Annotated in this window: 86 protein-coding genes (1 of these 86 running past the window's edge); 19 read left to right on the top strand and 67 right to left on the bottom strand. The window is 45.9% G+C overall.

From position 1 onward, the window contains the following. The 15 genes from KXD93_RS22545 to KXD93_RS22475 form a co-directional block, all read right to left on the bottom strand. Nucleotides 1-3107, bottom strand: the 5' portion of a protein-coding gene (locus KXD93_RS22545) for an FG-GAP-like repeat-containing protein (protein WP_258139635.1). The gene continues 2479 nt to the left of window position 1, outside the view; 3107 of the gene's 5586 nt are visible here — the first part of the coding sequence; the start codon lies at nucleotides 3105-3107; its stop codon lies off the left edge, out of view. A 358-nt stretch (nucleotides 3108-3465) separates the two neighbouring features. Next, nucleotides 3466-4317, bottom strand: a complete 852-nt coding sequence (locus tag KXD93_RS22540) for a hypothetical protein (RefSeq protein WP_258139634.1) — start codon at nucleotides 4315-4317, stop codon at nucleotides 3466-3468. 119 nt (nucleotides 4318-4436) lie between these two features. After that, nucleotides 4437-5336, bottom strand: a complete 900-nt coding sequence (locus tag KXD93_RS22535) for a YncE family protein (protein ID WP_258139633.1) — start codon at nucleotides 5334-5336, stop codon at nucleotides 4437-4439. Continuing rightward, nucleotides 5287-5949, bottom strand: coding sequence for a hypothetical protein (locus KXD93_RS22530; protein ID WP_258139632.1), 663 nt, complete (start codon nucleotides 5947-5949; stop codon nucleotides 5287-5289). Before KXD93_RS22530 ends, KXD93_RS22535 begins: the two co-directional genes overlap by 50 nt. A gap of 28 nt (nucleotides 5950-5977) precedes the next feature. Beyond that, nucleotides 5978-6775 (bottom strand): hypothetical protein, encoded by a 798-nt coding sequence (locus tag KXD93_RS22525; protein WP_258139631.1) that lies wholly within the window; start codon nucleotides 6773-6775, stop codon nucleotides 5978-5980. Nucleotides 6776-6801: 26 nt separating this feature from the next. Further along, on the bottom strand, nucleotides 6802-11814 hold the full coding sequence (locus tag KXD93_RS22520; protein ID WP_258139630.1) for a hypothetical protein: 5013 nt from the start codon (nucleotides 11812-11814) through the stop codon (nucleotides 6802-6804). 54 nt (nucleotides 11815-11868) lie between these two features. Continuing rightward, complete coding sequence (locus tag KXD93_RS22515) at nucleotides 11869-18174, bottom strand: hypothetical protein (protein ID WP_258139629.1); 6306 nt, start codon at nucleotides 18172-18174, stop codon at nucleotides 11869-11871. A gap of 111 nt (nucleotides 18175-18285) precedes the next feature. After that, nucleotides 18286-19287, bottom strand: a complete 1002-nt coding sequence (locus KXD93_RS22510) for a hypothetical protein (protein ID WP_258139628.1) — start codon at nucleotides 19285-19287, stop codon at nucleotides 18286-18288. Next, nucleotides 19274-21253 (bottom strand): hypothetical protein, encoded by a 1980-nt coding sequence (locus KXD93_RS22505; RefSeq protein ID WP_258139627.1) that lies wholly within the window; start codon nucleotides 21251-21253, stop codon nucleotides 19274-19276. The genes KXD93_RS22510 and KXD93_RS22505 overlap by 14 nt, the downstream gene beginning before the upstream one ends. Before the next feature lie 363 nt (nucleotides 21254-21616). Then, nucleotides 21617-23236, bottom strand: a complete 1620-nt coding sequence (locus tag KXD93_RS22500; RefSeq protein WP_258139626.1) for a hypothetical protein — start codon at nucleotides 23234-23236, stop codon at nucleotides 21617-21619. Nucleotides 23237-23892: 656 nt separating this feature from the next. Further along, nucleotides 23893-24804, bottom strand: coding sequence for an RteC domain-containing protein (locus KXD93_RS22495; RefSeq protein WP_258139625.1), 912 nt, complete (start codon nucleotides 24802-24804; stop codon nucleotides 23893-23895). Nucleotides 24805-24963: 159 nt separating this feature from the next. After that, on the bottom strand, nucleotides 24964-25890 hold the full coding sequence (locus KXD93_RS30565; protein WP_308726302.1) for a helix-turn-helix domain-containing protein: 927 nt from the start codon (nucleotides 25888-25890) through the stop codon (nucleotides 24964-24966). A gap of 7 nt (nucleotides 25891-25897) precedes the next feature. After that, nucleotides 25898-26482: a GNAT family N-acetyltransferase gene (locus KXD93_RS22485; protein WP_258139624.1), complete on the bottom strand. Its 585-nt coding sequence runs from the start codon at nucleotides 26480-26482 to the stop codon at nucleotides 25898-25900. 690 nt (nucleotides 26483-27172) lie between these two features. Next, complete coding sequence (locus tag KXD93_RS22480) at nucleotides 27173-27370, bottom strand: helix-turn-helix domain-containing protein (RefSeq protein WP_258139623.1); 198 nt, start codon at nucleotides 27368-27370, stop codon at nucleotides 27173-27175. A gap of 294 nt (nucleotides 27371-27664) precedes the next feature. Next, nucleotides 27665-28849, bottom strand: a complete 1185-nt coding sequence (locus tag KXD93_RS22475; protein WP_258139622.1) for a hypothetical protein — start codon at nucleotides 28847-28849, stop codon at nucleotides 27665-27667. Nucleotides 28850-29409: 560 nt separating this feature from the next. Here KXD93_RS22475 and KXD93_RS22470 point away from each other — a divergent pair. Together KXD93_RS22470 and KXD93_RS22465 are read left to right on the top strand one after the other, a co-directional pair. After that, entirely contained in the window at nucleotides 29410-30183 is a 774-nt protein-coding gene (locus KXD93_RS22470; protein ID WP_258139621.1) for a sensor histidine kinase, read from the top strand. Continuing rightward, the gene (locus KXD93_RS22465; protein WP_258139620.1) at nucleotides 30180-30914 is read left to right on the top strand and encodes a LytR/AlgR family response regulator transcription factor; all 735 of its coding nucleotides are present in this window, start codon (nucleotides 30180-30182) and stop codon (nucleotides 30912-30914) included. Before KXD93_RS22470 ends, KXD93_RS22465 begins: the two co-directional genes overlap by 4 nt. A gap of 2 nt (nucleotides 30915-30916) precedes the next feature. On the opposite strand, the gene KXD93_RS22460 is transcribed toward KXD93_RS22465, so the two are convergent. After that, the gene (locus tag KXD93_RS22460) at nucleotides 30917-33955 is read right to left on the bottom strand and encodes a lantibiotic dehydratase (RefSeq protein WP_258139619.1); all 3039 of its coding nucleotides are present in this window, start codon (nucleotides 33953-33955) and stop codon (nucleotides 30917-30919) included. Between the two features lie 90 nt (nucleotides 33956-34045). On the opposite strand from KXD93_RS22460, the gene KXD93_RS30655 reads away from it, so the two are divergent. After that, a complete protein-coding gene (locus tag KXD93_RS30655) occupies nucleotides 34046-34474 on the top strand; it encodes a MauE/DoxX family redox-associated membrane protein (protein WP_373417371.1) in 429 nt (142 codons plus the stop codon). Nucleotides 34475-34595: 121 nt separating this feature from the next. Continuing rightward, nucleotides 34596-34919 (top strand): DUF6520 family protein, encoded by a 324-nt coding sequence (locus tag KXD93_RS22450; protein WP_258139617.1) that lies wholly within the window; start codon nucleotides 34596-34598, stop codon nucleotides 34917-34919. Nucleotides 34920-34973: 54 nt separating this feature from the next. Here KXD93_RS22450 and KXD93_RS22445 read toward each other — a convergent pair whose 3' ends face one another. The 4 genes from KXD93_RS22445 to KXD93_RS22430 are packed head-to-tail and all read right to left on the bottom strand — an operon-like array spanning nucleotide 34974 to nucleotide 41225. Next, nucleotides 34974-36347, bottom strand: a complete 1374-nt coding sequence (locus tag KXD93_RS22445; protein WP_258139616.1) for a RagB/SusD family nutrient uptake outer membrane protein — start codon at nucleotides 36345-36347, stop codon at nucleotides 34974-34976. Between the two features lie 19 nt (nucleotides 36348-36366). Continuing rightward, entirely contained in the window at nucleotides 36367-39579 is a 3213-nt protein-coding gene (locus KXD93_RS22440) for a SusC/RagA family TonB-linked outer membrane protein (RefSeq protein ID WP_258139615.1), read from the bottom strand. A gap of 27 nt (nucleotides 39580-39606) precedes the next feature. Continuing rightward, nucleotides 39607-40881, bottom strand: coding sequence for a redoxin domain-containing protein (locus KXD93_RS22435; protein WP_258139614.1), 1275 nt, complete (start codon nucleotides 40879-40881; stop codon nucleotides 39607-39609). A gap of 41 nt (nucleotides 40882-40922) precedes the next feature. Beyond that, nucleotides 40923-41225: a hypothetical protein gene (locus KXD93_RS22430; RefSeq protein ID WP_258139613.1), complete on the bottom strand. Its 303-nt coding sequence runs from the start codon at nucleotides 41223-41225 to the stop codon at nucleotides 40923-40925. A gap of 676 nt (nucleotides 41226-41901) precedes the next feature. Here KXD93_RS22430 and KXD93_RS22425 point away from each other — a divergent pair. From KXD93_RS22425 to KXD93_RS22410, 4 genes are all read left to right on the top strand, one after another. Further along, nucleotides 41902-42435: a hypothetical protein gene (locus KXD93_RS22425; RefSeq protein WP_258139612.1), complete on the top strand. Its 534-nt coding sequence runs from the start codon at nucleotides 41902-41904 to the stop codon at nucleotides 42433-42435. Between the two features lie 52 nt (nucleotides 42436-42487). Next, a complete protein-coding gene (locus KXD93_RS22420) occupies nucleotides 42488-42670 on the top strand; it encodes a helix-turn-helix domain-containing protein (protein WP_258139828.1) in 183 nt (60 codons plus the stop codon). A 106-nt stretch (nucleotides 42671-42776) separates the two neighbouring features. Further along, nucleotides 42777-43430 carry a DNA/RNA non-specific endonuclease gene (locus KXD93_RS22415; protein ID WP_258139611.1) on the top strand — a complete coding sequence of 218 codons (654 nt, stop codon included), beginning with the start codon at nucleotides 42777-42779 and terminating at the stop codon, nucleotides 43428-43430. Nucleotides 43431-43435: 5 nt separating this feature from the next. After that, complete coding sequence (locus KXD93_RS22410) at nucleotides 43436-44305, top strand: hypothetical protein (RefSeq protein WP_258139610.1); 870 nt, start codon at nucleotides 43436-43438, stop codon at nucleotides 44303-44305. On the opposite strand, the gene KXD93_RS22405 is transcribed toward KXD93_RS22410, so the two are convergent. The 6 genes from KXD93_RS22405 to KXD93_RS22380 form a co-directional block, all read right to left on the bottom strand. Further along, on the bottom strand, nucleotides 44298-44639 hold the full coding sequence (locus KXD93_RS22405) for an S-adenosylmethionine decarboxylase (protein ID WP_258139609.1): 342 nt from the start codon (nucleotides 44637-44639) through the stop codon (nucleotides 44298-44300). The genes KXD93_RS22410 and KXD93_RS22405 overlap by 8 nt on opposite strands. Beyond that, nucleotides 44620-45483: a spermine/spermidine synthase domain-containing protein gene (locus KXD93_RS22400; RefSeq protein WP_258139608.1), complete on the bottom strand. Its 864-nt coding sequence runs from the start codon at nucleotides 45481-45483 to the stop codon at nucleotides 44620-44622. Before KXD93_RS22400 ends, KXD93_RS22405 begins: the two co-directional genes overlap by 20 nt. A gap of 30 nt (nucleotides 45484-45513) precedes the next feature. Then, on the bottom strand, nucleotides 45514-46458 hold the full coding sequence (locus KXD93_RS22395) for a tyrosine-type recombinase/integrase (protein WP_258139607.1): 945 nt from the start codon (nucleotides 46456-46458) through the stop codon (nucleotides 45514-45516). 140 nt (nucleotides 46459-46598) lie between these two features. Further along, complete coding sequence (locus KXD93_RS22390) at nucleotides 46599-47645, bottom strand: DUF3443 family protein (protein ID WP_258139606.1); 1047 nt, start codon at nucleotides 47643-47645, stop codon at nucleotides 46599-46601. Between the two features lie 85 nt (nucleotides 47646-47730). Continuing rightward, nucleotides 47731-48300 (bottom strand): CheF family chemotaxis protein, encoded by a 570-nt coding sequence (locus KXD93_RS22385; RefSeq protein ID WP_258139605.1) that lies wholly within the window; start codon nucleotides 48298-48300, stop codon nucleotides 47731-47733. A gap of 18 nt (nucleotides 48301-48318) precedes the next feature. After that, nucleotides 48319-48690 carry a hypothetical protein gene (locus KXD93_RS22380; RefSeq protein ID WP_258139604.1) on the bottom strand — a complete coding sequence of 124 codons (372 nt, stop codon included), beginning with the start codon at nucleotides 48688-48690 and terminating at the stop codon, nucleotides 48319-48321. Between the two features lie 70 nt (nucleotides 48691-48760). On the opposite strand from KXD93_RS22380, the gene KXD93_RS22375 reads away from it, so the two are divergent. Then, entirely contained in the window at nucleotides 48761-49315 is a 555-nt protein-coding gene (locus tag KXD93_RS22375; RefSeq protein WP_258139602.1) for a hypothetical protein, read from the top strand. Further along, a complete protein-coding gene (locus KXD93_RS22370) occupies nucleotides 49312-51291 on the top strand; it encodes a KAP family P-loop NTPase fold protein (RefSeq protein ID WP_258139601.1) in 1980 nt (659 codons plus the stop codon). The genes KXD93_RS22375 and KXD93_RS22370 overlap by 4 nt, the downstream gene beginning before the upstream one ends. Nucleotides 51292-51305: 14 nt before the next feature. Here KXD93_RS22370 and KXD93_RS22365 read toward each other — a convergent pair whose 3' ends face one another. The 27 genes from KXD93_RS22365 to KXD93_RS22235 all read right to left on the bottom strand — a co-directional run bounded on the left by KXD93_RS22365 (nucleotide 51306) and on the right by KXD93_RS22235 (nucleotide 86282). After that, nucleotides 51306-51524 carry a hypothetical protein gene (locus KXD93_RS22365; RefSeq protein ID WP_258139600.1) on the bottom strand — a complete coding sequence of 73 codons (219 nt, stop codon included), beginning with the start codon at nucleotides 51522-51524 and terminating at the stop codon, nucleotides 51306-51308. 6 nt (nucleotides 51525-51530) lie between these two features. Beyond that, nucleotides 51531-52253 carry a hypothetical protein gene (locus KXD93_RS22360; RefSeq protein ID WP_258139599.1) on the bottom strand — a complete coding sequence of 241 codons (723 nt, stop codon included), beginning with the start codon at nucleotides 52251-52253 and terminating at the stop codon, nucleotides 51531-51533. Next, nucleotides 52250-54421, bottom strand: coding sequence for a hypothetical protein (locus KXD93_RS22355; RefSeq protein ID WP_258139598.1), 2172 nt, complete (start codon nucleotides 54419-54421; stop codon nucleotides 52250-52252). Before KXD93_RS22355 ends, KXD93_RS22360 begins: the two co-directional genes overlap by 4 nt. Nucleotides 54422-54902: 481 nt before the next feature. Beyond that, nucleotides 54903-56171, bottom strand: coding sequence for a PDDEXK-like family protein (locus tag KXD93_RS22350; RefSeq protein WP_258139597.1), 1269 nt, complete (start codon nucleotides 56169-56171; stop codon nucleotides 54903-54905). Between the two features lie 158 nt (nucleotides 56172-56329). After that, the gene (locus KXD93_RS22345; protein WP_258139596.1) at nucleotides 56330-56557 is read right to left on the bottom strand and encodes a hypothetical protein; all 228 of its coding nucleotides are present in this window, start codon (nucleotides 56555-56557) and stop codon (nucleotides 56330-56332) included. Between the two features lie 579 nt (nucleotides 56558-57136). Then, nucleotides 57137-57388 (bottom strand): hypothetical protein, encoded by a 252-nt coding sequence (locus KXD93_RS22340; protein WP_258139595.1) that lies wholly within the window; start codon nucleotides 57386-57388, stop codon nucleotides 57137-57139. After that, a complete protein-coding gene (locus KXD93_RS22335) occupies nucleotides 57385-59526 on the bottom strand; it encodes a DEAD/DEAH box helicase (RefSeq protein WP_258139594.1) in 2142 nt (713 codons plus the stop codon). The genes KXD93_RS22340 and KXD93_RS22335 overlap by 4 nt, the downstream gene beginning before the upstream one ends. Nucleotide 59527: 1 nt before the next feature. After that, nucleotides 59528-60841 (bottom strand): ATP-binding protein, encoded by a 1314-nt coding sequence (locus KXD93_RS22330; RefSeq protein WP_258139593.1) that lies wholly within the window; start codon nucleotides 60839-60841, stop codon nucleotides 59528-59530. Then, a complete protein-coding gene (locus KXD93_RS22325; RefSeq protein ID WP_258139592.1) occupies nucleotides 60838-62931 on the bottom strand; it encodes a tellurite resistance TerB C-terminal domain-containing protein in 2094 nt (697 codons plus the stop codon). The genes KXD93_RS22330 and KXD93_RS22325 overlap by 4 nt, the downstream gene beginning before the upstream one ends. A 42-nt stretch (nucleotides 62932-62973) precedes the next feature. Further along, nucleotides 62974-66363, bottom strand: coding sequence for a TM0106 family RecB-like putative nuclease (locus tag KXD93_RS22320; protein ID WP_258139591.1), 3390 nt, complete (start codon nucleotides 66361-66363; stop codon nucleotides 62974-62976). Continuing rightward, nucleotides 66360-66803: a hypothetical protein gene (locus KXD93_RS22315; RefSeq protein WP_258139590.1), complete on the bottom strand. Its 444-nt coding sequence runs from the start codon at nucleotides 66801-66803 to the stop codon at nucleotides 66360-66362. Before KXD93_RS22315 ends, KXD93_RS22320 begins: the two co-directional genes overlap by 4 nt. Further along, nucleotides 66772-67356 carry a hypothetical protein gene (locus tag KXD93_RS22310; protein WP_258139589.1) on the bottom strand — a complete coding sequence of 195 codons (585 nt, stop codon included), beginning with the start codon at nucleotides 67354-67356 and terminating at the stop codon, nucleotides 66772-66774. Before KXD93_RS22310 ends, KXD93_RS22315 begins: the two co-directional genes overlap by 32 nt. 9 nt (nucleotides 67357-67365) lie before the next feature. Further along, nucleotides 67366-67905, bottom strand: a complete 540-nt coding sequence (locus KXD93_RS22305; RefSeq protein WP_258139588.1) for a hypothetical protein — start codon at nucleotides 67903-67905, stop codon at nucleotides 67366-67368. A gap of 76 nt (nucleotides 67906-67981) precedes the next feature. Continuing rightward, nucleotides 67982-69598: a hypothetical protein gene (locus tag KXD93_RS22300; protein WP_258139587.1), complete on the bottom strand. Its 1617-nt coding sequence runs from the start codon at nucleotides 69596-69598 to the stop codon at nucleotides 67982-67984. After that, nucleotides 69588-70394, bottom strand: a complete 807-nt coding sequence (locus KXD93_RS22295; protein ID WP_258139586.1) for a hypothetical protein — start codon at nucleotides 70392-70394, stop codon at nucleotides 69588-69590. The genes KXD93_RS22300 and KXD93_RS22295 overlap by 11 nt, the downstream gene beginning before the upstream one ends. Further along, nucleotides 70391-73870, bottom strand: a complete 3480-nt coding sequence (locus KXD93_RS22290; protein ID WP_258139585.1) for a cell division protein FtsA — start codon at nucleotides 73868-73870, stop codon at nucleotides 70391-70393. Before KXD93_RS22290 ends, KXD93_RS22295 begins: the two co-directional genes overlap by 4 nt. Nucleotides 73871-73873: 3 nt before the next feature. Next, nucleotides 73874-75373 carry a hypothetical protein gene (locus tag KXD93_RS22285; protein WP_258139584.1) on the bottom strand — a complete coding sequence of 500 codons (1500 nt, stop codon included), beginning with the start codon at nucleotides 75371-75373 and terminating at the stop codon, nucleotides 73874-73876. 3 nt (nucleotides 75374-75376) lie between these two features. Beyond that, nucleotides 75377-75832: a hypothetical protein gene (locus tag KXD93_RS22280; protein ID WP_258139582.1), complete on the bottom strand. Its 456-nt coding sequence runs from the start codon at nucleotides 75830-75832 to the stop codon at nucleotides 75377-75379. Between the two features lie 3 nt (nucleotides 75833-75835). Continuing rightward, the gene (locus KXD93_RS22275; RefSeq protein ID WP_258139580.1) at nucleotides 75836-77308 is read right to left on the bottom strand and encodes a hypothetical protein; all 1473 of its coding nucleotides are present in this window, start codon (nucleotides 77306-77308) and stop codon (nucleotides 75836-75838) included. A gap of 645 nt (nucleotides 77309-77953) precedes the next feature. Further along, entirely contained in the window at nucleotides 77954-78259 is a 306-nt protein-coding gene (locus KXD93_RS22270; RefSeq protein ID WP_258139579.1) for a hypothetical protein, read from the bottom strand. A gap of 322 nt (nucleotides 78260-78581) precedes the next feature. After that, nucleotides 78582-81836: an SNF2-related protein gene (locus KXD93_RS22265; protein ID WP_258139578.1), complete on the bottom strand. Its 3255-nt coding sequence runs from the start codon at nucleotides 81834-81836 to the stop codon at nucleotides 78582-78584. 726 nt (nucleotides 81837-82562) lie between these two features. Beyond that, nucleotides 82563-82838 (bottom strand): hypothetical protein, encoded by a 276-nt coding sequence (locus KXD93_RS22260; protein ID WP_258139577.1) that lies wholly within the window; start codon nucleotides 82836-82838, stop codon nucleotides 82563-82565. A 38-nt stretch (nucleotides 82839-82876) separates the two neighbouring features. Beyond that, on the bottom strand, nucleotides 82877-83086 hold the full coding sequence (locus KXD93_RS22255; RefSeq protein ID WP_258139576.1) for a hypothetical protein: 210 nt from the start codon (nucleotides 83084-83086) through the stop codon (nucleotides 82877-82879). 12 nt (nucleotides 83087-83098) lie between these two features. Further along, a complete protein-coding gene (locus tag KXD93_RS22250; RefSeq protein ID WP_258139575.1) occupies nucleotides 83099-83479 on the bottom strand; it encodes a DUF6232 family protein in 381 nt (126 codons plus the stop codon). A 208-nt stretch (nucleotides 83480-83687) separates the two neighbouring features. After that, a complete protein-coding gene (locus KXD93_RS22245) occupies nucleotides 83688-84353 on the bottom strand; it encodes a response regulator (RefSeq protein WP_258139574.1) in 666 nt (221 codons plus the stop codon). A 5-nt stretch (nucleotides 84354-84358) separates the two neighbouring features. Continuing rightward, nucleotides 84359-86029 (bottom strand): tetratricopeptide repeat-containing sensor histidine kinase, encoded by a 1671-nt coding sequence (locus KXD93_RS22240; protein WP_258139573.1) that lies wholly within the window; start codon nucleotides 86027-86029, stop codon nucleotides 84359-84361. 97 nt (nucleotides 86030-86126) lie between these two features. Next, nucleotides 86127-86282 (bottom strand): hypothetical protein, encoded by a 156-nt coding sequence (locus KXD93_RS22235; RefSeq protein WP_258139572.1) that lies wholly within the window; start codon nucleotides 86280-86282, stop codon nucleotides 86127-86129. A gap of 342 nt (nucleotides 86283-86624) precedes the next feature. On the opposite strand from KXD93_RS22235, the gene KXD93_RS22230 reads away from it, so the two are divergent. Beyond that, nucleotides 86625-87479, top strand: coding sequence for a hypothetical protein (locus KXD93_RS22230; RefSeq protein ID WP_258139571.1), 855 nt, complete (start codon nucleotides 86625-86627; stop codon nucleotides 87477-87479). A gap of 262 nt (nucleotides 87480-87741) precedes the next feature. Here KXD93_RS22230 and KXD93_RS22225 read toward each other — a convergent pair whose 3' ends face one another. From KXD93_RS22225 to KXD93_RS22215, 3 genes are read right to left on the bottom strand one after another with little or no spacing between them, the layout of a single operon-like run. After that, nucleotides 87742-88269, bottom strand: coding sequence for a hypothetical protein (locus tag KXD93_RS22225; RefSeq protein WP_258139570.1), 528 nt, complete (start codon nucleotides 88267-88269; stop codon nucleotides 87742-87744). A gap of 5 nt (nucleotides 88270-88274) precedes the next feature. Further along, entirely contained in the window at nucleotides 88275-88790 is a 516-nt protein-coding gene (locus tag KXD93_RS22220; protein ID WP_258139569.1) for a hypothetical protein, read from the bottom strand. After that, nucleotides 88787-89980: a hypothetical protein gene (locus tag KXD93_RS22215; RefSeq protein ID WP_258139568.1), complete on the bottom strand. Its 1194-nt coding sequence runs from the start codon at nucleotides 89978-89980 to the stop codon at nucleotides 88787-88789. Before KXD93_RS22215 ends, KXD93_RS22220 begins: the two co-directional genes overlap by 4 nt. 765 nt (nucleotides 89981-90745) lie before the next feature. Between KXD93_RS22215 and KXD93_RS22210 the strand changes: the two genes are divergently transcribed. Continuing rightward, on the top strand, nucleotides 90746-91849 hold the full coding sequence (locus tag KXD93_RS22210; RefSeq protein WP_258139567.1) for an AI-2E family transporter: 1104 nt from the start codon (nucleotides 90746-90748) through the stop codon (nucleotides 91847-91849). Between the two features lie 81 nt (nucleotides 91850-91930). Continuing rightward, nucleotides 91931-93016 (top strand): AI-2E family transporter, encoded by a 1086-nt coding sequence (locus KXD93_RS22205; protein WP_258139566.1) that lies wholly within the window; start codon nucleotides 91931-91933, stop codon nucleotides 93014-93016. Between the two features lie 168 nt (nucleotides 93017-93184). On the opposite strand, the gene KXD93_RS22200 is transcribed toward KXD93_RS22205, so the two are convergent. Then, a complete protein-coding gene (locus KXD93_RS22200; RefSeq protein ID WP_258139565.1) occupies nucleotides 93185-94996 on the bottom strand; it encodes a sensor histidine kinase in 1812 nt (603 codons plus the stop codon). Nucleotides 94997-96085: 1089 nt separating this feature from the next. On the opposite strand from KXD93_RS22200, the gene KXD93_RS22195 reads away from it, so the two are divergent. Beyond that, on the top strand, nucleotides 96086-97297 hold the full coding sequence (locus tag KXD93_RS22195) for an O-antigen ligase family protein (protein ID WP_373417370.1): 1212 nt from the start codon (nucleotides 96086-96088) through the stop codon (nucleotides 97295-97297). 37 nt (nucleotides 97298-97334) lie between these two features. Then, the gene (locus KXD93_RS22190) at nucleotides 97335-97760 is read left to right on the top strand and encodes a DUF1573 domain-containing protein (protein WP_258139563.1); all 426 of its coding nucleotides are present in this window, start codon (nucleotides 97335-97337) and stop codon (nucleotides 97758-97760) included. 72 nt (nucleotides 97761-97832) lie between these two features. On the opposite strand, the gene KXD93_RS22185 is transcribed toward KXD93_RS22190, so the two are convergent. After that, nucleotides 97833-100577, bottom strand: coding sequence for a TonB-dependent receptor (locus KXD93_RS22185; RefSeq protein WP_258139562.1), 2745 nt, complete (start codon nucleotides 100575-100577; stop codon nucleotides 97833-97835). A 184-nt stretch (nucleotides 100578-100761) separates the two neighbouring features. Continuing rightward, nucleotides 100762-101298, bottom strand: coding sequence for a hypothetical protein (locus KXD93_RS22180; protein WP_258139561.1), 537 nt, complete (start codon nucleotides 101296-101298; stop codon nucleotides 100762-100764). A 906-nt stretch (nucleotides 101299-102204) separates the two neighbouring features. Between KXD93_RS22180 and KXD93_RS22175 the strand changes: the two genes are divergently transcribed. Both KXD93_RS22175 and KXD93_RS22170 read left to right on the top strand, forming a co-directional pair. Next, complete coding sequence (locus KXD93_RS22175) at nucleotides 102205-103230, top strand: glycoside hydrolase family 18 protein (protein ID WP_258139559.1); 1026 nt, start codon at nucleotides 102205-102207, stop codon at nucleotides 103228-103230. Nucleotides 103231-103244: 14 nt separating this feature from the next. Continuing rightward, a complete protein-coding gene (locus KXD93_RS22170) occupies nucleotides 103245-104912 on the top strand; it encodes an alpha/beta hydrolase (RefSeq protein ID WP_258139558.1) in 1668 nt (555 codons plus the stop codon). A 281-nt stretch (nucleotides 104913-105193) separates the two neighbouring features. On the opposite strand, the gene KXD93_RS22165 is transcribed toward KXD93_RS22170, so the two are convergent. The 7 genes from KXD93_RS22165 to KXD93_RS22135 form a co-directional block, all read right to left on the bottom strand. Further along, entirely contained in the window at nucleotides 105194-105814 is a 621-nt protein-coding gene (locus tag KXD93_RS22165; RefSeq protein WP_258139557.1) for a tetratricopeptide repeat protein, read from the bottom strand. Between the two features lie 328 nt (nucleotides 105815-106142). Next, entirely contained in the window at nucleotides 106143-107225 is a 1083-nt protein-coding gene (locus tag KXD93_RS22160) for a hypothetical protein (RefSeq protein WP_258139556.1), read from the bottom strand. After that, nucleotides 107215-108879 carry an FAD-dependent oxidoreductase gene (locus tag KXD93_RS22155; RefSeq protein WP_258139555.1) on the bottom strand — a complete coding sequence of 555 codons (1665 nt, stop codon included), beginning with the start codon at nucleotides 108877-108879 and terminating at the stop codon, nucleotides 107215-107217. Before KXD93_RS22155 ends, KXD93_RS22160 begins: the two co-directional genes overlap by 11 nt. After that, nucleotides 108857-110365, bottom strand: coding sequence for a polyamine aminopropyltransferase (locus KXD93_RS22150; protein WP_258139554.1), 1509 nt, complete (start codon nucleotides 110363-110365; stop codon nucleotides 108857-108859). Before KXD93_RS22150 ends, KXD93_RS22155 begins: the two co-directional genes overlap by 23 nt. Before the next feature lie 9 nt (nucleotides 110366-110374). Continuing rightward, nucleotides 110375-110569: a hypothetical protein gene (locus KXD93_RS22145; RefSeq protein WP_258139553.1), complete on the bottom strand. Its 195-nt coding sequence runs from the start codon at nucleotides 110567-110569 to the stop codon at nucleotides 110375-110377. Beyond that, nucleotides 110562-111947: a DUF4178 domain-containing protein gene (locus tag KXD93_RS22140; RefSeq protein WP_258139552.1), complete on the bottom strand. Its 1386-nt coding sequence runs from the start codon at nucleotides 111945-111947 to the stop codon at nucleotides 110562-110564. Before KXD93_RS22140 ends, KXD93_RS22145 begins: the two co-directional genes overlap by 8 nt. Nucleotide 111948: 1 nt before the next feature. Then, the gene (locus KXD93_RS22135) at nucleotides 111949-112302 is read right to left on the bottom strand and encodes an S-adenosylmethionine decarboxylase family protein (RefSeq protein WP_258139551.1); all 354 of its coding nucleotides are present in this window, start codon (nucleotides 112300-112302) and stop codon (nucleotides 111949-111951) included. A gap of 333 nt (nucleotides 112303-112635) precedes the next feature. Between KXD93_RS22135 and KXD93_RS22130 the strand changes: the two genes are divergently transcribed. Next, on the top strand, nucleotides 112636-114183 hold the full coding sequence (locus KXD93_RS22130; RefSeq protein ID WP_258139550.1) for an IS630 family transposase: 1548 nt from the start codon (nucleotides 112636-112638) through the stop codon (nucleotides 114181-114183). 52 nt (nucleotides 114184-114235) lie between these two features. On the opposite strand, the gene KXD93_RS22125 is transcribed toward KXD93_RS22130, so the two are convergent. Continuing rightward, complete coding sequence (locus tag KXD93_RS22125; RefSeq protein WP_258139549.1) at nucleotides 114236-114412, bottom strand: hypothetical protein; 177 nt, start codon at nucleotides 114410-114412, stop codon at nucleotides 114236-114238. A gap of 83 nt (nucleotides 114413-114495) precedes the next feature. Between KXD93_RS22125 and KXD93_RS30650 the strand changes: the two genes are divergently transcribed. Continuing rightward, nucleotides 114496-114699: a CHC2 zinc finger domain-containing protein gene (locus KXD93_RS30650; RefSeq protein WP_373417369.1), complete on the top strand. Its 204-nt coding sequence runs from the start codon at nucleotides 114496-114498 to the stop codon at nucleotides 114697-114699. Nucleotides 114700-115343: the final 644 nt, after the last annotated feature.

Genomic DNA, 115343 nt, shown 5'->3' with positions numbered 1-115343 from the left:
GAAATTCCCATTAAACCATTTGACAGATTTGATACAGATAACGGTGAATATTGGTCGCCGGGAGGAACTTTGACTGTCAAGCTACCGGCAGATGCACTTGAAACCTTTCCGATTACCCCACCGAATGAAACGAGATTCTGTGAAACATTCTGGTTAAAGTTATTGCCGGTAATTTTTATTGTTGCACCAACCTTCGCCGCTGCGGGTGTTATATTACTTACAACAGGCGGCGGAAGAAAAATGGGAGAACTCTTAGGAAGAATGTTTAGGAGAACGTTAATCGAATGACCGGACGGATCGTTTGTCACTAGATCAGGGATGCCGTCCCCATCCAGGTCCGCAAAAATGGCGGAGCCGTTAAAACTTGAAATATGCACATCGACGTTCGCGTTAAAAAATAGTTGACTGGTACTGGAATTGTTACGTAATATAGTTACACCACTTCCTCCATAAAGTACAATGTCTGGTTTTCCGTCACCGTCGACATCTGTCGAGTAAGTGGCAGTTCCCGGACCGACATCATTAGTTATAGCGGGCGCAAATGAAATACTGCCGGGCTGAGAAGTATTGCGCAACGAATAAACCATGTTACCTCCTTCCCCGCTGGGTAAGTACGGAATGACGTTAATGATAACATCAGGTTTGCCATCCGCGTTTAGGTCGGCAGCACTTACGTTCGTTACATAGTATGAAACTCCAAAAACCTGTGCTGCAGCAAAACTACCAGCCCAAATGTCATCACCAAAAGAAATCTTGCTCCTGAATACTGATAAAGTACTATCCTGGTTTGCCACTAGTATGTCGGGGCTTCCGTCTCCGTCTAAGTCAGAAATGCAAAATGTTGAGGCAGCACCTGCAACCGTATTAATGGTAGCAGACGGAGTTATAGACAGGTTTCCCGGGCTTGAGTTATTTTGGAACAGTGTAAGGTAACCTCTATCAGAATTGCCAACAACCAGGTCCGGTTTACCATCGATATTAATATCCGAAACAATAAAGTCCGTTTGAAATCCGCTGTAATTAACTTTGTATGGAGCTGCAATTGATGCAGCAGAAATATTCCCGGAACTACAATGATTCAGGTAAATATTTATATCCCCGCCATTGGAGATCATTAAAAGAATATCGGATTTGCCGTCCCCATCCATATCTGCAATTGCTACGCCTTTGGGATTTAAATTTGTTTTGATATTGACTGGTGGTGCAAATATTATGTTTCCTGCTGTCGAAATATTCCTGTAAATCGATAACGAATCGCTTTCAAAATAGGTAGCCACAAGGTCCGGTTTGCCGTCGCCGTCAATGTCACCAATGGCAATAGAATTTGGTGTATTATTTCCTTTGATCGTTGTTTTCAGGATGAATTCACTGGAAATTAACCCATTTTCGGAAGAAAACTTAGAAATGAACGGCGTTGCTGAGTGGCCCGTAAGGCCGGTTGCAGTGTTATTTACGGAGATTGGCTGGTAGCCAACACCAGGGGGAACTATCACAGTAAGTTGCGTGGCTGAAGCTTTTGTAATACTGGCCTTTATGGTCCCAAAATAGACATTATCACTTTCCGGATTCGCGTTAAAACTGCTGCCGTTGATAACTACAGTTGTTCCTGCCGCTCCGGCAGCCGGTTTAAAGGAATTAATTACAGGTGGAAATTGAGGGTTATATTGAGATATTGTAACGCCGTCATTGGCGACAATAAGATCAGGTTTAGCATCCCCATCGATGTCACCGACACAAAAAGCATTAAGCGAACCAATATCCACAGTGGTTTGGGAATCATAGGCCAATATTTTAGCGCCGGGTATAGTGGCATTATGAATAATATTTATTCCACCACCGGTTCCAACCACTAAAACATCTGGCATCCCATCGCCATCCATATCTGCCATAGTAATTTCACTTTGATTTGAATTTGTTGGAATATCCACCTTAGCTGCCAGTGACGAAGAAGTAAAGGGTCCCGCCTGCGTCGTATTCAGGTAAAGCGATACCGTGTGGTAATAATCAGCTAAAGCAAGATCGGGTTTTCCGTCCCCATTCAGATCGCCTATGCACAGATATTGCGGAGAAGTACGTGCCTGAAAATCAACCTTTTCCTCGAAGGCAATATTTGCCAAACTGGAACTGTTGCGAAGCAAAGAAATAGAGGTGTTATTCCCGTTTACCAAGACAATGTCTGGTTTACCATCTCCGTCAAGGTCGCCTGCGGCTATTGACGTAGCTATTGAATTTGAAATAAGGTCAACCCTGGCTGAAAAGGAAGAGCCAGTGATATTACCGAACGTTGCCGTATTTCTAAATACGGACAGCGTTTCCTTGTTCGAACTGCTTGTAAGGGCAATGACGTCGGGCTTCCCATCGCCATCGATATCTGCAACCGCAAGCGAAACCGGCACACTATTTTCAAAGAACACGGGATCGTCAAATGAAATTTTCCCGGGAGTAGATATATTGTGCAAAACGGCAAAGCCAGCGCCCGTATAACCGATATAGCTGATGACTATATCTGATTTACCGTCTCCGTCAAGATCAGCCGTAGTAGCATAGGTGAGTGTAATGTTTTTAAAAGGAATGTCTATTTCAGGGGAGAAGGAATTTACATCCACGCTTCCTTTTTTCGAGATATTTTTATAGACAGAAAGAAAATTGCTGTTCGCACAAGCAGCTACCAGATCGGGTTTTCCATCTCCATCCAGGTCGACGAGGTTGGTAGCAACAACTAATACCCCGGATGGCAGCGTGATCGGTGGTGCGAACTCATTAGTGGCAATTTTATGCGGCCCGGCAAATGTGGTTACAAATGGCACTGCGGAGTAGCCCGTCAGATTATTTGTAAGATTTAAAACAGATATGGGTTCATAACTTGCTCCCGCGGGAACCGTTACTGTTAACTGGTTAATCGCCGCCTTGGTTACCGTACCTGCAACTGCTCCGAAAAAAACAATGTTACCGCTGGCTGATGCGCTAAAATTATTGCCTTGAATGGTAATACTTGTCCCTGCCGGCCCCTTAGTGGGACTAAATGAACTGACGACAGGTGCCTGCGCCAGCACGTTTAACGACCAGCACCATAAAAGGCCGAATAAAAGAAGGGGACACTTAAACATATGATAAGACCGGAGGTGGCATTTAAGAAAAAAACCGATTAATAAAGATAAAAAAAATAATCATTATTGCAATTAAATTGAAAAACGGAAGCAAGGACAATGTGCATCCATCAACTCACCGGGTTTTGATTTTATAATCCCCACCTCAATAGGCTTTATAATTACCGAGCTAAAGTTCGCGAAAGCCAGTTATGACAAAAAACCGCACCACTTGACTCGATTATTTACGCTTAATGACCTACTCGTACACAATTGCGCATGTAACAACATCACCATCAACCGGGCACCGATCAGTTGGTAATTGCCGCAAGGCTGCCGCATTACCGTAATCCGTAACAAATGCGCCGGTCGCTGCGACTTAGCTGGTTACCTGCACCACGCTGATCCCGTAATTGTTATACGCAGCCAATATCCGGTGATGTGCGGCAACCGGGTCAATGGTGGCAAAAAACTGCCCCGAGCCGAGGACGATATCCTCGATGGCAGCAAAGGTCTGCGCGTCAGCCACGGTGAGCGCCCCGCCATGCTTGGCGAAGAACACCCGGTTGTTTTGCGGGACCGGGTCCCAGAAAATATCGTTGATACCGCCCGAACTCGCATAAGTGCCGGTCTTTAGCAGGGTTGACCGGTCATAAGTGATGACCGTGTGCCCGCCGTAATTACCCAGCACCATGCGGTTATGCGCCGCAACAGGGTCCATGCTGACGCAGCCGGGGCTGTCCGGCCCGTCTGTGATCGTTGCAGTGATGGTCAGGGTAGCCGCCGCCAGCACATAGATTTTATTGCCATAATAACTGGGCGCCCAGACCGCATCGGAAACGGGGTCGTAGCAAATATTTCCAAAATTATCACTCCCGACCCTGACGGTCAGCGAAATTACCAGGGAAACACCGTCAACGATATAGCCATACCCATTAGACGTAAACACGAACACGCGGTTATTGCCCTGGTCAAAACAAATCCCGTTGACATCCCCCGAAAAACCCGTGATCGTTTGGGTAAGGGCCAGCGTGGCGGCGTCATACACATCCATTGCACCTCCCCTGCCAACCAGGAACCGGTTGCGGGCGGGATCCGGGTCGAACCGGATAGCCAGGGCGTTGACGTTTGTCGAAAAGGTTGTTGACAGGAAAGTTGAGCGGTCCGCCACGCGAAACACGTGCCCACCAACCTTAAAGACCACCCCGTTATTTCTTAATAAATGTGCCATAATGTCTTTTGCGCTGCTAAAATATAAATCCGTTATTTTGTGTGGATTTGCTGACCACCGCGTTTGTGCCGCCCGCGTTTGTCCCCGGGGACCTTTTTGTCTAAAATAAAACCCGCAGTCTATCCAGGGACCGGCACGACGCTGATCCCAAAATTCTGGTACGCTGCTAATATCCTTTTATTGGCGGCCACCGGGTCAATACTTGCGTAAAGGTCACCCGAGCCAAGGCTTAGGTTAGCGATCAGCCCGAATGTTCCGGCATCAAAGACGGCTAAACCACCGCCATTCAGTGCGGCATACATCCTGTTTTTTTGCGGATCCGGGTCCCAAAAAATATCGTTGATGGCGCCGGGCGCCGGATAAGTAAAGGTCCTCAAATAAGTCGACCGGTCATAGGTAATGATATTGTGGGCCCCGTAATTCCCCAATACGACCCGGTTATTCGCTGCAACCGGGTCCAGGGAGAGACAACCGGGACCTGACGGCCCGTCGGAGATCCTTACCTTTTCCGTCAGCGTATCCGCTGCCAGCACGTACAACTTATTTTTATAATAACTGGGGACCCATACGGTATTGGATACCGGATCGTAACAGCTATTGGAAAAGTTTTCACCGTCAAATGCTACCGATAAGGTAATACCCAGGGTGCTGCCGTCAATGATATACCCATGCGCGGAGGAAAATGCAAACACCCTGTTATTGCCCTCATCGCAGCAAATGCCGATAATTTGCCCCGAAAACCCGGTAATGCTTTGTATGACGGCCAGGGTTGTCGCATTATATACATCGACCGTACCCGGTCCACCCACGAAAAACCGGTTATGCGACGGATCAGGGTCGAACCGGATCGCCCCCGCGTTCAGCGTGGTGGAAAACGTCGCCGAACCGAAGCCCAGTTGAGCTGACTGGCTGAATATATGCCCCGAAGAACGGAGGAATCCCCCGTTGGTGGTTAGTAAATATCCCATATCAAACGATTGTTCCGCCGAAATAAATCCAGCTGTTTGTCTTTCTTTCATAATACCCGGTGTTGCCCCAGCTCCGTTGACCGGTGACCGCAGCCGGAAACGCCGTACTGAGGTCCGCACTGCTTTTCAAGCCGGATGTATCATCGGTATCCGCCAGGTACAGGTCCACAAGTGCCCCGTTCAGGGCAGAACGCCGCCACTGGTTGGTTCCGATACAGGTATATTCATAGTTCGGATCATAGCTTTTCTGGCCCGTCACCCCGTTAACCGCGGCAATCCCCGTAGAAAAATCCGCTGCGGTCAGCGGACCAGGCGGCACCGTAAGATCCGTAATATCGTAATCCACATGCGTTCCCCCAGGTTGCTGGGTCACCACCTTTTCCCCGCTGCTGACCGGCGGGATGGCGGACCCGGCAGCCGCATCGGCCCAGTGGACATTAAAATCCGCCCCGTCGGCCTTCGCCAAAACCTGTCCCGCGGCCCCGCCCGCCGGAACATCAGCCCCTGTTGCATCCGCAATTTGCGCCTGCAGGTTGTCCCGCAGCGCCTTGATCAATTCGCGCAGCTGGATCCCCTGTGTTTTATCCAGGCCCGGGTTATACGGACCTGCCGATTTGATGATACCATCGATATACTGGTCGGAAATAGGTGTGGTTTGAGCCATAAGTCAAGAATTTAATACTTTTTATCGTTTAGGAGCGCTTCAATATCCAGTCAAATGCAACATCACCCGTCAACGCGGTGTTAAAGGTGATCTCGAAGCCGTTCACCGTTTTGGCAGAAATATAATAGGCCGACGTCGAGGTCAGGTAGTTCGCAGGTGTAATGCTGACACTAAAGGCATTGTCCGCAAGCGCAGTTCCGAGCGTTACCGTAAAAACCGTCTGCGCAGCAGCACCGGCAAAAGCCGCCTCACCCTGGAGCGTATTGCCGGCACTTGCCAGGGAAAGGCCGGGCAGGTCCCGCTCATCCAGCGTTTTATAACTCAGCGCACCATCCCCGTTGACGCCGTTCCACAAATACCAGTTACCGGTATTGTTATCAAAGGAATACTCCCAGGTATGCGTGTCTGCCGCGTTTCTCAGGTATATATTTTGCCCGCCCCGGCCGATGGTCCAGCCCGAGGCATTATCCGCATAGTCGAATGAAATGCTCCCGCCGTCCGCGCCGTCGATATGGAACTGGCCATTGGTAAAGATGCCAAAACGGGATGCGCTAAAGCCGATGGCGCCCCCGGTATTGGGCCCAGAATTATAACTAAAGCCCGCGTTGGCACCATAAAGCGTCAGTTTGTTCGCCCCAAGGTCAACGTCACCGGTTGCCCCGGAGTAGGGTATAAAATCCCCGCCCGACAGCGAAACAATTTTTTGCATGATCGTACCGAAGTCGGAACCGGTCATGACCGGCCTGATCGGTGTTAAACAATTCGCCGCCAGCCAGGCAATCATCTCCGCTGGGGTTGTTACTGCAGTTAAGCCGCTTAAATCCATTGCTATTTCTCGTTTTAAATTAATTCCTAAATTGTTAATTCATTGTCTACCAAATTCAGCAGGCCGGACGAATTTTCGGCTTTTACCTTAAACCGGTAATAAATACGGTTGCCATTTTCATCAGTAGGCACCAGCGGGTTTGGCAAAACATAGGCCATCGCGTCAGTCTGCGAAACCGGCTTCACCTGGTAGAGCTGCTGCCAGTTTCCCCGGCTGTTTTGCGTATACAGGTAATACGTACCCTTATTGGCCGTGGGCATCCAGGTCAGCTTGTTTTCCGACTGCAGGTAGGTCAGCACCGGTGCCTGCGGGTTAACCGTATCGATCAGGTTAATGGTCACCACCTCGGAGCCATAACCGGTGATATCCTCCGGCAGGTTATCCTCATTAATGACCGAGCGCACAAAGGCCAGCCGGTAATAGAGCAGCTCCCCCGCCGGCAAAACCGCGTAGTCGCTAAAAGTATCGGTGATCACGATCCCGTACTGGTCGTCGCTTACAATATCAAAATCCACCCGGGACGGCATCGACTGCAGCGACAGCGTATCCTGCTGGTTAAGCGATCGGTAGATCCTGGCCCTGGTGATCGTATCCCCCGGCAGAAACGGCAAAAGGCTAAAACTCACGGCAATGGGCGAACTGCTCTCCACAGCCGGCGGCCCCAGGCTAAAGAAACGCACCGTCGGCGCATCCGGCGGCAGGGTATGCACGATCGTAACCGGGCCCGCAAAGGGACTGAGCTCACCCGTCACCAACTGGTTGGTCACCTCCGCACCGCCATAAAAATACAGGTACCTCGAAGAGCCGCTCAGCGTATAATCCGTAAACCGCACATAGGTCGTATTCGCCTCTGCCGTGCTGGTGTACTTCCTGATCATCGGGAACGGATCGAACCGCGGGTCAGCCGGCGTAAGCAGGCCGCCATCCGCATCCCTGATCACCGGCTCCCGCTTATCGGTTTGCCTGCCATTCTTCAGGTAAGCAAGCACCGGCACCTGCGCCGTCAGCGGCAACAGCGTCAGCATGAGCGCATCGTGGTATTTGGCGATCCGGGTAGCCAGGTCATCCTCCGGCGCCGTCAGCCCGGTCTTATCCGGCACCGGAAACCCATAGGGCGCCGGCGTGGCATCAAACACCCGGAAGTGCCCCGGGTTGTCCGGGTCAAAAAACAGGTTGGCCAGTTCCCCATAGCGCTGGTCAAAGCCCTCATCCGCCGTCAGCGCATCCAGCGCGGCAAGGATTGCCGCAACCGTATCCGGATTATAGAGTGCATTTAAAATATCCTCGTTCGTCGTCCGGTAAAACGCCACCCCAAAAGGACTCCGTGCCGCCCCCGTGGCCGCATCCGGCCCGATCTTCAGGTCAAGTGTAAACGCCGCCTTATTGATCGCATCCGGGCGTACCCGGAGACCCGCAAACAAAGGCATATCCGGGCGCACCGGCTCCACTATCCGCCTGGCCAGCAGCAATACCGGCAGCGAAACATCCGAGACATAGCCGGTGCCGCCGGCACCGGTATCCGTTGCCTGCAGGCCCAGCAGCGTTTTTTTATCCGTTGCTGCAGGCCCCGGCTGGATATTGGCCCCGTTCAGGAAATAATCCGGCGGCGGCTCCGGGAACAGGTAAACCTTGAAACCCGGATGGAAATTCACCGCCTCCACAAAATCGGTCGCCGATGCCGAAAGCTGCACACTGTCCTCCTGGTAGCTGCCGTCATACACGATGAGCTGTACCGGGGCGGTGCCAGTGATCCGGATCACCTGCAACAGCTTTTTGGCTGCCGGGCTGCCATCCACCGGCAGCCGCACCAGGCCGTTATACCAGTCAGCGACCGGCGGATGGAGGGCGCCGGGCGCATGCGCGCCGGGGCTGGCAGGATCGAACGGCAGACCCGATTGCGGGTGCGGCGCCAGGTTAATGCCAGCATCGAAGCTGACCGCAAAATATCCAGGCATGACCGCGCCATCCGCCGCCGCATGCACCTCGCTGACCAGCGCATTCCCGGAAATCCCGCCCACCAGGTAGCGTGTTATATTTCCCTCGTCGTCCACGAACGTCTCCGTCACCGGCGCCGCAGGGTTTGTAAAGTTCACCAATTGAACATCCCCGGCAACCGGGGACCAGTTCGCCTCGTCCGATAAATTCTCGGTCACCGTAAACCTGCTGCCCGCAAGCGGCAGGATATAACTTTTCCGGGTACCATACATACCCGGGTCGCCTGCATCCTCGACAAGCTCCGCTGTGCTGAGCCGCGACACCGTAATGACGGGCCCGCCCGCACCTGCAGCAACCGCCTGCACCGGGAACTGGCCCTCCGGGGTAACCAGCAGGCTCCCCGTAAACCGGGAGAAGTCTTCGCCGGCGATCGCAGGATCGGCCAATGTCCCGTCCAGCGTGGTGTAACTGCCCGTATAAAGCGCCAACAATTCCTCATTGCCCGTAACGGGGATCACCGAGGTAATTAACCCGGTAACCTGCAGCGGCGGCAGCGCCCTGAACCAGGGCTTCACCCGGGTCGGCTTTAACACCGATGCGTAATCAAACCCTTCGGGATCCTTTACATAGGAAATATCGGCCAGGTCGAGCCAGTTAAAAGTCACCCGCGTGAAGCTGACGTCCTGACCCGGAAAGGCAGCCGCGCGACCGGCCAGCCAGGCCTGTTCCGTACCCGTGGTAAACAACAGCGTGTCCTCCTCCTGGATGTATTGCGCGGCAACGTCAGCCGGCGGCCTCAAACTATTAGGAATAGGGAAGACCGTCGCATCGGTCGCGGCCTCCTCACTGCGCACAGACGCCCTTGAAAACCAGTTAACACCATAAACGGCATAATAATGCACCCCCTCCTGCTGCTCAAAGTGCACGTACAGGCTATCCGCATCATCCGGGCACAGCACCGTTTCCGCCACACCGGCTGCCTGGAAGTCCGCATCGTAGGCATAATATATATACCCGGGCATTTTAATCCCCGGGATCTCCGGCTTGACATAGCTGCCCTGTCCGGCAGGACGGTACTCAATCCCATAAAGAATGGACCGGCTGTCCCTAAAAATATTAAAGTCAAGCGCAGTAGCGCCGGACGTAAAAAACGACGCCGGCAAGGTTTCAAAATTATAGGGCAGGCGGCCGATATTGACCAGCCGGGTATTCAAATTACTGATGTACCCCTGCGCATCGATCATGCCGCCTGCGGTATCCGCCCCCGCTACCGCATACGTCAGGGGCCGGATGGCCGGCTTTTCCGGCAGGCGGCTGTCCGCCGTTCCCGTCGGCATGCTGGCATATTCATGCACGGTCACCGCCGGCGAACCCGGCGCCAGGAGATTGGTATAGCTGATCTTATAGATATACTGCCCGGACCCCGGCAGGGCCGCCGCATCGATGCAGCCCAGCCCCAGCATCCGCGCAATATGGAAATCTGTGGCCATCAGGTTGAGCGCATCCAGGTAACTAAAGCTTAGCCCGGGATCATCCGGGCCTGCGCCATCATCCCGGATGATAGCCACCGCCCGCGGATCCGTTGCGCTCAATTCCAAATATTTTTGAACCGTCGCCTTAACAGACGGGTCATTTGCGCGCGAAACACCCCACTTATCCTGGTAATTGGCCACCCTCACCCGCGTACCGTCATTGTATTGCGGCCACAGGCCGTCAACCGGGTATGCCGCGGTCTCCAGCCGGTCAAAAACCTCCTGGTCTGCCAGCGACAAGGCAAACGCATTCCCGACCACCGTCCAGTCTGCCGCCAGCCGTGTACCGATAAAGTCATCATAGGTCTCGAAGGAAATGGATTGCAGCCAGCCCCCTGCGGATTGCTGCAGCCGCAACCGCGTCAAATTATCCCCCTGCAGCACCCCGGTCACCGGGCCTGAACCCGCCGTCACCGTCTGCCGGATATTGACGGTCTCCGTACCCGTGCCGCCCAGCTCCGCAGCGCTGAGCGCCTCGATCTTTAAAAAACCGTCGGTCCGCCCTTCCACCGGCCGGAAGTCATAGCCAAAGGCAAAGCAGGCCTTATCCGCCACCACCAGCTCGATCATCCCCCGGTAGGCCTGCAGGAAGGCAAGCGCCCCCGCCTGCGGGCTAACCGCAGCAGCAGCCTGGCTATAAAGCACAGCATCCGTAAAGGTCAGCGTAACCGCACTGCTGGACGACCGGCCCCCAAAAACGCTGTTGACCGTATACCGCCATTGCCTGGCCGCAAAATCAATCGCCGGCAGGGCCAGCCCGAAATCGAGGGTGGCAAGCGCCGGGTTGGCATAAGGCGTCCGCGAAAGGGTAATATAATCGTCCGGCCGGTTGTACCCGGCAGCCGGGGCGTTCAGGTACCCGCCCTGCGGCAGGTGGTTCAGCCCCAGGTCCCCGGCCAGGCTCCACCGCAGGTGCACCCCCGCAGCGATGCCATTTCCCCCGTCGGAACCCGCCGCCTGCAGGTATAAAAACGACGAATTCTTAAAATGGGCTACCTGCGGTACGCAGGGATTTAACCCGGCCGCCGAAAGGGCATTTTGCAGCAGCGCAAACGCGCTCAGCACAGCCGCCAGGTCCTGGTTCAGCCGCTGGCGCTCCGCATCGGTCAGCTCGGAAGAGCGGCTGCACAACAGGCCAAACATATTCAGGATGGTCTGGAAGTGGGAACTGTAGCCCGTATTCGTATCATCGACCAGCCCTGTGTTAAAATCAAGGCCGGTAAAGTCAAAATCCGTATAATCCCCGGGCGTATAGGAAATGATATCCTGGCCGTAGCCCGGCGCCGGGTCCACGACCACCCCCAGGTTGAAGTCGTTATTAAAGTTACCCAGATCAAAATCAAAATACAGGTAATTTTCGCCCAGGGTAAAACCCTCCAGCCTGCCCAGGATACCGGCAGTCGTATTGTACAGCTTCCGGAGCACGCCCCAGTCAAAGACATACAGCTGCCCGGTCAGCTCCGGGTGCGCGGCAAGATCCCCGCCCGCCTCAGCCGCCTGGATCGCAAACAGGCAATTCGCCATCGTACGGTAATCGGCACAAAAGGCATTATAATTCGTTCCTGAAGACATTTACACGCTATTTATAGATTCCTATCATTAAACCAAAATTCCCCGCTCCCTTAACTAAAACCAGGGCGCCATATCAATTCCCGGACCGTCATAGTCCTGGTAAATTGTCTCATAATCAATTCCGTTAAACACCTTATAGCGGAAGCTCAGCTGCATACTGCCCGATGCCAGGTCCATGGCCGCATTCGTGATGAACACCGCCGAATTATCCCCGGAATAAATATTGATGAACGCATCCGGCGTGAGCACCGTGCCGCCGGGCAGCGTCAGCGTCAGCTTCACCGTATCCCCAAGCGATGCCGCAGGCAATTTCGGCTCGTTAAACGGTTCCGGGTTATAAACAATGATCCCCAGCAGCCGCCGGGTATGCGCCGCCGGATCCGTATTGACCACCAGCACGATCACCGAGGTATCACCCGGTTCCGGCGCAGGCAGCTTCAGCCCGCCGTAAACCAGGCGGTCAAAAGGCACCGCATATTTCATCACCGCAGGCGGATCCGCATCCGGGTCAGCATTGACCAGCCCGGCAAGCACCTGCGCCAGGTAAGCACTGTCAAAGGCCACCGGCTGCACATAAACGGCATACCGTTCACTGCCGGGCGTCGCATCCAGGACAAAACTGCCCGCCTGCTCCCCGAAACCGGCATACCGCGAGGTAATAAAGCCAAACTTGTGCACCTCCACGCTGTCCGCCGCCCCGCCCTCCGGCTGGTATACCGCGTTAAAAAGCGCCGTATACAACTTATTGGGCAGCAGGTCCGGGAACTGGTAGGAACCCTGCCGGAGCCGCTTCACCAGCGCCTCCGTCAGCGGGTTGCAGCCCCCGTGGGACGCAGCGCGGTCGAACATATAGATGAGCTGCTGGTCCGGCGGCAGCGTTTTGTAATTGCTATCGTCAACCGGGATCTCCTGCACCGGGTCCCAGGCCAGCTGCTGCGTCACCGCATTCCCCGCAGGGTCCAGCAACTGCAGCTCCAGCCGGCTTTGTGACACCGGCAGCCCCTGGTAGGCCTCCCAGTCCGTGAACATCGCATTGATATAAGGCTGCGTGAAGTACAGCTTTACCTGCGGGTTATGGTAAAACACCGGCTTGCTCAGCTCATAACGCCCCTGCGCATCCGGGAACGAACGGTCATAATTGATATAATATTTCAGGTTGGACAGCTTGAATAGCGCCGCCTCATCCAGGTCCGCCAGGTCCTGGTAAGCCTTGCTGTGCTGGTGAAAGTGCCCCAGCGGCCCGGCCGTCTGAAACCCGAACACCTGGCTGACCAGCACCGGGGAACTGCCGCCGTCCACCCGGTCCTGGGTCTGCACCCGCACCGCGTAGGTGGTATTCGGCCGCCATACCGGCTGGATCGTCCTGTTCAGCGTATCGCTCAGCACCTGCACCTCATCGATAAAGCCCGTTTGGGTAACCGGGTTATCCGCCTGCCGCGCCTGGTCCGCCGCCGTGATATAGCTCACCTGGTCCAGGAAGGTGGACAACACACCCGCATCCCCCGCCGCAGCGCCCAGTTCAGCAGGGATCGCCGCGCTGCCCCTCAGTTCCCGGTCGATATAAACCGCAACGGTCCCCGCCTCCCGGCTGACCGACACCAACACCCGCTTGTATTGCCGGGCCACTACCGTATGATCCGAACAGTCCAGCGTGAACCGGCCACTCACCGTGATCCCGGAACTCGCCTGCCCGTCATAACAGGTCAGCAACACCGTAAACCCGGGCACACCTGCCGCATCCGGGTACCGGGTCAGCGGCACCGCCGGCGTCTGCCGGAGCAGGTGGAGCGCAAACCCCTTCCGGTCACCCGTCACTGCATCCGCCTCCACCTTATACAACAGCGTACTGATCCCCGCAGCAAAGGGATTAAAGATCGCCGTTACCTCCACGGCAAAACTGCCCCCCTCCACGTTGAGCAGCGGATCATAAGGAACGATCACCGCATCCGCATTCCCTGTAAATTCATACACACCGCGGACCTGCTCATACCCGGCACCGTTCCGCGCGTAAAAGCCCGTACCCAGGTCCGGGCTGCCCGACAGGATCCCGTTCAGCCCGCCGGCATCCGCCACAGGCGAATCCAGCACCCATTGCGCCACCAGCCCCGGCTGCCCGCTGTGTTCCAGCTGCAGCACCTCCGAGCCGGTCAGCCCGCGGTCATACAAAGCAGCGAACAGCAAAGCCCGGCCGGCCTCGATGTTGCCATCCAGGCCGGCCGGGATGAACGTTGCAGGCAATTGCAGGTGCCCGCCAAGCACCAGGTCCCCGGTATACCCGGGAACAGCCGCCCCGTCAAAACGGAGCACCACCCGGTCAATGGCAACCGCCGCATCATCATAGCTCAGCACCGCCGCCGGCTGGCCAGGCAATACCGGCTCGGAACCCACCACCACATCCGCAGCAATGGCATGACCATGCCCGTCCGGCGTATACTGCGTCCGGACAAAGCTCACCAGCACCTGATTAGTATTCTCACCAAATTCTAGTTTCAAATGCGTCACCGGCTCCGGCAGCGTGATCACCAGGCTGCCCGGCGTCCCGCTCACCAGCAGCGCCGGCGCAGCCAGCCCAGCGTCCTCGGCCACAACCGCGGTGATCCCGTTAAAGGTAAGCAGCAACGCACCCGCCGCCACCGGCACCCCCTCCGGGTAAGTCGTTCCCACCGGCACCGCCTTCCAGTTCACCAGCACCGTCCGCAGCACCGTCTCATAACAAAACAGGTCCTCCGGCATAAAATTCATACCGTCCAGGTCCAGCTGGTCACTGGTGGAACCGTTCGTATAGCTGAACATATTTTGAGACAACAAGCGGATCTTGTTGTACTTATCCTTCTCCGTAAACTGCCAGTAGCCCGGCTTCAGCTGCGAAAGATCAATGGCCCCCGGCCCCGTATTCCCGCTGACAATCGCCGTAACCGACTCGTAAATATTATAAGGCACCCAGGTACTGTCCGCCGCCCGCCAGGCAAAAACATCCAGGGCCACCAGCTCAAACTGGTGCCGCACCTGGTCGCTCACCCCCTTTGCAGGCGGGATCATTTCCACGTAACCAACCGGCAGCTGGCTGGAGGCCCCCCCAATCCCTGCATTACCGGGAATGACCGGCTTCAGCAGCGCAATGTCCACAAAGCTATCCAGCGGGATGGTCACATTTTCTGCATCCGCAACCGAAGTAAAGTCAAACTTCCAGGCCGCATCGCCCGGGTGCGGGATCACCGCCGCATCCTGGGACAAGACGTAATTCACCTGGAAGACCTCGTTCGACAGGATATTCGTGGCGGAAGCCGGGATATACCCCGTCCCCGGATCCGGCAGGCCGAGCACCGCCACCGGCGCCAGCAGCGGCGACCGGTCATTGTTAAAGTGCCAGCTGATCTCCAGCGAAAACTTGATATCCGGGATCGGCCAGGGCAGCGGCAGCTTCACCCGCATACTCCCCGTCATGTTGAACGGATGCGGCGCCTCCACCGCCAGGCCAAGGGATACCCACAAGCCAAGGCCAAACTTCCAGACCTTCAGCGAGGCATGACCGCTCAGCTGGATAAAGCCACCGATCTGCACCGGTTTAAAGCTGATAAAGCCGCCCACATCCAGGCTGGCTCCCAGGCTCAGATGCACCGGCCCGAAATGCTTGTCAAAGTCATACCCGATCCCCGCACCCGCCCGGATCCCCCGCGAGGAGATCATCAGGTAGGCATGCCCCCGGAAGATATCCAAAATACTCGCCTGCACCATCGCCGCAGCCGGCGTATCCTTACCGATATTCAGGTACCAGCCCGAGGCATTGTTAAAGAAGAACGCCATCTCCAGCTGCGCCTCCAGCGAAATGATATCCCCCTTCAGCCCCCCCGAGGACGGCAAATTAAAGTCCACCCCAAGGTTCCCCAGTACCGACTGGTTACTGATCACGATCAGCGCACTGAACGGCGGATCCACATCATCATGCAAACCGATCCGGTCCCGCAGCACCGCCGCCTGCCCCTGGATCAAAAACACATCCGGCAGCCCCAGCAATAAAAACAACTTACTCGAAAAGACAAAGCCCGAATCAAATTCTGTAGCTATAGCAACCCCCGCACCCAGCGAAAAGCCCGGCTCATTGGCAAACTTATCGATCTCCACCCCCTCCAGGCCCGTCAAACTGCTCTTCGCCTTATAATAATCCCACCAGGTCGCATCATCCGGCAAATGCGCCGCCGCCCTGGACGGCACATAATGCTGCCCGATCAGCCCCCGGAAGCCATAGATCCCCAGGCTCGTCCCCCCCAGCGGGATCGGCGTCGCCAGGTCCAGCCCCATATCCACGATAAACGAAGGCACATGCGGGTTCAGCCGCATCGCCGCACTCCCGGTGATATGCAGCTTCGGAACCGACACCGAAATCTTCCCCATATACTCCGTCGCCGAAGCCGAACCCGCCGGTTCCGGGTTCTTCATCGACAAAAACCCCTGCAAAATAAAAGCAGGCGTATCCGGCGGCGTCACATTTGCCGGTATCGTAATATCAATGGAAATCCCGTCAATGCTCAAATAACTGTCAAAAAGCTTATCCGGGTAATGATCATCATGCGTAAAGTAATACTTCAGCCCGTTTCCCCCAACCCCGAAGCCCGCCGTCCCCGCATTGATCATCCCGTCAAACCCGAAGTAATAATAATCCCGCTGAATCCCGTTGTGCACCCGCGTATGCGAACCGATCGAAATATTCGACACCTCCATCCGCACCGGCCCCACCTCCAGGCGAAAAGCCTTCGGCACCGTCAAACCGCCCCCCGCAAACTCAATATCCCCGTTATCCCAGATCAGCAGCTTATTGATAATGATCCCCTTCGGCAACACCTCCCCCAGCCCCGGCACATCCGCGATAAAATCCAGCAACCCCGCAACACTCACATAAAACCTGCCGCCCTTTTCACCCAGCTCCAGCTTGCTGATATGCACCGTAAACACCCCCGGGAACGTAAACTCCGGCAACTCACCCAAAAACGTACCCGTCAGCTTAAAATTCCCGTTATCCATGATGCTCCCGTCGATCTTCACCACCGACACCTGCCCGTCACCCTGGAAACCCGACGGCAAAGTTATTTTACCGCTGATCGTGGAACCCACAATCGCATTTTGCTTAAACGTCACCGAAAAGGTGTCCAACTCCACCGAAAAATTGCCGAACTTCCGAAATAAAACGCCACTTTGTTCCAGTTCAATAGTTCCAGAAATCCCCCCCGTCCCAATTAGTAAATTCTCTCCGTTAATTGCAAACGACGAGTGGTTCATATCGTCTGTCCCGAACCGCGGTATGCTGATATCAACTTCTTTTATATAAAGTCCACGGAAATCTGGAGGGTAATTACCAAATGTGTTAAATATACCGTCACTAGTTCCAGTGAAAAGTCTCGCTTGCGTAAACCCAATAATGATTCCAGTATTACCAATTTGCGCTTTAGGATAGGCAGTTGGAAATGTCAAACCCAGATCGTCGTTGAAAAAAAAGCCCGATTTTGAATCAAATCCAAATTGACCAATTTCGAATATGAGTGTTGTCAATATATCGGCATCGCTTTCGACAGTTCCATCTTGCTTTACAGGAACCAATACTGAACGCGGTATTTGAATTCCCACTGATAATTCAAGATTTGCTTTTATTCTTGGTATTAACAAATTCTTGATATTGTTCACAACATCAAAGCCTAAAAATCTTGAGAAAAGATCTTCCAAATTTTGAAGACTATTTTCAGTATTATCAGGATTAAGAACATAATCATTTATTAGAATATCATTTAAAGTAACTTCCGAACTTTCCTGTATTGATGTCAGAACATCATTTAATGCGATGTTTATGTCTGGGTTTAAAGGTAAAGCAATGTCTAAATTTGGATATTTAGCATTTGCAGAAACAGCAAATTGACTAAGAGGATCTTGGCCGGATATAAAGGTACTTACCGCACTGAATAGTAAGTCCTTTTGTGAGACTTGTATAATATCTAAGATTGTATTAAAAAAAGTCTCAGGGGTAAAATCTAAATAATTAATTTTAAAATTTGTCAAATATTTTAAAATACCCCAGTTCCAGGTGAGTGTTAACGGAACCACGCTAAAGTCAACGCCTGGATTATTTATATCAGGATTTAATATCAAATTGATTCCGGTTCCAGGTATCTCAAATTTTAAAAAGTCCGCAAAACATATAATTTCGAGTTTATAAGAGCCTGATGAGAGGTTTGCTGAGGCTTTTGTATATAAATTGCGGAAATAAATATCATCAAAAAGTGACGCAAAACCCGAAGTCATTGAACTTAGATTCTCCGGTAACTGATCCAAAGAAACAACTGACGATAGTGCTGGATAATATTTATCAGGCATGTTATTATAATTTAGGATAACTTAAATTCCACTCTTATTATGAAGTTGCCACTACGAAAATTTAACAAAAACTAATTAAGCGTTGAAATGATAAAACTAATTTTGACTTTCTCATTTATTAAATACATTTAAAATATTTATGTGTGCTCGTAAAAAAGCAAAGTATACATCAACATCGTTTGTGTAGACCGGTATGATTGCAGAAGGTGGAAGTCCAACTTTTTTGTAGATAGTTTCGCCGTTTTTTAGCGCTTTAGCAAGTTTTGTAGTAGAGAAGGCCGGATCGTTATAAAAATTAAAATCACAATATAGCATCGCAATAGGAATTTGTATCCTCGCGTCCTTTCCATAATTCGGAGGAAGTGTCAAATCTGAACCGCCATCATCAAATAATTCAGGGAAGGCAGGAATAAAAATACCCGTAACGTCCATATCTTTTAAGATTGCACGCCAACCTGTATCATTAAAAAGCTTACTAACAACCTCCCTTCCTTCAGGCTCTGCAGTCGAATAAGCCCCTAACGCAACCTGTCCTTGCTCAATTTCGATAAAATTCCTATCAAAAATATAGGCATCAACTCCTTTTTGTGGCACTTCGGCGTAAACACCATACAATAGTTCATAAAACTTGGTTATTGCATAATTTGCAATCGCGAGATTTAGAGCTTGTAAAAGATTATAAGCTGGTGTTGGTGTAAACCAATCCGCAAGAAAAGTAACACCTTTATAATACGCATCTGTTAGATCATTTACTAAATAGAAAGCGCCATTAACCCACCTAGATTCATGATTCTTTCCCTTTATCCAAAAATGTATCGTTTTATAATAGGAGTTAATTTGCGCAAACGGTTTGAGGTAGTTTTCTAATGATGGTTGAGCGGAAGTAATCAAATGAGCGGCCCTGTGCCAACGATGATTTGACAACTCGCGATCTCTTCTAAGCCAATAAAGATCTTGTCCTTCCCATTCGGCCAAAGGAATTGCATTATCGCCCAAATACAGTTGATAATATTCGTACGATTTAAATTCGCGTCCGGCCCGAAAAGGCTCCGCTGGTATTGAAACAGTCTTTGTAAAATTTGCTGTAGCTTCCTGTGTACTAAACAACGCCATATGCTATTACAGTTAAATTTGTTGTTGCCTCCTGAACAGAAAGGCTATTATCAGTAACCTGAAATCCCTTTATTATAATATCCATAGAGGTGTAGTTAACTTGATTATCATCTTCTAATACCAGTTTGTTAGTGATGCCAAGGAATACCCAATAGTCCATCAGGAAGTTTGAATTCGCTATCGAAACGATATTATTCCATTGTTCAATTGTAAAATTGAGACTCAATATTTTTCTAATATCAGGAACGCTAAACTGCCCCTCGATATCAGCACCAGATGTTTGAAATTCCAATACATGCAGTTCGTCTTCACCCTTAAACAATACATTTGTGACTAAATTTGATGATAGATCATCCTCCGATAAATTAAACAATAGATTATCACTAGTTTCATTTCCAAACTTCCAGTCACCGACTAATTCGAGTGTTTGCCTTTCTTTGTTTCTATCATTTTGATTTATGATATTTGGATTCGCAAACAGAGTAACATTCCCGCCAGTGAAACTGATCCCCAAATTAAAAGCGGCGTCAAAAAAATGCGTTTCACTTACATCAAGATAAATATTTTCATCAAAAACCTTGGTCGTCAGAGTTGAATTGGCAAAATCATAATTGATTTGTAAAGGGAATAAACAATCCAAATAATCCATCCTTCGGATATTTGCATCAGTGGCTGGCAGCAAATTTTCATTTGTTGTTTTTCTGACTAGTTTTAGTCGGGTAAGCTTATTTAGTAAATTATCATCAGCCCATGGCAATCCGACTTCCAATTCCTGTGTGTAGCTATCTGTAATCAGGCCATCCACAAATTTTTCCTTTTGCGAAAAACCTGTAGGGAAATTATCACTAGGTTTAGATGCAATATCAAGGTAAATTAACGGTGATGGGTTTTCGTCATTACTACATGGCATTTTAATTGACAAACTCTGAAAATTTCTTAGCGATTCGTTAAAGTTATTTTTGTCAATAACCAGGATAGGCCAACCGTTTGAATAGTAGTTTATGTTGTAAAAACCCAGTTCTTCATTCTTTTTTATTTGAATGTTCGTAGTATTATCTACTGAACTTGGGCCGTAGTTTTTTAAATAATTAATAGAGTTATTAAACTCATTGCGAATATCTAAATAACATAAGCCTTTATTCGCAAATTTCAGAAGCAGATTTTGATTGATATCATCTCCTTGCCATTTGTTCACAACTCCGTCGACAAAAACGCTAATTTCCTTATTGTAAAATTCTGAAAATAATGAGCAAGGATCTATAAACCCCAGTATCGCTTCCTTTTTGTGCCAATGTTCAAAAAAGTCTTTTTGTGTTGGTGTAGATGACAAAGTTTGCACTTGTATAAAAGTAGATGCATTTCTAAGCACCGCCAGCTTTGGTTTGTGCAATAAACTATTTGTTATAATTTCAAAGCCTATAGCATCCTTATCGAATTTGCCAATTTTATTTCCTGGCTGAACACTCCAAAATTGTACGTCCAAAGATGAAGATTCAAAAATATCATCTAAATCAATTGTATCAATTAAAGAATCAATAGAATCATTTAACCCTAATAACTCCTTTGTGGGGTTTGTTGTGTAATTTCTCTTGTCAAAAAAAGCCCAGATCGAATTTATTAAGTCGTTTGAATCCCTCTGCGCGATGTCAGTATCATTAGAGGCCACCAGGCTGCTTTTTTTAATACCTTTATATAAATAATACTTAATCCCTGGAAATACAAATGGCAAATTATCGATTGGCTTAAGAAGTATATTGAGCAAACTTTGATTATCAGTTTGTTCTTGAACAATTATCTGCCCTCTACAGATAGCAACAGCATCAAGATCATTTTGGCCAGTGTGCCTGCTCGTCACTAAAAACTGCTCATATTCGACGCCCGCAATGGATGTATTTTCCGTTGGGCCAAATTGAAAATCTGATTGAGAATCCAGTGCTCCAATGTCTGCAAAAAAATAAAATGCCATATTATCTCTATCCTTGTATAACTGTATATTTAATTCATTAAATAGATTAAGTCATCACTTAAGATGGTGGACAGGATTTGAATAATACGCATACTGCTTTTGACAATAATTAGGGATTACTTTATTCGTATCCTTGCTCCAGCACCACACCCGTTAAGCCATCGTACCCGCCGGCACATCAAACTTACTGGTCAGCCCGTAAACATCAGCCGACACCGGCCCGAACACCTGGTCCCCGCCCTGCGTAATCGCCGCAGGATCGGTAAAAAAAAAAACGAATTGGGCGCAAATGACGAATTATCCGGCATACTACAATTGCTTATATTTTAAATTTTGAACTTCACCAGTTTATCTCTATTTCACTCAATTAATCACGATCACCCCCGATTGCGTCGACCTCGTATACTTCAGCGAACCCACCTTATAGGAGTTCGCCGGCGTATGAAGCCCGTCATTCGTAACCTTCGTGTTCACCACAACCAAATTCGACGACACCAGCGTCCCGCCCGAATTTGTAAAATCAGTACCATTCAGCTCCATCGTTCCCCCCTTATAAGTCACCAGCTCCACCGTAATATCTCCGCTCAGTGCATACTGGAACCACACCGCGTAAAGCCCCACCTCAATCACATCCGGCGCTGACGTAAAATCGTGCACAAACTTCCTGATCCCGATCAAAATAGCCTCTGTGCCATTGTCGGTTTTGTTATCCGTCCCCCAATACAGGTAGGCCGTATCAAAGGAGGTACTAGTCTCCGGCACCACCAGGTTCTGGCTGTACCCGACATACATACCGTCAACGGACGTCCCCGTATTTTCAAAGCCCGTCAGCGTATCCAGGTCACGGCCATCAGCCGGCCCCCAGCGATAGCTCACCACCATAAAGTCAAAATCACCAGTCACGATCGGGTTATGGCGAACGTTATACGAAATCACCTTGGTCGCCACATTGTAGTTCAACCTGACAATCATCGTCAGGCCGGCCTCGTCATAATCCCCGTCCGCCCCATCCACCAGGTCACTCGTAAAATTCACCACCGGGCTGAAGTCATATCCCCCCACCGTTCCCGGCACCAGGCTACCCGGCGTACCATCCATCGACAGCACCGCATCCGACGTCTTCAGCAGGAACGACCCCGAGACCGGACCGGCAGCCGCCGCCCTCCCCTTGAGGTAGAACACGAAGTCAGCCGTATCCGGGTACGCCGCCAGCAATTTGGCGATATTGAACTCGAACCGCCAATTCGAGCCCCCCGGCGCCATCGCATCAGAAGCCAGTACCAGCGCATCCGTTACCGCAGCGCCGCCGGGCACCACATTATTCCCCGTATAGGCTGCCACATGGTTACCCGTTACCTCCGCATTATCGACCAGGCCGATCACGTCCAGCGAGGCGTTACCCGACAGTTCAACCACCAGGATCCCCGCATCATAAGCCGTATCCGAAATACCGATCTGCCGTGTCACCGGGTCAGCCCCGCCTTTTTGCGCAACAAGGGTCGTATAACGCCATTGCTGATGGAAAACATTCGCCGAAGGGCGGAACACCGTCCCCGTAAAAGTTCCCCCCTCGCTTGAAAATATATACTGCGCGCTCAGGTCCTGCTCGGACCCGTCCGGGTAATCCGCGACCAGCCGGTAATCCGCACTCACATTCTGCGCCACCGGATCGATCCCCATGATCGACAGCGTCACCTCCGGCGTCACACAAGTCTGGAAAGCCAGGCTCTTCAAACCGCTCCAGCCCTCTGCGGTCAGCACCCGCGCCGCCACCGTATGGCTGCCGCAAGCAATCAGCGCATCCAGCCCCGGCTGGTTCTGCGCAATGATCACAGTACCATCCAAATACCATTCATAAGCCAGTACCGTCTCCTGGTCCGCCTCCGAATCGAAAGCCAGTAAAAAGACCGCATGCTGATCCGGAAGGGTCACATTACCCGTCAATGAAAAGGAGATCGCCGTCAAACAGTTCGTATTTGCCATGAATTTTAACCTCATCCGGGCCCCCAGCGCAGCCCTGTAAATTTATTTTTGTTGAAAACACACACAGCCCGCATTGGAGCCCGGCCCGCACCCCGCAAGCATCAACCAAGGGATGACCGGCGGGCACTTCAGCCGCACCGGCAGGTGCTGTAAAAAATTGAGTTCCAGAACAAGCTTGCCCTTGGCAAGGAGCACAGCGACACCGAAAAAATGCGGCTGTACGATAAAACAAGATGGATTTTCCCGGTCTATACCGGTCTTAGGGATTCACCCAAAGCTAACCATTGCGCATTAACCCGGTATTATGTTTTGGTAAAGCATGCGTGAACTACAAGTTCCCGCCACAGCCGCAACAGACCAGGCCACCGGTGACCGTAACCGCCGCTATAGCATTTGCTGAATAAAAAATAGGAAACAGGACTCGCTGGTTGTTTTTCATAGCCATCGTGTTAAGGTTAATTAAGTAAATGCAATATAGAAAATTATTTTCTTCCCGTGCAAACTTTCCGTGCCATTTTTTACCCCATCCGATCAATACACTTGCAATCAGCAGGTTATATTTACACCGGCTCAATAACCGCATTTTTTCCGGAAAAGCACGCCCCTCAGCCTCCCCGCCTATACCCACCCCATCAGCAGCCCGCAAACACCGGCCGCTACAGATACGGGTTCCCTTTTAAAAAATCCATCTTATCCCCATCCCGGGAACCACCGCCCCTGCCCTTCACCTGCAGCGCATCCCCGTCATCGATCCGCTGGTTCACCGCATCCCGCATCTGGTCCAGGAACTTCGTTTTACTGATCGTCTTGCGCCGCTTGATCTCTGTAAAGCGCCGGAAGTAGCGGCTCAGGTTCACCTGGAACACCTGCTCAAAGACATCCATCAGGTCCGAAAGGTCCACTTCCCCAGCATTCACCTGCCGCGTCTCATAGATCCCGTACACCACCTCGATCAGGTTACAGGTATCCCCCGTCCAGCGCGTCGCCACCCCCTTGCGGCTGAGCAACCCCCCGGGCCTGCCCTCAACCGCAGGCGCTGCCATCGCCTCCAGCAAATAGGCCTGCACCATCTCATAGGCCATAAACTTTGAAAACAGGTAATCCTGGGCCGTTCCAAAAGCCGGATCGACCTCCGGTATTTCCGGCGCCAGCACCCTGCCCGCCTCCGCACCCCGGATGAAATACAAGTGATCCAGCTCCGTCCCGCCCAGCTTATAATACTGGAAATAAAACTCGTTTTGCCGGAAAAAGCGCCCCGTAAACTTCAACTGCTCCGCGTAATAAGCCAGGCGCTCCGCCTCCGCCGGCAAGCCCGATTCAATGCCGAAGCACTCCAGGTAATAGATCAGCCAACAATAGAACGACGGCTTCACCTCCTTAAAAAACCAAACCTCCTCCGCAGCATCACGGAAGCCATGCGCCACCATTTCCTCCCGTAACACCTGCAAATACCGCTTCACCACCGACAGCCGGGCCGACAAGCCGCGCACCGTCGCCACCGGCTCCTCCGGTTCCAGCAGCTCCAGCCGGAACCGCCCGTACAATTCATCCGCAAACCTTTTTTCCATGCTATTTAAATTAAATTTTAATACAAACCGGACCTTAAACCGGCTCAAAAATCACCACAGGGGCAAAACTAACTTGTAGTCAGCATGAGACAAATACCAAAAACGGGTATTAATGCTACCTAAATAGTGGTATTTTAACGAAATAACCGGGGCAGCGCTTTAAAAACGGGTCTTTTGCAGGGTATGAAGAAGTCCGGATCGGTTTTTCACTGCTGTCTTCCGAAACATATTGTAAATGTGTTTTTTTACGGTTTCCTGGGAAATAAACAGCTTGTCTGCAATCTCCTTATTTGACAGCCCTTTATATAACAGCTCGGCAATTTGAATTTCAGTCTTCGTCAGCCCGTAATGCAGACAGTTTTCCCGGAAGGTTTCAGCGCGTGCACCATCTGTCGTTACGTGCTGAAGCAACTGGTATTCCAAGCGTGCATGTCGAATAGATTTCCTTATAAATAGGATAGTAATAACAATGATACCCGTATTTGTAAATAACACCTCAACGAGCTGGTTCTCTTCAATCAACCCAAAAAAAGTAAGCGAGATCCATGGCACCACCGCAAAATACAACGCGATTTCTTCCAGGTACCCGTTTTTATCCCGGTCTGCTTCGTGTTTTTTCCGAATGGCGCGAAATATGACGTAAAGCAATGTCACCGCATAAATAAGCGGAACGATCATGCCAAACCTGATATCGATATTCAGGTTTCCATTTATGGCATAGGCAATTACAAAAAAAACAAAGTAAGGCAGCATTAAAAATAAAGGAACGCCAAACAGGGCATGCCATCTTATTGCTTTCAAATCAAAGGCCTTATAAAAATAAAGCGGGAAGAACGACGCCATCAAAAACCCACTGCCATAGGCCAGCATTTCCTGAACGGCGACCGGTATATCAATTTTAGGATCCGGAAAAAGCCCGCCGGTGATGTTATAAAACTGAAACAGCAACAGTAACAACAGGTACCATAAACGACTTTTATCCTGCGGCCGGAACAAGTAATAGAACGTCTGGAAAATAAACATACAGAATTCCAGCACGATAAAAATAAAAGTGACGATATGGATTTGTGTGCCAAATACCAGCATTATCAGATTAGATTTGAGTATAAGGTTCGTGTTTTAAAAAGAATAAAGTGTATCCCAGTTCAAGCTGGTTGTATACCTCAAAGCCAAAGCGCCGGTACCAGGGTAGATTTTGCAAAGTTGAGGTTTCAAGGTAAACCGGCAATGCCTTCCTATCGGATGCGGTTATTATTTCCTTTAATAATAAACTACCGGTACCGGCATGTTGATAGTCAGTATCAACCCCGATAAACCACAGATAAGTCATAGCTACTTTAGGCTGAAGCTTTTTTACATTTCCCTCTCTTTTAAGCGCCTGCCTTATCCTACTTAAGCCGATCGCCCGATAAATTAATTTAACATCCAGCCAAACGGACCGCAGCGACGTACGCTTCCTTTGTGGGAATAAGATTAAGGCACAGGCCTTTTTATTTTCCGATAACCAAACCTCGCCGAAAAGGTAACAAACGTCAAAGGAATATTCCATCAGTGACCGGATACGTTCTACTCGCCGCCCGTCCTGGCGGACGATATAATTCACACTTTGATTGCCTTCAAATGAACGGGCAAGTAAATCCACAACCAATGGACGGTCGTTTTTTTCTGCTTTAATCATAACTACATTTGTTAATGAAAAATTCCTGAACTGAAGTAAAAGTGGAACCCTTTCCTAAAATAAAAAATGAGGCTACTATATCCCTTAACTCGTTGCGCTTCAGTTTTGATAACGACAGTTGGTTGGGTCAGATATGCGTTAAAATAACGCCTGGTGATGGTTTTCATAGCGTATAATTAATATTTTATTACACGCCGATACGCAGGCCGTCCGATGCTGCACGGTATAGGCTCTGGTTGGGCCGGGCACAGCACGACAGGCCTGCGTATTAGCGGTCTGTTGTACTTCCGTGCCATAAAATTTACCAGATTTACCCGTGCGGAAGGCGATGTTTATATTTCAATTTACATCCAGGTATCTTCACCGGGACATATATTATTCAAAAGTTAATTAAACATAAGTTAAAGTCATATATTTTACATGATGCGATATTATATTAAATATAAAACAACATGGCGGCAAAATAGAAACTTTTTTCATCAAATGCAACGGGTCTTTTAACGGTAAATGATTGAATAAATCACCCGTTGGCACATTGGCCGGGTGAAAATACGCGTATGACGGATAAGGCAGGTAAGCATAAATTTAAAACAGCGGCATTACAGCCTGGTTTAACAGTCAATAATTTGTGTGCAGGTATAAAATTCCACACGTTTCATTTTTTTCAGAAAAGCAGTCCCCAAAATTGCTTTAAAAAGTCATCAGCTCGCCCACAGGCATCTCCAATGCCACTGCCAAAACCCTTACGGTGCAGATCGTCGGATTGGTTTTACCATGCTCTATCCTGGCTACCTGGGACAAAGTAATTTGTGCACGATGCCCTAACTGCTCCTGGGACCAGTTTCGCTTAAGGCGCAATTCGCGCACCCTGGCGCCGAAAGCATTCATAAACGGGTAATCTTTCACAGCAATCACATGCCGAAAATCCGTCTAATACATCTTTTTTATTGACGCATACATGCCTAATTCGTATATTTAACAAACAGGCAAAAGAGGCAGTTATGGAAGAACAACCGATCATCAACCAACCCATCGGAACCTTGGGGTTCAGTCCCGAATTCGTTGAATCAAGCGAAAAAATGGGGTTTAAGACAATCGCTGATGTTTTAGCAGCAGGCCGTGCAGACCTGTTAAAAAAGGAAGGTTTTAGTTATCGTTGGCTGGGAGAACTGGTCACATTTCTCAGCAGGCATAAATTAGTACACTTATTGCAGCCAATGCCGGGAAATAGTCATGGTTAATGCGATTAATCATTTTTGCAAGCAAATGCTTTACCTCGGCGGCGGTAACCTGGCTGATGCTGTAATAGGCTTTACTCATCCCGCCGATGGAAAGTGACTCCGCCCGTTTGGTGCTGAATGCCATACAAACGAATTTGAAAATTTCGGTTAGCGGCGTTGCGCCCGTAAGGTTTTCCTTAACAAACAACCTAACCAGGCAAGCCAGGTGCGCAACCGGTAAACTGAGACCCATTTTTTCCAGGACAGGATAACAAACCGGTATTTGTTCGGGATTTGAAAATTTAAATGCTTTTTCTTCTTCGTCCAGCCAATTGGCGAGCATTTGCGTCAGCGGTGGCAGGAAGCGATCATAAACTTCTTTATTCCCCACGTGACATCGGTGCAATAATCCCGCCTTTTTTTTAATTGCCGCAATTTTTGTTTCGACAGGCATATGCGTCATGGAGCGCATGGTTTCTTCATGGAGCCAACTAAGTATTTCCACGTGGTTGAATTCCAGGTCAATGAGCCCGTCGACAAAGGAGCTGACTGTCTCCAGCCGCCCCTTCATCCCAACGATAAACTTTTCAAAATACAGCAGCTCCCCGAAAGTGCATGCCAACAGGGGGCTGCTCATTTCCTTCAGGTAGGTAGCAACAACAGAATGTAGCGGACCAGGTAAAGCGCTCAACGTCAAAGACTGCATGATACTTGCTATATCGGCCGCTAATGTCTTAACCTGCTTACGAATGTAAATTAGCGGTGCGGGAATGGTTTTGTCCGGGTAGCCCCTGAAAAAATGCAACAGATGCCCAGTCAAATCATTTAACTCTTTTTGAAGTATCTCGTTTGATGTTTCCTGCGGCGAACAATCGCAAGCTTCAAAAGTGTAAACCGGCATAGCGTTCACTTTGCCCAAAAGGTCGGATAATAGCTGTAGGTGATAGGTAAAATACCGTTCCAGCGATGGGCGGCCGGCGCCGGAAAAAACAGCCAAAGCCCAGGCTTCCCGGGCTTTGGCGCATAAACTTTTAAAATCGTTGATTTGCTGACTTACCACTTCGGGTGGTTGCATAATTTCGCCCATACCCGCCCTTGCAAACGTGTCCAAAATTTCTTCTCCGGCCGATAACTCGTTAATAAGCAAAATCGTTGAATTTAATTACAGGAGTTACCTTGGTGCATAGTGGGTAGTTGTTAACAATGTCGTACATGTGTTTGTAGGATCACCTTGCGAGGTCACTGTGGTGGTGGTTTCCGTTGGCAAATAATTAAATCCCTTTAAACAGTAAAGCGAATTGACAGAAGTTTTAGAAAGCTTTAAATTTTTCATGTTATATAATTTTTACTATATTATCGTATTAAATTTTTGAAAGAGAATTTCTTACCTAAACAGCACGATCAGATACACTAAATTTCTTATTTATGAATTTTATAAAAGATTTTGGACGTCGTATGAATTTGAGAGTAATTGTTAATCATTCCATTTTTTGGATTTTATATATGGTTTATGAATTGTTTTCACTCTATTATATGACAAAGAGACTGCCATCACTGCCCATATATTTGTTTTACTATGGCTGTAATGTTGGATTGTTTTATTGCCAGGTTTGGATACTTACACTAACACTAAGTATACCAAGACCGAACTTCGTTAAGCTGATCGTTTTTTTACTCTCAGAAATCGTTTTGTTTTTAATTATTAAAATGATAGCGGATTTAAAGTTTACTAACTTTTCTGCTATTCGGGGTTTAAAACTTGAGGGTATAAAGGCAATGGCCATGCTGGATTTACTAAGAATTATATATTTTGCCGCATTTGGAACTTTATATTGGGCAATTAATAATATAAACAATTATCAGAAAAAAGCAGATGCTGCTGAAATAAAAAGCCTAAAGAATGCCAGGGAAACAGCCGACCTTGAAATTAAATTAGCCAGGTCGCAAAATGCCTACCTGCAGCAACAGATCAATCCCCATCTGCTTTTTAATTCCCTCAACTTTATTCACAGCAGCGTTTACAAGCTTTCACGTGAAGCAGCGGAAAATATCATATTGCTTTCTGACATCATGCGCTATTCATTGGAGGAAACCGATGCCGATGGTAAAATCAACCTGGAAAAAGAAGCCGAACAAATTGAAAATTTGATCTATCCGCTCGACATTTCCTATCTTACAGAAGGAGGCCTTGCTGAACATAAGATCATTCCGCTGGTATTGATGACCCTAACAGAAAACCTTTTCAAACATGGCGATTTGAGCAAAAAGCAGGCAATTATCAAATTAACCGTTAAAGACCATGGCGAACTTAAATTTTATACCTTTAATCACAAAAGGCCGCAGCCGCCTGTAGAAAGGATAAAAAGTATCGGCATTGAAAATATAAAGATCCGGCTCAACTACGCTTATGGACCGGATTACAAACTGGCCGTCAATCAAACGGACGAAATTTATGAAAGTGAACTAACGCTGCAGTTATGAACCTAACTACCTATATCGTAGATGATGAATCCCATGCAATTGATATCATTGCCGATTATATTAACCGCACGCCGGGCTTGTCCTTCTCAGGTTCTTCCACAGATCCCGTTGCCGCCCTTGATATTTTGACCAGCGATCATCCGCCCGGGCTTACCTTCCTTGACATTGATATGCCCGGTGTGTCCGGGCTGGAGCTGGCAAACATGGTTGCCGGCAAGACCGCCGTAGTGTTCATCACCTCCTACCGAGAATTCGGGCCTGAAGCGTTCCAGGTAAACGCCATCGATTACCTGCTAAAGCCAATTTCCTACGCTGCGTTTCTGAAATGTATTCATAAGGTACAGGAGAGATTATCGACCGCCGCGCCTTCCGGTAAAGAAACAGGTTTCATTTTTGTCAAAGGAGACTTGAAGGGCAAATATATCCGGATCATCGTTAGCGACATCTTATATATCCAGTCGTCGCTACACTATGTCGATATCTTTTTGCCGGGCGAAAAGATCACTACCTACCTCACCTTGTCTGAGCTGGAAGAAAAGCTTTCAGTAACTGATTTCTGCCGGGTTCACCGTTCCTTTATCGTCAACCTGAAACGAATTAAAGCGATAGAACAGTCACAAATTAGACTGGAAAACAAAGAACTGATACCTATTGGCCGCGGGTACCGCGAAGAATTTTTTAGAAGGATTAACCCAACCTTCCTGGTCAGCCAAAAAGACAATGAAGATTAACTTTATTTCCTCCTAGCTGCTGTTGCCATCGAATATTTGTACAGGCAATAACAGATCAGCGCCTCGTGCTCCCGCTGCTTATCCGGAAACATGCGGTTAACCTGCATATGGATCAAATCTGCCAGTAAAACAAGCCTTCGTTCGGCAGTCCAGTGTTTTGACCGGTCCGAAATTATTGATAGCCGATCCCTTAGTTTCTTCAGGCTTCCTTCGGGCCCGGACAAAAGATGCGTTGTTAAAGGACTGTCCAACGCTGTTTCCAATGTTTTACCGAGCTTACGATACTTACTGTCGAGGCTCACCTTTAATGGCTTTTCCCCATTGAATTCCTTCAAAAAACTTTCAGACCGCCACCTAAAAAACAGCGGCACCTCCCCGGTGGCCTTCAAAAAATCCTGCGCAATCGTGTATACTATCGTAAACGTCGACAAATCATTGCCGGCTGCCGGCGAAGTATTGTTTCTCAGGAAAGTAACTGCCAATTCACTTCCTGCACAAAAATAATCCTCAACTGCTTCCATCAATTCATAGCTGTAACGTTCGATCTCCCGCTGATAGGTTTCACTTTTAGTTTCCCTGACGAGGTGCTTATATTGTTTTCGCCCAAGATGCTTATTTAATGCAGCAAGTAATAATCCTGCATCAGTATGCTTGCTCTTTATCCTTAAACGGATATGCGGTTCAGGATCTTGGTAGCGGATAAAAAACCATAAAGCGATATTTTCAGCATTAGCTTTCAGAAAGGGCGCAATTACTTTGGAAAGCAACTTATCAGCCGACACAGGGGTACAATAAATCTTCAAATACAGCCATTCACTGCCGGGCGGAAAATCACGCTGCAGTTTGCTGGCGGATTTGACCGGGGTTGCAACAACCCCATAGGGGTAAACCGCGTGCATATTTTTAAGAAGCGCGATGAATTGCCCGGATAGCGCTTTGCCTTGTGCCGTAATTTTTCGGTCTGCCGGAATATATTCCCGGAGCGTAACCGTTTTATTTTCCTTCAGGCAATCCAGGAAAAACAATGACTCTTCATCATTGACCAGGTTAAAAGTAAGCTGCTGGTCGCTGAGACCCATGGTAATTAATGAGGGAATCCCCCTGTGTTGCCGCCACTGGTGCAACCTGCCTATAGACAAGGGTTTCAGCAACAATTCACTGAGCTCCTTTTCGGTAACACGCCACCGGGCCTGGCTGATCACCACATTTTTATAGGCTACCCTTGGATAAAAGTCCAAACCAGGGAAAAGTTTTTCCAGGTCAAATGTCAGGTTAGCCTGCAACCCTTCAAACTGGAGGTCACAAAGTATTTGAAAAATCGCGAGATCATTGTGGTGAAAGTTATAAGCCGTCGGCAGTCGTGGAATAATGCGCTTTCCAAGCGTGCCGGACTCCAGCCAAAGCTCATCTTCCCGTATCGAGAGCACCAGGTCGTTCAAAGGAATTTCCTGCTGTGGGGAATCACCGGGAAAGGTATTGATGGTGATCACATGATCATACAGCGGCGTCCTGCGGTTTACATTATCCACGTGCGTATCCGATAACTGGTGAACTTCCGCAAAAACAACACCGGGGTTTAGCACATTTTCCGCGTTCACAACTTGCTTGCATAGCGCTTCAACCTCCGGGCTGAATGACGAAAAACGCCCGATCAGGGAAAGCGCAGTGGCTCCCCCCAAATTGTCAAGTATGATCTTGTCTCCGGATCGCGTGAACATCACAGGTATAGAAGAGGGAAACCGGGCACCGGCAGGTATGCCATCCAAATCTGTAAGATCATCATCATTAACTTCAACCGGCTCATAAAAAGACCGGTGAGGATTCCTGATCCAGGTCCGTAAAAACAGCCGGTGAACCGGTGTCCAGTCCAGCTGTTTTACTGAAGAAAGATGATAGGGAAAGGACAGATCTTCCAGTAATCCATTATTCAACGCGGAAGCATACAACCCGCCGTAGCTAATCCCCGTATCCGGATCTAGTGCCAGAAGCAGCGGAACCCGCTGCCCTTCGAATTTCACTTTAAAGGCATCTTTAAATTCTTTTAACGCAGGGGTAGGATAAGGTATGACGATCCGCCTTAAAAGGGACACAGCAGCGAGCAAATCTTTTTGTATTTTCTCATCTATCCCTCCGGCCGCCGCTTTTCTTTCCAGCGATGCATAAAAAACTGACTTCTTTGTTTGAATGTCCATTACCTGATCTAAGGCGGTTAACTCATTAAACACCATTGGTAAGCATAGACCGACATTTAATGAGAGTTCCGCCACCCGGCCCCAGTAGTTTTCAAGCGGATCCATTTCAACATCGCTTATTTTTTCACCCGGCGGGTTTCCCCAATAACCGGAAACGATCAGGCTGCCGTGGAATTCGGTCATAAACACCTGTTCACTGATCAAAAAGTCCAGGTATTCCCGAGCATCACCGGAAGAACAACCAGTCGCTTCAATTATTTTTTCGCTGATGCCACTTTTATTTACCGCAATATGTCTGCACAGGCCTGTAATATAAATATCCAGCTTTTCTGCCTTGATATCATTCACTTGGAATTTTACTTTACCCGTGGGCGACGTTACCGACTTGATAAAGCGGAAGGTATTCCCTACCCGGTTTAACGTTGGGTTCGTCCGGAGACGGTAATCCGCTGCCTTATTTTGCCGCATCAGCTCATATTGTTCCCTCCATTGCCTGGATGGCAACAGATGAAGTACCGCGTCCGTCGCTGCGCCTAATTTTATCCTATCCATTTCATCCCACTCCACCAGTGAAAAAGAAGAAAACGCGCCAAATGGCGTGGGCCGGAAAGACATCCGGTTATAATATTTATACAAGGAAAACTGTTCTTTCCGCCCCAGTCTGCTCCAGTCGAAATCCTTCTTCTCCAATACACAGTAAAACTCCGGGCTCGCCAGCCACAAGGCATTCCGGAATGCACCTTGTGCCAGGATTTCCGGCATTCTGTTCAGCGCATAATCCTCAAAACTATAAAAGGGCGCCCTCAAAAAAAGCGTATCAAAAAACTCAAACGATTTATCCTGATCCATAATTACCTGCTTCCTAAAGGGTATATACCCATTTCCTACTGTTTTGCCCTCACCGGGCTGCTTTACTTTGTTCCATCAAAACCAACGCCGATGAGCACATTCTTAAAATCATTACCCGTCTCCCTGCTGATCCTGCTGTTCGTATACGCCGCCGCCAGCAAGCTGCTGAACTTCGGCGATTTCCGCGGGCAGCTGAACAGCCAGGTATTTTCCACCGCCGATGCCGGCGTGCTGGTTTATGTTTTGCCGGCGGCAGAGCTGATCGTCGCCCTGCTCCTGCTGTTCCCCCGGACAATGGCAGCCGGGCTGCAGCTTTCGCTGGCCCTGCTGGTATTGTTCTCCGGGTATATTGCCCTGGCGCTGCTGCATTTCTGGCAGCACGTGCCCTGCCCCTGCGGCGGGATCCTGAGCCGGATGCCCTGGCCGGTGCACCTGGCCCTTAACCTCCTCTTCATTTGCCTGAATATCACCGCTATAATCATCCAACAAAAAGAAAGGAGGGCCGTGACACACCCGTAAAAGCCAGCACACCCGAAAACAGGCGTACCGGGCGCCTGCGAATGCTCCCCGGAAAAACCATTTTTTTAAATCACTTAAAGTTTTTCTGAATGTTTTTTGATCCAATAAAGCGTTCATCATCATGAAAAATCTAAAAATCAGTTTATCCGTTTTCGCATTAGCCTTAGGCCTTGGCTTCGCCTTCATGGGATCCAATCCCGCAAAAGCTGCCAATAACCGCCCGACCATCAGCTGGTTCACCTACAATGGCGGCAACGTCGATGCACCATCAAGCTATACCCAGGTTTCCTCACCATCCTGCCCTACCGGCACCGCAAATCTGTGTGCCATCCAGGCTACCGTGGGTACCGGCTCAAAACCGGTGATCACCGATGACCTGGCCAGCGAGATCAACGATGATTTGGCCAGCCATACGCCGTCGGCCAATGTTGACCTGCGGAACTAAGCCACCATCACCTGTTTATCTTTTATAAGGGGAGCCATCACTCCCCTTATTTTTTTACCGCGGGTTTTGCGCGATCCCGCTCTGGCTGATCACCTCCTCCGGGATCAGCAGCTGATAGCGCAGGTCGCCCGGCGGTAGCGTATAAACCGTCCCAGCCACATTACGCTGCAGCGTGGTCCTGAAGCGCTCATCCAAATTCAGCCGCTTCAGGTCCGCCCAGCGCAGCCCCCGGAAAAGCAGTTCCTTTCGCCGCTCCGTTAAGACCAATACCAGGGCCGCATCCGCGCTGCCCGCCGAAAGCGGCACAAAAGTCCCAACCCGGTACCGGGTTTTCAGCAGCGTATTGAGCAGGTCCATGGCCTTGCCGGTCTCCCCCAGCCGCGCCTGGCATTCCGCCGCATTGAGGTAAACCTCATCAGTGGCCGGCCCCGAAAACAGCGTAGCACTTTGCACCCCATCATAATTTCCCTTAAAGGCATAAGTGCCGTTACCGTTGCTTTTAAAAAAGATGGTCTTGCGCAGGTCGTTCGCCGCATAGGACAAGTAAAGCGCAGAATCCACCTTACAGGTCGCAGGGTACATGGTATTCGCACCGATCGCCATGGCATAAAACAGCACCTCCGCATTAAAGCGGCTGATCGGGTTCGCAGCAGTGGGTTTCAGGCCGTTGAAGTCCAGCAGCTTTGCCCCTGCGGCAAGACAGGAATCGGCGTACAGCCCGGCACTTTTATAGTCGCCCATCAGCAACAGCACACGGGAAAGTGCCGCATAAGCCGCCACGCGGTTCGGGCGGCTGGGTACAGTGCTGGTTAACGGCAACAGGGCCGCCGCCTGCCTCAGGTCGGAAACGACCTGGTTATAGGTCTGCGCATTGCTGGCACGAACCGATCGCGGGTTAAAATCCGCAGTCAGCCGCAGCGGGACACCCAAATCCCGATCCGCCGTAGCCGGGTTATAGGCAGGCGAAAAGATCCCCGCCACCTGTAAAAAGGCATAACCGCGAAAAAAGAACGCCGCCCCTTTTATTGCCGGGCCGCCAGCAGCAGCAGCGAGCCCGTTTTCGCCGAGACTTTCCAGCACCTGGTTGGCATAATACACCACCTTATAAGGCGAGAGCCACTGGCTTGTTATGATGATCCCATCCGGCTTCCAGGTATACAGGTTCCGGTCCTCGTTCAGGGACAGCGCACCGAAATCACTCGCGGTAAGGTAATAGTTATCCGCAGCACCCTCCCCGTAATTGGGATAGTTGCGGTTCATGACAGCTACGTTGTCCAGCAGCGCCTGCAGGTCCTGCAGGGTTGCGGGCACCACCTGTTTTTTGTCGGGCCGCGCCTCAAGGTATTTTTGGCAGGTCAGGCTGCCGGTCATGATCACCGCTGCGATGATCAGCGCGGTGCGTAAAAGGCTTCTATTTTTTTGTTTCATAGTTGTTCCGGTTTTAAGGTTAATAATCCGCCTTCAGGCCAAGTGACAGTGTTTTGGGTGCGGGAATGCCCGCGCCATAGTCAGGGTCAATCCCCCATTTATTGGCACGCCAGATGATGCCCAGGTTGCTGGCATAGGCATAGACCAGCAAAGCTTTAAAGGGCAGCCAGCGTTGTTTGAGCTGGCAGCCCAAGCGCAGGTCCTGCAGCCGGATGGTGCCCGCATTACCAATGAGCGCCTCCGAACCGGTATAGAACTGGTCGCGGTCATAATCCGCAGGATAGACCATCGAAGGCACGTTCGTCGTTTTTTCGTCACCCGGCTTTTGCCAGCGCCTGGCATAATCGCTGTTGCCCGCCCAGTTGTAGAACAGGCTGGTGTAATTGATACTGGTCTTGCGGAACTTATAACCCAGCTTATAGGTAATGTTGGCCGAAAGCGAAAACGCCCGCCAGGTAAAGGTGTTCCGGAGCGCACCATAATAGACCGGCACAGCGGAGCCGTCATATTGCAGGCTACCCTGCGTATTGTAATCCATGGTGGTGTAGTCCTTGCTCACCGCCCCGTTCAGGTAACCGCGCGGATCACCGGTCTGCGGGTCCAGCCCCGCCCAGCGGTAGCTGTACAGGCCGTACAGGTCGCGGCCCACCACCGGATTCAGTGTCAGCCCGTAGCCCACATAAGCGCTGGCATCGTATACATTGCCCTTGTAGGCCGTGACCGTGTTCCGGTTAAAGGAGAACAGGAAGGCCGTGTTCCAGCCGAGCGCGCCCTTCAGGTTCTGCGTGTTGAGCTGGAGGTCCATTCCCCTGCCCCTGAAGCCGGCATTGTTGATGTACAGGGTGCTAAAGCCGGTGGTATAATCCACCGGCGAAGGGCTGATCAAATCCTTCGAGTTTTTCAGGTACAGGTCGATGCTGCCGGTGATGCGCCCGCCTCTGGCACCGAAGTCGATGCCCAGGTTGGTCATCCCCACCCTTTCCCAGCGCAGGTCCGGGTTGGGCGGGTTGATCACATTGGCATAAGGCATGTGCGTATACGAATTGGTAGCGACATAGGCAATGGTGGTCAGCGCAGAACGGGTATTGTCCACGTTACCACTATAGCCATAGGTCAGGCGCAGCTTCAGGTACGGGAGGACCGCAAAATGGTACCAGGCTTCATTCGAAGCGCTCCAGGCCAGGCCCGCCGACCACAGCGGCACCCCCTTCCGGTTGCTGTTGACGCCAAACAGGTTGGATTCATCCTTGCGCGCGCTGGCCGACAGCGTATAGCGCCGGTCATACGTATAGGAAGCGTTGGCATAGAACGAGACATAGCGGTTGAGCAAATTCCCAAACTGGGCGTTATTGGGAATGGTGCCATCCGGGCCGATCCCCTCGTAATAAGGAAAGGTCGTCACCTCGTCTACGCTGGCATAGGTCAGCAGCCCCGGGTTGTAGCCGTAGGTGCGGCCGGAATTGTACAGGGTATTGTCCTGCCGGATCTCGCTGCCGGCAATGGCGGCGATCTCGTTTTTGCCCCAGGTATTGTTGTAATTGAGCTGTCCGCGCAGGTCGTGCGCCTCCAGGTGGTTTTCCGTCAGGTCGAGGATGCCGCCATCAGGAACCGGCGAAGCATACCCGCCCGACCCGTCCGGCTGGGCGTAACCGTTGATGAGGTTGCGCACATAATAGGATGCGGGATCGTAATACTGGCGGTTGGTGCCTGCGGTGTTTTCGTACTGGTATTTGACTTCGGCGTTGAAATGGGAACCGAAGGTATAGCGGATCCCGAAATTGGCGAGCAGGTCGTGGCTGGCCGTATGGTTATTGGCCAGCCGGGCTTCCTGCAGGGGACGGTATTGCCAGTCGTGCAGTTTGCCGCCGCCGGTGGTGTCGGTAAAACCGGTATTGAAGTCCTTAGCGATGGCCAGCGGGTTGCCGCCGGCATCCGCCAGCCGGGCATACGGGTAGATGGCGGATTTGCCTGCTGGGAAGAGCTCGCTATAGCCATAGGGCGAAAAACTGTTTTCTCCGGTGGTGTTTGTCCCGCTGTATTGCAGGCCTGCCTGTACCTCCAGGTGTTTGAGCGGCCGGAAGGTATTGTTGCTTTTAAGGGTTACGCGGTCGAAGCCATCGTTGATGCCGCTGGCCAGGTCCTTGTCATAACCTGCGGAGAAAAAGTAACTGGCAGCGTTGCTGCCGCCGGAAAGCGACAGGGCATGCTGCTGGCTGACGCCGGTGCGGTAAAAATACTTTTTATAGTCATTGCGCACGTCAACATCCCGGAGCGCATCGATCTGCTGGTTTGCAGCAAAGGAAGAAATCCCGCCGCTGCGGGCCTTGTCCAGCAGGTCAACCACGGGAGAAACCGGCGGCCGGGAAAAGGTATTGCCCAGGTCGCCATCATAAAATCCCTGTCCGAACAGCACTTTTTCCACGTCGATAAAGTCCGAACTGCGCATCTGCGGCAGGTAGAACAGGTCAGGCTTCGCGGTGAGCGTAAGATTACTGTTCAGGCTGACCTGCACCGGCTGGTTATACGTTCCTTTTTTGGTGGTGATCACGATCACGCCGTTACCGGCGCGCACCCCCCAGATGGAAGCCGCCGCGGCATCCTTCAGGATGGTCACACTGGCCACATCATTGGGATTGATATTGCTGATATCCCCCTGGTACGGAAAATTATCCACCACGATCAGCGGCGCATTACCGCCGTCATACGAGCTTACGCCCCGGATGGTCAGCGCATTCAGCGGGTTGCCATCCTGCCGCTTATCGAACAGCGTGGAAGTGGTGATGCCGTCGAGCCGGGACAGGACATCCGCGCCCACACCCCGGTTAAACAACTCCGCATTGATCCGGTCAAAGGCCCCCGTCGCCCTTTCCTGCGGGATCTCCTGGTAGCCGGTGGAGACGACGACCTCCTGCAAAACGTTCCCCTCAGGATCGAGCACGATGGTCACCGGAATCCCCGGCCTAACAGTAATATGCCGCCTGCGGTAACCGATATAGGATACCTCCAGCCGCGCGGAATCGGCAGACAATGCCATCAATGTAAATTTACCGTTCGTACCGGTCACGGCAGCAACACTGCCACAACGCACAGTAGCGCCCGTCAGCGGCAGGCTGTCACGGCTGAGCACCCTGCCGGTAATAATTGGCCTGACCTGCGCAACACCGGGTAAAAACCCCAGCAGCAGGCAGGCCAGCAGCACCGGGAAATAATAGTATCGTATAAATTTTTTCATGGTTGTCGGTTAAGATGATTTGAATAGTTAATAATTAATAGTTTGAACCAGCGCCGTATCCTCCAGCACAAACAGCCTCACCCTGCGCCTGAGCGTTTGCAGCACCAGCCCGTAAGGACGCAGCGCCGTATTGAGTGCCGCAGTATTGCTTAAGTCAGCGATAGCCAGGCGTATGGTTACCAGACCTTTATAGCCTGTTTCGTCAAGTACGGGCAGGCCGCCCGGCTGGTGTTCTAGTTCCCAGGTCAGTTCAGCAAGCGAACCGTTCGCCAGTACCCTGACCGGGTCATTGCTGTGCAGGGTGTTTTCGGGGATGCCGCCGCTGCTTTCGGGGAGCTTTGTCCCGGGGATCCGCTGTAAGACAAGACAGGTGGCCTCCTCTATGGCGATGCGGCCGTTAAGGTGAAAGTAGCGCCCCAGGTCGGCCAGCAGCGCCTGCCTGCCCTGTTCCCTGGTCAACGGCCCAGGCAGGCGGGACTCATAGCAAAAGGCATTTTGCCGGTTCCAGGCCTCCGTATAAGTGCCGCGCGGAACAAAAACCCGCGCGGAATCCCTGACAAGAACCCGCATGCGGGAAACCGGCAAATTGCCCGGCAGCTTCAGGGCAAACAGGTACAGCTGCAAAACAGAGGAGTTGATCACATACAGCCGCGTGGCAGCAGCCACACTATCCGGCTCAAAGCCGATCCTCGCCAACACCCCGGGCTTATAGGGCGACAGCACGCTGTAATAGCGGGCGTTGCTGTCTGCCAGCGACTGGTGGTAATCGTAATCGGCGATGTCATTTTTGACGGGGAGGCCGGGATCCTGGTGTTGCAGGAAGGCGCTGATGTTGCGTTCGTCGACATATTCGGGGCCGGTGATGGCGGCAACGACGCCCCTTTGATCGATCCATACTTCGTGGGAGATGTACCGGTGCGGGAAGAGTTCGGCCAGGAACACGTCATCGGTGACGACGGGCAGGCGCAGCGCTTTGCCGATGGGGCTGCGGCTGAGGAAGGCGCGGACGACGGCTGCCTTTTCATAGGAGACGCCGATGATGGCGACCTGGTTGCCGAACTGCTGCTGCAGGCTGTCGAGCCTGGGCAGGGCGCCCACGCAGCTGCCGCAGGAGGTGGCCCAGAAATCCAGGATCAGGAGTTTGCCCTGGTAGTCCGATAGCCGGATGGCGCTTGCGGCGGCATTGATGACGGAGCTGACCTGTGCGTCAGGGACTTTGTCGCCGATGCGGAGGTTTTTGAGGGGTGTGCTGTTGCTGAATATTGGGCACAGCAGTAGCAGGACGAGTGTTTTAAGCCTCATTTTAATGGGTATTATGCGTAAATAATTAAACCTGTTGCCGCTTAGCCTGCGGGGTCCGCTCCTGCCCTGCTCCTGCCGCAAATGACGCAGGTGCCGGTGGTTTGTTCCCGGAGCTGGTGGAGTGCGGTGGTCAGGGCGATGACATGGTCGAACAGGTTTGCGATGCGGACGGTCCCGGGATCGGGCCTTAGTTCCTCTTTCGGATTGTTTTTTGTGCAGCTGATAAATACTTCCATGAGCATGGCGTAAAGGGTTTCGGGGTCATATAAAGACAGGAAGATGCGGACGTTTTGTTCGGGTGTCCGTACTTCGAAGTCTTTGAGGTCGATAACAATGGCGCTCATGGTGCTTTTATTTTATTTTCTGGTTTTGGTTAATGTTTGGGCCTGTGGGGGCTGCGGTGGAAAACAATAAAGAGGGAAACGGCAACCAAACGAATTGACTTAACTATTAGCTGATCGGTGGGTTGCCGTGGCCCGGGTTTTTAGGTGGGCGATTTTATCAGGTTTTTAAGGAAGGATTTGAGGGAGAGAGAAAATGGTATGCAATTGAGCAGGCATGGAAATTCGGTTCCTGTGAAAGGAAGAGATTTTGGATTGGTGGTATGGGTTTGGTTTATGCTCATTATTTTGAATATAATGAGCCTCTTGCGGAAAGAGCACCATAGCGAGGGCTCTAATACCGCCTTGCTAGGCTTCTGACGGCCTTTGAAACGGGTTTACAATAGAGCCCACAACGCTATGGAGTGTACAAAAATACACAAATATTGTCATGGGCATTAACCTATTGTCCCGTTCATTTGCAACTGTCAGAATTTAGCAAGCGAGACTCTTTATTAATACCTTATTTTTTGTAATTCTTTAAATTCTTGTCAATTCATTATTATTATATACAAATATAATTTTTACTCGCATAAAAAGCAAATTATTTACACTTTATACAAGTAATTCCATTCTCGTTGCCTTTGATACCTAACATGAATACTTTAGTAGACATTAATTTAAGGTTTAAAATAGTAACGTGTCGGAAAATTCACTCGGGGAGTATATAACAAAAAACAACATTGCAGGTATTGATATATTTGCAAAGACAGGAATTCCTACATCTGATATAAGTGCTTATAAAAATGGCAGAACAAGACCTATTCCTGCTGAAAGAATCTATCTGCTATCGCTTATCGCAAAAGAATCTTTGAAAGATTTTCTTTTACTAATTTTTCCGAAAATCAAACTTCAGAACACTAAAAAACCAGATACCAAAACGTCCTCGTTGCTTACGACATCTTTTGGTAGACTGATAAATTCACTCGAAGATTATACGATAAATACAATTTCGCATAAAACTGGCATTACAGTAAAAAGACTTAAAGATTTATCCTCAAAAACCACTTCAATAATCGGGGGTCATGAATTATTGTTGATTGAATTAGCAACCAATGTTGAGCCCGGAACACATTTTACAGAGTTATTCGGCCATCTTGAATTGAATAGTCCGGAAGTACAGGAACGGCTAAGAGAAGAAGAAAAGGAAAGAAGTAGGCGGAAGAAAAAATAGTAATTTGGTATATTTTGGGGTTAACCTCTAATGAAAAAAAACTTTAGAAGATATTGTAGATCGAACCGGATTTAGCTATAGCCAGGTTTATAGAATTGTTAGGGGCAAAAATAACATGTCCGTGAGCGGACTAATTGCTGTTTGCATTGCCCTTGAAATCCAACCTATAAGCGTTTTTAATTATGAAGTTATAATCCCGAAACACTCTTCGACAAGAAAAAATTTTAATTCATAGCTGTTAATTAGGGTATCTACCAATAAAAGATAATTAGTAGTTATCCTGAATTGATGGAGGGAGTTGTAAAAAAAATGTATATTCGGTTAGAAAAACCTAGCCACCCGTGAATGAATATTACCGCATCTTATCCGAACTACCGAGCACAGACTATGACGAGGTAGTTATTTACTTACGTAAAGAGTTATCTGTTTACTTGACTGAGCATTACGAATCTCAGTTCGAGAATGCCGATGTGCGGCATTTTAATGATAATATAAACCGAAACTACATGCTCTACTTTGACTGTACTGACGATTACAGCAATGACATTTACAGCCGAGCGGCGCGCGTGGTTTTTGTCTTTGCTAAATCCGTATTGAATGCTTCAAAAAGAAACGCATATAGATTGCGGCAGTATGCTGGTTCTTTTAAAGGCATACCGCAGCTTGAAGGCTACGAGAAGGGACATTTCGTCGCGCATTGTAACGATGGGCAGTTAGATCAAAATATTTATCCCCAATTAAAAGAGCTCAATAGAGGTCTTTCGGCTCAGGGCAAATTATTTCGTTCTATGGAACGCTACTGTCAAAACAATCCAGGAGTATTTTATTTCATCAGGCCTATATATTCTGACTTAACTTGCATACCTGATAAAATCGACTTTGGAATATTTACGAAACAATGTGGACTCCTGTTAAATCGGTTCGACAATCGTACTATCGATATCGAATCTCCACAGTCAATGTTTAATTTTGATAATTCAATAAAGGATAACTGAATATTATGACTACTTCGAATACTTTTCTTTGGCAACCTCTCTTGGAATCTGCTGCTCAAACAATTGTTGGTGCAATAGGATCTTATGCCTTTTCAGGCGTAATTGCAAAAGTCTATGAAAGAAACACTTTCGAAGGAGCTTTGGATTTTTGGAAAAGAGGGATTCATAACGGAAGCATCATGGAAGGTGACACTGTTTATTTTGATGGATTGCTTTCACCTTACACCCAACTCTTCCCTGGCGACCCGTTTGAAAATGCAAGGAGATGGAATCCTTTATACGATTTTGAAGGTACCATTACAAAAGACGAATATCAAGCAATGGATTTTTATGCGAGCGCTGATGCGGCATTGAGGGTTGGAAGTCTTAACGGTGAAACAATTGTGGGCTTATATCACAGGTACGGTTACGTTGGGGATGGTCTTATCGGCGTAGCTCCCACGACGCTGATTAGAAAAAAATTACCAAATTTTTTCACGTCTGGATATCACGGATCGCGCGTGATGGTTTCAGGAAAAGTATCCAGATGTCCAAGCCAGCATTCTACAATAGCTAAAGGCATTGCGCTGAATGCGGGAATCAAAATGGATTTTAGCGGACAACAAAATCTTTGGTATTTACAAATCAATGGTATCAAATTAATAAATAAAGGCCATAAAGCTGTTACATGTCTTTTAGGTTCGCCCTGGGCCGTTACAGAGTCTAAGAAGCATCAATATCTGGTTCAATACGGTTATATTAGTGATGCGCACGAAAAGAAAGATTGTGTTGATCAAATTATTAGTTCAAAAGCCTGGGATAAGGCGCAGGTTTATTTTGATGACATTGATAATCCAAGTGACGCTTTAAGTTTTAAAAGGCAATTTATTATTTAATTAACCCCCTATTTATGTGTGTCGGAAATAATTTATAAGTCACGTTATATTTTTCCGTCCATTTCTGAAACTTAATCCAAAAGAATTTTGCTTTGGACTCTATGCAGCTGCTTAATTCTAAATAAAAAGCGTTTTGTTCTGGAAAAGTGTGAATAGCAAAGTGACTTTCTGCTAAAAGCCAAATCTTGGTGTAACCTTGAGGTGAAAATACATGATCCGTGGAATTTAGAATAGAGAATTCTGCTTGAATAAGCATAAGTTCTAGCTCTTTAACTATGTCGTCTGCACATAAATCGAAAATCCAACATGCCCTGTTAAAAATTACTGCTTCCATTCGTAATTCTTTTAAGATAAGGTGGTAGGTATAAGTAGAAAGATAAAAATCGAGGGTCAAAATACTCGCAAGTTTTTTTTGAATTCTTGATCCACTCTTGTTGATCTAAATTTATAGCGGTCCCCAACGACTGATTGATATTTTCGTTTAATCCCCAGATAGCCAACAAGTGCAATATTCCGGGATATTCGGGAACTGTTACCAGCGAAAATGCAGATTTTAGCCCGTTCTCATTTATCAGCGCTATTGTTTTGTTTGTAGTGTCTTTTTCAAAAATATGCCTGTAGATCAAATCAGCGCAAACCCCATCCTTTTTTAAATATTTACTTAGCAATTGAAATATTCCTTTATTATCAATTCCCGGATGGTTAGCCAAATCAACAGCATCATTAATTATCAAATCAAATTTTTGAGTTGTGTTATTCAGTTCAACAAAAGCATCATTGATTTTTAATTCAAATCTCGGATCACACAATACATCTTTTGCATGGGTGTAGTGTCTTACCATTAAATCGACCACGGCTTGATCGAAATCAACCATCGTGACTTTTTTGACCGTAGAATATTTTAGAATTTCTTTTGCTGCGAAAAAATCACCCCCACCTAATATGAGTACATCTGAGACTTCTTTTATAAAAGCGCAAGGTAAATGAACCACTGTTTCATGATACAAAGGGGCCCATGCCTCTATATGCTGTAACTCGCCGTCGAGCAATAATACCTTACCCAACGTTTCATGGTTGAAAAACTGAATGTGTTCATAATTGATTGAACTAACATCTTCTAATAGGCTAAGATTATTGAGATGCAGAGAAACATTTGAGCCCCGTTCATGAAAGTCCATAGATAATATTCAGTTATCCTGCATTCGACCCTACTCCAGCGCCATAGAATAGCCCATCCGCGGATGTTTTTCAGTAAGAATCTGTTTTTGCTTTTCTAAGTTGACCTGGGTGTAGATCTGCGTGGTCATAATGGAGCTATGACCAAGAAGTGCCTGGATGTATTTAATATCCACATCGTTTTCAAGTAGCAAAGTGGCAAATGTGTGCCGGAATACATGTGGTGTTACTTTCTTGCTGCTTTTAGTGGACACAGCAAGGCTTTTGGTTAGAAACCGGATCGATTGGTCCGACAGTTTCTTATCCAGCCTGTTGATCAACAAAAAGCTGTCGGCCGCCTCGATTTTGTTTTTAAATAGTTCACAGTATACTGACAGGGTTGCCAAAGTATCCTTATTACAGATCTGGATCATCCGTTGCTTCCCTCCTTTCCCATAAATGGTAACAGTACCAGCCTCCAGGTTAAGGGCGTTAAGCTTTAAATCTGCTATTTCAGAAACCCGGGCCCCGGTTGCAAACAGCAGTTCGATGACCGCTGCATTTCTTACAGCCTCAAGATACTGGTATTTAGATTTATCGGTCGTTTTGATCGCGGTATAAACATGATCAAGTATAGCAGAGGATTCTTCTGAAGTCATCGCTTTGGGAAGCATTAGCGGCTCTTTGATCTTTATTTTAATCTTGCGCATAGGATTGACCGGGATATGGTCTTCATATTCCAGGTAATTGAAAAGCGCTTTCAGCGTCGCGATTTTGCGTTTGATAGTTTTAGGTTTCCAGCAGGCCAGCACTTTAAGATAACCTTTGAGGTAAGTCTTATCGACTAACTTAATTTCGATAGGAAAGGCATTGGCTTCCATATAACTGCGAAATTGCTGCAGGTCTATGGTGTAAAATTTAATTGTTTTAGACGAAAGGTTTTTTTCATAAAGACAATGGTTGAAGAATTCCGCGATAGCTTGTTTAAGGGTTAACATAAAGTGAGTTCAAATTGTGAACCCGCTTTAACTTGTTTCCCTGTTTTTAAGTTACATTTTAGTAAAATTTGAAAATGCCCAGCCTAAGACAATTTAATAAGCTTCGTTAGTCCTTAAACCTTTTGCGCTAAAAACCTGCATTATTTTTTCCTGATGCCGATCACCCCGTTGTGCTGATCATAAAAGACATCAAAATCAAAAAAGAACATCGTACCGAAGACGTTCCGGGGGCCATAGGACGATTTATTACTTGATACCAGCAGGTCCAGGCCGGCGCGCTGTTGTTTTACAGTGATCGTCGTGTCAGCGACAACAGGGTCTCCTAAGGAAAACCTGACGACTGAATTGATATCAACCGGCTCTTTATTGCTCGTGCCGTCTTTGTAGTAAAAATTCAAGGGGTTTCCTGTGTCCAGGAGCGTATTCTTCGTGTAGGGCTGTCCGTCGATAGAAACGGTACCGGTTAAAAGGTTTTCAGGCCAGCTTTGCAAACCATTGGGCAGGATATCACTGTTGGCTTTCAATTTGAGAAAGGAAAATCCCCGCAAATCTTCCCGGCCGGGATTAAGGACCAGCGTACCCTCCGGCTCGCCATAGTGCGGAAAATGAACGATAAATTGCGCGTTCCCGGGCAACTGCGGCAAAGGATTAGCCACACCTCTACTGGTATCGCTATAACGCATGCCAACACCGATGATTCCGTTAAAGTGTTCCAGCAGCGGGTTATTAATCACTGCGTTATCGCCCGTGGAAAACTTACCGTTACCGCTATCGGCCCCGTCAATGAGCATAAAGTTAAGCGTCGCACCTTTATGAGAATTGCTCATAGAAACATACCCCCTGGCGACTTGCCCATACAGGCTTGTTCCGCCGGAATAGGAATTGCTCACCCGCACTCCGATTGTAGGAAATGTGCCGCCTTTAAGCGCGCCTTTTAACACGCGAAGTCCCCAGGAGCCGGTATCGAACAGCACTTCTACCGGTATGCCATTAATATAAACCGTTATGGCCGGCCTGACATCGGTCTGTGAAACGTAATAAATAAGCAGGGGGACGACTGTTTTAGCGTCGTGTGGGTGAGCAGGCAGAATGAAACGGTTGTCATGGCTGTTACAGGATTGCCCTGCAGTAATAAGTATTATCAACAATAAAATCGTACTGAGGGGTTTTCTGTTAAATTTAGCCATTGCGATAAGTTTTTGAAGGTTAACGAATTAACACTAATATCGGTAATTTTTGGGAAATCATTACATTAATCCGTTGGGCGATATGTTATCCGTTCAACAACCTTTTCAAAATCAACTCAAACGCCAATCTGTCCCCCAAAAAAACCAATACCGGGTCTTCGCCCTTATCTTTTTGAACAGCAATTCCATTTGACTGAACAGCAATACCCCTGATCCGGTCTAACGGGATAATAGAGTTTTTCGCGTTGCCCTCGAATACAAGCCGTTTATTCGTTAAGTATAACGTACCATAGTTCACCTGTTCCAGTTGCTGGTATCCCCTGCCTGCAGATCGGGTCTCCAGCCATTTAACCTGCTTAATTTGAAGATAGAAATTTTCGCTTTTCTGCAGGTTGCCGGAATGGCTAACAATTTTTAACGACAGGTGTTTCAGCTCCCAGTAATACTTTAAAGGCGCCAGTTGCTCACGGACCGTGTTGATTTTAAATTGTGCTGACTCAAAACTCAGCAGAATGGCCTCAGCCTCCAGGCCTTCCTCCGGCGTACACCGGTTCTTTTTCTTAATAGGTGCCAGAAAGGCGTCAAATACCTTTGTTTTTTCCTCGTCAATGACCTTCGCAGTCATTACCTCGTCCAGCCTGAGTTTTAATCCCAAAATTTGCAGATAATCCTATCACCAGCCGTCATTTGCTTCTTCACCAGGCGTGATCTGGTTTAATCCGGATATTATGCTGATTGCCTTTGCAAAAAGTAAATTATTTGCTGCGCAGATTTCGGTTTCTCTCTTCACATTATCCTTATTGCTCATCTTTATCTCTCCAAAACACTGGCAAATTTTAGCCAGTATAGGTGCGGCTATTCTATGCGTTTGCCTGGCATTTATTAAAATAGGACATATCAAATTTATTTTTCTATCTTGCTGGTAATTAGGAGCCTTATCCATTATCCCCATGAAGCCCGTCCCAAAGAACAAAACGCCGGCGCTGCTCGAAGGCGACCCTGATAGGAACATGATCATTTCGTTTCGCACGATCCGCCGGGCCATCGGCTGGCTGGGTATTGCACTCCCCGTCGTCTGTTATTTCGGCACCTTAGTCATCGAACGATGCACTACCTTGAAACCGTCTATCAGTGATTATTTCTATACCATCATGGGAAGCGTGCTTGTCGGCGTACTCTGCGCGGTTGCGCTTTTCATGTTTACCTATAAAGGCCCTGCCCGCCTTGACGGGATATTATGCAACCTGATGGCCGTGTTCGCACTCGGAGTCGCATTCTTCCCCTGCAATGTGAGTGATGGTAATTATGCGTGTAATATCATTTGCCGACCGCCGGACGATCTCCGGAATACCGTCCACTATAGTTCAGCAACAGGCTTGTTTCTTGTACAGGCCGTTATGTCCCTCTGGCTTTTCCGCCGGACAGATAAAGCCGACCCCGGTAAACAAAAGCGGTCGCGCAATAGCGTGTACCTGGTATGCGGCATCATCATGGTCGTTGCCATGGCAGGCATCCTGTCGCTTAAGGTTTTTCACCTGGAAAAAAAGCTGGCTCACTTCCGTCCTACCTACTGGCTTGAGCTCATAACGCTATGGGCATTTGGTATCTCATGGCTCGTGAAAGGCGAAATCGTATTACAGGATACCCCCCCGATCAAACATTCCAAATGATGCAAGAATCAAACAGCTTTTCTGAAAAATCGCCGAAAAGGTCAAAAAAGGCGGCACCATCGATCTCCCCTCCTGCCTGGGACGCCGGCCTGTCCGATGCGGTCAAGGGAGTGGTAAAACGATTAGGTGAAAAGAGCGCAGTAAGCGCCGTTCAGATGGCGGCGGAACTGCTCAAATACCGCACCGTTTATGCCAATAAAAAAGGCAGCCAGAAACTCCAGGTATTAAACACTTACGCGGTTGACCGGGAATTTAAGCGTTCAGAGCTGGATACCCCGCTGAATTGGCTTGACCGGCTCAGGGAGCTTTATCAACCAGACATCAAGGTTTTTCATGGCAAGCTGATGATGATTGGGTTAGCGATGTTGGACGAAACACTCAAAAGCTTACTGGTACGGGATAATTTTCTGGACGAGTTGATCCCGGAGGTTACAGGTGGGATAACGCGCCTTTTATCCAGGCAAGGACAAACCCTGTACAATAAGCTGATTGTTGATGAAGGCGCCAAAGACAACGATTACCTGGAAAGTTCAGACGATAATCCGATTGTCAGCCAGGACGGCGACTTTCTGGACCGGTATTATTTCGCCGAGTTCATCGTCAAAATCCTGGATGGAACAAAACTGACACACGGCGCTTTTGCTATTCATTTATATGCTCCGTGGGGCGCCGGAAAATCATCCTTTATGAATTTCATGAAGGACTCCTTTAACAAGATACCGGCTATAGCGGACCAGAAGCAATGGTACTGCATCGATTTTAACGCATGGCAAAACCAGGGCATGCCCTATCCCTGGTGGACATTCATGAACAACCTGCACCAGGACCTTAAAAAACAATTGCCCTGGACATTCCGGGTAAAAGAATGGTTCTGGCGGTTTAAGGCACGCCGGCTGCACCAGGCCATTTCCCTATTCGTCATTGCCTACCTGTTGTTTTTATACGGGCAAACCAAACACGCGGACAACGACAAATGGCTGGAAAACATCAGCAAGTTCCTCGGTGCCCTCGTCGCGATTTGGGGCGTATCGATCAGCCTTTCGCAAAGCTTATTTATCAAATCAAAAAAGGCCGTGCAGGATTACCTGGAGAGCAGGGACAACCCGATGGTCGAGTTTAAAAACAAATTCAAAAAACTGGTCGAAGCTGCTGCGCCGGGGAGGATCGTTATCTTCATCGACGATCTGGATCGCTGTAAAAGCAACTACGTCGTCGAATTACTTGAAAACATCCAGACCATTTTCAAAGAGGCGAACGTGGTATTCGTGATCGCGGCCGACAAAGTGCACGCCAGCTATGAAGTGGAGTACGATAAAATCAAGAACTTTATCCACGTCGAGGGCAAAGCCATCGGCCCGTTGTTCATCGAAAAAATGTTCCAGCTATCCGTTGCGCTGCCGGGTGTTCCCGAGGCCATCAAGGAAAAGTGCTGGAATGCCATGCTTGGTATCCGGGATACCCCGGCTGCAGATCCCGGCCAGGAAGAACAGCAGGCTCCCGCTTCAAAATCAACCGTGAAGGAAACCGCTTTTAACAAAGAGCACCAATCCAGGCTCAAGTCGCTTGAAACACTTGCCCAGCAGCAAACAGTCAAACAGACCGAGCACTTTTTAAAATCCTACGGAAAATTTCTGGACGTGAACCCGAGGAACATGAAGCGCCTGTTGAATAATTACCTGGTAAACAAAGCCGCGTCGCTCATATCGCACATTGACATACCAAGGCACCAGCTTGTTCTTTACACCATCTTAAGCATCCAATGGCCCGACCTGACAGAATACCTGCTGCAGGCACCGGAAATAATCACTACCCACGGGACAGACCTGCCTACCGCCATTGCATCACTGCTCTCGCAACCCGAGGTCAGCGCAGTTATCAAAGGCAAGGGATTCCAGGAAGGGCTTACTATAGCCACCCTGAAAAATTGCAGCATATTGTTTAGCTGCACAGGTTATTCGATAAACACCACGCTCTAAGACCCGGGAATATCTTAGCAGTCGTGGTAGCCAAATGGGCACGGAACACTATCAGGAAGCATAATTTGATCGTCGCCCGCATCCGAGCAGCAGGTGTGCGTACCTTGTCCAAAGGTTGCCAGGCCCAGGGTGGAAAGTTTCATACCGGAAAGCGTACTGCTGTTAGCGATATGATCCTTGATTTTACCCACAAGGTCATTAAGTTCATTTTGTTGTAATTCCTCGTTTTCCATATTTAATTATTTAGTGATAAAAATTCGTGTCGTTCCGAGGACTGGTTTGCCGTCAGCATCAGTTGAGGTAGCCGTAAAAGTAAGGTAACCCGTATAGGGTGTATTGATCGGCGCATATCGCAGTTTCACTTGTCCGTTAGCATCGGTGTTTCCCGTCGAAATGTTGTTAAGAAATGTTCCTACCATAGTGCCCAGGTTGTCAGTAGCCGTGAAAGTAACAGTAGTGCCGACCGATGGTACGCCGCCGCTGGCTGTGCCCAGGGTCGCAGTAACTAATGTTTCGCTCCTGTTGTCATTCTTGACAGAAAAAGAATCAACTGCAACCGTAACTTTGCTGGGAAATGCAGTTGTAAAGGTAACAGACGGTGTTTTTAATGCCGTGATATTTTGAATCTTTGCGGTAACGGTTGCTTTTCCCGCCTTTACGCTGGTTAACTTTGCGCTGCATTGAAAATTGGCGTCGGCGACAACGGCGATACTGTCTGAACCGCCTTTGAACGTCCCCATCGTAGTCTTAAAGACGATGGTCCTTTTGCCCGCATCCGCCTTTTTGTCCAGCACTTCCGCATTAACCACATAAGAACCTGACCCGTCCGCAGCGGTGGTGCTGTCACTCGAGCTGATAGCGATCAGCCCCATGGGCGTGATGTCATCATACTTTTTCGGGTTAAAACAGGCGCTGTAAAAAAGCGCAGCTGCCAGTAGTGCATATATTGATTTTTTCATCATTTAAATAGTTTACTGATTCCACCGAATAACGTCTGCAGGTCAAGGTCTAGCGACAACCCGATGAAGGGTGAAAACCCGAGCGGCTGGTTGGTTTCCAGAGGATTTTTATTAATGGTTTTAAACCACACGGTACCGGCAGTAACGCGGAACGAATTATTTATCCGGAAACCAAAGCCGGTAAGCAAGTTTTGATTGCCGAAAAGGTCGGCCCGCCTATTAGGAATAGCCAGCGATGTCAAAGTCAGCCCTGCCGAAAAAGACAGATAGTACCAGATATCCTTATAATGGACCAGCCGCATCGGGATATTTTTGTTGATCGATCTGAAATCGACCTCAAACCCCAGGTACGGTGCCAGGTCGGAGAAATGGAAAACCTTGTCTCCGGTAAAAACGCCGATGAAACCAAAATCAGGGACGATCCTGAGCTTGTAGGTCGACATAAAATCCAGCGTTTCTGTAGAAACCAGCGTGTTCCGCTCCTCCAGTATAGGAAACAGTTTATCGTATGCGGCAGTTATTTTGGCGGTAAGCTTATTGATATTGTCCACTGCATCACTTTCTGCCTGCAAATCAGCACGATAGCTCATAGCCTGCGTATAAATGGCGTTATAGCTGGCATTACCAGGTTCCAGTGCGATGATGTTACGGAGAAAGTCATTGAGCAGTTGAAGCTGTCCAAGGGTAAATTTCAGGTTCGCGGCCCTGGCAGTATAGTCCCCGTTTTTTGCAGGAGTTGCTAAAAGATCCTTACTCGACAACAAGCCCGAACGCATAGATTCCAGTTGGGCGGGCGTCGCGACATTTAAGAGACTGATGATATGCAGCAGGTCGTTCGCCTGCGTCAGATCCCTGATGCCCTTATTTGAGCACGGGCAAAGTACCGCCTGGCTCATGACCTGCTTAAGGTCGTCCTGCGGCCATACTTTATAGACATTAGTTGTTGCCAGTGAACTTACAGACTTATCCATATCCTGGTAAAGTCTGACCGTATTTTTTTTAACTGCTATCGTTTCATTGTTAGGCGCCGCAGGGTTGACAGTGGCACTAAGTTCCTTGCCGCCGTTTTTTTCCTCAAGATCCATTAACTTAAAAAATGACACCGGTTCCTTTGTAACACCATGGGTGCCGAGATCATCAAACTCTTCATAACAGAAGAAATAAACCTCGTACCTGCTATCCGTGTGGAATTTGACCGGGTTACCGTCAACATCATTTAACGGAACCTTTACCCCACCGACCATAACGCTGTCAGATAATGTTAAGCTTTCGGGATCACTTTTAGGTATTGCCTCGACATACCTTTGCGGATCGACAGCCATTGCGTTGCCGAGATTTAAAGCAGTGGCCGACCCGGTTGGCTTAAAGAAAATACGATACCTTCTGAAAAACGAGTATTGCGCAGTGGTCGCCAACTTGTGGGGTAGTTTTTTTGCATCCAGCAGGGCAGTCACTACTGCCGTCGGCGGGCTTATATCCTGGTTATAAACCAGCGTATCATGCGCGAGAAAATCGACGATTTTTTGCGGGGTCACGTTATAGTTCAACCCGTTTCCCTTGATGTCATTACCGACGATCATCTGGTGCAATTTTTGGTTGATTGCATTGTTTGCCGCCTGATCTGGCGGGAACGCAGCAGTCCTGAAAACTATCTCGCCGCTGGAATACAGCGCCTTCAAAGAATTCACATTGTCAGTAATCAGTATAATCTTGTAGTCCCGGTTAGGCGTTAACGGCGGCACATGCATCATGACATCCGTCGTCGTACCCCTGTTGTAACAGATGATCGTACTAAAGAGCCGGTTGATCTTATTGGCACGAAACAGCTCATACGTAAAAGCTTTCTTAAAAGCCCGTCTTTTTTTCGGGTCAGGTTGCACAGTTTTTAAATACGTATGGTAATCCCGGCGGGTAGGATCGAGGTTACCAAAACGATCGACGGGATTAACGGCAAAATAGCGCGGTTGAATATTGCCCTTCAGTGTGATCTTAAGCACAAAACATTCATCGAAGGGCATCGGCGTGGTCGGTGAATAAAAAACCGTGTCCAGCGCTGATCCCGGGCCTTCCGGACACGGAGCCTTATCCATTATCGTATACTGTGCACTTGCCTTTTGAAGGGCGCAGCCGCATATCGAAAAAATCAAAATAAATCGCAGGATGTACTTCATCGTTTAGGTATTACTTATTCATACTTTATCAAATCACCCTGAAACCGGTATATCCGAAATGCATCTTAAAAAACGGAAGAAGACAATGGTATATGATAATCCGGTTTAGGAATTATTTCAATAAAGCTAAAAAATAAAATCTGAAATAAAAAAGGCGTTTTTACGGTATTTTATCAAAAAGGATTAAGGCGCATTTTTAAACCGCTTAAAATTTGTTTTGAATATTGCGTTTGGCTTCCGCGCGGTGCAAATTAAGTTTATTACTTATTGCCCTTAATGGAGTTCAGCATATTGCGCTTTATTTCCGAAAATGCCTCCTGACGGTCTTCGCCCAGCAGGCTTATCATATGAAGGCTTTTTCGGGCAGGATGCCGCTTTTTACCAGGTTGTTATCACCAACAAGCGCGGACTCGTTACTTCCGATACAAACAAGGTTAGGAAGTAATAATGGATTCATAGGCAAGCATGCGCATCTAGGCTATCACAAGGCTCCCTTTTTAAGGGCATCAAGAAATTGCCGGACAAAGTTATTTAGTGCCTGATCAACCAATGCCATTGTTGGATAAATTGGCCCAATCGTAAAACGTTTGCTGTATCCATTATATCCATAGCCTATTTCGTCGTCAAATTTTTGTTCCCACCCTATCCTGTTAAGTTCCAGGGTCAGTGCGAGCCTTCCATTTAAAGATTGTTCAGAAGTATTCCAAAACATTAGTGCTGCGTTGCCATTTTCTTCAAACCAAATATCAAGTTTTAAAATATTTGAACTGACCTGATAATTATCTAATAAGTAATAGTTGCTTTTATACCTGATTTGTTTTACAAATGGCGTGAAATTATCACCTAAAACAGCAGCAAATTTATCAGCCCTGTATGAAGGAAGTCGATTTTTCATTTCTACTATGTTGTTGATATTTTCAAATGCGTTTTCATTTGAAAGAAGACGGTAGAAATCTTCCATTACCTGAATATCCATATTTTTATTTGCGAGATTTTTTAATAAACTAATGTATTGGTAAATAAAGGTGTAGCTGTCCTGTCTAATATGATCGTCCAGACAATTTTTAAGCCAACCCGTGACAAGATCGTCCGGCATTCCGGTAAACACGCCAATATTGCGGACTAAGTGGTCGATTTTGGAGGAAGTTTTGGGTGCAAGTTTAAACCCGTCCAGCGAGAGATAAATAATTAGCTCAACGTGATAGCCAATTTGTTCATGTGAATATTGATAATACCGGTCGATTTGTTCGACCATATCCGGAGCGTTATTGACTTTATTTTCTATTATGATTGCCTTTCGTGATACTTCATCCCTTATCCAAATATCTAACCTGCCTTGTTCCCGGATCACAGTGGTATTCTCAAAATCACCTTTCCTGATATTTATGCCGGACAGACCGTGTAGATAGTTAATAAACTGCCTCATAAACCGATCCTGTTCCTGATGAACTGCATTCTTATCAAGTAGCGTAGCAATTATATCTGAATGAAAGTTCTCCAGGTGGCTAGTGTACGAGGATATTGTAAATAGGTTAAAGGCAGCCTTTTGTCTGGCCTTTTGAACTATCGAATAGTTCTCAAGAATAGACCGCATACTTGAGTTATATAATATATCAAATTCCATGAGATAAGATTTGGTTAACTTGCTGCAATTAGAACCAACGGCATTCCGTAAATTTACAGATTTTATTTTGTCATTTGCATTTTTTGGGTATGACTCCTGGTGAGCTTCTAGATTTATTGATATCATAAACCATCGGCGCAAAGCCAAGCAGCACGGCTACGTTGCCTATTTTGCACTGGGAATTATTTTTTTATCATTTAAAAAAAACCTCAAATCTTTCGATTTAAGGTTTTCAAAAAGGAGCAGAAATTTATCTACTCCCTGACAATTACACGAAATTCAAACTAACAAGGATCAACCCGCCAATGAGCAGGCTCTTTCCTGTTTTGTAAGTGACGTTGTCTTGCGACATGGACAGGCTTATGCCCGTTGTCGCATGCGTAAGTTTTTGCTTTTTCCTGGGTGGAGAATTCTCCGCCGGTTTCTTTCTCGTTTACAATTACAACGTAATGAGATGTGGCGGCGTGTTCGCTTGACGCGTGAGGCCTGTGTTCTACGTAAGATGCTGCCATGATTTAAATGTATTTATAATTAATTGAACAAATGTAACGGCTAGCGGGTTCAGCTTTTTACGGCTTTCCGTAGTGGGAAATATAATTTGCTTACTATATTTCATTAACATTTCACAAAAAATACAAATCAAACAAGACCATTGCACAGAACTGATTTAACTTGGTTTGTCAACCTATATTCGGATTCAGTTTCAACATTAAAATGATATAAGATATTTTAGCTATTGAAGTGATTAAGTGGCTGAACAGTAAGGAATATCGATTATTTTAAGATACGAATCGCTTTATTTCCTATCGGTAACAATTCCTAGTCCCGGCACGTATTTCTTAAAGTTATTTGGCCATCTTGAATTTAACGGCCAGGAAAAGAGAAATAATAGTGAGATATCTATAGAACGCATAAAAAACCCTGACTGCCTTGGTATTTATATAATGTAGATAAAGCATTGCGCTTGGGTATTGCTGCCTTTTAGTTCTGTAGTATTTTGACCGATTCCTTTTAAGTGAAAAAGACATTTTAAACTTTGGCACCTAGATGTTCACGTTCATAATATTCAGGATCCAGATTTAACTTAATCATCATCTATAGCAAAGTTTACAAGGTTTATATCCGGCACTGATTGCATACGATTTGCTCACCTTAACAATGGTATGCCTGCAATGCGCTAATCCCTTACAAATGCGGGTGTGGTACGCGTAGGCCGCGGAACTTTGACAGATAAAAACAGAATCAGTTCTTGGCTTTAAATTGATCTCATTTGTATGCTCATGACATGACGCTACGCCAACCTGCAGCAAAATGGCGACGATCAGTTTAAAAAGCGTTTTCATGATTGATGATCCATATGCCTGACTAATCTGACATCGGCTAAAAACTGTCCCGCACCATCGAAATCATAACGAGTCGCCTTTAGCAGTTCTTTTTGCAACACAGGTGGCAGATAGACGCCCCATTTAGAATTCACCATGCCGTCTGAATTAGCAGCAATAGCCTCGGCCAGGTAGATATCGACCTGGGCTAAACTGGCCAGGGCAGTTATCAAAGTCTTTTCCGCAGTTTTAAAATCACAACTGAAGTGGAAGGTACTGTCTTCTTCCACCAAAGTGATAATGAACCCCGGTTTCATCTGCTGCAAGACAAAGGCCATCGCGCGGTTGACACCAGAACCCTGGAAAGTATAAACTATGCAGCTACCTTCTTTCTCAGTGACCGGCCGGTCAAACTTTAAATCCTCTATAGCATATTTGCCGAACATTTTGCGGTATTCTGCCAATACATCTGCCGCGCTTTTATCCAGTTCAGTCCAAACGGATCCGGTCATCAGCAATTCAAGCATGCGTTCCCTGACCCGCACATTGACATCCATACCGCCACCGGAAAATTTTGGCTTCTTACCATCCTTAGCCGGTATTACCGTGATTTTTTTCGTTTTCTCGTCAATATCGACGACTTTCCAGATCCGGGCCGCCAGGAAAATATTCTCATCAACAACGATGATCGATGTTAAGGGAATTTCGCCAATGGGTTTATCGGCATGTACCACTTTATAGTTCGGATCGGTCTTAAAAACCGCGTAGAAATCACGGGCATTGACCATTCGCTCCCCTTCTACCCCAATGATCAGTTCCCCGCCAATGAGTTCCAGTATATCCAATTGTAGCAGGTGTTTAATGATAGCAGTAACAGCCGCAGGTTTGATCTCGGCAAAAGCATAGTTGCACGACATCCTTTCCTGCAAGGTGTCGAATGTGCAGCCGCTAAGTTGTTTCACAGTCGACAAGATCTGGTGAAGCAATAGGTCATAAGCGGATCGATTATTTCCTACAGGCTCAACAAATTTTTCCCGGTAAAGTGAAAAGCAGGCCAGCGACTGGATGAGGCTCCATGGCCCCGTTGCGTAGAACAATAACATGCTGGTCATCCCGTCCTTTCTGCCGCTTCGGCCGACCCGCTGGATCAGCGAAGCGATGGAACTTGTGGCATCGACCTGGACGACTTTATCTACTGAGCCGATGTCAATACCAAGCTCTAAGGTCGAAGTGCAGGAGATCGCAAATGGATAGCGCTGGTTGCTCTTGGCAAATTGCTCGACGTACTCCCTTACCTCCCGGTCAACGGAAGAATGGTGTGAAAAATAGTTATGATGACCGCCGACACGTTCTGAAATTTTGTTCAGTTTAACGGCGATCTCTTCTGCCCTGCCCCTGCTGTTTGGAAAGATCAGCACTTTATTATCCTTGGTATTTGTATAAAGATCTTTGAGAAGGTCAAGTGGCAATTCGGCACCTTCGTCTGGAAAATACTTAAACTCGGCATCGATCTCTTTTCCAGTGGGGTCACGTAAAACCGTAGTATTAGCGGCATCACCGGTCATCTGTTTGACTGCGGCATGATCGCCTATTGTAGCTGATAAACCGACCACCTTGAATTTGCAATTCGCGGTCAGGCGCAGCCTGCTGAGCAATGACTGTAACTGAACGCCCCTATCTGTTCCGAGGAAAGAGTGGATCTCATCGATCACCACATAATCCAGTGAGCCGAACAAGTGCGAAATATTTTGTGGAGCATTGCAAAACATAGCTTCCAAAGATTCTGGCGTGATCAGCAATACTCCTTCCGGATCGCGGATCAGTTTTTCTTTCAGCGAACGTTTTGCCTCGCCGTGCCATTTAGTTACTGGTACATCGAGGTAAACACAAAGTTCCTCTATCCGGGCGAACTGGTCGTTGATCAGCGCTATCAGAGGTGAAATGTAGAGTACTTTGACTCCGGGCGTTTTAAAACTGACACGCGATAAAATAGGCAGAAACGCAGCTTCGGTTTTGCCGGAAGCCGTGCGCGATTCCAGGATATAATTACGGTCATCCGCTAAGATATGCCGGATCGCTGCGGCTTGTATGGAACGCAGGGATTCCCAGCCTTTGTTGCGGATATAGCGCCTGATCGGTTCTGCCAGCAAGTCGTACATGCTATAATTCCTCTATATCCTCCAATAATAGTTCCTTCGGCCTTTCGTCTTTGACCTGCAAGCTGGCAAACATTTTTTTCTTATCGGCCTCCGGGTATTGACGGATTAAGCTCAGGATACCTAAAAAATCACGGATCACTTCGCGGGGCAATAAAAACTCAGCGGCCCCCGGTTTATTATAGAGTTCTTCCATGAACAGGCGGATCTCTTCATCCGAGAGGGCCACTTGCACGGAGTAATTGACGTTAAAGATCTCCCGGAGCATCTGAAGGAGTACGAATACCTGGTTAAAATCCAATGGCCGGAGCTTGATCACCGGCTGGGCGAAATCACGATATTCCGAGCTTTCAAAGCGGTTGGTTTCCAGCCTGGAGCGAAGCGCACGATAACTGAAAAACCCGCGGCGTTCGTTTTCCAGTACTTCATTCGTCCCCGCAAAATTGATAAAAAGATTGCCGACTTTGCCTTGGAAACAATCATTGTAGATCATCAGAATCTTTTCATAATTTTTTTCACGCATCGCGGCGGTGCCAATTTTGTACAAATTGATCGCCTCATCCAGGTTGATCATAAAGCCGCTATAACCCATGCTCACAAAAAACTTGCAAAAGTTTTTTAGCATATCATAATAATTCAGGTCGTCGATGATCTCGCGAACACCCAGGTCTTGCCGGGCTTCTGTTTTGGTGGTATATTCCCCTTTGAGCCAGCGTAATGCGTTAAGCCGCAGCTGGTCATCCTGTCGAACGTAGCCTTCATAATACTTTAACACCACCAGCCCGAAGTCAAATCCGCCTACTTCGCTGATCTCCTGGACCGCTTTGGAGATATTGGCCTGTACCAAAGGCAAATGTTCCTGTTCCCGTATCAGGTGAAGCGGAATATCGTTTTCAGTGGCTGTTTTGGTTAGTACTTGTTCTATCCATTTTTCCAGCAATGTAGGCAAAGCGCCACCTTCCGGTTTGGTTTGTATGGAAATATTGTCCATGATCGCCTTATAAAGCGCCCGTCCCTTACCATCATTGGCATACAGTCGGTTATCCGGTGTGAAATCGGCACTGGCAACCACGAATTTGGCCTTTAACGCCACCGTGTTTAACACATGCATCATAAAGGACTTACCGGAGCCAAAATCACCGATCCAGAACTTGACCATGCTGTGTCCGTTCTTGACATCTTCCAGGGCCTGAACGAAAGCATCCACTTCGGCTTTACGGCCAACAACGATATGTTGCACCCCCACTTTGGGCACCACCCCACTGGAAAGCGAATTGATGATCGCGGTGGCTTCTTTTGGTTTTAAATTGGTAATCATTCAGGGTATATTTTTCTAAAATAATCAGGGTCAATGGTATATTCTTCTTCGCTTTCTTCGATGAGTACATCATCCAGAACATCAATGCAAGCATCGTTAATGCTTTCGATCAGTTGATTTTTAAAAGCGCCATGCTGCTGGACAAAGTTGTTAACGGCATCAGGCGGAAGCTTGAAATTATTGGATTCAAATAAAGTTAAAAGGGATATTTGCAAAACGTTAAGGAAGGACGCTTCTGCAACCGCATCGGTTTGTATTGTCATGGTAGCGCTAGGTGAATCTGTTTCATAGGCAGCTGGTTCCAGTTCATCTTCTTCTTCTTTCAAATATTTATTCAGGACAGTAACGGTGCCTGATAGCTCCTGTCCGGCGAGTTTAATGGCGCTGTCATCCAGGGTGATCCTTTTGCGTTTGGGTTCATAGAAAACAGCGACCTTTTTAAGGGATTGTTTAATGTCATTTAATACGATCAATTCGTCTACAATGGTGTGAAATTCAGCTTGTTGTTCCGCCGTTTTAAATAATTGCTTTTGGATGGTTTTATTAAATGGCTTGTTATCGATGCGCGCTGATTTTTGATCAAACTTGATGTAATACAAATACATCCCCAGCGCCTCAACTTTATCGACCTGCGCCATAAACTTTGCCGCTTCGTAATAGATATTTTCTACCGAAGGGTTTTTCTTGTTCAACTTAGCCAGGTGGTGGATTTCTTTAACTATCGTTTTTGTATCACGGTTAGTACCGTTGATAATCCGTTCAAACTGATGTTTCCACCTGGTGGAGTTTTTTTGATTTAATTCTATTTCTGTGTCTTCATCCGGTGGTGGTATATTTGGAATTAGTTCAAGTATGACTTCGTTAAGCGTGGGTTCGGTGTAACGCTTGAATAATTCTACAGCTTCCTGACTGCGGGTGTTGAATGCGGGAGAAATACTTCGCCCACTTTCCCAGGCTTCACGCATCGCGCTCTCCGCTTTCTTGTAAACGGTGTAGTAAAGGTCTGCCTCGGTAGATTCCTTTACCTGGCTATGGTCATAATACCCCCATTGGCTAGGTTGGTTCATTGAAAATCTATAGGCGGCATTTTTGATATCTTCCAGCCGCTGCTGCAGACCGACCGGCTCGTTTGCAAAACGCCGTACCATTTTTTTTATGGCGCCCAGATAAAGGTTGATCACGGCAATGGAACATCCTTCAATGCCATTGAAGGCATTGGTGTAATGCATGAACTTATTCAACCATATAACTTCCTGTGGACTTAAGTTTAATTTTGCTTTATATTTTGTACCGAGTTTATAATCATCCGGATTATATGCCTGGTACACTTGACTCGTGCTGCTGGTGAAATTGGTTGGGGTAGTAAAGCCAACGGATATCCCCAAGTTGAGCTTAACATCTCCGGGAACAACGTCGATCACGTTAGGTGTCTTGGAAACTTCGACAGGAACCTGTATGGGAGGAATGAGATTAGCTGCGGCCACCGAATCAACTATCTCATTGATCTTGACTGGGACAGGGTTAATTAAAGGCGCTCTCTTTTCCTCACGGTAAGCCTTGATCAATGACGCTAACAACGCCCTGATATGTTCATCGTCAAATTTGCCCGCCTTAATGAGCGCATATGTACCCAAATGCAGCGCGTCATAAATATATGGAAGCCTACGGCGCAATTGGCCATCAGGCCCATAATTTAACGTAGTGGAGGTATTGATAAAACTGTATAATAAGTCGCGTAAATCAATCTGTAGCATAGATTGATAAATCAGTGCAATCCGTAACCGGATTTCAGGATTAGTAGCAATGGTAAAATGGGTAGCCTTATTACGCAATAACTCCTCCCATTCCCAGCCAAAATGTTTAGCTGCAAGGTCGGCAGCGACAGCGTTCGGACTTGATGGTGCTGCGGCGGTTGGTGGTGTTTTTGAAGGAGTAAGGATATTGGGACTTTGTGTTTGAAAACTGGGGCTTTGTTTTGAGTTTTGTTGCAAGGGCTTAGGCTTTGTATAAACCGGCACTTTTTTAGCGGGTGTTTTCTTTCTAAATATCACCACCAACAGCACGAAAATGAAAAATAAAACTAGGGCCATATAATAAGAAAGTAAAGACTAATATAATAAAATTCGGTGATTTTAATTTATAGTAATGATTTGTGCCATTTCCAGGTATCGGCAGTAGGCGTTAGCAAGTCGGATCTGTGCGGGACTTTTACAATCAGGTTCAAAAAGTTTTGGACTGGCAACGATAATACAAGCTGTTTTAGCCCTGGAAACAGCAACGTTAAGACGATTAAGACTGTAAAGAAAGTCCATGCCACGCGGAGCGTTTTCAGGACTGGAAGTTGCCATTGAAAAAATGATGATTGGTGACTCCTGACCCTGGAATTTATCAACTGTGCCAGTTTCTACGGTCCCGTTTAGGATTGCGTTGATTTCTTGTACTTGTGAATTGTAAGGTGAGATGATCTTGATGTCCCCGGTATCAACGGTCTTAGTTTTTTCGTCGCGATCTGTCCAGTTGGTTTGTCCATTTGTAAGCAAACTCACGAGTTTTTTAACCGCTTCCGCTTCCTGTCTGGACGCGCTTTGGTTACCTTCATGCGGAACCGGCAGAAACCATAAACCTGCGCCATTAATAATCGGCCCCATCAACACCTGTTTCTCAAGTCCTCCCGCCGATATTAAGCGATTTTCGTAAAATAGCTCGGAGATGAAGCTGCAGACATTAGGGTGCATCCGCCAGGTTTGTTCAAGGAAGATGCCTCGATCTGCGGTAATCGTTTGGTGCTCTTGTAGGATATGTTCTAATGATGATACTTCACTGCCTTCAGGGTGGCTGCCTTGTTGGGGTTGCTTGAGTTGTTGCGGATCGCCGAGCAGAACAAGATTGTCTGAGCCTTGCGCCGCAGCTACGGTGTCAATCAGCGATAATTGTCCTGCTTCATCGACGAAAAGAATATCGACTAGCTCATAACTCGATTCATTGGCCCAAAGCCAAGCTGTGCCACCGGCAACTTGAACCCGATTTTGCGAAAGAGCGTTCCAAACCTCATCATTTTTCGTCGTTTCAATGATGCCGGCAGTAGGCTCACCCAGTGTTGTGACTTTATGCAGGCAGGTCAGGCTTACGCCTTCTTTTTGAGCCGCTTCAACAGTTTTTTCCAGCAAATTCCTGATCACTTTGTGGCTCATAGCGGTGATGCCAACCTTTTTGCCTGCTTTAACTGCCTCGATGATCATATTTGAAGCGGTATAACTCTTGCCGGCACCTGGAGGGCCTTGAATCGGCAATACACCGCCCTTCAGCATATGAATACCTCCCAGCGCAGCGGCGAATGGTTCCTTTCCCCAATCAATGCCAGCCCGGACTCTTGGGGCTTCCCTTAACAAAAGATCACGCGCGGCGCGGTATTCTGGGAATGTAGCTTCAATGCCATATAACAAAATCCATTGAGATAAGCGGATAATCGCTTTTTGTTTTTCGGAAGCATTCAGAATATCAATAGAGAAAACAGCGGAAGAGTGAATGTCTTTGATACTAGGTCCTTTCAATATCGAAACGATGCCTTGTTCTTTGTCTATGGCGAAAATCGTGCCCCACTTTTGTTGGTTTTGAAGTTTCAGTTCGGCGCCAGCTCTTAATTCACATTCTTGGAATGGGAAACGATATTGGTCTACAAAACTCTTTTTCTCCGGTCTGCGTGATCCAGGTATGAGTTGCAGGTATGCAATTGCAGCCTTTTCTTCCAAAAGCTCATCTTCCGGCATTTCAACCAGTCGATAGTATTCCCACCATTTGGATTTGTCTTCCCTTCGATAGTAATCCAGCATACCGCCTAATATCCAACGCGCTTGCTGGGCGGCGCTGCGCGCTTCCTTTTCAAGCGGCACACCGGCCATAAGCTGGTCGAAGATAGCTTTGACCATCAAATCATGGACTGTCAGTGCTTCGCTGGCTGTACCGCTGGCTGGCAGCGGTCTCGGGATCACTTGTCCTTCATCTATTAACTGTTTACGTAATTTTTCCAGCCAGTTGCGCAAATGAGCGGTGGCAAAGCAATCGTCCGCGTTATAGTATCCAATAACGGATTTAAGTTCATCAGGTAAGCTATCCTGCGCGGTTCGTTCTAATATGCGTTCTGCAGTTCTTAGGGCTTCTGCGGCATCCCGTAATTCAACCTTTCGGATAAAACCATAAAATATTTCCAACTCTTTGAGTGAGTAACGTTCGATACCAGCACGGAGACTTTGCTTGGTGATGGTATATAGATCGACGAATACGCCTGCCCGAAGGAGCTGGTCCATTTCAGTCTCACGGGTCAAATACTTACCCATTAGGCGTTTTAACGCGCCGGGCTCATAGGCGGTATAATGATAAACATGCATGTCCGGATGCTCTCGCCACCGCTGCATAACGGAATCGACAAATCGTTCGAAACTGACTTTTTCCTGTTCGGCATCGAAAGACCAGGAGGAGTGATAAATGTCATCGGTAACCCAGCCAAACAAATACTCCAAGCCGGCCAAGCCGACAAATGGATCACCTTCCAAATCAAAAAATATATCACCGACATCAGGTGCAGGTAGTTTACAAAACCCTGCATCAGCCGAAATCGCCAATGTTTCAAAATAGGGTGCTTTTGTTTGACGAGCGGTTAATTGAACGCGGGCTTGTTCCCGTAATTTCACATAAGTATCGATTGCGCCACGTGTGGGACGGTTTTGTAAGGGGAGCGATAATTGGGCCAGGGTTTCAAGGGTATCCACTCCCCAATGTTTGATTTCAGCTGTGTGTAACATGCTCACTCCTGCGACCAGGGACAAATGATCGTCTGCCCTGCGGCGGTTATTACATTCGCGCCACCAGGAACAGACATCGCAATGACTCACCGGGTCAGGGTAAAAAGCGCTTATTTCAGCATCAGCTACTGTTTCGGACATTCTTTCACAAACCAGCCGGAAATAGGCCATAAAATCATCACACCTGTAGTGTTGCGGGTCAGTAGAGGTCGCCGGGGTCGCGACATGCATCAATTCTGGCATGGTGCCTTGAATTTCAGCTATTAGTTGGGTGTAAAGTGCTAGTTGCAACATCGTGCCGGCTCTCGTTTCCCTCGCGAGTTTAGTATCCAGAACTTCGTAACTATAATCACCTAGTTGACTTGGCCGGGGTACCTTGATCAAAAAATCAGCCCTACCGCCCCATTTGCCTGATCGTAGCTCTGCCTGGTAGATTGCTGGTGCCCCATTTTTCATCGCTTGAATTGTCCTTGATAAAGCAGTACCTTCCGTCCCTTGCTGGGGATTGGTTATGGGGATGCCCTTAATGCGTAGCGCCTCGATATATGAATGTTCGAACTCTTGGCCCCGTTCCTGCAAGATTTGTAGAGAGGGGTCGCGGTACTGCTGCTGATCAATCAAACCTCTAGCAGCCTTTGCATTCAATACAGTCAGGTACTTACAGGCCAAATGATTCGAAACATCACTCGCCGAAAAAGTAATATCATCGTTTACTAGTTTCATGGTGCTTTATCGTTTGCCAAATACTGATCGATCTCACCACGTAACCGTTGTTTTTGTTGTACTAAAGCAGTGAATTCCGCATGGTCGCGATCGTAATTATTAAGCCCTGCTTGTCGCGCCTCAGGATCACTTCGCTCAGACGATAAAGAATCCAGTCGAAGCTGATCATAGACAGTCACAATACGGCTATTAGTTGCTGCTAAAGAACGTTGCATTTCATCAAGCCAATCGGTCTTCATTTTTTCAAGATGCAGGGCGCGACGTTCAGCGTCACGGGCACGTTGACTGGTTCGCTCATTTTGCTTATACTGCACAAAATTGAAGCAGACCGAACTGAGCAGCGCAAGGATGGCGATGATGATTGCCGGTTTCAGCCATTCATTTTCCTTTTTTTCTTTCGCGAGTGCCTCACTCACTGTTTGCTTCCGTTGTTTTGTCATCGATATTTGTTTTCCAGTTATGGATAGCTTCATTATTGAATCTGATGGCATCCCGCAAATCAGCGAGTTGATTATCTATTACTCTTATTTGGGTCGCCAGTTTTTCACGCTTGCCTTCCAAAAATTGCAAACTGTTTCTGATATCTTTGATCAGCTTCTCGTTGTCCGGAACCTGGCCGTACAGCCATATTCCGCCCCGGTGCCAAAGTTGGTTCCAGCGGTCGCTGTCTCTTAAGTTCTGCAAATAATCTTTAACGATTTCGGAGGTTGACTTGTCAAAGTCTCTGATGTACGCGACGGCATCGGGAAAATTTGTGAGTATAGAATCGACTTGGTGCCCGATCAATGTGGTTGATAAATATAAATCTTCCTTTTGATCACTCAATTTGTCAATCGTTCGGAGCTTTTGACTATTTTCATTTTTTTTCTTTGACACCAATTCGCTCAAGCTATCGATTTGACGCTGGAGCACCTGTTTCCGTGACGGACCGCAGCCACAGGACGAGAAGTAAATCATCGATGCAATAAAACAAATGGTATATACAGCTCGCATGACTAAGTTTTATAATGTAGTGAAATCCCCTATTTTCGGGACAATCTGGATCAGTATTCGTTGGTTCTTTTCTTCTACCGGATCACGTCCGACGCCACCAAGTCCCGAACCGGATATTTGTAACTCACAGACCGCCGGGTCGAATTTGATGTGATGCCTGATCCACAGTACTCGGATGGATTGTGCGCGGTCATAGCTCAACTGGAAATTTTTTATGTATTGATCTGTTGACGACATGCCTTCCACAATCACGATGTACCGGGTATCTTCCGTGCCCGTAAGCTTGTGTAGCTTTTCGATCAGGTTACTGATAGAAAGTCCTGCACCGACCAAGTAAGTGGTGTCTTCTGCACTGATGACCGATTTCTCGGATGCATAATGTATGTTCCGGGATAGCTGGTAGCGTTTATACACGGCATCATAGCGGAAATAATTTTTATCGAGGGCTTTTACCGCAGCTGTAATCTGTTTGATTTTGCTTAGTTGTCGTTCTGTTACACGCTGCTGGTTCTTCATTTTAATATAAGTCAGCACATAGAGTACTAACATGATAAAGAATAAGCTGGTCATTAAGTCTGTGAAACTTGGCCAAAAAAAACCGTCTTGACTTTTCTTTTTCATATGATCAGTTTTGTCTGCGGAATAGTCTTTTTACAGCGCCGCCAATTCCAGAATTTTTGTCTTCCACCCAATCGGCATGTACCTGTTCAATCAGGTTTATAGCGGAACCCATGTTGACATTTAGTTCCTGGAGCAGGCTGGTCGTCTGCGTTTGGAAAACTGCGTTTTCGTTAAATATGGCTACACCTTTGCTGATTTCAGTCAGTTCGGATAACTGCTTCAATTCTCCCAGCGTGTTCAAAGATTTTAAACTACTAAGCTCGTCAAGGCGTTGCAAGCTTGCCAACCGCTCTAGCTGATCAAGCTGTTTTAAAAACTCCAGGTTGGAGAGGCTTGTACGGCTGTCCGCAAGCGCGGCTTTTAAAGCCAGCAGTTCTTCCGTGGTATGCAGCTTGAGATTCTGGCCTGTTTGTTTAAAATGCTCCTGTAATTCGCGAAATAGATTAGCAATATAAACGGAGGCATCACCAACTGCGGTGACGACAAGGTCTTTGTGTTCTGATAACGTAGCAAAATGATCCCCTAAAAACCGCAATAATTGCTCGCTGGTATTCAGCCTGTCCTGTAAGTTGTTCGCGATATGCTCAAAGTTTGAGGAACGGTTCATTAAATCGGTTACACGTTCCGATAAATCTTTGGAGGTTGCTACAAAATCGTTCAAGTGGGCCATACCCGTATTAAATCTTTCAAATTCCTTGACCGACTTATCCACTTCCCTGAACATATCCAGGTTAAAGCGGGATAGTTTCACCATATCCAGGTTATTTATTTCCCGCAAGATATTTTCCTGCATGACGAGCGCTTCATAATTTTGCTTGAAGATGCCGGAAAGCCTTTGAAGGTTACTGGCAAATTCATCATTAAACCGCAAAAGGTTATGTTGTAAAGAGTTAAGCGAAGAACCAATGCTTTGGTTCATGGCAGGCAGTAAAGCAGTCTGCACAAATGAATAAAAGGTATTTTTACGTTTTTCAACTTTGTTCCTCGATCCTTTAAATACCCAGCCGGAACATATGATCGTCAATCCCAGCCCGAAAAAACTGGCGATCATTGCTATTTTCACGCCGCCGATCAGCATGGTGATCCCTTGGTTTAACAGCACATCTTTTCCCGTTGGATCTACGGCCAAATCCAGGCTGGGCATCTTAAATAGTCCGATGATGATTCCTATCATCGTCGACATCAAGCCCAAATACAAGGGTACGGAAATCGTTTGATTGATATCTTCTTCAGATGAATCTATATTGCGTTCCGCGATGTCCTTGATCAGGTGAAAATCGGCCGCTGCCATATTATTATGCAGCAAATAGCGATTGGTAGCTGCCAGTATGTTTTTCAGCGTAGCTGACGCGCCTTTACAGCCAATCAGATTTACCGTTGCCGGAACGTTATCGTCCAGAAGATTTCGCTCCTGTGGTTCCATATCATCTGCATAAAAGTCTTCCGACTCGGATTCGAGGATCAGGTTTTCCGTTACTTCTACCGGAATTAAGCGAAAAATCGCATTCGCCGCGATGATATGTTCATAGACAAAAATCTTCTTGATGTTCCAAAAAAACACGCCAAATTGAAAGATAAGAAAAAAGGCAAGGAGCAGATACTCTACAGATTCACTGTTCATAATAAATTTTAGCTTTTTTGGTCACGATCCACTTATCATCTAATAATTCGGCAATTCCTTCATTTCCCAGTGGCGTTCTTACTTTTTTTGCACTCATATGATAGGCATTTGCGGAGTCACACACCGGGTCGATATTCCTATCTGAGTACTGCAACGCAAGTTTTATTGAAGCCTCCCTTTCATCAATCTTAAAAATAGCCTTATTGGGCGCCGTCTTTTTGAACCAGTATATAGAAGCTCCTGGTCTATAGTTGGGTTGGGCCGAGCTAACGTTAAAGCTGCCCTCCGAGTTTGGTGTAGATAAATAAAACACCTCTTCGGCAGGTGGTGCTTCCTGATGAGGTTGTGGCTGGTTAACGGGAGCCGACGTAACAGACTGAGGTTCACTGCTAATGATAACAGACCCTTCTATTTGCTGCGAAATTGGGCTCGGTTTAAGCGCCCGTAATTGGACGTAAATATCCGCGATCTGGTTTTTAAGATGTTTGATAGCCGCGTTATTATCGAAATTGCCAAATGAAGACTCGTTCGGTTGTCCCAATGAAGTCACTTTCCAATCAACGTCTTTTATACGGTCCTTTAATTTCTGATAACTTTCATCTTGTAATCTTTGTAATTTTTGTATTAAATATATTCTGACGAACAAAATGACTACTAGTAGCAGACATAAATACGGCAAGAAATAAGCGGCCAATTGCATTACGTCATCTGAGCCATTCGATTTAACGTTACTTTGGGCCGGCGCAGCCAACGCACACAATAGCATTGCGCTGGTTGCAGTGATCTCCTTTTTCATTTCAGACTGCTTAAGTAATTAGTCATGTTATAAATCACACCGATAAGCGGCAGGAAAAACAGGCTTTCTTCCAGTATCTTGTCTTTGTCTTCATCCGCATCCAGGTTCATGTTGAACTGAATACCATCCGCGAGGTAATCCGCAAGAGAATCATCAGCATGCGTTTTGAAATAGTTGAACGACCGCGTAGATACACTGAATTTATCAAAGAAAAACCCATCATCATTCAAGTGAATAAAAATGTCGTTAAAACGTTCCACTTCTTCAACTACAGCTACCCTAATACCGTCATTAACCTGATCATAACGAAGCTTATCCACAGATGGGCCGTTTTCACTATAATTCAATACGCGTTTTACATCCTCTAATTCGAATTCTGAAGTTTGCCCCATACTCAACAAGCCACCTTTACTCGTCGCTTCCTTCGGGATTTTGGAATCCGTTATGATTTTGATCTTATCCTGTATAGGAGATCCATAAACGAATGAGAAGATTTTTGAAGCTAACTGCTCGATATATGACATTTCCGGCGAAAGGATGTTCAGGACTTTGGAGCCGGTGCCGCTCATGAAGACATAGGTCGGCATTTCGACCCCACAGGTTTTCGTCCAGGCTGCAACATGGTAAATGATAGCCGAATAAAAATACAGGAATACGATCTTAAGTTCATCATCATTGTTGAGCATCAAGTCATAGGAAAACAAGTTCTTATCCGCGATCTTCGGGTTACTTTCAAGTGAGAATAGAAATGCATTAATGTCAGCAGATTTGCCCCGCATGCATACCTGTTCCAACGCGGTCAGCACCTTCGAATACCTGCTGTTTGCACCCAGTTCCTTTTTAAAATGCGGAAGATGTTTGCCCAACATGCCCAGATCATCTTTCCGAAGTGACAGGAAGGCATCGCCGAATAAGGTATTGGCAGCGAATTTGAACGAGGTCAAAAACAGCGGCGCGTTATTTTTGAAAATCACGACATCGGAAGTCCCGCCACCAATATCGATCGATACCGCTGGTGTATGGTTGCCGCCCGGAATGATATTTGAAAATTTATAATAATAAAATGGCGCCAGTGATTCCGGCATCGAAAATACTTCTATTCCACCTGGGAAATAAGTTTCGACGGTTCTTTCCCATAGCTGCTTTAACGTTGCCACTCTGCTCGGTTGCATGCTCGTCGGATAAAACCAAGTGATTTTTGTTTCATTTAACCGGCCTTTGTTGATCAGAATTTTATTTCTGATAAGGAAAAGGAGTTCTTCAAAATAGGCTTTGATTTTATTAAAGTTTTCTGTGTTGTGTTTTGACCATTTGAGGTCGGTTTCAAAGTCACTATTGAAACGAAAATCATTTTTTTCGTAGATAAAAGGGATATTATAATCGGCCAGCGCAGCAGTTTCGTTACTGGCCAGATTGGGCGTTATAGCCAGCACTGTCCGATGCGGAAAACTAAATTCGGAATGCGGCCGCCCAATAGTGAAAGGAACAAACTCTTCATTGATCGACTCGCGGATTGCGATGGCTCCACTGCCGGAAAAGTCCTCACTCGTGGCATCAGGATCAAAAAGCGTCGCGATTTGTATTTCATCTGCACCAATGTTGAATGGCTTTGGAACAGGGTTTTTTGAAGTGCGGTATTCAATATGCGTGTTGGTTGTTCCAAAATCGATCGCGAAGTTATAGCTGGTATTGCCTTGGTGAAAAGGCTCCCAGTCAGGGATGATCAAACCACTCGCTGTATTTGATTTCAGGCTAACGAAATCAAATTCGTCATTGACGATGTAGTATTTCGTTCCTACATCATGTACTTGCTTATTACTGCGGATCTTTTCCCGGTTGTCAACTAAACGATAACCATTCGCTGTATCGGTATAAAACTCCAGGCGGTAATCGGAACCTGCATAATGATTTTGCGTATTTCGGTCTACCAATTGCACACGATATAATGCCGACAACTCGGAAATGCGCGTCCTGAGAAAAGGAAATAAGGTAAAGCCGATTTCGTGTTCCTGTATGACGCCGCGGTTCGCTTCTTCTAATTGCGCCGTCGTGGTTTGATTTTCCACATCGTAATAGGTACGTTCGATTGGAACGTATTCGCCATTATCCAGCGGTATGTGTAGTTTAACATTTACCGCACCAACTGTTTGTAAAATTTCGATTTTGGGTGTTTTCGGATCGCCCGATTTCAATTGATCTATGGTGAAGTAGTCGAAGAATTTCAGTTTTAAAGGAATAAGGTAGCCCTTGTTGGAGGCGCCAGCTTCGGCGTGATAATTCCCGTTAAAAAACCGTTTGCTAATCGGGTAAACAACCCTGATTAATACAGGCTCTAACAAATCACCCACAACTAAATGCGGATAAACGACACCTGAGCCAGGCAGAGGACGATCGTTAACAGGCAACTGATAAGCATTTGGCACTTTTAAATCATTACTCCAGGGTGCATCCAAATATTGATGCGCTGCACTTAAGTCGTTTCTAAGGATCAGCGTAGGGTTGGTCTCGTCCTGTTTTGCTGAAAGAATCCGCAGATCAGATGTTCTTGCCATTGCTTTAATGGCATCTGTCCGCGCCTGTTGCTCCGCATTAATTGCCTTTTGCTCGATCTCGGGATTCAACATCAGCAACGGCAAGTTTTTATCAACCGCATCGAATATCTTAAAACCGGCAATGCTGGTGTATTGCATTTCGGCGGTTGTCGGATTATTTTCGATCTCGTTGATCATCTGGAAGATGCGCTTTGCCGTGTCGTTATTTAAGAACTTTAGACATGCTTTACTTTTTGACACATAAACGGATAACCAAGACATCCTCTCTGTTAGTACAGGATACTTCCTGAAATAAAAATGGACAAACCGCTGGAATTTTTGTGAACGCATATACAACGGGCGGGGTTCGCTAAAAAACAGTTGCCCGCCTATTCGAATCTCCAGTTCCTTCAAACCATTTTCTCCGGGACAAAATAGGGTCAGTGGCGAGGTCGAACCAATGACAGTATATTTATACTTAATGATGTATAAATTGGCTGTCAGATCGAAATTGTATACCCTTGCGTCCTGTTGGATAAATAGCTGCAATGCATCGCCGAAATCATTTGTTTCCGGATTGGTGATCAGCGTGTTTACATCATTCACCAAATTCCAGGGGATGATCTTTAAATCATTGCTAATGGCCGAGTAGTTAAAAAACAACTCAAGGAAATCCAGCGTAAAAGACACCAAGCGCTCGTCTTCGGCGCTCGCAATCACTTCACCGTCTGCTTCCGACATCTGGAGCCTGCCCGTACGGTTGATGTGCTCAAAAGCTATGCGCACCAAATCAAACCGCGCAAACGGACTTGGTATGGCCGTAGGCAACTCGACCTGACCGCCACCCTCGGGATCTTTTATCTTTTCGATAATATTATCATCGTAAATGACAGAGTTGAACCAGTGTCTGCCGTCCTGTCCGGAAAAACCAAATATTTCACTCATAAATCAGGATTTTATCTTAAAATATTTTTGAAGTGTATCTTGCGTTGCCTGGTGAAAAATATGCACCAGTTTTTCTTTGTTGTTCGTGTAATCTCGCTTCTTTGAAGCCTCGTTCAGGCTGCCATTAAGGTGCTTGTAGTTGAACTTGTTAAAAGTGTACCACGGGGTTTTGGCCGGATGTTCTTTAACGAAAGTCCGCACATCGGCTTTTAGATCAAATGGATCGAAACCGCGACCGTTTTCAGCCATTTCATCAAGCCATATCGTATAAGCCTCGAGGAATTCTTTTAAATGGGTGTTATAAAATCCGTCCCTCAATAATTCCGGCTCAACCTTTGGCGTCATGATCGCCCACGTGGTTTTTTCCATGGCGTTGGTCAACTCCTCATCCAGGTATTTCTTAAAGAGCAGCAATTGCGCCAGGCTTTTTCTGATTTTACTTAATGTATCGTCTTCGAGATGCTGGAATTTAAGCTTGTCCGCTTTAAGTTTGACACCGAACTCTTTATAAACGGAACGTTGAACGACGCCATTTGAATTTTTCATTTGGGAATCGTTCATCGATAAGAAGTCGAAAATCCCCAATGCGGAAGCGAGTTCTGCAAAGTGCGCGTTATTTTTTTGCCCGCCATTCCCCGGGTCATTTTTATAAGCCTTGCCATTCAGCGAATCCGCGAAATAATACATCACATTGATGACGCTGTCGAGATTGTTTTGGTAATAAGAAAGCGCCGCTCTTGTTTTCGCGATGAAAACGGACTTTTGAATGGGTGATTTTGGATCTTTAGCAATGTTAAAATAGGGTAATACCGTCAATGCGCCGATTTTAGCATCTCTTAAAAATCCACCGCTGTCGACATCAGCCTGCATGGCATTGCGTATATTTTTGACAATGATGGGAGCTCCTGCCGCTCCGGTTCCACCAAAAATGGAACTGATGACCATAACGCGGTCGTCATTTGTAAAACTGGAGGCAAACTCCCGGAACTCACCAGAATCTTTGAACTGATTGAGCACCACACTACCAATATTGGGATTACCGATAAATCCAATATCCATCTCGATGTCGAGCAAATCGATTGGCTGGTTTCTCTTATCCACCGTACTGCCGGAGAATAACACTTGGGCCAGACTTTGACTGGCCTCATTCATTTGATTATAGCCGATGTAATCCTTGAACTGGCTCCCCGATACTTTCTTTAAGTCGAAAGTGAAGGTATCCGGAAGTGCCGAGGTACTAGGGTTGAGGCCCCGAAGGTTGTTAATTGCGGTGGCGAAGAACCCATTTCCTGTACCTACGGCTTTGGTAATTGCCATATAATTTTCAAGCAAAGTAGCTGTCCGCTGAAAATCAAGGTTCGTACTATGGGGGTCGATGATAATAGGAACAATCTGGTATTCTTCACCGGAATCCGGTTTAACACCAGCGGCCAACAGCATCGTAAAGGCCTTTAACACGCGTGACCCTGTACCTCCTACTGCGAAAATGTAGAGTTTCTTCATTGCTTAGTTGTTTTTAAAAAAAGTAGTAAAAACGTTGTTTGTACTCAGTCTGCGTAACCATGGTAGTCCGGTGATCACCATTGCTAAAAAAAGCCCGCACACCACATTAAAGAAACAAACACCGATCACGTCAAGCGTTGTAATGCTAAGGTCTTTACAATGATGCCCGGGCGCTGTAGATGAGCCGATGACACAATAGGCTGCTATAAAATTGATTAAGGCGATAATTAATGCGATTAGCCACCAGGTACCTGTAGGACGTTTGGGTGGTATGTCAATAATGAAGTATTGTAGCGCTAGCCCAACAAGCGTAATAGCGATAAAAGTTATTCCCAAATAGGTCGCATAAGGTGTTCCGTAATAACCGGAACAATGGATATCATATCCCTTCAAATGATTAAGCATATTGCTTGTGATTAGGCGGAAGGTTTTTCCGATGGAATAGAGCCAGTCAAACATGATTTATTTTTTTATACTAATTTCAACTTCAGTTAATTTGTCCTGATGATGGGATACGTAAAACGCGTCATAGAGTCCTTCAATGAGATATTGCAGCCCGAAAGTCCTGCCCATTTGCGAAGGTTCGTTTTTAATATTCCGGTCATCAAGGGAATTGCTCACCACTACCCACTTGGGAATCTTGCTTTGTGTAAAAACATGTAGTTCTTGCTGTTGCAAATTATTAGTCGATAAATGAAGGCAATGTGTGAATCCGGAAGACGCCGGGTCTGTACTATCTTTTAAACGACTTATCGTTAATTTGTAATTGCCGTCGTGACTGTAATTATTGGTGTCATCAAAAAAAGACAAGTCTTCAATATCCTTACTGTAATCTACCAGGAAGTCAAAGCCGAAGCTGTTATAAACGTCATTTGGCTTGGCAACGTTAATGTTACCCGAAGCGCCATCGGGTAATTCAAAATCACCTGTTTTATGGGAAAAAGTTATTTTATGACCATGTAAAAGTGGCGAGGTTTGCTTGTAAAAAACCAAAGTATTGTCAACCCCTCCTTTGATATTATTCAGGACACCATTCTTTCGAATGCTATTAATTTGTTCTTTTGAGCCAATTAGCCACATATAATAAGGACGGTCGGCCGATAAAACAATAGGCTTATCATTCTCATCAAAATATTTTCCGGAAAAGTTAGAGTGTAACTGAACGACTTCAATAGCAAGATCAAACTTTTCTATTTTCTGTCCGAATGCGATCTTGATACCTGTACTTTGCTGCTGCAGAGAAGCTATTGCATTCTGCCCTTTACCTGGCGAGAATACAAAGTCAGAAACCAGCAGATTCACATGACGATCATCTGTGCTGTCTAACACTTGTTGCAACAAATGCCGCATATCGGAAGATGAACGATTTCCACCATTCGTGCGAAAGGTCGCAGGATCCAGATTTTGGATGAACTGGAGCAAGGTATTGGCATCCGCTTTTTGTCTACTGAAAGTGATCTGATTATTAATATAATATAGGTTAATTCCTTGAGTAAGCGTATCTGCGGTGATGACATTGCCTAACAAAGAGTAAATCGCGTCTTTAAAACGTGTGTTCCCTTTAACGTATGCGTCCATACTCTCTGAGTCTTCAATATAGACGTTGAAAGATGGCTTTGCAACACTTCCCCTTGATCTGGCAGCACCTGCATAAATATCATCCTTATTAATTTTGACACCTGCGTCTTTGCAAATACTATAGATGAACGCAGCAGCTTTTGCAGTATCAAGTTTATTGTTCGTAAAAAATGTCGGGTCATCGGCACTTGTTTTATCGGAAACAACCCTCAAAAAATCTGCTATTTGCATCTTTCCCACTTTGCCATTATTGCCCAGCTCCATCGCTCTGTCCTGTATGTTTTCACAGGAAGAGAGTAAAAGGGTGATATTAATAAGGGTCACCCAAAAAAACAAATACTTAATTTTTCGAATCATTGTCGGTCAAATCAATTGAAATAAAATGGCACAGTTATCTTTTCCAACGTTAATTCCAACATTGGTAAAAAAGCTTCATCGAGCAGAATAATAGGTTATTTTATCAAAAGACTTTTTTTCATTTTCATAATTGTGTTAAGGCTGTTCATTTACTTCAGGTTTTCACACGTAATGTAATTAATAAACTTCTATAAATCAAAAAGATATGTAACATTTAGTTTTATATCAAAGAATATACCTAATACGCAATTACACCTGTGTTATTACGAAATATTTAACTTTAAAGAATATAATTTGAACACTATTTTTTCCCAGCCATTTATGGTACTTCACTTTTCTCCGCCTGCTCTAGTGTTGTTTTTACGATCGTATGTGAACAATTACTTAGTCCGCGGCAATGCGGGTCTAAATGGTATTTTGACGTTTTTGTAGTTCCAGACCAATGCTATCGTCGTCCTTATACAGGCAGCGACGGCTAAAACTAAAAAGAGACATAAAAGTACCTGTGTGTTTTTATTAGATTTATGTTGATTTTCAGTTCTAAATGTTCAAATGGGATTAATAATCGAAGGCACTTTTACCTCTTCATTCTTAAATCATCGCGCCCGTCAATCCGATGGCCCGAACTTGCAGCCCGCAAAGCACCTATGCAACTACCCAATTGTAGTTAATTAAGTGGGCAAGATTGTCTATTATCTTACCGTCATGGATCGTTCTCAAAAACTGCCCTGAAATTACTTCCACTTTAGCGCCTTCTTTCCAACTCGTGTTAGAATAGTCCCATATCCAGGTGACCCCTTCATTTGTAGGAATACTAAGTATTCTTACAGCTTCTGCTTTATTTGTTTTGGTTACGCGCGAAATACCCGTTGTATTAACCGCATGCATGCCATAATGGGTGATGACACCTTTGTCATCTTTCCAAACTCCTGAAATCTTGTATTTCGCCATGTCCTGAATATTTGTTTATCTACTCAAAACTACGCCGCCGCACGTGCCGATTTATACGGGAACCCGTAAAATAGATGAGTTGCTAAAAATTCATTTCATATAATACCGATATTCAAAAAGCGATCAATTGCTCGTTCTTGGTAAAGCCGAACGATTCCCTTATTACATTGAGCCCTTTCTCTACGCTACTCAGGTTCGCTGGGCGAGTATGTGCTCCTCTAAATATCAGGGTATTTTTTTGATGGTTCCAGCCGATCACTGGGAAAGCACAATAATATCATAGTCAGTGGCTCTATATACTGCTTATATTTTAGTTTGTTAATTAAATATTCACTACCTCATCACAAAGCGCAATAATACATGCCGCAATGCGCTTGTCGATCTCATCGGCGATGATACAACTGTCCGCGATTTTTGCCAAGTCGTTTACATCAAATAAAATAGATTTGTAGTCAGCAACCAGACTTGCCAGATTTAAAATTGTCTTTTTTCTTTTGTTGTTTTCTCGTTTGATTTTTAAAAATGGCTGCAATAAATAAACCCATTCTTCTGCCAGGCGCTCAAGATCAACTACTTCTTTTGATTTAAGCTGGATCAGTTCCAGCATAGTTGCATACATTTCTTGCTCTGTTTTCTTAAAGATTTTGCTTTTCATTTTTTTCTGTAGCATTTGTTCAGCGACCTCAAGTGCCCGGCGTTTCTTCGGCGGCAATAATTCTCGCTCTTTAGCCTTGAACAACGTCACATAGGTTTTTAAAGCAGGGTCATCCCAAGCTAACGGCCTGGTCTCCTTGCTGATATTAGCTCTCAAGTGTTCGCAAACATCAGGATAGTCAGTATGAATTTGATTTAAGTCATCTATAAAATACCAGCGTGGACTTTTGTTCTTGTCTCCTCTAAGTGCTATAAAACACCAGTTTCGTTCTCCGGATATGAAACTGACCCTCGTTTTTACTTCTGAGCTCACATCTGTAAATTGCTTATAAAGTGATTCCTTGATCAGTGCGTCCGGGCCCTCTTTCAAATTAACAATAAATTGAAAGCTATCGTGGATGCCGGTCCATGATTCGTCCTTATCCACGAATTCTTTATATTCCTTTATAATTTCTGCCGTACTCTCGAGTTTTTCGAACCGTTTTCCTTTTAAAATATCGGGTATTTCAAAATTTGAACCATATATCTGTTCAACTATGTCGCTGGTCTCGATTAATCGCTGATCCGTTTTTAATGAATATTCGTCAGAATCAACCGCCCAGTATATGTCGATCGATTCATGCATGGTATCCATTCTATCTGCTCTTCCGATACGCTGTTCAACTATTCGCAATACGCTTGGCGTATCCAACAAAAAAACGCAGGAAGCTTTTTGTAGATCAACACTTTCTGACATCTTATCCGAACACAAGGCGATGTATTTTTCTCCATCCTTGGAATCTAACTTAAAAGCCTCCAATACTTTTTTACTACCTTGATCACCTTCGCTTCCGGTTGCTACCAATATTTTTTGTTTTGGGTAATGGGTTTCAAAAAGCTTTCTCAAATAATATAGTGTAATTACCGTATTGTCGAAAGCTAATACATTCAAATGTTGTTTGGTGGTTTTGACCAGCTCCTGTACTTTACCCAATTCTCGTTTGCCGGACAATTTTTTGGCTAACTCCGAAATTTGACGATAAATATTGATCTCCAGCCGGCAAGTTTCAAAGTACAAATCTTCTTTATTGAGCCATTCTGGAAAATAATCTTCCTTGAATTTTGAGCTCCTAGAGGGCAACTTGTTAGCCAATATGATTTCGTTTATCCGGGTTAATTTATTGCCTGACACATTATTTTTACCCTGAAAACCAAAAAGGCTCATTGCTTTTTGCGACCCTTCTATATGTTCCACCAGTGCGACGTGGGAAGATCTTAAGGCTGACCGGATCATGTAGATCGACAAGGCTTTGCCGGCATGAATTCTTTTGGTAATATATCCCTGTAGGCTATCTTCCTTACTAATCTCGTATTTTGGAAGTTTAAAATTCAATAAATAAGTGATTCCCTTGATTTGCTTTGTCAGTTCGTTGATTTGGCTTACGATTGCCTTATCTGTATCAGTCTCCATTGTAAGATAAGTCTTTTCAAACTGCTGAGGAAACTTGCAAGTCTTACCTAATAGATTAGTATATTTTTCTTTCTCCTTTTCAACGTCTTTATTTAAACTTCTTTTGGTTCGCCGAACTGTGAATTTGCTAATGAAACGACTTAAGCTTTTTACATTTTCTGAGCGGTTGCCTAAGTAAGGCTTCGTAACCAAATCTTGGTAAACAATAAAATCTTTGTCACTTAGGTTATCGACATCCAGCAGATCTATAAGTCTCAAAAGATCTTCGACTTTTTTACTGATGGGCGTGGCAGTTATTAAAATTTTGTAGTCGGCACGGTTACTTTTGATCACGGCTGTGCGGTTTGACTCAGACGAGAGGTAATTGTGGGCTTCGTCAATTACAAGAATATTGGCAAGACTAAGATAATCGTCCAAAATCTTTCGGTTTTTTCCATTCGATTTACTTAAAAGCCCTTGTGAGGATTGCGTATGGTTGATCCTGTTGAACGATTTAAATTCATTTGCCCATTTTTCAAGTACCAACGGTGGGCAAATGATCAACGATTCGGTGCGGTAGTTTTTACCGATCTCGTAAAGCCAATGCTGCAAGGACAAAACAACGGATGTACAAAGTTTAGTTTTTCCTGCGCCGGTCGGGTCCGCAATCAACACGGCAGATTGGCTTTGCAAGATCGACACGGCCTGGGCTAATCCCTTCCATTGAGTTGGCCATAATTTGACTTGCTCAAGTTTTGTAATGATTTCCTTGTAATCGTTTAGCCAATTACCTTCGAGCATTTCCGCAATGGCCCGTGCCAAGGCCTCCTGCCAGCTAACTTCTTTGATCAGGGTTCTCAGCAGCTCGATAATTTTGTCATTGTAGGCAGAGGAATCTTCGTAATAGCTCTCTGCTATCTTTTTGATCGATTGATATTGCTCTTGTTCTACTTGTGATACGGCATTTCTTTTTATTCTAATATTCGCTTCTTCCTGTATATTAAGACCGTTGTAACTAAAATTAGAAGAGCCGAGAATAGCATAGTGATCACCTACATATATTTTTGCATGGAGTTTATCGCGAAAACGAAATTCGAGCAGACCACTGTTGATTTTTTCAATTAGGTGCATGACCGCACCGCCCTGCATAATTGACAAACCTTTTTTTAACCAATAATCTTTGATTTCTTTGTCCAGCCCTAAACGTTCATATCGTTTTCGTCCTTTGATATTGGGTTCAAAACCAATCAAGATCCTTACTTTTTTGTTTTTTTGAAAATCCTGATTTCCAAAAAGGTCTATTAAGTTAGACAGGGAGGTGAAACCGGTAATAATTATGAAGTTCTCACTTCCCTCAATTTCTTTGTAAACGAGGTCTTGAACCGACCTTTTTAATGATTTAAAATTCAATGGAAAAAGTTCCTGGTCCGGCCATTTGACTTGGTCAAAATCAATCGAAAACTGCTGACTATCAATAGCAGGAATAGACTTCATGGAAAAGTTAGGTTACAAGAAAAATGACTATTGATTAATGGCCTTAAATTCAGCAATTTAACAAATTAAACCTGTTCGTGCAAATTGGTTGCAAATAGCATATAACTTTATCGGCATAGTTAACAGCCCCCCCATGAATGACCAAACATTCCAAACCCAAATGCTTAACAAAATTCTGCTGAACAACTCCTGCAGATCATGTTAGTAAAGCTGTTGGAATTCGCGGGCTCATATTTTCAGTTATTTTCCGACCAGCTTACCAAGGGGCGAATCCTTTGGCCAGGCGCTTTACGAATATATTTTCGGCGAAAGCCGGGATGAAAAAAGTGATGCAGCAGTCCAGGTATTGACCGGCTCAACGAACTTTTCAAACGTCGGCCTGTATGTCAATGCAAATCTTGTTGTCGAAAATAATAATGCCGTGATTGCCTCAAAATATGAAGAGATATTCAAAGCTTCGCTAGCCTACTTATCAAATACAAAACCTAAGAAAATCGGCGATTTGACAAAAACCGACCGTTTCACATATACCTTTTCTTTTCAACAACCTGGGCTGCATAAAATGAATATCTCATTTGCACCCCATAATAAAGAAACGGCGCCAAAAATTCTTGATACCATAACGCTGCTGCCGATGTCGGCGCATATCGTTGACAAGTACATCCATCACGTAACGAATTGATCAATTCCACGTATTGTGATAAGGTTTAGATTAAATTTTAATGGTTAATAGCTGCTCCAATTGTTATTGATCCATTCCTTCACATGGGCCTGGCTTCTCAGGTTGCCTGGATGGAGCCGGATCATTTTTTCAATTTTTTGTCCGGACGCCGTGCCGTCAAGTCCCCTGGTTGACATGATCCTTTTGATGAGGTAAAGGACTTCGTAGCCTTCGCTGCGGTTGAACAGGTCGCGGTCGGGCTCACCTGTCAGTTTAGGATCGTCGGATCCGGTATGTTCCCAGCTGTAGGAGTAAAGGAGGTCTGCTTTTGTAAATGGCATTGGATCTAAGATTGATGTTTAGTTGATTTATTTGGTTGTTATTGCTCGAACCTGCAAAGGGTCTTGCCGTTTTTTTTGGCTTCGTCTTCTGTTGTTTTCACAATCCGGTAGGTGCAGTTGCTCAGTCCGCGGCAATTGGCCCTGTAATGGTATTTTCCCGTCTTTTTGTTTCCGCAGTAATAAACCATTTTCGGATTGATGAAATGACCTTCGAAAAGAAGGAATATGACGGTTAAAAGTATTTTCACTGCGGTGATGATTTATCCCCTGTGGATGATGGCGTCATTAAGCGCGTCTACGATGGTTTGGATATAATATTGGTCCTTCGAGACGATGCTGTTGGCCTCTCCGGAGTTTGTGCTGATCCGGACGGCGTATTCGTTTTTAATGGAGAAGAGGAGCGCGATGCCTATAATGGCGATGATGGCGCCTGCGATCCTGGAGCTGTCATAGCAAAGCATCAGGAGGCCGATGACGATCATGGCGACCGGGAGTTTCCTGCTTTTGACGATCTCGAAGATGTAAACGGAGGAGATGTTCCGCATGGCGTAGGTTTTGGAATTGGTGATGAACCGGGCCTGGGAGACGGTGACATTCCCGTCCTGGTAAAACATTTTTTTGGTTTGTACAGGTGCTTCCATATTGACTATTTTGTTATTTGTACAACAAAAATAGGTTTCCGGGCAGCCTGTTTTTTCCGGTTTCCCGTAAAGCCGGAATTTCGTAACTTTGCGGCTTCAAATGGCAGGATTCTTCTGCCTATTGTGATAAGGTTTAGGTTAAAGTCCCCAAGCAGCGAGTGTAAGGGGACTTTGTTTTTTTATGGAAAACCGGGCCTTTGGGGGTATGTCAGATAATGCCCATATCCTTGCAATAGGCGATGAGCTGTTCATTCTTGGAGAAGCCCAGGTTTGCCTTGATGTGGCCGAGGCGTTTCTCGACGCTGCTCAGCCCGGAGGGGTGCAGGTTTTTTTGTTGCAGGTGTACGGGGATATCCTTCTGGTGGATACCGCCGGAAAGCAGGGAAATGATGGTGATGTCAAGGGTGGTGAACTCGTGGGTGTTCATGGCTTTGACGGCCTGGCGGAGGTGGGATGGATAATGCTGCTTGTTTTTGAAAAGCGTTTCCATGGCCGTTTTGAGTTCCTGGGCATCGTAGCGGGCTTTTCGCACATAGCCGCTGATGTGGAGTTCTTTGAAGAGCCTGTCGATGACGGCAGCGCGGTGTTCCGCAGAAAAGACCAGGATCTTCAGGCCGGGCTGGAGCTGGCGGGCGGCGGCGATCAGGGCTTCTCCCCCATTGAGAATTTGTTTTTGCTGGTCTTCCTCGAAAAACAGGTCGGTGACGAGCAATTCAAAGGGCTGCTGGTTGCGCAGAGCGATCTTGATTTTGGTCAGCGCGTCGTCGCAGTAGTAGGCATAGTCGGTATGGGCCACGCCGAGGTCCTGCAGGGTCTTTCGTACGGAGATGCTGGCGCTTTCGTGGTCTTCGGCGATGAGTATGGTTTTAAACATTTTCTTCAGGCAATGGGAATAATGATCTGGACCCGGAGCCCTTTTGCCCCGTTGGCAGCAAAACTAAGGGTGCCGTTTAGCTTTTTTATCCGGTTTCCCGTACTGGTGAGGCCGTTCCCCGGCTGCAGGTCCTGGGGCATGCCGATGCCGTCATCGGTATAGGTAATTAAAAGGTGGTTGTTATCCTTTGAAAATTTGATGGCGGCGTTAGCTGCCCGGCTGTGCTTTTTCATATTGACCATGAGCTCCTGCAGGATGGGCTGGAGTTCCTGTTTAACCGGCCCGGGTACGTCAGACCACAGTGCCTGGTCATTGCCTGAAAATACCACCCTGGTTTCCGCTGTGGCAAAGGATTTGAGCAGGTCTGCGGTGCTGGCGGGAAAGTCCTGTTCCGGGGAGACAATTTCTTCATAGGAGATATCCCGTGATTTATCATAAAGCACTTCTATTTTGTCGAGGAGGGCTTCCTTACGGACTTCGGCCGCATTTTCCACTTCTGCCATGATGACGTAGAGCCCGTTGGCAACGACGTCATGGATTTTTTGGGAGAGCTTGAGCCGGTTTTCGCGGATGGTATTTTCGGCTTCCAGCTGCAGGCGGATTTTTCGTTTTCTATACCAGAATACGGTGATGGTGCTGCCGGTCGCCAGTACGAACAAGGCGCTGTACAAGAGTATGCTTTGTTTGATCAGCTGGTATTTCTTTTCGGTGTTTTCCTTTTGCAGTTTGAGGTTATCGATCTTGTTCTTTTCCGAATCGTAGCGGATGAGCGCGAACTGGTTTTTGGCTGCATTGCGAGCCGTTTGCAAACTGTCGTTCTGCTCCTGGAAGCGTATGGCGTATTCCCTGGCTTCGCGGGGCGGTGCAACTTTGACGAGGGTTTGCAGGGCTTCAAGCTGGTCGTCGGGGCTTTTCAGCAGAGTGGCCACGGCATACATCTTGCGTGCATAAAAAAGCGCGGAATCGGGGCGGGAATGCAGGTAATAATTTGCAAGGTTGATGTAACTGGAATTTTCACCCCACTGGTCCTGCTCCCCTTGCCGGATGTTTAAGGCCCGGTGTAATTCGGGTGCCGGGTTGTAAGCGGGACCCTGTAGCCATTTGGTGGTGGCCTGGTTGGTCAGGATCCGGGTATAGGCAGAGCCCTTTTTTTCGGATTTAGCGAGCAGTTTGTGGTAAAGCTGCAGGGCGCGGGTATAATCCTTCCGTTTTTGGAAGGCAAATGCCTGGTTGTTGACAATAACGGGGATAAAGCTGCTGTCGGTGGTAAACCGAAGTGCATTGCCGTAATAGCTGATCGCTGCATCGTAATTTTTAAGGTCGACGCTGTTCATCCCCAGTTCGTTGTAGTCGTTGGCGAGGCAGGAATGGTCCTTCGGATTCGCTTCGTTCAGGAATTTTAAGGAAAGGGTCAGGCTTTCCTGCGCGCCGTAATGGTCGCCCGCGTCGGACTGGATGGACGCCATCACATTATAGGCCATGGCCACCTGCAGGCTGTCTTTGGATTCGGAAGTTACCCGGTTAAAATAGTAAAAGGCGGAGTCGATGTGCCCATATAAAAAAAGGTAGGCCTTGCGGTAAAGGGTCCAGTCGGGTTTGAGCGGCTCCCTGCGTTTTTTTTGCGTGCAGGAGAACAGTACCGTAACCGTCAGGAAGAATAACAGGAGCTTTTTCAAGGCAGGTTTTTGCTTTAAAAGTATAAAAAGCAAAGGAGAACGGCAACAAGGTTTAATAAAACAAAAAAAGGCAAGCCGGAGCTTGCCTTAATGCGGGTTAATGAACCGGCGGAGGTGGCGGAGGTGGCGGAAGGTGCCCCTGGTCGCCGCCGCTGTCATCCAGCGTGGTTATGGTACTGTTGGTATTATGGTTACCGTGGTTGTGCGCAGGGCATGAGAATGCCAGGAAGAGCGCCAAAAAAAGCTCGTACATCTTACAAAAAAATTAAATGGTTAATAAATCCGGCAGGTGCCCGGGACCTGGTCCCGGGGTTACTGCCAACCGCGCAGGAGGCGCCTCCTGCATTTTTTTTGGGAAGTATGAGTGTTGATGGCGGAAGCTTTTACCTGCTTCCCTGGCCGGGTATCGGATGCCGCCATCGCTGCTCGTCAGAAACCGTTCGACTCGATTTCTGAAGCAAATGTATAGCGGTGAAAAGGGCTAAGCACCACGGAATTCCGGATATTCCGATCATTCCGCTTGTAAGCCGGCCGGATTCCGAAAATGGCGCAGGAATTCCGGAATTTAGCTTAGCTTTACCTAAAAACTTGTAAAATGTTTGCTGACTATCAGGCCGATGTCGTTCGGGACTACGAAGAAAAAAAGCGAAGAAACGCCTTGTCCCTCAACTTAATTCACCCAACCCGCGCCAATATCAGGAAGGAATGTCTCGCTGTATTCAATGACCGGTTTCAAAAGAAGGATGAAAATGTGTTTAGGGCCTTTTTTGGGGCGCAGCAGGAGCCGGCTGGTTATCTGAAGGCACTGACGAAGAGTGATCCGGAGGATTATAAAACGCTGGACAATTACCTGAAGAAAATCACCAGCAGTACAGACACAAAAAACATTGAGCTGCTCGCCTGGCTGATTGATTTTGAGCAGCGGCCCTACAGGTCCGATTCGTTTAAATCAAAAGCTGGAACAATTGTAGATTCCGAACAGGTAACCCAAGAAGACACTGAAAAAATAATTGGGAGGGAAAAGGTCACTGCGGCGGGGGATTCCCCACCTAAGTCCAAAAAAGAAAGGAAATTGATCATGATTATTTTGCTGGCCATAGCGATAGCTGGTTCAGGTTACCTGGGTATTTATTATATGCAGCACCGGCTGACGGGTCATGAAGGGTGTATGATCTGGGACGGCGACCATTACTGGCCGGTGGAGTGCCATGACAAATCACTGCGCGGTACGATTTTTCCTATCAACAAGCAGCAGGTCGAAAATTTCAAGCTGATCAAAAGGACGGATACGCTGACCCCCTATTCCATCGGGAAGGTTTATTACATCAAATACAACGGGCAGGTGGAGTTCTTTACCACCAACGGCCGGTTCCCGGCAGATACGAACCGGAGGCTGCTACCAATGTCGGCGCATATCCTTGATAAATACATCTATCATGTAACGAATTAAAGGCCAAAATCCATGGCAACACTTAATGTTTTTTACAGACGCCGCAGGTAAGACCTTGTTTCGCGCAACGCTTGCAATACTTACAGTTCTTGCAGGCTCTACAAGGTGTGGCGCCGGTGCAGGTTGCATAGGCTGCAATTTTTAACTTGATGTTATCGGTGCCGGACAAGGTAGCAGTGGCCATGCATAAAGCAATAATGGTTCTTTTCATTTCCCAGGTTTAAGATATATATAGTGATCTTAAAAACTTCAGCTATTAGGATTATTTGAATGGTGATCCATATTTAATGGTCAAAAGGATACTTAACAAAACGGCAACCGCTGCCCATATCTTTGCACCCAGGTCCTGGCAGTATTTGATATCATCCCGTTGGGCGCTGTTAAGGCGGTTTTTATCGTCCTTGCCGAATATAAACGTGTACTCATAAAGAAAAAAGCAAGGTGGCCCGATGATCCAGAGGCCGTAGATAATTAAATCCGAAATCCAATAGTGATCTGTAGATTTGGGTATTTTAAGCATATCTTTGGTTTGCACGGCTGCAGATTTATTTACTGTTAAATCTAATCCCTGGCATACCAAGACAATACAAACAAACAACAATCCAACCGCTATCCCGAGGAGTATTTTTTGTCTTTTTGATGACCGCCAGAGTTTATCAGGTTCCTGTGACAAGGTGAGCAATTCCTGGCAATCAAGGATCGCTTTTTTAACCTGTTTGTCGTCGGTGCTTTGCCTGATGGCTTCAAGCTTAAAAAGGGCTTGCTGAACAGGGGCCGTCATATTTTCCATTTTGTTTACTTATTAAATAGTTGTGTCCTTGCCAATGATACCAGGTAAACCGATAATGCCCACCCGATAAAAATAAATTTCAATAAGCTGATCCAGTGCGTGGATATGTATAGACCAGGCTCCCCCGCATGGCGAAAATCGTACAGTAAAAAAATATTTTCCAGGATATCCAGGCATGCCGCAAGCGCGCCGAATACCAGGTTTGCCCTCAACAGCTCGTTCCAGCATATACCCGGGTCACGCTGCATCTGGAGGTAAGAGAGCATCAGGATAAGTGAGGTGTAGAGAAAAATAAAAAAGAAATCGAGGTGAGTATTGGTCACTGCGATTTGCAGGAAAGCTTGTCCGCCATAAGATTGGGCTTGCCAGGATTGCAGTAATGCTGCGCCATGCGCTTTGGAAGCAAATTCGAGGCAATCAATTCTTTCATGAAATGGCGGTACGGTTTGCAGTAAGTAGCTCTGGTAGCCCTGGTAGGCTGCGGTGAGCAGGAAGAACACCCATAATATTTTTTTGATCATGGCTTTACGGAATTAGGGTTGACAACAAAGACCTGCCCGTGTATGGACGTTTTACCATTAATGCAATCGACAAAGGCCCGCCCGGTATTTCTGAAATGTTCCGGTAAAGGGTGCAATTCATCGGTCCACCCTTTTTCGCCGACGGATCCCCGGGAATCAATATGAAAAACGCGGTTACCGACTTTTGGCATCTGGCAAAACAAGTCCCCGGTCTTGATCATCATTTCGTTAAAAAGGTAGATCATTGCATAAACGATGTTTTGCTGGACTTTTGCGTCGAGTATCCCCCGGATTTGCAAAGGCGTTTTCAGCCAGCTGCCATGGCCCAAATTACGCAATAGCGGTCTGTACCAATAGCGTGGGTTCCAGCCTTCCCGCCAGGCATGCGACGGCAGGGCATAGTCATATCCCTGGGTGATAATTTTGATGTGCGGGAACTTGCCTTTTGCCGGATCGTTCGTTCCTCCGGTAAGAATGCCGTTGATGAGGAAGTAGTATTGCAGGTGAAAAAAGGTAAGCAATGCGAAAAAATCCTGCGACAGGTAAAGTACACCTTGGTTGAATTTTTCTTTGTTAAGGGGGACTATCGGGGACTTTGCCACCTTTTCCATCAGGGATTTTGCGAAGTCATTCTTTTGGTATGGAATTGCGGTCCCGCCTGGGTCAACCATCGCCGCTACCCTGCTGCTCCCAACCAGGTCATTCCCTCCCCCGCTGATAAGGAAAACATCAGGATGCAGGACGGATAGCTCTTCAACATATTTCCGGGCGTTGAGCATATTCAGCAGCCAGTCGCCGCCGGATGCGAGGCTATAGACCGCCATGTTCTCTTCCATAGCGATCCAGTCGATAACATCACTGAGCACGACGGGATAATTAAACCAGGAATCACCTTCAGCGAGGATTATTTTATTGTTGCTTTTGCGGAAGTCGTTTTTGATTTTTTTGGTAAACCGGCTGTTGCGCTGGTCATTTTTAACGCCGTCGATCCAGGCCATAGCTTTTTCCAGCGCGGCTATTTTTTCCACCTGTACTTCGTTGAGGTCATAAATTTTCTGGATAATGACAGCAAGGTCATCTTGGTTGATCCATCCGCGCATTTCTTCCAGTTCTGCCATGGAAATTTCGTTATGCAGCAGCTTCCTGATTAATGCAGCGCGATGTTGGGGATTTGGTTGTTCTTTGTCCATGAATAAAGTAATAAGGCCAGACTAATATAAAGCTATGTAATTGAATAACAAAATATTATGCAAGAATATTTTGTTGTGGGAACGGGATAACAGGCTATTTAATATTTTAAAGTCCGGGTATTCTGAAGCGAGGTATAAAAACGACTTGACGGTAAATGAAAAGGATGTTAAATTGCTGTTGACGCGCGTGGAGTTACTGTTGACTGGAATTGAGATTGTTTATGTGAAATTCCGAACCCTACCTCGACCTTTCAGTGCGCATCCGGAAAACAGAAGGGGTGGAAAGGGATCAGTTTTTCCAGCGTTATGCCATTGTTGTCTTTGACATGTGCGGCCATTACGAAGAGATTTACAAACGACTGGAGGACGATATGGCGGTGGTTAGAACCCAATTGCTCGCTGAATTCGGTTATTGTCCCCAAACCCGGTAACACTTAGCAAAGGATGATGGTATCCGTCATCCCCGCTGCTCCCGATCAGAATGCGTCCTGAAGGTATGAGCTGCCATTTAGCAATCCCTAAACCAGCGCGCCTGTTTTTTTGTTGATAAGCAACATGGAAGAAAATAAACAGGGAACAAGTACAGCGAACGGGAACTGGCGGAATTCAGGTTATTGACCGAAGAAAAGATCCGTATGACGCGATGAAGAGCAGCATCACAATTGCAACAAGCTTTCTTCATAACAGGCCCGCTTTTTATTTCGTAATTTAGCCTTTCATGTAACCTTATTGGTCTGATTAAGGCTACACCATTAAAAGCATCCCATGGACTTGAAAACATTTACCCGCTTACCATTTTACATCAAACTCGCCTGCGTCCTGTTCAGTCTTTTGGCGCTCGGGTTCCTGGTCATATTGGGGAAGGAGATCCTTGCGCCGCTGGTCTTTTCCAGCCTTTTCGCCATCCTGCTGATGCCGCTCGCCACGTTTTTTGAACGATGGCTGCGGTTGCCGAGAGGTGCTGCCTCGATGGTTTCCGTCATCTTGTTTTTGTCGGTCATCGGGCTCATCATTTATGTGATCGGTTCGCAAATTGCCGCACTGGTAAAAGACTGGCCGGCCTTCCAGGCACAGATCAGCCACTCGCTCTGGAATTTTCGCGGCTGGGTTTATGAGCACTTCAATATTACCCGCAGTAAACAGCTAAAGGTAGTCAATTCTGCCGCCAGCAAAGTCACCTCGCCCGATGCCGCGCTCGTCAGCTCTACCCTGCTCTCGCTGTCGTCGATCCTGCTGTTTTTGGTTTTTACCTTTATCTACACCTTCTTCTTTTTACTGTACAGGCGGCTCATCCTGAAGTTTTTGGAGTCCGTATTTTTGGAGGAAAACAAAGCCCGCGTCCACGAGATCATCGAACACGTACAGGTTATCATCCGGCAATACATTACCGGGCTGCTGATCGAAATGACCATTGTCGCCACAGCGGTCAGTGTTACCCTGTCCATCATGGGCATCCAGTACGCCATCTTGCTCGGGCTGATCACCGGCATTTTCAACCTCATTCCCTATTTTGGTATTTTTTCGGCATTGGTGATCAGTGCTACGGTAACCCTCGGCACCATGCCGGACGGCAGCATGGTCATTTATGTCCTGGTCACTTTTGTGGTGGTACACCTGGTGGACAGCAATGTCCTGTTACCCATGGTCGTGGGATCCAAAGTCCGTATCAACGCCCTTGTCACCGTGATCGGCGTCGTTATCGGCGAAATGTTGTGGGGCATCTCCGGCATGTTCCTGTCCATCCCTGTCATCGCCGTACTAAAGATCATATTTGACCGCGTCGACAGCCTGAAACCATGGGGCATTATCCTCGGTGACGAAGAAAAAAAGCAGGAGCGGTTAGCTAAGAAATTGAAGGTCGCAAAATGAGCTGAATTAACGGACAGGCAACCGCTGCGATTTATATAAACTCAAACAAATGCTGATATTGTTCCTTATTTCCAAGATCGTATGCTTGAATCTAACAAACCCATATCCAAAAACCTCGTCGAAACGATCCTGGTCGTTTTGCTTTTCCTGGGTCTGCTGTATGCTTTATTCCAGGTGCTGGAAGTTTTTTCCGGCGTGCTGACTTTTGCATTGGTGTTTGCTGTTTCCTTTTCTTATCCCTATGGGAAGCTGGTGGGTTTGTTCTGTGGCAGGCGTAAGCTTGCCGGTGTAGTTTATTCAGTGTCGCTGATTGCTGTAATTGCGCTTCCCTTCATTTTCCTGGTTTCCGCTTTAAGCAGGCATGTCCGGGACCTGGCCGGCTGGATCGGTGCGGTCCAAAAACAAGGGCTGCCTCCCCTATCGGATAAATTGACTAACCTTCCCCTCGTCGGCGGTTCTATCGCGTCGTTTTGGGCAGAGCTGCAGCAAAGCCCGAAGGAAGTACTGCATATTCACGGGCATGAGCTGAACGTCATATTGCACCATTTGGTTACCGGTGGCTTGGGTATTATAGGCGTAGCGGCACAATTGATTTTAGGCATTATCATATCTGCGTATTTACTGGAAAGAGGCGATCAAGTGCTTTTCCCCGTTAGGGATACGCTCAACAATTTGCTGAGCCGGCAGGAAGGCGGTGATTTATTGCAGGCCATCACCCAGGCGGTAAGGGGTGTGTCCATCGGGGTGATGGGAACTGCCTTTATCGCCACATTTGTTTGCTGGACGGGCCTCTTGTTCGCCGGGATCCCATTTGCTGTCGGCCTTTCAGCGCTGATCTTCTTTTTGTGTGTGATCCAGGTGGGGCCGCTGATTATTTGGATACCGCTCGCCGGCTGGGAATATTTGCAGGGCCATAATAACGCAGTTATTATCCTGGCTATTTATACAGTTATCATTTTAGTCATCGACTTTGTCGTTAAACCCGTTATGATCGCCAGGAGTGGAAAACTTCCCTTTCTCGTTCTTTTCCTCGGCGTGATTGGCGGCCTGTCGGCCTGGGGCTTTACCGGGATGTTCAAGGGAGCGATCATCACCTCGGTCTTCTATACCATTTTCAATGCCTGGCTGGAAAGAAAAAAAGCTAACCGGCTTACTGAAGGCCCATAAGTTTTGGCAGTTCCCTCAGGGTTGCTCCCGGAAAAACGATCAGGGCTGTCCATGTGAATTGTAAAAATATAATCATACGTATTCCGGAAATGCCTGTTTGTGGTTTTCAGCTTAACGTGATCAAGGGCTCCGGAATGCGCAGAAGCCGGCCCCGATAACACCATCCCCTTATGTCGCTGACGGAAGCGTGTAGTAAAATGCCGCGCCTTCGCCTGGTTTGCTTTCCGCCCAGATGTTACCATTGAGCAACGCAACAAATTCCTTGCTAAGGGTGAGCGCCATACCTGCCCCCCTGTCGCTTGATTCCTTCTGTCTGAAGGTGAACAAGGCGTTTAATTGTTTTTCGGTCATTCCGCGTCCCTCGTTCCTTATACAGACCACGATTTCAGCGGCAGACGTTTTCATGGTGGCGGTTATGGTGCCGTTTTCGGGTGAATACTTGATGGCATTATGGATCAGGTTGCGGTTGATGAACTGGATGATCTCCCTGTCACTGTTGACGACCAGCAATGGGTCAACCAGGTTATTGAAAGTAATATGCTTTGCGGCCATCGCGGGGTGGAACAATTGTGCCGACTGCCCGATCATTTCAGATAAATCCAGCGGTTCGGGAACCAGCTTATAGCCGGTCAGCTGCTTTTTGACCCAATGCAAAATATTGTCAAAGGTTACCAGGATGTTCCGCGCGTCTTCCTCCACGTTATCGTATAAACTCATCCGCGCCGGCGTGTCCAGTTCGTCTTCCCGGAGCAGGCTGATCATCGAGATGATCTGGCCGAGCGGCGCCCTGAAATCGTGGGCCAGCATGCTCAGCAGCCGGCTGTTAAATTCATCATTGTCTTTCAGGACTTTATTCTGGCTGGTGATCCGCTCATTTAAAGCCTGCAATACCCCGGCATATTTTTTGGACCTGGAGTAGCCCAGTAGCAGGACGATGGTCGCAGCGAAACCGGTGATGCTACAGGCGATAAACCAGAATTGTTTTTTCCGGTTGACCTGTTCAAGCTGGTTTAATTTCGCCAGTTTTTCCTGGTCCTGTTTGTACCTGATATAGTCTCCTAAGAAAGCATTGCCGGCTTCGTTCTCTTTATCGAGCGCTGCGATAAGCAATTCGTTTGTCGCTGCCTGTTTTTGCAGGTTGCCCTGTTGCTTGTATACCTGCAGGATGGATTTCAGCACATCGATTTTCCAGTAGACGTAACCATTGACGCCCGCCATGCGGTATATTTTTAAAAAGCAGGCCAGCGCGCTGTCCGGCCTGCCAACGGCTTTATAATAAGTTCCCAAAAGGCCCAGTCCTTCCATTTCGTGGTAATCCCAATCATGCTTCCGCGCCATTAAAATGGACGCCATAATAAGCGGGCGAGCCGCTGCATTGTTTTTTTGAAGCATTAGCAGTTTTGCCCTTTCCTGCAAAATAAATAGGGTTGCCCGCTCATCTTTAAACCTGCGTGCGATCAGCCCTGCCCTACCAAGATAGATGGCTGTTGAATCGGGGCCAAGACCGGCAAGTTCTACATAATTAGCATACAACATACTTAAGGCGGAGTCCGCCCGGTAGCCGCTCGCCATATGCAGTGCACGGGCGGCGAATTCCCTGGTCCTGCCACTGTCGCTGGTGAAGCTGTAATTAATCGCAAGGTTCATCAGCATTTGGGCCATTTCGATGGTATCGGGCACCCTCGAATACACCTGGTAAGCCTCGCTGAAATAGTTGAGGGACTGGCTGTAAAGCCCTTTCAACAGCAAACCGGTCGCAATATTGGACAAAGCGTCCGCCCGCCCGCGGTCGTCATGCAGCCGTTCGGCCAGCTGGTTGGCTTTTACGCCGTAATAAAAGCTGCTGTCCGCGCTTTTCATATGGATAAGGAACCCGACCTTGTTCATTAACCGCAGGATAGCCAGGCTGTCCTTGGCAGCGGAGAGGTCGCGCTTTAATTTCGCCAGCTCCTGCTGCTGGGCGCAGGCAAACAGGGACATAAAAGAAAAAAATAAAATCAGCAGGCCAGGTTTTGATCGGTTAAAATTAAAATAATTGGCTAGCTGCTGACCTGTCATATCCTTTAAACGTCAGTTACCGATTAAGGTTTGACAGGTAAATATTAAGCACCCGGCGCAAAACGGCTTTTGTCTGCTTTTTATGCTGAGCCGGGCAGGCCTTCATGTTGCTGCATCAAAAGCCGCGGCCTTTTGCAACTGCAACAATTGTTTCGGCCCGATCAGGTCCTGGCGTTGCGTGTTTTCGGCAGTGGCCGGGGTTTACTTACCGTTTGCCGGGTGGACAACTCCCTTTTGCGTTATGCTGCCGGCTTTCCAGGCTTTTTTTTCTTTCCTTTGTTCCTGCGAAACAGCCACCACATTTTGCCGGTAAATGATGGTTTCTTTATCCTCAACGTATTCTTTAAATATTAATTTTAAAGAATGCTGTTCTGAGAAAATTTGTACTAATATTGAATTACTATTTTACTTGAACCAACCATGAAGCTCACATTTTATGTGCTATTAACCTTATTGCTGCTCAACCCTTTTGTAAATCTTATCGAATTTGATAACCGTTTTATTGATTTTCAACAATTCTTTGTATACGGAATTGTTTTATTGCTCGCAACGATAAAAATTCTTGCTCATTTATCGTCGAAAGAGCACCTAAACATAAGGTTCAATACGATAGATTGCCTGGTATTGCTCTTCGCATTGTGGTTTTGTATTCGATTTTATTTTACCGACATTTTTTCATTTAGCAGCGAGATATTCATCAAATTTTCGATGTATATACTCTTATATGCCGCTATAAAATCACGTATGGTGAATACCGGAAAAGCCTTTGAACTTTTGTATACTGTTTTTTCGATGTTTTCAATTTTAATATGTACCTATGGAATCTTGCAATTTTTCAATGTGATTCCTTCGAATAATTTATTTTTCAAAATGACTGGATTATTCAACAATCCGAGCAGTTTTACCAATCTTTTATGTTTAATCTTTCCAGTTGTTTTAACGGGATTTTGGCTCCCCTTGGAACGCCATGACAAGAAAATCAAAACAGCGTCATTGATTGGCATTTTCTTAATGATAATCACCGTTTTTTTTGCAAATGAACGAGCTGCTTTGCTGGGGTTTATGGCCGGGCTGCTACTTGTATTAAATAAGAAGTACGGCCTGTTTTACGCGCTGAAAAAAGCTTATAACAGCAGTAAACTAAAACCAGTTATCATTTGTTCGTGCCTGGCAAGTACTTTGGCGGGTGTGTATTTAATTTACTTGATACGCCCACGATCATTTGAGGGGCGGTTTTTTATTTACAGCAACACAGTGCAAATCATCAGGAACCATTTTATGTGGGGAATAGGACCCGGTAAATTTGAATCAGTTTACAACCTTTATCAATCGCAATATTTTAAAGTGCATAACATACAAGGGCATGAGTGGCAGATAGCAGATAACGTAGGTGTGGCATTTAATGATTTGTTACAGTTATTCTGCGAGACAGGTGTGATCGGATTTGTTTTCATGGTGATTGGCATTGGCATTATGGCCCGCAATTACAAAAATATGACCTGGGAGAACAGCAGTTTACCTGCGATTGGTTTGATTTGCTCTTTTTTATCGGTGATAGTCGTTTCTCTCTTTTCTTATCCTTTGCAAAATTTTGTTATCATGCTATATGTTGTAATTTTGGTTAGCCTGCTAAGCAAAAATACTAAAATATCGTTGCCCTTCCGGTCGATTACATTTAAGGCCAATAGGTTGGTCTGCGCATTTGCCGGTTTTGGATCAATTGGGCTGCTTACGGGAGTTTTGATTTATCTTGGGGAAAATCAAGTGAAATGGAAAAATATGGTATTTAAAAGCCAGGAGCCGGCGATTGCATTACAACAATACCGGGATTTGTATCCGGCGTTGCAGGACAATGGCTATTTTTTGTATAATTATGGTTCTGAAATGGCTGCTGATAAATATTATCTGGAAGGCAGGCATATGCTGGCGCAGGCAAAAAAATACATGATGGATCCTGATGTACTGATTTATTCGGGTGATTGTTTTTTAGGTTTGAATGACAACAAACAGGCCGAAAAAGAGTACCTTTCGGCTTATTACATGGTACCAAAAAAACTGCTGTCTCAATATGCACTCATGCAATATTATCATGCCGTAAAAAACGACGATAAAGCTAATGGCTGGGCTGAAAAAATAATTAAATCTGAGCTGATCGTTTACTCAGAAGACGAGTTGGAAATAAAAAATCAGGCCGCCAGGTTTTTAACCAGAAGTTGCAACTAAATTCATTTGATAATAATTGACCCGAACCTTTCAACATATGACAAATAAAATACACACAAAATTATTTTTAGTTGCTGTAATTGCCCTGATGTCCTTGGCATCATGCCACCTGAACAATAGTAAACAGGTCACAACTACCGACCCCTCTACATTGGGTGCTTTTAAATTTGATGACGACGAATATGATTTCGGCAAAATAAAAGACGGAGATACTGTATCGCATACTTTTAAATATACCAACATAGGCAAAGCACCGCTAATTATCTACGATATTTCAACAGGATGTGGCTGTACCGTGGCCAGGTGGACCAATACACCTGTTTTACCGGGCAAAACAGGTGTAATTGTTGTTCGGTTCAGCAAACACCACGATGCCGGCATACATACAAAATTGGCTGTAATTAAGGCAAACATAAAAGAGGTTTACTATGCGCTTAAAATAATGGCATTGGTCGAGAAATAATATAGTTCGTAAAAAATTTGCATTTTAAGGTTTTCTATTGAAAAGGTAACGAAATCAAGTATTTTTAAAAAATTAACGTTTGTAGATTTTCTTGATGTTATAGACCACGCCCAGAGAAATATATCTTTTTAAAACGACAGTTTGAGAATCTAAGATGTAATTTTGGCTTACGATTCGGTCAAAATTTATATTCTGGTTAAACAGGTCGAACACGGCAAGTTTCAATTCGCACCGGTTTTCTTTCATAAACCGATAAGTAACATCTGAATTAAAAAGACTTGTAGTCTTGTGTAATTCATCGGAGACATCCGGGTTCCGCAAAAAAGTATAATTACAACCCAGCGTAAGGCTTTTTGAAAAGGTTACCGTTAATTGTGTATTCAGCCTGTGCGTTAAAAAATCGACCCGGGAATAATTTAAATGGCTATACGAATTTGTGGTACCGGTGACCCGGTATTCAGGTATCAACTGGATAATATCCTTCCAATTAATATCTATGCGTTGTATGAAAGTAGTTGTATATTGTTGGTTTGACCCGGAATGACCGTTTACAATAATGGGGTTACTTTGATACCCAAGGTATACGGTAGCGTTTGCTTTGATTTCAATATCGTTTATTTTTTGGAAATTCTTTGATAGCGAGCTCCCCAGTACAGCCTTGACGGTTCCGTTTCTGTTTGTGGTACCAATTTTTTGAACACCGTTTGAGTCAACTTGAACTGTTGAAATAACATCATTTCTGATAAAATCTGCATTGACATAAATATTAAAAACAAGCTGTTTTGCAGCGTAATATTTAAAGTAGCTTGTGTATATATTTTGGTCATACGAAGGTTTAAGGTAAGGGTTTCCAGTAAACACATATAGCGGAACGATCAAATTCGGAACGGGTTGCAGGTCATTTATGTTCGGTTGGTTTACATTAACCGAATACTTAAAACCAAAGGTACCGCTATTAAATTTCAGGGAAGGAAGCAGGTCGAAATAATGCTGTTCATGCTGATATTTTGGCGAATTCGCCAATGATTGAATTTGCTCCCCAAGTGTTGCTTCAAATGAGGTTCTTTTTGTAATACTTATTTTTAGCCCCTCAGTCATTTTGTTGATCCAATCGTTACGGCTGAAGGCGGTGTTTCCAGCCGGGTCTAAAAGAATATCATAGAGTTGCGAACTCATCGGGGTGTTTACTGAAATAGCCCGGTGGTTAAAAGAATTTGTTGTACCAAGTATTACTGTGAAATGTTTGCCCATAGGACGCCTGTAGGCTATTGACAAATCAATGCCGGCAGCATATGTTTTTTGATTGCGGATTTCGGTGGAACTGTCGGTAACCGCTGATGGATAAGAAAAACTCCTGCTTTGAAATGCATCTTTGCCAGGACCAAATGACGTGTTCTGGCTGATGGTAAGTGCTTCCCCTTCCTTTTTGAATTTTTGGTTAAAAAATAAAATATGGCTGTAAGCAAGATGGCTGGTTGTGCCGGTTTGCGTGTTTTCGACTTGATTCAGCAGCGATTGATTTACATCGGTTAACTGATGTAAGGACGAATTGTTATTTGTGCTGTTCATGTTAAGTTGCGGCGTGTATTCAAACGAGCTCATTTTACCCGGCAGCCATTTTAATTTACCCGACAAAGTGTTGGAAGTTTCATCTTGAAATGTTTCATTATAGCTACGGGTATTTAATGTTGTATCACCCAAAAACTGTTGCCGAACATTGGTAATGTTATTAACATTGTGCAGGCGGGTAAAAAAATCCTGTATGTTTACGCTCAGATCAGGCCCATAGTCATTATTTATATTTATCCCGCCCGAGCTGATCGTTTGTATCCCCTGCCCCTCTCCGCCAAATGAGATTCCATTGATACCTGTAATCTGGTCGTTTTGGTTTACATGAAAAGAACTTACCCCGCTTCTTTCAAAACCACCCATATTTCGCAAGTCACCCAACGAAAACGACGATTGGTTCGCGTTGTTGCTGAAACCGATAAGACTGATTTGCAAAGTATCCCTAAAAATATTTAATATCCCGCCCAAATCGTACCGGTTATTAGTCCCGGCGGCTGCATGTAATTTCCCGAAAATGCTTTTTCTAATTCGTGTTTTCAACTTTAGGTCTATTTCCTTCTCTACATTATTATCATTCAGCAAATTGTTAGGATCGTTTTCGCGGTCATCGGTTATCCGTATTTTATCAATCAAATCAGCATTTAGGTTTTGGGAGGCAATCCGGGTATCTGTACCAAAAAAGCCTTTGCCGTTTATCAGGATTCTTCTCACCCTTTTTCCGTTTACATAAATAGAACCATCCTGGTAAACCTGTACACCCGGCAGTTTTTTTAATAATTCCTCTACTACGGCGTTGGGCCTGGTTTTAAATGCTTCCGCGGCGAACTCGATTGTGTCTTTATTAATCACTACAGGCACGCGATCGGCGGAAATGGTAACTTCTTTCAAATTGACAGTTGCTGGTTTCAAACGTATTTCAATCGATTTTATACCAGCACTTTTAGCAGATTGTAATATTTGTTTGAACGAAATATAGCCAACGGCCGAAACAATCAATGTATAAGTTTTATCCGGGGGTAATCTGTCCAAAGAAAAATCACCTTGATGGCCGCTTACCGTATAGGAGTATAGCGATGAATCACTTATGTTCACAAGAGCAATGGTTGAAAGTGATATAGGTAACCCGGAAAGTGAATCAGTAACCCGGCCTTTGACAGCGTGCCTGACTTGCCCGTTCACACTAAAATTATCAAGGAATATGATAGAAACAATCAGCAAAAATATTTCAAACACCCGTTTGGCGGCCATAGCGGAAATAGTTGATTTGAAATCGGTTTAAGAATTGGGTGACCAAAAAAAACAGCAGCAATGTGAGCGTTTTGGACCGGAGGAAGTCTGTTCGGATTTATCTAAAATTGAATTACCCCCCGGTAACAAAAAAAGCCTTACAAAAGGCTTTTTTTGTTATGTAATATGCCGTTCTGGTATTTGCTTAACAGCCGGTCAGGCAAATATAATCGGAGTTTTTACTACAGTTGTGCGCTGATACGCACTGATATTCTTTATAATCCTCAAAAATGGCTTTAAGGCGTTTCCCGCGAACTGAATTCATGACATTTTCGTTTGTGCTAAAGCCCCAGAATCCGTTTTTTGTATCAATTCCGAAAGTTGCCATTACCGTTGCAAAATCAGCATCGTTCAGCAGGCTTTTGATCGTTCCGTATTTTAGACCAACAATACCAACTCCTGCCCTTACAACAAGCTGGCTTCTGAACTCGTCAACCACTTTTTTAGGCAGTGCATTAAGAGGGGACTCATTAAGGGCGAGTATGTTGTCAAATTGCGAAAGCGTTTTGATAACATTGGCATTTTTGTTATTCCGTAACGCAACTAATTCGTTACTGGTTTTTGCCGGTGTAAAATTGATGCGGTACTCGGTCGATTTGACCGACTTGTTAAATGAAAATAGAGCAATTGTTGCCGTTAAAAATAATCCGGCAGCGGCGGTGATAATGAGGTTTTTTTTCATGGTGTTTTTTAGGTTAATTTAATAATTATTTTAAGTGTTATTTTGTTTGATAGTTAATTACATCAATAAGCCCAATCAGGTATTGTGGTCATTGGTCAGGTCATAGAAGCCAGCAACAAAACCAATGGCTTTTTTGTCATAGCAACTGCAGTTTTAAAAATCCGATTTGCTGATACTCCGGGTAGTCCTGAAGAACCAAGTCCAAATGCTGATATGATACAACCGCCGTCAAAGACAAAAAAGGAAATGCTCCATGCCCGGCAATGCTTCAATTGATTGACTAGCAGCCAGTCATGCAAATATAATCTGTTGTTTCTTTACAATTGTGCGTTGCTGAAAGACATAATCCGATAAACATTGTGATAATTAGGTTCCGTTTCATTGTAATGCTGTTAAGGTTCGTTAAATTTAAAAAAATACGACTAGGTTAAAAGTTAATAATATTTTTTTAATTAAAATTAACTTTCACAATAATAACTATTCAAATCAAAAAATACAAACAATCCATAAATGTTCTTATTCGATAGTCCGGAAATAACATACTTTAGCGCCTATAAAAAGATATTTCTTTGTTCAGCGGGCTGAAAAGGACATCCTTGCGGGAAATCTGACGGACCGCGGATAAATTTTTTGTTTGGAAATGACCATAAGTGCCGGGTTCGGTATTTCAAAAGCAGGTGGACCGGCGGGTATGGAGATCGGTTGTGGTCGCAGCATCTCTACATAAAAAATGTTAATTATCGGCTGTTGATTCCTTAAGAGATTGTTTTTATTTTTTTCAATTCTTTCATATGGTAATTAGCCTGAGTTTTCTACCTTGGTTCGGCAGTCGTTTTAACGGCATGCGGGATCGGGATTTCACTTTCGACCGGATCAGCATCAACTAAAGCTAATCAACTGAAATATATGCGATTTGATTTAAAATATCTACTTGTTTTTACCATATTTTTATTTTCCCAATGTGCTCCATCACTTGAATCACAAAAGAAAATCCTGGGGCAGAATAATGCAATCTGGTGCGAAAGTATCTATTTACGGGGATACAGGCCCGGCACCCATGAATACCTGACGGATGACATAACAAAAGAGTTTGCCCGGACATTAAAAGCACATCACATCAAATATGCCTATTTATTTGCAGGGCCTTTCGGAAAGGACGGACATTTGCCAAGATACCCTTTTTCTGATACTGCACTCAGAACCGTTCAGTTGATAAAAAAAAACTACCCGCAACTGCTCATTCTGCCATGGATCGGAGGCGTCCAGAACAAAACGGTATTTTTAGGTGCCACAACCTGGGTTAACAATGCATTGAAGGATACAAAAAAACTGGTGGCATTTTTAAATGTGCCCGGCGTTCACGTGGATCTGGAATATATTCAGGCGGGCGACGCCTATCTTGATACGACCATTCAAAAAGAAAAACCGGGTGATATTCAAAACTACGGGAACAATGTAAATGACTTTCATAAAAAACTAAGGGCGCTGCTGCCTAATAGCTTTATTTCTTCTGTAGTGGTTGCAACCTCGCCGGATACAAAGCCATGGAAAAGAAAGACAACCATGAAGGAATTAAAACAATTGACAAAGTACATTGATCAACTGTCGTTTCTTTATTATGACACTTACATTAAAGATGAAGATATTTTCGAGCGCAACTGCGATTCTTTAGTAACCGACATTCAATCTTTAAAAAAAATAAATAATATTCAATACCTCATTGCGATCGGCACATTCATAAATGTCCCGGAACTGCACAAATACCGGGACCTAAAGATTGAGAACATATCCAACTCCCTCCAGGTAATTAAAGGCTCAATTTTGCGCGTCAATCCAATTGTAAAAACAGTTGATGGAATCGCTATTTTTTGTGATTGGGAGACTGATTCTTTAAAATGGGAACAAATTGATGAAAACTGGACAAGGATTTAAGCATATAGAAAATAGTGAAAAAAAAAGGTTTAATAATAATTTCAGTAATCATAGCAGCGTTAGTTTCCATTGGCGTTTACCTGTATGTTAAAAGAGAAAAGTGTAATTGCGGCGTGGCCAGGTATGAGAAGCCGATTCAGCCGTCTTTCGAAATCGAGCCAAGATTTTTAATATCGAATAGTAATGATATTTTTTATTCGGGACATGGCTCAGGTAATTATTCACTATATACCTATAATGATTCCGGACGGAGCTTATCCATATCGGGCAATTCAGATATATTTTTTCCGTTTTTAATTGAAAATAAATTATGTGGATTACTTGATCATAACGGCAATGAAGAATTTACGTCTACAAGTGAAAAACTAAATAAAATCCTTGACCACAAAAGCATAAAAACAGTATTCAGTTTTAAAAACGGCAACCTGATTTTCGTCAAGCTCAATAGTGATAAAAAATTGTATTTGGTATACCCGGACGTTAACGTAAAAAAGGTTGTTTTAGATAATATCGGGTTGCTTGAAAATATGCTTTATATAGAAGGACATAACAGCGTGTTAGTCAGTTATGATAATAAACTGTTACTCATCAATATTAAAAATCCGGAACGACAATCATTGATTCTTATTAATAAATCGGACAGTCAGGATGACAGTAAGCTCAACCCATTTATAATTGGCGATGATTTATATTTTGCAAGCAATAGCAATTCGGAATTTTATGAAATATATAAAATAAATTTACAAGATCCTGCCCACAAAAAAAGTTTGGTATATAAGACGCAGAACGACGTAAGACTGCCCAAATTCAAAAACAATAATTTATACTTTATTGAAATTGTTAACGGCGAATATTTGTTAAAACGTTACAATCTGAAAACTAAAACGTTAACCTCTATAACTGCTCATGGTGTGGTTTATTTTTATGAATTCTATAAAAACAGCAGCATCGTGTATTCGTTTTCTGATTATATGACGGGAAAATGCCTGATCCTGTATAACGAAACGAAAAGCAGTGAACAAAATCTTACAGGGCGGCCTTTACCATTATTCCTGACCATAAAGGCTGTAAAACCGCAACCAGATATGTCACCTGCATATGTTTTAAAAACATCGTTAAAACGACAGATGAGAGGTGTCATCCTCTTTTTTCACCCTGGGTTACATAGTGATTATTCGCCCAGATGGGAATCTGTTTTAGTGAATCTGGCCAACAGGGGATATATTTTAATTGCTCCCAATTATCCGATGTCCTGCGGGTTTGGTAAGACGTTTTATAATGAAAATATGGAAAATAGTTTAAAAGATATATTCAAATGGAAGACTTATATCCAATTGAAATATCCAACGCTTAAACTCTATTACCTTTCTTCCAGTTCAGGTAATATATTAATGGAAAAGGCGCTTTCAGAGAATGACAAAAATGTTTCTGCGTCCGCTTCTCTTTTCGGCGTACCGGCTTTTGATAACCCTGATCCAACAATTCCCAGTTTATATATCCTGGGTAAAAATGATCCGGTCGTTAACTTTCCTTCCAGGTTTGACAGCCTTAATGTTGCCAGAAAAAACAATGACAACATTTCTCTCCATTTTTATAGTGACGAGGGTCACTGGCTAAGAAAAGAAAAAAATGTAGAAAACTGTATCGCAGCAATTACCGGCAAGTTCTGTGAAAATAACTAGTTGAACAGCTTCAATTCTTTTAATGTTCGCTCTGGAACTGGCATCGGATATGAACATTCCGAAGCCATTAACCACCACTTTCCGGAATAGCGAACCGTTAGTTCTGCAACACTTTGACCATATCAATTCATTGATTAATAATTGCCATTTTTAAAAGTGACAACACAAATCGGTGCTCCAAATAGCACGGAATAGCCTGGTCACACCTTCCGGAATATCCGCTCAGGGGTACAGTTTAAAAATTACACCATTTTAACACATGGTAAATAAGATATCTATTTTTAGTTTTTTAGTAATTTTTTTAATATTTCTTTTCCATCGTCGTTTTTGGGATTAAGTTCAATTGATTTTCGATACATCTTGATGGCCTCTGCAAAATGACCAGTTTGTCGTAGAGCGTCGCCATAGCTATCGTAAACATTCCAGCTGGACGGAAAAAGACTTGTATTTAATTTAAATATTTCCAGGGCTTGTTGGTAATGATGGAGAGGCTTCAGCCCATAAACAGGCTCGCCACCAAGCAAATCATAACCTACCGCATTGAAATCATCTTCATTGATCGCGTAATTACTCGTATCTCTTTTTGCAAGCCTGAGTACTTTGGCAGCTATTTTAGTACCTGACTTGAGTAATGTAGCAGCATACAAGTTAGCCGTATTGATCTTGGGATAAGCAGTGTTTCGTCCATTTAGGATGTTCATGGCGTCAATAGCATAGATATGGGCGTTATCACTTCCGACGGCATATACAATTATAGTTTGATGTTTAGTGATATTACGCACCAATACAGAGCTTAAGCCAGCGAGCCCCCCTGTATGATTAACTACTTTTCCGAATGTAGAATCCCGGTCAACTTGCCAGCCCAAGACGCGTCCATGCGCGGTTGCGGGACTGACCGTCATTTTAACCGAAAAATTCCTAACTTTGCAGCTTCATATGGCAGGATTCTCCTGCCTATTGTGATAAGGTTTAGGTGAAAGACCCCAAGCAGCGAGCGCAAGGAGACTTTGTTTTTCAGGAAACGGACCTTTTCATTGGAAAACCCTCCCTGCATAGCAAAACCGGACACCTGAAACCAACTTAGTTCAGTCTACATGCCGAAAAAAACATTTCAAAATGTATGGCAGCCTGAGAACAGCGATCAACAGCAGTACATCATAATTTTAAAATCAGCGCGAATATTTTTCATTATTTAACCCGATTTATAAGACATACGTTGGGTTTGGCTGGTTATAAAATTGATTTTCTCTTCAATTTCCAAATAAAACCGTCAAGTACATAATGGGTTGATTGCGGCAGCGCGAGCAAAGGCACGACCAGTGCCAGCAGAAAATTTGTATTGATGGTGGGCAGGCCGGTAAACATGCGGAAAACAGTGCCGTGTTCACGCCAAACAAGGCCGTCCCACAAACCCTCTTCTATATAAGCAAAGCATATGAGCAATGCTGCGAAACAGAACACCCCGCCATAAGTACTAAAGGTGAGGCGCAGGAGCGTAGTCTTTTGCTCCTTTGTCGTTACATAACGTTTTTGCTCATTAAGCCAAATCAGTGCCATATACGGCAACCCGTGCGAGACCACGTTCAGGGTTGTAAAAGCCATGTCGCCGTTATAATAAATGATACCAAAATACCAGGACAAATAGGTGCCGGCAACGATTAAATTCCTGGGCAGGTTAAACCGATGGCTTTTTATAACCAACCAGGTTTCTTTAACCAGGTACGTTATTATGACGAGTATATAAATATATTTACCGGTCATTAACGCCGCCTTAGATTTTGCAAGTATAAAATCTCCCTGAACAAACCAGTTGAAATTATGGTGCGTGCCGGTAAAATGCCAATATAAAAGCGGATAAATAGTGCCGGTATAAATAGTAACCGCATCTATCATTCTCACAATATTGCCATGCGCTTCCTTCCTGCTGTAAATACGCATAAATCCATACTGCTGTCTGATGAAATGGAATACAGCTAAATAGGCCAGGGCCCGCCAAAACAAACCACCGCTCCATGTATACAACAGCGCACCCCCAAAATAACAAAAAACAGGAACGGCAATAAGTAAATGATGTTGTTTTTTGAGTTCATTGGGGTTAAAATAGGTACGGTATAAAGTGCTGTAGACATGCGCGACATCAATCATCACAATCAGCAGTACCCAATAAGCCACCGGCATCCGGTCGGAGTTTTTAAATTCTACCGGGAAAAGCATGACAATCAGCAATGCAACGAATGGAGGAGCCAAAACAAACAACGCTTCAACAACGCGATTTCCAATCCATGGGGATGATGGGGACAATTTATGCGCCATGGTTCTTATCAATTACTTTTTGAGCAGCGTTAAGTCCCTGGTGGAATGCTTCCTCGAATAAAGAGATTCCGCTTAGATCGGTATGCGCAAAGAATACCCGGTTGTTAACCGGTTGCTTCGCATTTTTACGTGTTTCGCCCCAAACATAATCTACCGCAGGGCTGATCATACCATGGCCCCAAACCCAAAGATCAATACGTTCAATATGGGGCGTAATCTCCGGATGCATTTGTTCCAGCTCGGGCACAATAATATCCAGCCACTGTTCGTAAGGCCTGGTGTAAGCCGCTAACCGCGATAGCCGGGGTTCATGATCACAAAGCGGTAAATAATAGGTAAGCACCTTTTTTTCTTCAATAACCTTAAGGTCTTGCTGGTTGGCATTAACATAACCTACAGACGGCTGTCCGTAAGCCACATTATCCCAGCACAAAACCATACCCTTTTCGGGGCTGGGCAATTTGTTAACCGAGATATTTGCAATCAACCAGGGCGAATAATTCATTTTTGTATAATCAACCCCCGGCCTGTGTAAACCTGCCAATGTTTTCTGGTTTACAAACTGGGGGGAGGCTACAATTACGTTATCGGCGGTAATTAAGGATGTAGTACCCTTTTTGAGATCCATCACCTTAACATTAACCTTATCGCCTTTGATATCCAGGCTATACATCATGTGCGAGGTCATCAAATGCCCGCTAACCATGTTCCTCAATTGCTTCATCAGCCAGCCGTTACCCTCGGGCCAGGTAATAGCCGAATTTGGATCGGCGTTAGCGGCTTTCCCCCTGCGTGATGAAAAATAATGTATCCCGGCCCAGGCAGAAACGTCTTTGGCGTGTCTGCCATAATCATCCTTGCAGCTATAGTCCAGGTACCAAAGCAGGTAGGGTGAATCGAAGCCCTCAGCCTTCAAAAAATCAGTGAAGGAAATTTTATCCAGCTTGCGGTAGGTGTCATCGGCCGAACTTTCATCAATTGGTATGTTAAAGGCATATTTGCCATCACTGCCCTTCGTATTTTGGTATTGCGCTGTTAATTTAAAAAAGCGTTCGATCTGTTGGCGGTCTTTATCCGGCACCCCGAAGTCAGGCACAAGTCCGTTTTGCCAATGCCCATTGATCAGCAATCGTTCCTCGGGGTCGAAACATAAATAGTATTCATTATAAAATGGCAGGCCGTGGTCGTCAAAATGAGTGATCACCTGCGTTTCATGAAGGAAATCAATCAGTTGCTGATCTTCATTATTAATAATCGTAATATAATGAGCGCCCAAAGGATAGGAGGATACAGAATTTGTGCCGAAATAAGCATTACCACCTGTGTGGTCCTCTAACTCGATCAGCTTAAAATCGTTTTCGCCGTTTTTCTTTAGCCACCGTGCAGCCGACAATCCCGATATACCGCCGCCGATGATCAGCGTTTTTACGGTTTGTATATTTACCGGTTCGGGAAATACAACTTTGTCACGGAGCATATGACCTGCTTTCGCGTTTGGCCCGCGTAAATCTCCGGTAATATGCGCATAGGATCCCTTCCCTCCTCCCAGCTTTCGGATACAGCCACTCAGGTAAATGCCCGCCGTGACCAGGCCCGCGCGAACAAGGAAGGACCGCCGGCTGAAGCCCCTGTTATTGAACGACTGACCACTCATCTTCGAAATATTTAACAAGTATCTGGTTGTTCAGCCGGTTGATTGATGCCGGTACACGGGCCATATCCTTCGGAAAGAAAAGCATTTGTTCCAGGCATGGCTTTGACATAAAGCGCAATCCTGCAAGGTAATGATCAGGCACTTTGTAAACGCTTCGCCGCATAGCCATAATATACCCCCATTCGCCGAAGGAAGGTACATAGTCATGGTAGGGAACGGTATGAAAGCCTACCGATTGCAGGGTTTTATCAACCGTCCAATAAGACTTAGGAGCTACAAAAGGTGAGGTGGACTGTACCACCATAATGCCGTCGGGAGCCAAAAGACGTTTAACAATACTATAAAAGGTATTGGTATACAATTTCCCCACAGAATAATTGGAGGGGTCCGGAAAATCAACAATGATCGCATCGTAAATTTTGTTCTGCGCTCTTGCCCAGGAAAAAGCATCCACATTAACCACGGTGATTTTAGGCGAAAGCAGGGAGCGCTGGTTGAGCCTGACCAACATATCATTTGTACGGAAAAGGTGCGTCATTTCTTTATCCAGGTCGACGAGGGTGACCGTCTGAATCTGCGGATATTTAAGAATTTCGCGTACAGCGAGGCCATCGCCACCGCCCATCACCAGTATATTTTTCGCATTCGGGAGCGCCTGGAGTACCGGATGAATCAATGCTTCATGATAGCGGTATTCATCTACCGAGCTAAACTGCAGGTTCCCGTTTAAAAAAAGGCGGAGATCCCTGCCCTTTTTGGTAATAATGATCCGCTGATAAGGCGTGCTTTTAGAAAAAATAATCGGATCGCTAAAACTGAGACTTTCTGATAAACTGGTTATTTTTTCAGAATAAAGAAAGCCGATAAATAAAGCCACCAGGCTAACAATCGCCGCGCTTTTTAAATATTTTACACCCTTTACTTCATTTTTAAACACTATACAGGCCACCAAAGCCACCAGCACATTGAGCATACCGAAAAGGTAGGCCGTTTTAATGAGTCCTAAAAATGGGATCAGCAGGAGCGGGAATACAAGCGATGCGATGAGCGCCCCTATATAATCGAAAGTGAATACTTTGGATACCAGCTCCTTAAATTCAAACCGATCTTTAAGGATGCGCATCAACAAAGGTATCTCGAGGCCGACAAGGATGCCTGTAAAGGAGATCAGACCGTAGAGAACAATGCGAAAGGAGCTTACACTTTCAAACACCAAAAACAGGATGGTAGAACTGGTACCGCCGACCAGGCCAACTAGTATTTCTACGCGAATGAACCAGGTAAGCAGGTTTTTTTCAAAATATTTAGATACCCATGAACCCAGACCCATGGAGAAAAGGTAAACACCGATGATGGTAGAAAATTGGGTAACGGAATCGCCAAGCAGGTAGCTGGCCAAAGTACCCGAAATGAGTTCATAGATAAGGCCGCAAGTCGCTATGATAAAAACGGAGACCAATAAAAGGATCGAGAATCTTTTGTGCATTACACTTATTTACTTATGGTAAAACCTAACGCCATAACCGGAATGCGGCACTACGCCTCTGTACCCTGCGTTTTTTTGAATATTACCATCCGGGAAAAATTTGGTGCCTGTGAAGGCCGAGTAGCTGAAAACAGTTAGCAGGGCGATAACGGCCAGGCCATACCATACAGAGGTTTTTAAGTCTGTTATTAAATTTCTAATCATCGCTGTTGCCTGTGTTTTTATTGTAAGGTGAAAAATCACTGTTCATCCATCGGTTTACTTCAAAGCGTCGTTGGAAATACCAAAAACCTAACGGCGCCAATGCCAGCACTAAGAGGGTGGTGAGCATATTTTGCCAGAGAATCACATTAGTGGTTACCGTAAGATCAATATTGCTTAACAACATCGTGCCTGAATAAGGGTATACGTTCAAATGGTAAGCGCCCGGCGGAACATCATCAATAGTAATGGTGCCATCGTTTGAACCCTCGCTCCAACTCTCGCCATCTTCATAACCATGGTAATATTCTATCTCCTGGCTTACGTCCCACGTTTGGTTGTCCTTTTCGCTAACCAGCTCATAGGTAGCTTCCAGCCAATTGTTATCTAACGGAGCGGCGACATGTATATCAACTGCGGCAGGTCCGTTGTTTATGGTAAACGATGATGTTTTTAGCGATTGGAATTCAAAGGTGCCGCCCGGCAGGCTACTGGTAGTTGCGGCGGTATCCCTTTTAGCCGTATCTGTTTTTGCAGCCGGCGGCATCAATAAGGCCACTGACTTGTTCAAAATAACAGTGGAAGGCCTTAATACAAAACAGAGTACTTGAATAAGCAGTACAATAACAGCAGCCGCTATACTAATACGCAGCGTTTGCTGAAATTTCAATTTAGTTGGGTTGGGTTGGTTGGCCCCGATATCTGCCTGTTCGGGAAATTTATCTGTGGTGATCTTAAAACCATCCGATATTTCCTGTGGTGTGATATACTCACCCAAATACCAGTCGACTATAGCCGGATTTTTTTTATTTTTTTCTCTCACCAGCATCCAGGGCGGGCTAACAAACTCACGCGCTCCTATTCGTTCGTCGTAAACATCCCAGTCAAATTCACCCTTAAGTGCAGTAATTACGGGCGTATAGCGGTTAAACTCCAGGTATTCTACGTTATTCAAGGTCGCCGCATCGCCATCCAGCGCAGCATCCTTCAGCCCAGGAAAATGCTGTACACCGGCTATAAAGCTCCAGTGCCCGTTATATTCTGCCAGGAAAGCATAACCCTTGGTGTAACTATATAACATATACTCACGCCATTCATAATTTGTACCACCTTCCTTCTTTTCAAGGTAGGCCAATACTTTATAATCAGTGCCTTTAATTTGGCCAACGGCACCGGGCTCAAGTATATGCTCATATCTGATAGCAACTAATGTTTGCTGAGTTTGGAGAGACTTCTGATCGATATATTTTAAATATGACCAGCATGAAGAACAAACGACATACGCGCATCCCTCCGGATCGAATAAAGTTACCGGCTTTGCACAATGCGGGCAGTGCAGCTCTTGGGGTTCGGGGAAGGTTCGCAGGTTAACGGTGGCCATGTTAGCGTTTTATTTCATTTTTTTGAATCTCAGCACCCTCGTAAAAAGACAAGAGGTTATCATAAATAGCCCTGGCTTTGCCATCATTTACCTGCTGATAGTTTGATAAAAACACATCAAAGGTTGCTAATTTGTGCTCGGGCCAGGTGTGTATGGAAATATGAGACTCTGTAAGACAAACCACGGCGGTAAATCCGCCGCCAGGAAAATCATGCCACACTTCGCCGACTTTTGTAAGTTCCTGCCGGGAAATTTCATCATTTAAAAAATCACGGAATTTTAGACTATAGCTTAATAACTCGTTATGTTCAGAAGTAAATTCGGAAATGATATGCAGGCCGGGTGTATAAGGCATCGGGGATAAATCAGTGGCTAAATATATTAAAAATATTACAGCTGCCAAAAATGCTCGTGTACGCTGATTTTTCAAAGCGTTGGATGGTCAATAAAGCGCTTTTAATTTTTAAGTGCTTATCCGGCTGGCGTTTCAGGAGCGTTAAATCGCCTCAGCTAAAAGGGAACGTCTAATGGTAAATCTTTAATGGAGTCATCATCCTGCAGCACGCGCCAGATCCCAATTTTTTTTTAATACTATTTAGCAAGACCTATTATTTCGCGATTAAACAATTTTGTATCTTTATAAAGATAAAAGCAACCGTTAACTGCTTTCTTCCCGGATACGCAACTCATGTATCGTTATCAACTCGCCATCGGCAAAGCGGATATCCTGCGCAAACGATTCATCGCCGGTACCTACAACAGCTACGCCCTAGCCAGGGAGCTGAAGATCTCCACAAAAACAACCTGGCTCTACCAGCGCGAATTTGAGCGCATCCGGGCGGATTTCCCGGACCGGCTCGAAGACTTTGGATTTTATCCCGGCGAACCCAGGAGACCACATTGGGCAACGGAGAAATATAACGAGCTCATGCAGCTGTTACCGGTTTTGATTGCCGGACAAACGACAGCCACCATACAGCCCGTAATTGTGTGGCACAGTTATGAGCAGCACAGCGCACATACCTACAAGTTTGCAACGTTTAAACCCTTACTTTTTAAGTGGCTGCGGGAAAACGTGACTTTTACACCCACCAAATTACTCGAACAAATAGCCCCCGGCGATTTGGCAACCCTAAAGCAATGGCGCAATTCCAACAACCACCGCCTCTGGCAAATCGCCAAATGCCTGCAACTCGCCCAACTGGGCGCCACCCGAAAAGAAATCATTGAGAAAACTGAAACCAGTTATAAGACCATCGACAACTGGCTGCGGGGATATGCTGCAAAAGGATTAAAAGGTTTTGATTCGGCACCCAATCCAAGAAATCACCTGCAAACTCAAATTCTCAAAGGGCGTAAAGAAAAATTGCTCAAACTGATTCACGAATCGCCTAAACTGCACGGCTTGAACCGGACAAGCTGGAGCATACGGGCACTGACAGGGGTGTACAATGAACTTTATTCGCCGCAAATCCATTACGAGCAGGTGCGCTTTTGCGTGCACCAAATGGGCTATAAGTACAAAAAATCCAGGGAGATGCTGACCAGCCCCGACCCGAAATTCCGGGAAAAGATACGGAAAATACAGGCCATACTCCGAAAGCTAAAGCCCAATGAAAAATTCTTTTCTATTGATGAATACGGGCCTGTTTCCATCAAAATAAAAGGCGGCAGAACGCTAAAACACAAAAGCGAAAGCCCCGATTTTGTCCCGGAAAAACAAAAGGCAAAAGGCATCGTCATTTGTACCGCAGCACTGGAGCTGTCAACCAATCAGGTCACGCACTTCTTCTCCGATAAGAAGAACACCTTCGAGATGATTAAATTACTTGAACTGCTGATCGGGGAATACCAAAGCGAAGAGACACTTTACCTGTGTTGGGATGCCGTGAGCTGGCACAACTCTAATATCCTGAAGAACTATATCGCCGATCACAACAGGGCCGGCCAGCCTGTAATAAAACTCGCCCCCCTGCCCGCTTCTACCCAATTTCTTAATGTCATTGAATCCGTTTTTGCGGGACTGGCAAAAGCGGTCATCCATAACAGTGACTATAGCAGCGTTGATGCATGTAAAGCAGCGATCGATCTGCATTTCCGGCAGCGAAATCTGGACTTTAAAGCCAACCCCAGGCGCGCAGGGAAAAAAATATGGGGCAAGGAAGTGGTCAAAGCAAAATTCCGGGAAACCCAGAATTGCCGGGTCAGGTCAGCCATGCGTGGTGCAAAAAACTGACCATCCCTGAGCCATAAATTCCAATCTTCAAACCGTGAACAAATACCTTTACTTATCTTTTGTTCTTATTTCCATACTGACCGCTTCCTGAAAAAATCGCTTCCTCGTTAAACACCGCGCGCCAGTCTGCGGTGCTGATCACTGTACTGCTGGCGATAAATTTATGGCCGGATTCCACAACTATCTTAGTATCCTCTTTAATACAGTCCTGGTGAAAGGCTTCCGGCATCCGGCCTAAATGGCAATTCTTAACAAAACAGAAATTTTCAACAATCCTTAATCGCGTTCAGTCAATAGTTAAGTTTGCCCTATATGTCAGACCTGGTCCAAATCGTTTCCAAATATATCACACTCCAGGAAGGGAGAAAAGCCTTAAAAGGGAACTGTCCGTTCCACCCAGACCAATCCGGTTCATTTATGGTTTCCCCGGAAAAAAAAATGTTCAAATGCTTCGGCTGCGGGAAAGAAGGCGGCCCGGCGGAATTTGAGTTATGGATCGCAAATACACCAAAATGAGGAAAGTTTCTAAGATCGCTGCGAAACCAAAGCAGTCGCTTATGAAATTTACCTGTTTCATAACCGGAAAGAAAGCTGGGGCGGGCGATCTTGATGGTTTTATTGCCTCATTTCGGACTTAACAAATATCTCCGCTTGGGTTCTGGCCATCATCCAATTATTAGCTGTCTTTTTAATTGCCTGCCTCTTATGTCTTTGAAAAACGATTCCTCAGGCTCAGGGACAAGTTTAAATATGGACGTGCAGGCCGAGCCCGTAAGTAGCCGGAGCCAGTTACCGCCGCTATAAATAAATGGCAGGCTTATTTCAACGTATAGGTCGTTCCTAAATATATAGATAAATATCCTGCCATTTAATATCTGTAATAAGCAGCGGAATTGAATCACCTATTGGGCCTGACCCGTAAACTGAAAAAATTCGCTCCTTCACTGTTTCATCGATAGCTGCAATAAAATAAATGACAGGCTTAAAACTGTGAATATATCCCTGATCTGCTGTTTCAAATAAGTCCCCTGTCATTTAATTAATCCGATAAGCGGCAGGAATTAAAACACCTCTTGGGACTTTACCTGAGGGCCTGGATAATTCGCCCTGCCGCTATTTTATTGATTTTTTATAATAAGCACCTGTCATTATTCAAAAAA

It is taken from the genome of Mucilaginibacter phenanthrenivorans, from assembly GCF_024721155.1.
Lineage (GTDB): Bacteria > Bacteroidota > Bacteroidia > Sphingobacteriales > Sphingobacteriaceae > Mucilaginibacter > Mucilaginibacter phenanthrenivorans.
The sequence above is the reverse complement of the archived record's forward strand: the minus strand, read 5'-3'. Positions and strand labels throughout refer to the sequence as shown.

Coding starts and splice junctions, on each gene's coding strand:
- KXD93_RS22540 (WP_258139634.1), bottom strand. CDS start 4,317: ATGGCACATTTATTAAGAAATAACGGGGTGGTCTTTAAGGTTGGTGGG.
- KXD93_RS22535 (WP_258139633.1), bottom strand. CDS start 5,336: ATGAAAGAAAGACAAACAGCTGGATTTATTTCGGCGGAACAATCGTTT.
- KXD93_RS22530 (WP_258139632.1), bottom strand. CDS start 5,949: ATGGCTCAAACCACACCTATTTCCGACCAGTATATCGATGGTATCATC.
- KXD93_RS22525 (WP_258139631.1), bottom strand. CDS start 6,775: ATGGATTTAAGCGGCTTAACTGCAGTAACAACCCCAGCGGAGATGATT.
- KXD93_RS22520 (WP_258139630.1), bottom strand. CDS start 11,814: ATGTCTTCAGGAACGAATTATAATGCCTTTTGTGCCGATTACCGTACG.
- KXD93_RS22515 (WP_258139629.1), bottom strand. CDS start 18,174: ATGCCTGATAAATATTATCCAGCACTATCGTCAGTTGTTTCTTTGGAT.
- KXD93_RS22510 (WP_258139628.1), bottom strand. CDS start 19,287: ATGGCGTTGTTTAGTACACAGGAAGCTACAGCAAATTTTACAAAGACT.
- KXD93_RS22505 (WP_258139627.1), bottom strand. CDS start 21,253: ATGGCATTTTATTTTTTTGCAGACATTGGAGCACTGGATTCTCAATCA.
- KXD93_RS22500 (WP_258139626.1), bottom strand. CDS start 23,236: ATGGCAAATACGAACTGTTTGACGGCGATCTCCTTTTCATTGACGGGT.
- KXD93_RS22495 (WP_258139625.1), bottom strand. CDS start 24,804: ATGGAAAAAAGGTTTGCGGATGAATTGTACGGGCGGTTCCGGCTGGAG.
- KXD93_RS30565 (WP_308726302.1), bottom strand. CDS start 25,890: ATGCTGGTATTTGGCACACAAATCCATATCGTCACTTTTATTTTTATC.
- KXD93_RS22485 (WP_258139624.1), bottom strand. CDS start 26,482: ATGATTAAAGCAGAAAAAAACGACCGTCCATTGGTTGTGGATTTACTT.
- KXD93_RS22480 (WP_258139623.1), bottom strand. CDS start 27,370: ATGAATGCTTTCGGCGCCAGGGTGCGCGAATTGCGCCTTAAGCGAAAC.
- KXD93_RS22470 (WP_258139621.1), top strand. CDS start 29,410: ATGATAGCGGATTTAAAGTTTACTAACTTTTCTGCTATTCGGGGTTTA.
- KXD93_RS22465 (WP_258139620.1), top strand. CDS start 30,180: ATGAACCTAACTACCTATATCGTAGATGATGAATCCCATGCAATTGAT.
- KXD93_RS22460 (WP_258139619.1), bottom strand. CDS start 33,955: ATGGATCAGGATAAATCGTTTGAGTTTTTTGATACGCTTTTTTTGAGG.
- KXD93_RS30655 (WP_373417371.1), top strand. CDS start 34,046: ATGAGCACATTCTTAAAATCATTACCCGTCTCCCTGCTGATCCTGCTG.
- KXD93_RS22450 (WP_258139617.1), top strand. CDS start 34,596: ATGAAAAATCTAAAAATCAGTTTATCCGTTTTCGCATTAGCCTTAGGC.
- KXD93_RS22445 (WP_258139616.1), bottom strand. CDS start 36,347: ATGAAACAAAAAAATAGAAGCCTTTTACGCACCGCGCTGATCATCGCA.
- KXD93_RS22440 (WP_258139615.1), bottom strand. CDS start 39,579: ATGAAAAAATTTATACGATACTATTATTTCCCGGTGCTGCTGGCCTGC.
- KXD93_RS22435 (WP_258139614.1), bottom strand. CDS start 40,881: ATGAGGCTTAAAACACTCGTCCTGCTACTGCTGTGCCCAATATTCAGC.
- KXD93_RS22430 (WP_258139613.1), bottom strand. CDS start 41,225: ATGAGCGCCATTGTTATCGACCTCAAAGACTTCGAAGTACGGACACCC.
- KXD93_RS22410 (WP_258139610.1), top strand. CDS start 43,436: ATGACTACTTCGAATACTTTTCTTTGGCAACCTCTCTTGGAATCTGCT.
- KXD93_RS22405 (WP_258139609.1), bottom strand. CDS start 44,639: ATGGAAGCAGTAATTTTTAACAGGGCATGTTGGATTTTCGATTTATGT.
- KXD93_RS22400 (WP_258139608.1), bottom strand. CDS start 45,483: ATGGACTTTCATGAACGGGGCTCAAATGTTTCTCTGCATCTCAATAAT.
- KXD93_RS22395 (WP_258139607.1), bottom strand. CDS start 46,458: ATGTTAACCCTTAAACAAGCTATCGCGGAATTCTTCAACCATTGTCTT.
- KXD93_RS22390 (WP_258139606.1), bottom strand. CDS start 47,645: ATGGCTAAATTTAACAGAAAACCCCTCAGTACGATTTTATTGTTGATA.
- KXD93_RS22380 (WP_258139604.1), bottom strand. CDS start 48,690: ATGGCCCGGCGGATCGTGCGAAACGAAATGATCATGTTCCTATCAGGG.
- KXD93_RS22370 (WP_258139601.1), top strand. CDS start 49,312: ATGATGCAAGAATCAAACAGCTTTTCTGAAAAATCGCCGAAAAGGTCA.
- KXD93_RS22365 (WP_258139600.1), bottom strand. CDS start 51,524: ATGGAAAACGAGGAATTACAACAAAATGAACTTAATGACCTTGTGGGT.
- KXD93_RS22360 (WP_258139599.1), bottom strand. CDS start 52,253: ATGATGAAAAAATCAATATATGCACTACTGGCAGCTGCGCTTTTTTAC.
- KXD93_RS22355 (WP_258139598.1), bottom strand. CDS start 54,421: ATGAAGTACATCCTGCGATTTATTTTGATTTTTTCGATATGCGGCTGC.
- KXD93_RS22350 (WP_258139597.1), bottom strand. CDS start 56,171: ATGATATCAATAAATCTAGAAGCTCACCAGGAGTCATACCCAAAAAAT.
- KXD93_RS22345 (WP_258139596.1), bottom strand. CDS start 56,557: ATGGCAGCATCTTACGTAGAACACAGGCCTCACGCGTCAAGCGAACAC.
- KXD93_RS22340 (WP_258139595.1), bottom strand. CDS start 57,388: ATGAAAACGCTTTTTAAACTGATCGTCGCCATTTTGCTGCAGGTTGGC.
- KXD93_RS22335 (WP_258139594.1), bottom strand. CDS start 59,526: ATGTACGACTTGCTGGCAGAACCGATCAGGCGCTATATCCGCAACAAA.
- KXD93_RS22330 (WP_258139593.1), bottom strand. CDS start 60,841: ATGATTACCAATTTAAAACCAAAAGAAGCCACCGCGATCATCAATTCG.
- KXD93_RS22325 (WP_258139592.1), bottom strand. CDS start 62,931: ATGGCCCTAGTTTTATTTTTCATTTTCGTGCTGTTGGTGGTGATATTT.
- KXD93_RS22320 (WP_258139591.1), bottom strand. CDS start 66,363: ATGAAACTAGTAAACGATGATATTACTTTTTCGGCGAGTGATGTTTCG.
- KXD93_RS22315 (WP_258139590.1), bottom strand. CDS start 66,803: ATGACAAAACAACGGAAGCAAACAGTGAGTGAGGCACTCGCGAAAGAA.
- KXD93_RS22310 (WP_258139589.1), bottom strand. CDS start 67,356: ATGCGAGCTGTATATACCATTTGTTTTATTGCATCGATGATTTACTTC.
- KXD93_RS22305 (WP_258139588.1), bottom strand. CDS start 67,905: ATGTTAGTACTCTATGTGCTGACTTATATTAAAATGAAGAACCAGCAG.
- KXD93_RS22300 (WP_258139587.1), bottom strand. CDS start 69,598: ATGAACAGTGAATCTGTAGAGTATCTGCTCCTTGCCTTTTTTCTTATC.
- KXD93_RS22295 (WP_258139586.1), bottom strand. CDS start 70,394: ATGAAAAAGGAGATCACTGCAACCAGCGCAATGCTATTGTGTGCGTTG.
- KXD93_RS22290 (WP_258139585.1), bottom strand. CDS start 73,870: ATGAGTGAAATATTTGGTTTTTCCGGACAGGACGGCAGACACTGGTTC.
- KXD93_RS22285 (WP_258139584.1), bottom strand. CDS start 75,373: ATGAAGAAACTCTACATTTTCGCAGTAGGAGGTACAGGGTCACGCGTG.
- KXD93_RS22280 (WP_258139582.1), bottom strand. CDS start 75,832: ATGTTTGACTGGCTCTATTCCATCGGAAAAACCTTCCGCCTAATCACA.
- KXD93_RS22275 (WP_258139580.1), bottom strand. CDS start 77,308: ATGATTCGAAAAATTAAGTATTTGTTTTTTTGGGTGACCCTTATTAAT.
- KXD93_RS22270 (WP_258139579.1), bottom strand. CDS start 78,259: ATGGCGAAATACAAGATTTCAGGAGTTTGGAAAGATGACAAAGGTGTC.
- KXD93_RS22265 (WP_258139578.1), bottom strand. CDS start 81,836: ATGAAGTCTATTCCTGCTATTGATAGTCAGCAGTTTTCGATTGATTTT.
- KXD93_RS22260 (WP_258139577.1), bottom strand. CDS start 82,838: ATGCCATTTACAAAAGCAGACCTCCTTTACTCCTACAGCTGGGAACAT.
- KXD93_RS22250 (WP_258139575.1), bottom strand. CDS start 83,479: ATGGAAGCACCTGTACAAACCAAAAAAATGTTTTACCAGGACGGGAAT.
- KXD93_RS22245 (WP_258139574.1), bottom strand. CDS start 84,353: ATGTTTAAAACCATACTCATCGCCGAAGACCACGAAAGCGCCAGCATC.
- KXD93_RS22235 (WP_258139572.1), bottom strand. CDS start 86,282: ATGTACGAGCTTTTTTTGGCGCTCTTCCTGGCATTCTCATGCCCTGCG.
- KXD93_RS22230 (WP_258139571.1), top strand. CDS start 86,625: ATGTTTGCTGACTATCAGGCCGATGTCGTTCGGGACTACGAAGAAAAA.
- KXD93_RS22225 (WP_258139570.1), bottom strand. CDS start 88,269: ATGGAAAATATGACGGCCCCTGTTCAGCAAGCCCTTTTTAAGCTTGAA.
- KXD93_RS22220 (WP_258139569.1), bottom strand. CDS start 88,790: ATGATCAAAAAAATATTATGGGTGTTCTTCCTGCTCACCGCAGCCTAC.
- KXD93_RS22215 (WP_258139568.1), bottom strand. CDS start 89,980: ATGGACAAAGAACAACCAAATCCCCAACATCGCGCTGCATTAATCAGG.
- KXD93_RS22210 (WP_258139567.1), top strand. CDS start 90,746: ATGGACTTGAAAACATTTACCCGCTTACCATTTTACATCAAACTCGCC.
- KXD93_RS22205 (WP_258139566.1), top strand. CDS start 91,931: ATGCTTGAATCTAACAAACCCATATCCAAAAACCTCGTCGAAACGATC.
- KXD93_RS22200 (WP_258139565.1), bottom strand. CDS start 94,996: ATGTCCCTGTTTGCCTGCGCCCAGCAGCAGGAGCTGGCGAAATTAAAG.
- KXD93_RS22195 (WP_373417370.1), top strand. CDS start 96,086: ATGATAATCACCGTTTTTTTTGCAAATGAACGAGCTGCTTTGCTGGGG.
- KXD93_RS22190 (WP_258139563.1), top strand. CDS start 97,335: ATGACAAATAAAATACACACAAAATTATTTTTAGTTGCTGTAATTGCC.
- KXD93_RS22185 (WP_258139562.1), bottom strand. CDS start 100,577: ATGGCCGCCAAACGGGTGTTTGAAATATTTTTGCTGATTGTTTCTATC.
- KXD93_RS22180 (WP_258139561.1), bottom strand. CDS start 101,298: ATGAAAAAAAACCTCATTATCACCGCCGCTGCCGGATTATTTTTAACG.
- KXD93_RS22175 (WP_258139559.1), top strand. CDS start 102,205: ATGCGATTTGATTTAAAATATCTACTTGTTTTTACCATATTTTTATTT.
- KXD93_RS22165 (WP_258139557.1), bottom strand. CDS start 105,814: ATGACGGTCAGTCCCGCAACCGCGCATGGACGCGTCTTGGGCTGGCAA.
- KXD93_RS22160 (WP_258139556.1), bottom strand. CDS start 107,225: ATGGCGCATAAATTGTCCCCATCATCCCCATGGATTGGAAATCGCGTT.
- KXD93_RS22155 (WP_258139555.1), bottom strand. CDS start 108,879: ATGAGTGGTCAGTCGTTCAATAACAGGGGCTTCAGCCGGCGGTCCTTC.
- KXD93_RS22150 (WP_258139554.1), bottom strand. CDS start 110,365: ATGCACAAAAGATTCTCGATCCTTTTATTGGTCTCCGTTTTTATCATA.
- KXD93_RS22145 (WP_258139553.1), bottom strand. CDS start 110,569: ATGATTAGAAATTTAATAACAGACTTAAAAACCTCTGTATGGTATGGC.
- KXD93_RS22140 (WP_258139552.1), bottom strand. CDS start 111,947: ATGGCCACCGTTAACCTGCGAACCTTCCCCGAACCCCAAGAGCTGCAC.
- KXD93_RS22135 (WP_258139551.1), bottom strand. CDS start 112,302: ATGCCTTATACACCCGGCCTGCATATCATTTCCGAATTTACTTCTGAA.
- KXD93_RS22130 (WP_258139550.1), top strand. CDS start 112,636: ATGTATCGTTATCAACTCGCCATCGGCAAAGCGGATATCCTGCGCAAA.
- KXD93_RS22125 (WP_258139549.1), bottom strand. CDS start 114,412: ATGCCGGAAGCCTTTCACCAGGACTGTATTAAAGAGGATACTAAGATA.
- KXD93_RS30650 (WP_373417369.1), top strand. CDS start 114,496: ATGTCAGACCTGGTCCAAATCGTTTCCAAATATATCACACTCCAGGAA.